Source organism: Tumidithrix elongata BACA0141, from assembly GCF_036349135.1.
GTDB classification, from domain to species: domain Bacteria; phylum Cyanobacteriota; class Cyanobacteriia; order Pseudanabaenales; family Pseudanabaenaceae; genus Tumidithrix; species Tumidithrix elongata.
Window position 1 is genome coordinate 1 of record NZ_JAZBJZ010000003.1, and the last position, 104833, is coordinate 104833.

Genomic DNA, 104833 nt, shown 5'->3' on the forward strand with positions numbered 1-104833 from the left:
GATCTTTGCTCCTACGGCGCTATTGCTTACTAATTTTGTCCGAAGTATTGATGAATAGTAAAAAATCCAAAACCTCTTTCACTAAAAGATCTGGTGTTTGGGCAATCTCGCGAATCAGTTGTTCTCTCTCTGACATGATTTTATCCTGATTAAATGATTCTAATTTCGTGGTTATCGAATGCCCTGATTTATTTACATAATTGCTTTGAATGTTCGGGCTTTTAAAATTGCTGCGGCTAAAAAAGCATAGGACAGACCACCCACGATCGCCAAGAGCCAAAAATTAAACAGCGCGATCGCATTCCATAGAGCATGGAGGAACGCAGCACTGAGATAGCCGAGCGCGATAATCTGCCAACGCTTTGAGGGTTTAAGCATGCTCAGCCCGATAAAATAGCCAAAATAGCCACTGTAGGCGATATGCCCTGCCACAGAGCCTAGTACCCTTGGGATTAATAGTTGTAAACCAGTCAGCTCCCCGATCTCAGAATTGCCAACCTGAGCGGATACGCTCTGCACGATACTGGGCACATATAACTCTAGGGTTTCGATCAGAGTAAACCCGACTGCACTGGCAGCCCCCAATAAAATGCCATCTAGAGGCTCGCGCACTCCCACCCGCGATCGCCAAGGGGAACGCAGTCGCGACCCTACCAACCACGCCATAAAAATGGGGATAGCTTTGAGCAGTTCTTCCATTAAGCCTGCCCCAAAGAACATAGCAACCAATACGCCCAAAAAGCTAACTTGCCCTGTGGGTATTTTCCCCGGCAGTAGATCGCGAAACACCCAGATAAATAGTTGCAGAATGGGGCTACGCAAAATCAGCACGGTTACGGTCATTGCTGCAAGCAAAACCCACCAAGGTTTAGACTTGCCACAAAGCTGATAGACAAAATAATAGGCAGCAATACTGAGATAAGCAGAAAGCGTCAAATTGAAATATAGCGGTTGCCCTAGCGAGGCAAACATCATCACCACAAAGATTACCGTCACCATGCCTGGGACGAGATAGGCCTTGTGCAATAAATCAGCCCCATTTGAAAAAATTGGAATTAACTGGCTCAGCGTTAGATTTGTGATTTGGGAAATAGGCTGCAAAGTTGAGCGATCGCCTGCAATGACGGTTTCTAAGCCAGCATCCTCAAATTCGCGTTCAAACACAACTTCGTAGTCAGGACCATCTTGAGTCAGGCGAATCCGATCGCCATGCTGCAACACCTGACATCCCAGCAAACGCCGCTTGTTAATATAGGTGCCATTGGCACTATCTAAATCGCAAATTTCCCAGCCACTCAGGATCGATGTGCCGTTAAACGATTTGAATAAAGGTCTAATTTCTGCATGTCGCCGAGAAACGGAAGCAAAAGAACTAGAGTCAACCACAATTTCACATTTAGGGTCTCTACCCACGATCGAGGAGCGATCGGTTAAGGCAAACACGGTCTGTGCCTGCGGATTTGTGCGTGATAGTTGTCGTAGTAATGCTTTCAATATCGCCATTTGCCCAATGACAAAAAACTCTTCTGCTTAATAGCAAGAAGAGTAATGATTTGTATAATATTCTAACCTTAGAAGGAAGGAAGCCTAGACGGCTTCAAGATCTTTCTCCCCAGTACGGATACGGACAATCTGTTCGACAGGAGCAATAAAGATCTTGCCATCGCCGATTTCACCAGTACGAGCAGCAGAGATAATTTTCTCGACTACCATATCTACCTGATCGTCTTCTACGACGATTTCAACCTTGAGTTTTTGTAAAAACTCAACAGTATATTCTGAGCCACGATAACGCTCTGTTTGTCCTTTCTGACGACCGAAACCGCGTACTTCAGATACAGTCATACCGACTACTCCAGCGTTGACTAGAGCAATTTTGACTTCATCTAGCTTGAAAGGACGAATGATTGCCTCAACCTTTTTCAAATTAACTCCTCCATTGCGTATAGCAATTCTTTACACCGAATTAGCTGTAGATATTTGTAACTCAAGATACTATTTACAGATCTTGAATTTTGTTCAGTATAAGCTAAAACATTTACGGGTATTAGTTATCGATGCTACTGCATTTACGATCGCTCTGTATAGATTAAATATTGGTAAATTTATTTCCTTACAGCGGCACTCGCCCCTATCTAAATTTAATCAATTTTCGGGAATGTCCTCTGACTCTGACTGGACAAAGCGCAAATCTCGTTTTAAATAGGTATGTTCGCCTGTCTCGGATTGAACGCTGGCTCTGATTAAGCTAACTTTGGTCAGACGTAACTTTTCCATATAGTAAGGACTGTCAGGATCGCGAATTTGCACGAGATCTCCTACCTGCAACTGGCGAATTGTGGGAGCAAGGTAGTTTGATTGCGATTCTAATACCTGTTCTTGGCTTTCTGGCGGGTCTTTTAGTGAAGTTTCAGACTCACCCTGCTCAGGTTCTAGTGCCGCTGCTAAGAGGGTATTTGTGGTTGTCTGAGGTATTGCTTGCGATCGCGGCTTAGAAGTTGGCTTGTAGTTGAAGGTTTGAAGTTGGGTTTGAAGTTGGGTTTGAATTGTAGCGATCGCGGCGGTATTACTGGCTAGATCGAACTTAATTTGCGAAAACCCTTCATGCTTGAGACGTTGTTCTACAAGGATATTGACATAATTTTCTAGCTGCTTTTCAAGCGTACTGAAGCGATTTTGGAGCGCATGCTCTAGCGCTACTCGTTCTGTACTCTGCTGGGCGAGAGATTCCTCTTGCAACGATCGTTCGAGAAATAGCTCCTCAAAAAGGGATGGCTCTAGCAGTAAGCGTAAGCCCTGTTCTATAAACTCTGTAGGTGTTTTGCCTAATACTTTTGCCTTGACTTGAAGGTCATCATACAAGTCAGAGGCAAGCTCAAGAGTGAGTGTTTGGGTCGGATATGCCTTTGACATGAGATTTGTCAGTTTTAATCGCTTTCTAATTTGATTATGATTGATTTGCCTGAGATTGCTAAGATGATTCTTAAATTAACGAGTTTCTTACCTGTTAGGGTTTGAAGTTAACATTGTAAAAATAGCACGAAAATTTCATGTCAGCCGAAATAGGACAAAAAGCTCCAGATTTTACTTTGCCAAGCGATCGCGGAGATATTACGCTCAGTCGCTATGAGGGCAAAACCAATGTGGTATTGGCATTCTACCCTGGGGATTTTACCCCTGTTTGTACGAGCGAGATGCAATGCTTTGCAGACGACTGGACAAAATTCCGCGAATCGGGTGCCGAAATTTTGGGGATCAGTACCGATCCCATCGAGAAACATATTGAGTTTTCTAAAAAACTAGGGCTGCAATTTCCTCTGCTGAGCGATCGCAATCGGGAAGTTAGCCAAAAATATGGGGTGGCGGGTCTCTTTGGCAGCAAACGCGCTTACTTTATCATCGATATTCATGGCATCGTGCGTTACAAGCATATTGAGTTTTTGCCAGTCTTTAAGCGCGAAGACAGCGAGCTTTTGGTGGCTCTGCGTAGCTTAAAGCCTTAGTGCGATCGTAACGCGGGAGTAGGGGCAGCGCCCCCGTGCCTGCCCGATCTAGGAGAAAGCGTCAAGCTTGTTTGAGATCTTGCAGCCGATGCATAAACCAATTTGCGGCGGCTGTATTTGTTTCTTTGTCCAATCGCTGTAGGGTTTGCTCTACCAGTGCGATCGATAGGTTGGTGAGCACCTGCGAAACCTCGATCGCTTCATACAGTCCTGTTGGGGTTAACCCAAATGCGAAAATCTGCATCCCTTTGACATCAATCACCCAATATTCCGCTATGCCTAAACTGGCATAAAGCTGCTTTTGCTCGTCAAGATCTAAACTGAGGGTTGTATCTGAAATTTCTCCGACCAGATCGGGTAGGCGATTCCCTTCGGGATGCGTACCGCCACGATCTAAGAGAATCCGACGTGGCTCGCCGACTTGCCAACGGGGAATATTTTCACCTTTGTATAAGACTAAATCTGGGGCGCAGGCTTGGGTTTCTGGTTTCTCAATCAAGCATCGCCCATAGGATTGAATGGTGGGTTCGGGGTTTAGAAATGCCCAAGCAAAGAAAATCGCTGTCAGCAAGTCGCTAAAAGAGGCATGATTTGGTCCTTCTTTCCCCATCTCAACCCATAACCATCCTTTGTGAAATGCTATTTTACGCCAATCGAGATCGGGGCGATCTCGGCATGCTACATAATCTTGCCAAGTGGCATCGCGTTTTAGAAGTTTTTGCGAAGTTGGGTTAGATTTTTCCAGTGAGAGGATCATGAAGAAAATACCTCACAGGGGCTTGATTTAGGCTTCATGATAACATTCTGACAAAATTCATGAGCTATTGCTGTCAGCCCCCTTATCAACTCGATTAGGATCTTGATTTCAGGATAAATTCAGCGATCGCTAAATCTTGGGGTGTCGTAACTTTAAGATTGGTTTCCTCGCCCATGACAATCTGCACGGGTAATCCCACCTTTTCAAATAAAGCCGCATCGTCCGTAACTTCCCAGCCTAGCTCCATGGCTTTGAGGTGGGCATTTTTAAGCAAATCTACTTGAAAGCCTTGGGGGGTTTGGGCTGCCCAGAGCCGATCGCGGTCTGGCGTATCGACAATCGTTTTGCCATTGACAATTTTAATTGTGTCCTTGACTGGCACGGCCGCAATAAACCCTGGCATCGTTTGTAGGGAGGCATCGCAGCGATCGAATAATTCGGGTGTTGCCAAACATCTAGCACCGTCATGGATTAAGACGCGCTCGCCTTCGGTGGGTAAAGCTTTAAGTCCGTTAAATACAGAAGCCTGACGGGTTGCTCCGCCCTGGATTAGGCGAATCGGTTTGGTGGTATGCAGCCGATTAAAAATTTTTTGAAATTCGGGATAGTCGTGGGGTTGCGCCATCACACCAATCCAAGCGATCGCTTCTGATGCGATCGCCGCTTCTAGCGTCCATTGCAGAATTGGCTTCTCTAAGAGCGGGATCAGTAACTTGTTGCGATCGCCCCCCATGCGTTTGCCACTACCCGCCGCTGGAATCAGTAAGTGACAAGCCATCACCACACCTTACGCCCAAAAATCATCTGCATGGTCTTATTGCCGCGAATTTGGTTGGAGAGGGGTAAATGACCTTTAGGGGCAGACAAGTTCCAAGTAAAGGCATCGGGATAACGGGTAAACGAGCCATCTTTTTTCCAGCCGATTTGCAGCCATAGCTTTTCCCAGTTTTTTCCCAAGCTGAGCCAAATTTTGCGCTGTACCGAAAAGCCAAACTTACCTTCTGAATAAACCTGCCACAAATTGTTAAGTATTTTTAAATCGGTATCAGAAATTAAATTCACATCGGTGAAATAGAGCCAACCCCGTTCGACAGCGGCACTGCCAGCCAACTCGCGCATTTTCTCACTGGTGATGCGATCGGCGGCTTGAAAGTCCTGTTTGGCAAGCATGGTTTGTAATGGCTCAAAGTCAACTCCAGACTCCGATTGAATCGGTAAGAGTCCTTTAGGAAAATAGGTTTGCAGCAGGGCGATCGCCTTGGAAGAGTCTGCTTGAACGAGCGTTTGGTAAGCTTTGCCATCAATATAGCTAACTTCAATATTGGCGGCTTGCCGGTGGCGCAAAAAGTCGATTAATTGCTCGATCCCTGCATCTCCGCAACGCATGAATTCAGGGATGGCTTGTAGCTGTAATGTTTCCTTGCCTGATGCCAGCTTTTCACTTAATTCCTTTAAATCAGGGGGGGCAAGATTCATATCAAATTTCGGGTCAAGGCTCATGGGTTAAGAGAATCAAACAATTTTAACTTCCTCGCCAATTTAGCGATCGGCATTAGAAATTTAAACTAAAATTCAAACCAAAATTCAGACGAATAAATTAGGCTGGGCGATCGTCTCCCAGCCTAACCTATCAGAATTAAAACTTAGGATCAAAGAATTTGAACGCTAAGTGTGAAATCTAGCAAGCATTCATTAATCAAATTAATCAATAAAGCCCATCAAAGTTGTGGAGTCATCGGTCGTGTTAGAGGCAACAGGACGATTGCCCATCACCACATAGGAATCACTGATTTCCAGTCCACTTGCCATTACAGGTCGTTCGCCAGAGGACATAAATTTGTCCACAATTACCAAACCGCTTGCGGTTACAGGACGAATGCCTGCCGACGAAAATGTCTCTAGTACTTGCAGACCACTAGAGGTGATCGGGCGATCGCTGCCGCCAATTGCATAGGTTTCCACAATTTGTAAAGTCCCTTCTCCAATGGGTCGCGTACCAGCCTGAGAATAATATTCGCTCACCTTAAACCCACTAGAGCCAATGGGGCGTGGGCCAAAATGTTGCACGGTTTTCTTAATTTGAAGTCCACCCTTAGAACTACCAACGGTTGCAGCTGGTTTAGATTCTCCTTGAATTGCTAGCGCTGAGACTTCAGAAGCACCTTCTTTGTCCTGAGCGTTATTGCTAGAAGCTGGTTTAGAACTTTTAGCAGTGGCAGGGCGGGTTGGTTTCTCAGAGGTATCTTCTTTTTCTATGTTGCTAGTACTCATAAACGCTTGACATCCTTAGAAACAAAATCTTAAAGAATCATTATATTCCTTTGTAAAAACATTTTAAGCAGATATTAAGGGGATATACATAAAAATCAGTAATTCTAAACCTAAGCGTTCGTTATCAGAGATAGGATCGCGCATAAGCTTAGAGTGGGGTGACATCACCCCAAATCGCAAGCAACGCAAATCGCGAAGGAAGTTTATATGATTGCAACAGCACCATTTCCCAATTCACCAGACCTAAAATCTGGACTGCCAAGTATTTCTGGCTGGGAAGAGGAAATTCGTTCGTTGGTTCAGCAAGATGAACCTGTATTTTTACCTACCACAAATCTTCGTTTAGAAGACATTACATCGGGGTTTGCTTGCGCCCTACACATGCATCAGCCCACCATCCCTGCTGGGGCACATGGAGAACTAATCTGCAATCTCCAGCATATGTTTGAGCATTTAGGTGATGGCGACAATCACAATGCTGGTGTATTTGCTTGGTGTTATAGCCGCATGGGCGAGTTTATTCCCGATCTTGTGGCTCAGGGTTGCAATCCTCGCATTATGCTCGATTACTCAGGCAATTTGTTGTGGGGACTACAGCAAATGGGCAGAGAAGATATTTTTACCCATCTCAAGCGCATCACCTGCGATCGCCAATATCAGCCCTATGTCGAGTGGCTCGGAACGATGTGGAGCCATGCTGTCGTGCCTTCTACTCCGATTCCCGACGTGAAACTGCACATTCAAGCATGGCAGCAATATTTTGCCTCTATCTTTGGGTTTGATGCGTTAAAACGGGTGAAGGGTTTCTCGCCGCCTGAGATGCATATGCCCAACCACCCCGATACGTTATTTGAATACATCAAAGCGCTCAAAGAATGCGGCTATCGCTGGTTGATGATCCAAGAGCATTCGATCGAGCGGATCGATGGTTCGGGTATTTGGCAGGAACACAAATATGTTCCCAATCGTTTAGTCGCACGTAACTCTAAGGGCGAAACCATAAGCATTACTGCCTTGATTAAAACCCAAGGTTCTGATACCAAGCTAGTAGCCCAAATGCAACCTTACTTTGAAGCCAAGAGTAGAGGGAAGCAAAAAATCGGGAATATTGAAGTTCCTTCCCTAGTTACCCAAATTGCTGATGGTGAGAATGGCGGTGTCATGATGAATGAATTCCCCCGCGATTACCCAAGAGTATGGCAAGAAATTAGTAAAACTGGCGTGGTTGGCTTTAATGGAACCGAATATTTGGAACTGATTGAAGCTGCAGGTGTTAGTCCTGATGATTATCCTGTCTGCCAAGCCGTACAGCAGTCTAAGATTTGGGAACGCGTCGATCCAAATAATTCTACGCCTGAGGCAGTGGAAAAAGCGATCGCGGAATTAAAGCAAACCGATCGCCGTTTCCACATGGATGGGGCTTCATGGACGAACGATCTCAGTTGGGTACGAGGTTACGAAAATGTTTTGGAACCGATGAATCAGCTCAGTGCCAAGTTCCATGGCAAGTACGATACCTTGGTGCAGCAAGATGCTTCTGTGACCAAGCGATCGGACTATCAAGAAGCCCTGCTTTATAACCTACTGGTGCAAACGAGTTGTTTCCGCTATTGGGGGCAGGGAACTTGGACTGACTACGCCCGCGAACTCTATCGTCGCGGCGAAGCGCTCTTGTAACGAATTGACTCCAGTAGGGGCAATTTATGAATTGCTCCTACTGGATGTGACGAGCGATGAATTCTAATTACGTTAGTGAGAACGATGGTACAGTCAATATCAAGATTACTTACGTTTGCGGAGTTCCTAGAGCAGTATCCTGAGGATGGCAGGCGTTATGAACTCATTGACGGAGAGATCGTAGAAGTGCGTCCAGTTGGCGACCATGAAGAGATTATCGGCTTGGTAACGCGCAGACTCGATCGCGAAATCGAGCGACTCAGCCTTCCTTGGTTTATTCCTAAATCTTGCTGCGTTAAACCTGAGAGCGAGTTGAATGGCTATGTACCCGACACCATTGTCTTAGACCGTTTGCAACTCACCTCAGAGCCTCTCTGGAAAAGTGCCTCCACAATTACGAATGGGCAATCGGCAAAACTGGTCATCGAAGTTGTCAGCACAAACTGGCAAGATGATTATGCCAAAAAGCTAGAAGACTATGAGGCATTGGGTATCCCTGAATATTGGATTTTGGACTATCGCGCTTTGGGCGGTAAAAGATACATTGGCTTCCCAAAACAGCCAACCGTTGGAGTTTATACCTTGGTCGATCGCGAGTATCAATTGGTGCAGTTTCGCGATCGAGAAGTCGTGCGATCGCATGTTTTCCCCGAACTAAATCTAACCGCAAATCAGCTCTTGAATATTGCTTAAAAATTCAAAATTCAACTAGCATAATTTTTACAGTCGATCTTACTGGAATAGTACTATCGCCATCTTTTATCGAAAGGATTAGGAGGGATAATGTAACGAAGCCTATCGTCCCTAAAATCAGTAAATTCCTGTATGCGAAAGTTCTCACAGAATGAAAAGCGAACCATGCAGATTAGAGATGCCGTTGAGGCAGATTTACCAGCTATTGTTGAGATTTATAATGCTGCAATTCCAAATCGCTTGGCAACAGCCGATCTAGAACCCGTTTCGCTTGAGAGTCGTTTAGCTTGGTTCCATTCCCATAGCGATCGCTATCCTGTGTGGGTAATTACATCCATGCAAACTTCCGAAGAGAAAATTATTGGTTGGTTGAGTTTTCAAATGTTTTATGGGCGTCCTGCCTATCAAAGAACCGTAGAAGTCAGTATTTATATCGCACCGAGCCACCAACGTTGCGGGGTGGGGAAACAATTACTTGCCCATGCGATCGCGCAAAGTCCAAAGCTTCAAATCTCTAACCTCGTGGGGATGATTTTTGGTCATAATGTTCCGAGTTTACGCCTTTTTTCTAGCTTTGGCTTTCAACAATGGGGACTCCTTCCACAAATTGCCGATCTCGATCGGATCGAGCGCGACCTAATCATCATGGGATTACGCATTTCTTCGCCTCAGATTCGCTAAAATAAAGTTAGGGCGTCTCTAGTTTGTAGTTTTAGATCGTGGATTCTTGAAGCGTGGTATTTTAAAATCAAAATCTTATGGACAGTGCATCTCTCGGTAAAAATCTACAGGGACGCGATCTCAGTGGAGAGCGCATGTTTGGGGCAGAACTTAACGGGGCTGACCTCAGGGGAGCCAAACTTGTCAAAACGCGCTTGAGTGGAGCCGAACTCAACAACGCTAATCTCAGTGATGCTAATCTCGAAGGCGCAAGCATGAATCGCGCCCAGCTCAAAAATGCTAACTTGACGAACGCCAACTTGACAGGGGTAAAATTACAGGAAGCGAATTTGTCGGGGGCAAATTTAACAGGAGCTACCCTAACAGGCACTAACTTTAACGAGGCCGATCTCAGTGGCGCAATTTTTGGGGCAGCAATTCTTGCAGGAAATGATCTAAGTAGTGCCAATTTAAGCAAGTCTGATTTGACTGCTGCCAATTTGTCGAGGGCGATTGTCAGTAATAGTAAATTAAATGGCGCAACGCTTAGTGGGGCAGACTTACGCCATGCCAATCTCAGTGGTGCTGACCTAAGTAATGCCGATCTCAGTGGGGTTCAGCTAGAAAATGCGGATATTACCAATGCTAATTTTAAGGGAGCAAACCTGAGTAATGCTGACTTGAGAGGGTTAAACCTTTACGGCTGTAATATTACGCAAGCCAATCTCAGTGGGGCAACCTTGCCTGATGGGACAAAATCAAGATAGGACGATTTCCTTGACAAAAATATAGAATTCCTGCCCTGTGGAAGCTAGGAAAGCCCATGGGGGAATTGACTTTATGGAAGGTTAGTTTGTCTCTAGGAGATCTGAGGTTTGATCAGCATTTTAAAGAAGGTAGATGGCTGAGCGTTAGATAACGTGACAGTAGGTTGTGCTGTTAACCAGTCACGCCCCAATCGCACGGTGACATCAGACTCAATCGAGCCAGTAGATTCGACTACGATCTCACCCATACCCAGGGCTTGTCGTACTTGCTCTGCCGTGGTGCGATCGCCTTGTTGTGCCACAATTTGGGTTTTTGTTAGGGGCTTTGCCCAAGGAGTATCTGCGGGGAATACCTGCCCATATCCTGCTTTGGATAGAACATTGGTAGCACTCTTAACGCCATCAGGCTTTTTAATACTGTCTTGAATGGCAACCCGTATATATTTGGGGGAATGACTGTCTTCGTCTAAATCTTGGGACTTGGCGGTCACATTAAAGTGATCGACCATCAATCGCGACAAATGTTTGTAATCAACAATCCAGTAGCTGAGGTTATACTCGCCTGGATTACTAAATCGACCAGGAACCATCAACATTCTGGCATCTTTGCGATTTGTCTTTGAGACAAAGGCCGCGAGAGCCAAGATTTCCTCAACGGAAAGGTTGGTATCGATATTTTCTTTGAGAACCGATAATACGTCAGGTAACTTGGCGATCGTCTCAACATTGAGCTTTTGTTCTACAAAAGAGCGAAAGAAAGTTTGTTGGCGTTGAACGCGTCCAATATCACCTAAGTCGTCATAACGGTAGCGCATATATTGCACAGCCTTCGCGCCGTCTAAATGCTGCTGTCCAGGTTTGAGGTTGATGTAAAGATGTTGGCTATCGTCTTGATATTTCATGCGCTTAGGCACATAGATATCCACCCCACCTAAAGCATCGATCAATTTGCCAAATCCATCCACATTGACGCGAATGTAGCGATCGATCGGTACATCTCCTAGCATTTGACTGACGGTCTGAGCTGAGAGGGAAGCGCCACCTAGATAGTTGGCAGCATTGATTTTCGTTTCTCCCACTCCCTGAATATGAACGCGGCTATCCCTAGGGATTGAAAGTACTGTAAGCTTTTTGGTGGTTGGGTCAAATCGCATCATCAACATGGCATCGCTCATGCCGTTGAGGTTGCCATCTACCTGCTCTAAATATTTTGTCTTAGGTCTTTGAGCAGCATCGGGTAGATCTGATGTTAATAAGATCGTTCCCAATACCAAAATATTAACGGGTCTTGTTAAGGTCGGTAACCCTGCTGTGGCAGCAGTCATACTATTGGCGTTTAGGGCTTCTTGTTCTGCAGACAACTTGCTTTGCTGAAGAGGTCTACTAGACATGACGAGAGCCAAGCCCGCACCAAGCCCACCTGAAATTAAGCTGACTACAATTAATAGGGTCAGCAACCAACGCTGTTTCCCAAGTTTTTGCGATTTAGGTTTAAAACGATTAGGGATAGTTTTTGGGGTTAAGTCGATTCGATTTGTTGCCACAGGCAGGAAATGCTCCTCATCACCGCTAAATTCTCTTAATCCTCAGGTGCAGATATACTTATGATCTCTGCTTTAGTATGTAGGTTTAGTTATCTACATCACAATTACTAACATTATTAGAATAGCTGAGGCATGACTTGCATTGCCTAGGCAGGTATCTTAGCAAAAATGCGGGATCGTACATATGATTTAAGATCTCACGCTTGGTTTTGTAACAACCTTACCACTGTAGAAATAATTATTGCTACAGTCTCGCTAATATTTAGGCAATTATGCCTGAATGGTGCATAGGATAGCAGACGATCGCTTAAAATTGGTACCCTAAACTGAAATAAAGTGATGATTCTTGCAGGTTAGAGCCGCGATCGCTGAGGTTAACAAACGGAATCGCATAATCTAAACGCAAATTGAGTCGGCTAATTGGCTCTACCAAAATGCCCAAACCACCACCTGCTAAAAAGTTTTGATTGGGTAGTAGGTTGAGATTTCTACCATTATTCCAAACTGTACCGAGATCGACAAAAGGAGCCAACTGCACGATGGTTCTGCCTTCTTCGTTTCTCGCAACTACAAATCGGCTCTCTAATGAAAAGCGGATACCATTATCTCCAGAACGTGCATTTTGCCGAAACCCACGTACAGATTGACCACCACCAATGACAAACTGCTGGGATGGCAACAGAGGGTCGGCAGAGAACTGAGCATCTAAAGCCCCAATCAGTATCGTGTCAGAACCAAGAACCTGTACGCGCTGAATCTGTCCTAACCAACTAAAGAAAGCCGCACTCGGATCGGTAACATATGTGGCGCCAAACAAACCCGTACCGAGACTAAACTGCGATCGCAACGACCAGACTCCTTCAGTATCGCGGTTAGTGTAGTCTTGACCGAACTTAAATACACTAGTGCGACTTGTGCCATCTGCCTCTGGTCCAAGTCCAAAGGGAACCGCTAGATCGTTAAAAAGGAAGGTCTGACCTTTTTGATATTCATAGCCGAGGGAGAGGGCAAACTCTTCACGGGGAGTACGGATCAAAGGTTGACGGAATGTAGCGGAGTAAACTTCGTTGTTACCACGAATATTGAAGGCATCAAATGGAGACTGTGTAATCCGATAGTTGCTGGGCGCATATCGAATTGATACCGTACCATTCATGGGGTTGACGGGAATGCTAAAGCCAAAATCGTATTGGTTAGAGCCGCCAGTCGTTGTTCTGTAGTAGCTAGTCGAGAACACATCGCCTAACCCAAATAGATTGCGGTAATTTAGTCCCACACCTAATCGTTCGGAACCCACCGCAGGCGCAGAAAAATTGTCGAAACCAGCAAAACCTGTAAGTTGATTTGCCTCAACAACTTTGATGGTAAGGATGCTAGAACCAGTTTGGCTGCCAGGTTTGAGGCTTGCTTCCACACTAGTAAAGACTGGGTCGGTTCGCAAGAGACGGAGTTGGTCTTCGAGTTTGCTGGTGTTGAGGGGAATCCCAATTCCTAGCTCGGCACGCGATCGTACATAGTCAGGATTCAGTGAAGTAACACCTACAACCTCAATACGTTCGACTTTGCCCTCGTAGACTTGAATTTTAGCAATGCCATTGGCAATATTTTGAGGGTAAAATATGGCTTGAGAAGTAACATAGCCATTACTAACATAGAGTTGAGTAATTGCAGTGGCGGCTTCTGTCAATTGTGACTCTGTGACTTCTTTCCCTTCAAGAGGCTTGACGATGGGGTCTAGTTTATCCGTACCAAAAACCGAACCACCAACAACTTCAATCTTTTTGATTGGAAATGTTTGGGCGATCTGAGTCTGTGAAATTTTAGAAGACGAATTAGCAGGTTTGGGTACTGATGTAGAAGGAACTGTTTCTGTCTGTGTTGGTGTGACTGAAGAGGGAGAAGTAGGAACGGAAGAAGTAGTAGCTTTCTCTGAGGAAATTGAACTGGAAACTGTTTGAGAAATTGTCGGCAAAGGAGAAGGGAGGGGTTTGCGATCGCGTTGCTGTTCTTGCTGCAAGATATCTTTAATCGTTTGAATATTGACCGAAGGGGTGGACTGCCCCGATGTAGAAACTATGGAATTTGCTTCTGAGCGGATTGGTTCAGCATGGGTCGGTAGTACAAAACCTGATGCTGCTGAAATAAGCGTAGAGATTCCTAATGCTACAGTGTGAATCCCTACTGGTTTAGTTTTTAATCCCTCAGTTTGTAAATTCATGCCACTTTCATCAATTTTATTAATTCCTCACTATCGAAAGGAATCGTAGCATACATAGCTCAAGAATCCATAGCAGTTTAAGTCACTATTTGTGTATGTAAATAATCTGCGTAAGTGCATTACCCAAGCCATCTTCCGATTGCTATATCGCTCTAAATGAAGTTTGCGATCGCTCTAGATTACCCCTAAACCTGTGGCGCTATTTAAAAGTGATGACATAAAAAATCATAAATCTTGACTATTCTAATGAACTGAGATCTTAAGCCAATTATTAAGCTTATAAAGTCTTGAGAAGCCTGCTGTTATTTTGCCCTAGCTGATTTGATGGTTGCTATAAATACAAACAGGCTCGACTTTAGCAATTAAACTAGGCTGGGTTTTGTGATATTATAGTGAAGTTAATATACAAAATTCATTAACTGAGATGTATAAAAATACTGTGGCAGCGATCGCGATCTCGCTTTTCACTACATTAATTGTTCCAAGTACAGTCTCAGCCCAAACCATCATTCCATCTCAAGACGGAACAGGTACAGTCGTCTTACCAAACGGACAGCGTTTTGATATCACAGGAGGAACCCAAGCAGGCGCGAACTTATTTCATAGCTTTCAGCAATTTGGGTTGAACCAAGGACAGATTGCCAACTTTCTCAGTCAGCCAAATATTCAAAACATTCTCAGTCGCGTGGTTGGTGGCGATCCTTCTGTAATTAATGGATTAATTCAACTCACAGGGGGGAATTCCAACCTCTACATTATGAATCCCGCCGGGATAATCTTTGGAGCGAATGCCAGTTTGAATGTACCTGCATCCTTTACCGCTACAACAGCATCAGGAATACAAATTGGGAATGGATGGTTTGGGATTAACACTAGACCTAGCGACCTTAAGAATCTTACAGGTATGCCCAACGCCTTCGCTTTCAACACAGTGACACCACTTCCAAACCAAACTCAAACAGGTGTAGTCCTCAATCAAGGAAATCTGTCAGTGCCACAAGGACAAAGCATCACCCTCGTCGGTGGTATTGCGATCAATACAGGCACGATCTCCACACCCAACGGCAAGATTAATATCGCTGCTATTCCCGATGGCAAATACGTTCGTATTACGCCCGAAGGTGGTCTATTGAGTCTTGACCTTCCTATTGCCATGCAGCAAGAATTAGGAGCGACTAAGCCAATAAATGCCGTGGATTTGCCTAAACTGCTTACAGGCTTGGGAATTACAGCCCCGACGACAGCTGGAGAAGCGATCGCTAGCGGACAGCTAACAGCGGCGAATATAGATATTCTTGCAAATCGCTACGACACCAGCAAAGCCTCGCTGAATGCAACGAATATTCAACAAGGCTGGAACCTTGTATTTGTAGACAGCACAATTAAAAATTATCAAACCCTGATTGATGGAACTAAAGGAGGAAGTAGTGTCACCGTAATCAACCCAGATCAGAATGGAATTCGTAAAATCACCACCACATTAGCGAATATTACTGGTGCAAATAGTCTCCACATTATTTCAGAGGGAGATGCTGGGAATTTTTGGTTGGGTAAAGACTTTGTGAGTAATGAGAATATTGGTAGGTATTCCTCAGACTTGCAATCATGGCGCACAGCACTATCACCAGCAGCAAGCATTTTGCTCTATGCCTGTAACTTAGCAAATGGAGAGAAAGGAACGGCATTAGTCCAAGCAGTGAAGACACTAACAGGACATGACGTTGCAGCCTCAACCAATCGTACGGGTAGTGCAGCATTAGGCGGTGATTGGAATCTGGAATATCAGACTGGGAAGAATTCCACTGCGGTGATTTTCAATAATGTGGCAACGCAGGCTTACCAAAATACGTTAGCCATCTTTACAGTAACGGATGCTAGCGATGCTAGTGCAAACTCCTTGAGAGCGCAGATTGCAGCAGCGAATGCGGCAGTTGGCGCAGATGAAATTCGTTTTGGTTTTAGTGGCACACCGATTGCACTTACAACTGGACAGATCGTCATTACTGATGCTCTCACGATTAGTGGGAATGGTAGTACAAACACAATTATTGATGGGAATGCCAATGGCAGAATTTTTAACATCACTGCGGCTGTGCCTGTCACGATTAGTGGCGTAACGATTAGAAATGGGAGGACTGCAGGAGGTGGAGGTGGGATTTTGAGCAGTGGCGCTGTAACCCTCATCAATAGTACTCTATCTGGAAATACAGTAATAACAAACGGTAGTGGTGGCGGTATTTCTAGCTCTGGGGCTGTGATTCTCATCAATAGTACCGTATCGGGAAATATTTCAGAGAACAGAGGTGGGGGCATTTACAGCTCTGGAACTGTGACTGTTATCAATAGTACTGTGTCGGGGAATTCGGCTAAGACTTTTGGTGGTGGGATTACTAGCGTTTTAGGTGGCACCATTACCAACAGCACTATTACGAACAATACTGCTGATTTCAACAATAATAACACTGGCAATGGTGGTGGGGTTTTTCGTGAAGGGGGTACATTTACGATTAGGAACTCAATTATTGCAGGTAACTTTGATACCCCTAATAGTGCTGGAATAGGAAAAACGATTCATCCCGATGTGAGTGGCGCATTTGTTGATGGTGGCAACAATTTGATTGGGAATAATTTTGGTAGTACAGGTTTTACAGTCAGTACATTAGTCGGCACAAATGCAAACCCAATCGATCCTAAACTTGCTCCACTTGCAAACAACGGTGGTGCGACTCAAACCCACGCACTTTTACCAGGTAGTCCTGCCTTAGATGCAGGAAATAACGATCTTGCTCCTACGGGGGGCGATCAACGCGGCTTCTCACGCATTTCAGGAGGCAGGGTTGATATTGGAGCCTTTGAGTTTCAAGTGATTACACCTGTAGTAATAACACCTGTGACATTTTCAATTACAAATGGCTTTGGTGGGCTTTATCCCAGCCGAGAGGATATCTATAGAAATCCATCTAAATTAGAAGAGGAAGATTTTCAGGATGTAAGCTTCACACAGGTTCTGTGTTTGGATCCTACCCTTGCAACCCCTCTGACAACTTCCATTCCTATCTGTAAAGAACCTTAAATGTCAGAGATCGCCCTAAATTAACACTAGAGGTGAGGCATTATCAAAAACTATGTTGTAAAAAATCACGAAACCCAACTAAAATCAGACTTGATTTGGTGGTATTTTAGCGGGCTTAATATATGAAATCAGCTACCAAGATGTATAAAAATACTGTGGCAGCGATCGCGATCTCGCTTTTCACTACATTAATTGTTCCAAGTACAGTCTCAGCCCAAACCATCATTCCATCTCAAGACGGAACAGGTACAGTCGTCTTACCAAACGGACAGCGTTTTGATATCACAGGAGGAACCCAAGCAGGCGCGAACTTATTTCATAGCTTTCAGCAATTTGGGTTGAACCAAGGACAGATTGCCAACTTTCTCAGTCAGCCAAATATTCAAAACATTCTCAGTCGCGTGGTTGGTGGCGATCCTTCTGTAATTAATGGATTAATTCAACTCACAGGGGGGAATTCCAACCTCTACATTATGAATCCCGCCGGGATAATCTTTGGAGCGAATGCCAGTTTGAATGTACCTGCATCCTTTACCGCTACAACAGCATCAGGAATACAAATTGGGAATGGATGGTTTGGGATTAACACTAGACCTAGCGACCTTAAGAATCTTACAGGTATGCCCAACGCCTTCGCTTTCAACACAGTGACACCACTTCCAAACCAAACTCAAACAGGTGTAGTCCTCAATCAAGGAAATCTGTCAGTGCCACAAGGACAAAGCATCACCCTCGTCGGTGGTATTGCGATCAATACAGGCACGATCTCCACACCCAACGGCAAGATTAATATCGCTGCTATTCCCGATGGCAAATACGTTCGTATTACGCCCGAAGGTGGTCTATTGAGTCTTGACCTTCCTATTGCCATGCAGCAAGAATTAGGAGCGACTAAGCCAATAAATGCCGTGGATTTGCCTAAACTGCTTACAGGCTTGGGAATTACAGCCCCGACGACAGCTGGAGAAGCGATCGCTAGCGGACAGCTAACAGCGGCGAATATAGATATTCTTGCAAATCGCTACGACACCAGCAAAGCCTCGCTGAATGCAACGAATATTCAACAAGGCTGGAACCTTGTATTTGTAGACAGCACAATTAAAAATTATCAAACCCTGATTGATGGAACTAAAGGAGGAAGTAGTGTCACCGTAATCAACCCAGATCAGAATGGAATTCGTAAAATCACCACCACATTAGCGAATATTACTGGTGCAAATAGTCTCCACATTATTTCAGAGGGAGATGCTGGGAATTTTTGGTTGGGTAAAGACTTTGTGAGTAATGAGAATATTGGTAGGTATTCCTCAGACTTGCAATCATGGCGCACAGCACTATCACCAGCAGCAAGCATTTTGCTCTATGCCTGTAACTTAGCAAATGGAGAGAAAGGAACGGCATTAGTCCAAGCAGTGAAGACACTAACAGGACATGACGTTGCAGCCTCAACCAATCGTACGGGTAGTGCAGCATTAGGCGGTGATTGGAATCTGGAATATCAGACTGGGAAGAATTCCACTGCGGTGATTTTCAATAATGTGGCAACGCAGGCTTACCAAAATACGTTAGCCATCTTTACAGTAACGGATGCTAGCGATGCTAGTGCGAACTCCTTGAGAGCGCAGATTGCAGCAGCGAATGCGGCAGTTGGAGCAGATACGATTCGTTTTGATACTACGGGTATATTTGCTACGCCTCAGATCATTACGTTGACAACGGGTGAACTCCTTATCAGCGAAGACCTTACGATTCAGGGCACGGGGGCTAGTAATCTTACTATTAGTGGGAATAATGCTTCGCGAGTGTTTAATATCACTGCTGGCAATGTCACATTTGATAGTTTAAAAATTGCCAATGGAAATTCAGGAGTCGGTAATAATGGTGGAGGTATACTAAACACGGGAGGTAACCTTACCCTCACAAATAGTATTGTGTCAGGGAATACAGCAGGCAATAGAGGCGGCGGAGTTTCTACCACTGGAGCCGTGACCCTTGCCAATAGTACTGTGTTAAGTAATACGGCGGGTAATGACGGTGGCGGAATTTGGAGCTTTAGTACTGTGACGCTAATTGATAGTGCGGTATCTGGTAATACGGCAACTGTCGGCGGCGGTGGAATTGTGGGCTTTGGAGTTGTGACCCTTACAAACAGTACAGTATCGAATAATACGGCAATTGGCGGAAGTGGTGGCGGAATTTTTGGGAATGTATCAGTTACTTTATCCAATAGCATCATATCTGGGAATATAGCTGGTGCTAATTGGGGTGGGGGGATTTATGGTACTGGAGATGTGACTCTCACCAATAGCACGGTATCAGGTAATTTGGCAAATATAGATGGTGGTGGGATTTATGGTGCTGGGACTATTGTAAGTCTCACCAACAGTACAATCTCGGGGAATACAGCTCGTAATAACGGGGGAGGGATTTATGGGTCTGGGGCTGCTGTAAACCTCACCAATAGCACGGTATCAGGTAATTTGGCAAATGTTGATGGTGGGGGTATTGCAAGTACTACAGGTGGGACGATCGCTAACAGCACCATTACTAACAATACTGCTGATTTCGATAACAATGGTACGGGAAATGGAGGAGGCCTGTTTCGTGAAGGTGGCACATTTACGATTAGCAATTCGATTGTGGCAGGTAATGTTGATCGAGGGCTGCAAGCTCCAGATATAGGAAGCAATGCCTTAGGTGTTGGTTTTACTAATGGTGGCAATAATTTAATTGGAGCGAATAATGGTTTTGCGGTAACTTTTCCTGTTAGTGCTCTGGTAGGCACGATCGCTAATCCAGTCGATCCTAAATTGGCTCCACTTGGAAACTATGGCGGTGCAACCCAAACCCATGCCCTCTTGCCAGGAAGTCCTGCCTTAGATGCTGGTAATAATGCTGGTGTGCCTGCAACTGACCAACGTGGTGCTATACGTATTTTGGGTGGTACAGTGGATATCGGAGCTTTTGAGTCACAGGGCTTTAGTCTGACGCCACTGGCAAGTACCACACCACAAAGTGCAAATATCAATACCAATTTTGCGACCCTATTAGGCGTGCAAGTGACAGAAAATTTTGTGAATAGTCCAGTTTTTGCTCCTGGTATTTTGGTTACCTTTACTCCCTCATCCAATGCTGCGAGTGGGACATTTGCTGGAAATGCTAGTGTACTTACTAATCAATTTGGCATTGCGATCGCTCCTGTTTTTACTGCAAATGGAGTTGCAGGGAGTTATACAGTTGCAGCGACAGCGAATGGATTTAAACCTGTGGCTTTTTCACTAACAAATCAAGACTTGATTGTTGGAAAATCTAATGCAGGAGGTTTTGGGGGGGTATATCCCAGTCGAGAGGATATCCATGGACGACCACCAGAATTAGATGAGCAAGCGCTTGAGGATCCAAGGAAAATTCTCTGTCTCGATCCTGCTCTAGTAACGCCTAAGACTACTTCCATTCCTACCTGTAAAAAGCCTTGAGACAACGTTTAGATCTTCTTTTGGTCGAGCTTAGCTTAGTACCATCGCGGGAGCAGGCTCAGCGAGCGATCAGAGCGGGATGGGTACAGGTCGATCGCATGGTGATTGATAAACCTGGAACCCTTGTCAAATCTGATGCCCAGATTTTGGTCAAAGCCCAGTCGCCGTTTGTGTCTCGTGGCGGTGAAAAATTGGCTGGAGCTTTAGACAAGTTTCAAGTAAAGGTGCGCGATCGCATCTGTTTTGATGGCGGCATTTCTACGGGGGGCTTTACCGATTGTCTGCTCAAACAAGGAGCCAGCCGCGTCTATGGTATTGATGTGGGCTACGGTCAGGTGGCTTGGGAAGTTCGCAGCGATCCGCGTGTTGTGTTAAAAGAACGTACCAATTTGCGCTATCTTCAACCCGAGCAACTCTATCAAGCTGACGATCCAATTCCCGACTTTGCGGTTTTGGATCTGTCGTTTATCTCACTCACAAAAATATTGCCTGCCCTCTGGAATTTGCTGCAATCCCCACGCGAGGTGCTGCTATTGGTCAAGCCTCAATTTGAAGCGGGTAAGTCCCAAGTTGGCAAAAGTGGTGTAATTCGGGATGCTAAGGTCAGGGCAGAGGCGATCGTGCAGGTTTTAGACGCAGCGATCGCTTTAGGTTGGCGGTTTCAAGGCATGACCCCTTCCCCAATTCAAGGTCGCACGGGCAATTTTGAATATTGGTTATGGCTCAATTCTGAGTCTGTGTTAGCTGCACCGAGTTTAGAGGAAATCCAAAAGCTGACGGTGGGGTAGGTTCGGCTCCGCTCACCTATCAAGATTCGCGAAAAGTCGGGGATCTTTGCTGGTAATTTGGTTGGGGATTTGTTGAGTTTCTGTAATGCGCTTCGGGGGTACGTCGATGCCATAATCGTTATTAATAGGATTATTAATTTTTTATGATGAAACGAATTACCCTGCTCGGCTCCACTGGCTCTATCGGTACGCAAACCCTCGATATTGTTTCCGAATATCCCGATCGCTTTAACGTTGTGGGCATGACGGCAGGGGGAAATGTTGAACTTTTTGCACAACAAATTCGTAAATTTCAGCCAGAGATTGTCGCGATCGCCGATGCGAACAAGTTAAATCAGTTGAAAGAAGCGATCGGCGATCTAAAAAATTCTAAAACGCAAGCACCACCGATCCTATTAGCAGGTGCTGAGGGCGTAGAAACCGTTGCTGGCTATGGCGATGCCGAAGCTGTGGTCACTGGTATCGTCGGCTGTGCTGGCTTGTTACCAACTGTCGCTGCCATTCGTGCGGGTAAAGATATTGCCCTCGCCAATAAAGAAACCCTGATCGCGGCGGGTTGCGTAGTCATGCCCCTGATCGAAAAGCATCAGGTCAAACTCTTACCAGCGGATTCCGAACATTCGGCAATTTTTCAATGCTTGCAAGGTGTGCCTGAAGGCGGTCTGCGCCGCGTGATCTTGACGGCCTCGGGGGGCTCGTTTCGCGATCTACCTGTTGAGAAGCTTAGCTCTGTCACGATCGAGGATGCGCTCAAACATCCAAATTGGACGATGGGGCGCAAGATCACGATTGATTCTGCAACCCTTATGAATAAAGGCTTAGAGGTGATCGAAGCCCATTACTTGTTTGGCGTAGACTACGACCATATTGAGATTTTGATTCATCCCCAGAGCATCATTCACTCTTTAATCGAACTTCAAGATACTTCGGTGCTGGCACAACTAGGCCTACCTGATATGCGGCTCCCCTTGCTCTATGCGCTTTCCTATCCCGATCGCATTCCTACGGATTGGCAGAGATTGGATCTGGTTAAGTGCAGCGAGTTAACCTTCCGCGAACCCGATCATCGCAAATATCCTTGTATGCAGTTGGCCTATGCCGCAGGTCGTGCGGGGGGAACTATGCCCGCTGTGTTGAACGCTGCCAACGAGAAAGCCGTAGAACTATTTCTCGATCGGAAAATTAAATTTACGCAAATTCCCGAACTGATTGAGATGACCTGCGATCGCCACGAACATCTAGCCCAACCTACCCTTGATGACATTATTGCCACCGATCGCTGGGCGAGACAGATGGTCTTAGAACAGATGGTAGTGAGAAGTTAACGGGTAACATTGAAATCATGCGATCGCAGTTATCATCTTTGCAAGCATGCATGAACAATGATGAATACTTTAAAGGCTTTCTACCATAAATTTACCGATCCCGAGATGAGACCCACGGCACTCAAGGTTGCCTTCATCGTAGGATCGGTATTATTTGCGTTAAATCACGGTGTCAGTTTGTTGCAGGGTGAAATGACGACCGAACGCTGGATTTCAGGGGCACTAACTTATTTAGTGCCTTACACGGTCAGTATGCATGGTCAGGCATCTGCGCGTTTGAGACTAACAGAAGACTTAACGCAAAATAAATGATAGCTCCAATCAGATTGACTAATTAGTTTAAGCTGTATATCGCGAAATATTGATAACTATAGCGATCCTTAATTGTTTGTGAACGTAGGACTACAAATTATTTACAACTCATTCAGGATGGCACTGGTTCCGTGTAGTGGGGGGATCGATGAAATCCCTTCAGAATAAGGGTTTTGGTGATTTGCCTCTACAGCGGCCATAATCGTTGCGCTGTAGGCATTGCGAGGAATTTATCCCATTCTACGGAACCAGTACATTCAGGATTGCTATAGATAAAAAGTTGAAATGGAGAAAAATTTATGAGGCTTCTGTTAGACACTAAAGACATTACTAGACTAGCCTTGAAAAAGGCGACCTGCGAATTAAAAACGAAGCAGCTAAGGCTAGTAGGGCTATCAAAACTACAAGTACCAAAGACGTTATATAGCTCAGTAATATATTCTCTATATGAAGCGGAAATACTGATGTTTTTTCAAGAAGGATAATGATTAAGGGGTTTAATACGAACAAAGACATACTGTGCTTTCCAAACAATGAAATTATCTTGCCTATTTGACCTTCTATTTGACTACTAGAAAATGAAACTAGCAAAGGTAACGTAAGATATGCAGCAATCAGAATAGAGAGCTTTAAATAAGGAGATGGTGTGTCATTATGAAATATACTCTCGATAGGAATTAATGCTATGGTCATCAGAAGCCATTTAGATGTATCGTGTTTGCTAACATTATGAGCCATCAAGATGCCAAGAAATGCGTATGCAATCCAATACAAAACTAACCTGTCATTGATGGTGACAAGAATCGAAGGAACGATATTAAGAAAATATGTTTGGATAATACATAGAATTGCTGTAACTGCTAGTGTCAAGGCAACTATTACTCGATTTTGTGCTAGCTTCCGAAGTAAAGGGAAGATAATAATTAACTGAAACAATACAATAAAGAAAAATTGACCACCCCATCCAGATCCTATCCAGTATGTCGTTATGATTTTAATAGGATTGGATAGTATGTTCGTGAAGTCAACCCGCAACAAGAAATATACTAAACTCCATACAAAGAATGGAATAAATAAAGATTTGAATCGCTTAAGGTAGTAATTTATCTGGTTATGTTTTTCTGATTTTATTAACGATCTTTCGGTAAAGTAACAAAACAGTATAATGAAATATGGAACTGCTATGCGTGATAGGTTGGACATAACACTATGTGGAATACCCTGAGCGCCTGACAACCAACTCCCGTGTATAAAGATTACACAGAGCATTCCGACTCCCTTGATCTGATCAATAATTAGGTTTCTCTCTGAGTTCATTCGGAATACCTTTTTGAGTAGCTGTCTATTTTGGCTTGGAAGTGGTATGAACCATTTTTAATCAAAGCTCATATTGTTTTTAAGAGATGACAGAAATTGATTTCCTGCTTTTCTTGTAGACTCTCAGAAACTAGCTAGTACTCCATCTCTAGTTAAAGGAAAGAGGGAGTAGGAACAGATGTGAGAGCATTTAGAGTTATGTTTGCTCAGTCCAGTAATCTAATTATCATCTGTCCTTAAATGCACTTTTATAGAGATACAATCTCCTGAATAATCTCCAACTCTTTCTACTTTGAGGTTATCATTTGCTCCATAATTGCACAAATGATAGCCTTACCTAATTTCTTCCATTCTTCCTTAAGAATATTGTTAAACTTAGTTTTGGTTTAAACTTGTGGTTTCTTTTCTTTGGAATTCATAAGGATCCTAAAGTTGTTAATTTGGGTAAAGTGTCATACCACCTCTCTATCATTACTCTGGGGTAATATTTGTGGATAAAACTCATCTTGAACTTGATTAGTTTTAGTTTTGGGTAAGACGTTTTTGGTCAATTGTTCTACGATGGAATGCATATTTCAAACAACAATAGGATATGGTTTTTAACTTATCCCAAACTAGTGCTAATTAACGTGAGTCTCCAACGGAGGCTCGCCTGGGGAAGACTCACGTTACTGAGGCTCAAGCTAGAAGAGTTTTAAGTAAGCAAGCTGACAAGTATTTGGTCACTGGTGCGAGCGTGGTGACTACAAGATATAGAGAATTAAGAACAGCACGATCCAAATAATGTCTACAAAGTGCCAATATATTGAGGCTGCTTCAATGCCAAAGTGCTTGGTGTCAGAATAGTGTCCTGCTTTAAGCGATCGCACCATGACTGTTGCAATTAGGGTTAATCCCACCAAGACGTGAAACCCGTGAAACCCAGTCAACACGTAAAAAGTGCTGGCGAATAGATTGCTGGTTAGCCCAAACTCCAGATGGTTATATTCATAGAGTTGACCCGCAATAAAAATTGCGCCCATGATGAAGGTGGCAAGAAACCAATTGCGGGCAGCCGCAACTTTATTATGCTTAATGGCATGGTCTGCCTGATGAATCACAAAGCTACTGGACACAAGAATGATGGTATTAATTCCAGGTAGCAAGAGTTCTAATTCGGGAGTCCCTTCAGGGGGCCAACTCGCTGCCACCGATCGAAAGGTAAGGTAGGCAACAAACAGACCGACGAATAGCATTCCTTCAGAAAACAGGAACACAAGTAGCCCAAACACCCTGAGATCGGGATGCTCAGCATGGTGAGCTTCAGCATGGGCAATCGGAGAATGATTTAGCTCAACTTGGGTTGAATCAATGGTCGATCCTTGCATGGGAATGGGGGGATAAAGTTACAGGTTGAAGTTCGGAAGGCAAGGCTGAAAGATAAGCCAGTCTTGCCTTTAGTCCTTTATGGAATCTATTTAACGACTTGGTTCGGGAATGAGGGGTAATTCGTCCTCTTCATCGTATTCATCTACGCCATAATCGTAAGGACCCGTGGTTAATACGGGTTCGCCAATCCAGTTATGGGGAATCGGTGGCGAAGAAGTCGTCCACTCTAATGTCAAGGCATCCCAAGGATTATCAGGCGCTTGAGGCCCGCGCAGCCAACTGTAGGCAGCATTGATTACAAAAGGAATCGTGGAGATTGCCAAGAGAAATGCCCCAACCGAGCAGATGATATTGATCGAGGCGAATTGCGGATCGTACTGCGCCACCCGACGAGGCATTCCCTGTAGACCTAGGATATGCATGGGGAAAAAGCAGAGATTAAACCCAACAAAGGTGAGGGCAAAGTGTACCTTGCCCCAAAACTCGTTGAGCATTCTGCCTGTCATTTTTGGGAACCAATGGTAGATGCCAGAATAAATACCAAATACACTGCCGCCAAACAGTACATAGTGAAAGTGTGCTACTACAAAATAGGTATCGTGAACGTGGATATCAATGGGGACAGAGCCGAGCATAACGCCACTCAAACCACCGACTACGAACAGCGAAATAAACCCGATCGCAAACAAAAGTGGACTGTTAAGGCGTAACTTGCCGCCCCAAAGCGTTGCCAACCAGCTAAATACCTTGATCCCCGTAGGAACTGCTACCAATAAGGTCGCCACCATAAAAAATACGCGCAGCCAATCAGGGGTGCCACTGGTAAACATGTGGTGCGCCCACACCAACAGACCTAAAACGCAAATCACCATCGATGAGTAGGCGATCGCTTTGTAACCAAAAATAGGTTTGCGCGAATGGGGAGGCAAAACCTCAGAGATAATGCCAAACACGGGCAAAACCATTACATATACAGCAGGGTGAGAATAAAACCAGAACAAATGCTGATAGACAACGGGGTTTCCACCACCTGTTGGGTTAAAGAATGCAGTGCCAACCAGCAAGTCAAACGCCAGTAAGATCATTGCCCCTGCAAGTACTGGTGTGGCAACAACGACTAAACACGAAGTTGCCAGCATCGCCCAGCAAAATAGCGGCATACTAAACAAATCCATACCAGGCATCCGCATCGCCCAAATCGTCACGACAAAATTGACCGCTGCCAAAATGGACGATGTGCCAAGGGTGATGATGCTAAAAATCCAGATTGCCTGACCGATATGTTGGTCGGTGAGAATGCTGAGGGGTGGGTAAGCTGTCCAACCCGAAGAGGAAGGTCCAAAAAAGAAGCTGCTCATTAACAATGCGCCTCCGGGGGGAATCATCCAAAAAGCGATCGCGTTTAGTTTCGGAAAAGCCATATCCCTCGCACCAATCATTAAGGGTACGAGATAGTTGCCAAATCCCCCTGTTACTGCGGGCACGATCCACAGGAAAATCATAATCGTGCCATGCATGGTAAACAGACCGTTGTACAACTCAGGGGGTAATAGGTCTGAGTCTGGGGTTGTCAGTTCTGCTCGAATTACCGATGCTAAAACACCTCCGAGCAGATAAAACGCAAAGGTAGTTACGAGGTACTGAATCCCAATGACCTTATGGTCAGTGCTAAAGCTAAAGTACTCCCAAAACGGGGTTTTTTCTGACGGTGAATGCGATTCACCAATATTGTCAGTTTTTTCAATTACTTGCGTCATAGTTGATTAGATATTGGAATCTGTGTGATGAATATGGCCTAACATTTCCGAATCAATTCCCATCTTTTTGGCAAGGACATCAGACTTTCCAGATAGATATTCGGTTTCAGTCATCTGTTGCGTATTTGTGGGTAGAGCGCGGGAAGCTACCGTGCGATCACTAGGGGCACTAGCCACTTCTTGCTGTTCTTTGAGCCAGCTATCGTACTCTTCGGGGGTATGAACCACCATCGTTGTACGCATGCCACCATGATAAGAGCCACATAACTCGGCACATACAACGGGATATTCACCGACTTGGTCGGCCGTAAATTCGATATGGGTAGGTAGACCTGGAACGGCATCTTGTTTGAGTCGTAACTGTGGAACCCAAAAAGCGTGAATCACATCGACTGCGGATAGGTTTAGCCTGATTTTGCGGTTCACAGGAATATGTAGCTCGCCGACCGCGATATCGTCAGAGTAGTTAAAAATCCAAGCAAATTGCATACCACTGACATCGATCGCCAAGGGCTCAACAGCAGAAGCGTTCAAAGCCGCAGTAGTTTCAGCCTTGGTTTCCGAAGTTTGGGCTAAGGTTGCCATCGAAGAAGGCAGTCTCTCTGCATTCATGCCTATATTGCTGGGATCGGCCATTGCCACCATCGTGCTTTGGTGTTGATGATTATGCGCCATGGGGTTATTCACCGCCGATGTTCCCTGCATGGTTGTATAGACATCGAAACTATAGATGGCAATCCACATCACCATTACGGTCGGGATCGCCGTCCAAATCAGCTCTAGGCGAAGGTTTTCATGAATAGCCGGACCGTCAGTGTTATCGCCTTTACGCTGACGAAATCTAAAGATCGAAAATATGAGTACGCCTTGAACGATTAGAAACAACCCAAATGCAATTCCAATCAGGGTTCCAAACAAACTATCGTATAGGGCAGCCTCAGGGCCTAGAGCCAAGGGTAAAAGTCCGTGATTCTGACCGTACCAAATGCTTGCTGCAACGATCAGGGCAGTCAGAATCAGTACAGAAATTATATTTTTTCTTTTCATAGCTTTCCCTATCTTGCAACGGACGAAATCTAATTGATTAAAGCAACATCTTATTTATCATGCACGCTAAGACTAAGAAGTTGGTTAAAATACCAATAAGCTTTAGGAATGTCTTTGGGATCGCATCTATAAATGTGGCATTCATGGACGCTGAGATATTAATTTCCCATGAATTTCTTAACTCACATCCAAGGCAATATAAATTTATTTCTTTATTTTTTTTTAACTTTTTCTATTGCTTGAATTTTGGAAATACTTATCGCTAAATTCTGCAAACTTCGCGTGGGGAGATCTCAAAAGTAATGCTTGCAGAGTATTCGCAATGGCGAAGGAAGAAACTGTCTTGAAAGCTGCTATGAGAGCTGTTCACAAAAGCGATACTTTATGGATTGCAAAACGAGCAGTATTGTGGGTCTGCTGTTTCTAATCCGTCGGGAAAAAGCAACTCTCGGCCGAAATTACACTTTTGACATTGATAAATTACGGCACGGGTGAGTTTGGTCGGAATGCCACAAATACGGCAGCGCAGACCCGGTTTATACTCTGCGATCGCATAGCCCGGAGCGTCACATTGCGGACAAAGGCTCTGCATCTTTTCGAGCAGATTCCAAGTGGCTTTCTCAATATTGAGCATTCTGGTGGGATTGTAATGGGCGCGCATATCCGTTTCCAGATGCAAGGGTTCGTTTGGAAAATCATGCAGACTTTGTTCTACAACTTCCCTGAGTACTTCTAGGGTGGTGATGCCTTTCACGATTTTGCGATCGCTGCCAATCGCGACCAATGCATGGGCGGGGAAGCCGACTTGTAGGGCAAATTTCTCTGCTTCTTGCCAGCTTCTTACACTTTGATGGCTGAAGTTCGTGTCTGTGGAAAAGGCTTCGCCGATAATTTCTAAGTCGTTGGCTCGATCGAGCAAGAGGAGAATTTCGCGATTGCAGGCGATCGCTGAGAAAGCAGGGTGGGGTGCGAAACTACCTTCACTGGCGATCGCTAGAGTCTCTCCTGTAAGTTCTAGCGCGGCTTCGGCTTTATGTCTGGCGGCGGCGATTTGGGTTCCCATTCTTTGAATCTCTCGGGTGAATGTCCCAAATGCATCCGTATTAAAGTTTTGCGGCAAGATCGACTGTATGCCAAATGCTTGCTCTAGAATTGGCGCAATTACCCTTTCTTTGCCATGCATCGTGGCGATCGTCGCAGTACGTCGAGCAAACACCCTTGACATGTCGAAAAACTAAGCCTTACCTATGGTCTGTGTTAGCGATCGCAACATGCGACTAGTTCCCAAATGGATTGCCTGTTGCACGAGTTGGGGAATTAGCTCGATGGCTTTAAGGGGAATTGTGATGCTCATAGTAAATTAGAGAAAGCGGCGATCGCACCAAATTAATCTTACGCGATCCTAAGCTAGTTTAGGATCGCGTTCTATCGAGCTTATCTCTAGTCAATTACTCAGTATCGTCGTGGGCAAAGCGACGATATAAATAGTCTAGAGCATAGTTACGCAATTCGTAATATTCAGGATCTTCCATAATGCGGGTGCGATTGCGCGGACGGGGAAAGTGGATATCCATGACTTCACCAATGTTTGCCGCAGGCCCATTGGTCATCATGACTAGCCGATCTGCAAGAAAGAGTGCCTCATCAATATCGTGGGTGATCATGAGTACGGTACAGCGGTAGTCGTTCCAGATTTTAAGTAGTTCTTCTTGTAATTCTTCTTTGGTGATCGCATCTAACGCGCCAAAAGGTTCGTCAAGGATCAGCACCTGCGGACGGATTGCTAAGGCACGGGCGATCGCCACCCTTTGTTTCATTCCGCCAGAGAGCTGCGTGGGCTTTTTGTCAGCAGCTTCGCTCAGACCCACCATTGCCAAGTGATCGCGCACGATTTTATCTTTTTCTGCCTTTGACTTATTGGGATAAACAGAATCTACACCCAAATAGATATTCTCAAAGGAGGTTAGCCAAGGTAGCAGGGCATAATTTTGGAATACCATCATGCGATCGGGACCTGGCTCGGAAATGCGCTTGGACTGCAATCGCACTTCTCCGTCGGTTGGCTTATTAAAGCCTGACACCATATTTAATAGGGTAGATTTGCCGCAGCCAGAGTGACCGATTAAGCAGATAAATTCACCTTCATAGACCGTGAGATTGACATCTTTGAGAACCGTATAACCCTCTGGTTGAGAAGTGGGATAGACTTTTGACACACCTTCAATGGTCAAAAAAGGTTCACGATTTTCCATAGGCTTTGTGGCTTTGTCTGTGGTTTGGATTGGCTGAACTGCTTGCATAATTCTTAAAAACTCATGTTAAATGGATAATCTTAGAGACCCCTCCCCTAGCCCCTCTCCTGCAAGGAGAGGGGGACAAGAAAAACGCTTTCTCATTATTGGGGAGAATCTGGGAGAGGTTCCTAGGCAACTTTGACTCTGGGTGTGTCAATAATGACATCGGCAATGTGAATGTCGCTCTTGATTTCTAGGCTATTGAGATACCCGATCGGATCGTCAGTATTGAAAATACTGCCATCAAATAGCTGAATGGGTGGGCGTTTGTAGCCAACTTCCAGCATTCCCAGTTCTCTCGCTGCAGTACTAAAAGCAGAAACACTACAGATTCTCTCTAGGATCTCGACCCAATTGCGTGGGAATGGAACCGTTGCCCATCGTGCCATCTGAGTCATGATCCAGAGTTGCTCGGTACGGCTGGGGCGATTGAGTCCGACTCCATAAAACTGATGGTGTGCGTACTGTCTGAGGGGTTGGTCTATAGAGCAAGTATAGAGGTCGGGACTGCCAATATTGATATATTCAGGATCGGTATCGACATATTCGGGACGGCAGAGAACCTGACGAATTTCTTCGGCATTGTTGTCATCCGCACAATATTCGCAGGCTTCCAGTAAGGCTTTAATCAGAGCTAAATGGGTATTGGGATAGGCCAATGCCCACTCTTCTCTCACGCCCAAAACCTTACCAGGATGTCCCAGCCAGATTTCTAAATCCGTAGCGATCGTGTAGCCAATACCTTCCGTGGCAGCGCGGATATTCCAAGGTTCGCCGACGCAGTAACCATCAATATTGCCTGCCTTGAGGTTGGCTACCATTTGAGCGGGTGGAATTGTGGTGAGGCTAACGTCGCGATCGGGGTGAATGCCACCAGCCGCCAACCAGTAGCGTAATAGCAAGTTATGCAAAGAGGATGGATGCACCATGCCTAGGGTGTGAACGCGATCGCTTGTCTCCAATAAAGACTGTTTGAAATCACTTAATGTAAACACCCCTCGATCGAAAAACTGCTTGCCGAGCGTAATGCCATTGCCATTGCGCGTCAGAGTCAGCGAAGTCGTCATCGGTATGGGCTTGCCATCCCTACCGCCAAGGGTTAACCATAACGGCATTCCAGCGGGAACCTGTGCTGCATCAAGATAGGAATTCGCTAGACCATCTGTAATACCGCGCCAACTAGGTTCGCGCACTAAGGTGACTTCATCTAAGCCATGTTTGGCAAAAAATCCCTTTTCCTTGGCGATCGCTAAGGGCGCACAGGCAGTCAGGGGCACAAAGCCAATTTCGAGGTTGACTTTCTCCAAGCCGTATCGGCTGGTAACGGTTTTGCTTCTAGCCTTAAATTTTTTGTCCTTCTTTTGTTGGTTGAGAAAGTAGATAATCTCGCTGCGCATACTGTAGTAGCTGGGATGATTCACGACTTCCAAGCGATGGCGCGGACGGGGAATATTGACTTCCATAATTTGTCCGATCTTGGATTCGGGCCCATTGGTCAACATGACGACGCGATCGCTGAGTAACAACGCTTCATCTACGTCGTGGGTTACCATAATTGCGGTGACATGGCTCTCTTCGCAGATTTCCATGAGTTTCTCTTGCAGGTTGCCTCTAGTCAGGGCATCCAATGCGCCAAAAGGCTCATCTAGCAGCAATAACTTGGGACGAATGGACAAGGCACGGGCGATCGCCACCCTTTGTTTCATCCCCCCTGAGAGCTGTCCGGGTGGTTTGTCGGCAGCATGGCTCAACCCCACCATATTGATGTTATGCTCGATGATGCTATCTTGCTCGGCTTTAGGGAGATGTCCCAAGACCTGTTCTACGGCGAGGGCAATATTTTGACGTACCGTGAGCCAAGGCAAAAGGGAATAGTTTTGAAATACCACCATGCGATCGGGACCTGGGCTGCTAATCCGTTCTTCTTCTAGCATGACAATCCCTTCGGTGGGCAAGTCCAAACCCGCGACCATATTGAGGAGTGTAGATTTGCCACAACCAGAGTGACCGATCAGGGAGATAAATTCGCCTTTCTTAATTTCGAGGCTGATATCCTTAAGGGCAACGTAAGTGCCTCCATTCGAGAGTGAAAAAACTTTATCGATGCGATCGACAGAAACAAATTCAGGCATAGGTTTATGGAATGTAGAGTGATTATTCTGGATGTCCCTCCCCTTGCCAAGGGGAGGTTGGGTGGGGTCAGCGAGCGAAGTCAAACCGAGCCTATTGCTCCTTCGCGATCAGCGTTTGCAATTTCGCCATCAGTTTGTCGAGAATCAAACCGACTGCACCAATGTAGAACAGCGCTAAAATCACTTCGCTTACGTTTCCATTCGTGTAGGCGTTCCAAATAAAGAAGCCGATACCGACAATTCCTGACATCACGATTTCCGCCGCAATAATCGCCAGCCAAGCCAAACCGATCGCAATTCTCAAGCCCGTAAAGATATAAGGGAGCGCTGATGGGATTAAAATCTTAAAGAAGAACTTGGCACGCGAGAGCTTTAAAACTCTAGAAACGTTGCGGTAGTCCTGCGGAATTTGCTGTACGCCTACGGCTGTATTGATTAAAATCGGCCAGATTGCCGTAATGAAAATTACGAATAGTGCTGCGGGTTCGTTTTTTTGGAGAGCGGCAAGGGCGATCGGAACCCATGCTAGCGGTGGTACTGTACGCAAAAACTGGAAAATCGGATCGAGGGCACGGGACATGACTTTACTAGTTCCCACGAGAATCCCCAAACTGATGCCGACGATCGCAGCTAGGGTATAACCCATTGCTACCCGTTGCAGACTGGCGAGTACCTGCCAAAACAGACCTTTGTCCGTACCGCCCTTGTCATAGAAAGGATAGAGAATCAAAATCCAGGTTTGTTGTACGACTTTGATCGGACCTGGTAATATCGCGCCGGGAAGCATGGTGAATAGCTGCCAAATCACCAAGAAAATTGCGATCGCCACCAGAGGAGGAACAATATTTGGTAACAACTTTTGAAGTTGCGCTGTCACTACATTGGCGAAAGAATTGCTTTTGGGGCGGCGCTGAATTGCAGTCATAGAATCCTCTAATGTTCGTATGTTTGTAAAAGCGGAAAATGTAGGGAGATGAAGCTAGGTAATGCCACGCTTATAATTCTTGTCCCCCTCTCCGTTTTGGAGAGGGGCTAGGGGAGAGGTCAAACGCTCACTTTTTTGATTTTCAAACTCTTGAGATAAGCTTTCGGGTCTTCGGGATTAAACTCAATGCCATCAAAGAACTTCTCTATGCCTCTAGAAGTACTAGTGGGAATGTCTGCGGCTGGAATTCCTGCCTCTTTTGCGGCTTCTTTCCAAATATCCTCACGATTCACTTTGTCGATTAGAGCCTTAGCGTTATCGAGGGTTTCGGGTGGTAAAAATCCCCAGCGTACGCTTTCAGTTAAGAACCAGAGATCGTGACTCTTATAGGGATAGGAAACACTGCCTCTCTCATCTTTCCAGTAGAGGGCTGCCATCGACTTATCATCGATCGTACGACCATCACCCATATCGTATTTGCCCATATATGGCGGGAATAAAACATCAAATGGTACGCCGAAGTATTCACGTCTTGCCAAAATCTCTGACATTTCCTTACGGTTATCGAAGTTGTCGCACCATTGCTGCGCTTCCATAATTCCCTTCAAAATTGCTTTTGTGGCTTTGGGATTTTTGTTTACCCAGTCACTGCGGATGGCTAAATATTCTTCAGGATGGTTTTTCCAAATCTCAGCGGTCAGGGCTGATAAGAAACCGATTTTATCTGCCACGATGCGATAGGGCCATGGATCGCCCGTACTGAAAGCATCCATCGTACCCGTTTTCATGTTTGCCACGGTCTGAGCTGATGGAACAGTCGCGAGTTCGACATCCGCATCGGGATTGATGCCACCCGCTGCTAACCAGTAGCGAATCCAAAAATCTTGATTGACCTCAGGGAAGGTGTAGGCAGCTTTAAATTTGGCATTATCTGCCTTAAGTTTGTCAAACAATGACTTGGTTCCATCTAATTTCAAACCAATATTTTTGCCCTTATGTTTGCCCGCGATCGCAATACCATTGCCTTGCGTATTCAACTGAAGGAGTACGTACATGGGAATCTCTTTATTCCCCTTCGTAATTTTTCCTGTGGAAATCAGGTAGGGCATGGGCATCTGCCACTGACCGCCATCGATACCACCACCCGCAGCACCAATTTCGACATTATCTCTAGCTGCGCCCCAACTTGCCTGTTTGGATACCTCTACGCCAGTCATGCCGTACTTGGCAAAAAAACCCTTCTCTTTAGCGATGATTAAAGGTGCAGATTCGATAATTGGGATATATCCCAATTTTACTGTGGTTGTCTCTAGTCCCTCGCTAGAGCCAGGATTTGCCGCAGTTGTCGATCCTGTCTGAGTTGGAGTAGTTCCTTGCTTAGGTGCACTCGCGTCTGGTGGATTGCCAAGGCATCCATTTAGGAGTACAGAACTTGTTGCTGCTGCTCCCGCAACGGTGAAGAACTTGCGCCGAGAAATCTGATAAAAATTTTTTGTCATAGTATCTCCTTTAACACCCATCATTCCCATAGTCGATAAGCCATGAGCGATGAGAGGTGAATTTTTATATGTAATTTAAGTTGCTCGAAAACCATGTATTAATCAAAAGGAGGTTATTCCTAATGACTAACTGTGAATCAGTTACCAAATTTTTCGCAAACAACGAAAGAGGTATTTCTATGCTTGCGATAGAGTAATCATATGATCAAAATGCATAGAAAGAAATCAATATTTTTTATGTTTTACATAGATTTTTGTCTATGATAAATTTTGCAACATCCACAAGAGTTCAAGCATTTCTTCCATGGATAACTTCGCATTATTGTCCTAGAATCCCTAGGCAAGATTGGAATTTGAGTTGTTTATGCGGCGAAGAGAAATTTAGAAATCCTTTCAGTGAAGAGCGAACCGAGCGCAACCCAAGTCAAGATGCATTGTTAAATCGGGCGGCGAACCAAGCTGTACAGCTTTTGGCACTGACACGCACAAGTTTTATTTTGACTCGAATTAAGTCACTCAGTTTCTGAAGTTCTAGATCTGGAATTTCAATTGGACAGCCGAGATAGTAATATCCCTGCCAAAGTAGAAGCGGAATCAAAGCCGGTAGATGCCGTATACCTTTAAATTCTTTGGTGAATCGGGTGCTAATTTCTGCATCAATTAAGTTGAGTGCGACATTTCCCTTAGGATCGACAAGCGTAGCGATCGCTTGTTCTAAGGTGATCTTATTTTGTAGCAGTTCTCGCCAAGGGTTTATAATTCCAGTTGTGTCAATTTCTATGGCAGGCTGCTTTGGTTTAGGGTTCTCTACCACATCTCCCAAAATTTCCTGCTGGATCTCTTTAAGATTTTGCTCTAGGGACGCTAAAAGCTCCCAATAACTAGCAGCAAGCTGAGGCTTAATCTGCGAGATGGTATCGAAACTTTGAGTAAACTTCTCTCTTAATAGCTTAGGATTTCCAATGGAACTACCCGTTGAGGATGCTAGCGTAGGAGAAGCTTCTGTCTGTAAAGAGGAATTTTGGGCAATTAGGGTCTTTCTAAGACTATCGATCGCTAAGTGGGTTCTGACTCTGGCTAGTACCTCTTCGCCATCAATCGGTTTGGTCAGATAGTCGATCGCACCAACCGAGAAGCCCTCTAATTTATTGGAAGTATCAGAGAGTGCTGTCATAAAAATGACGGGAATGTCTTGAGTCTCAGGATTTGCCTTAATGCGACGGCAGGTTTCAAAGCCATCGATGCCTGGAGGCATCATCACATCCAACAAAATCATATCGGGTTGGACGCGTTGAAGCTGTTTAATTGCTAATTCTCCACGATCGGCAACCAGCACTTTAAACCCATCTGCTTTGAGTAAATCGACAAGTACGCTTAGGTTGGTGGGATTATCATCCACTGCCAAAATTGTGCCACTAGATTGTTTTGGTTCTGTCATGATGCTTTTGCCTCCATCTGGGCGTTGAGATAGTCTAAAATTTTACGAAGTTGGAATCCTTTAGCAGATTTAATAATTTCCCCTGCAAACAGTTGCAGTCTCCGATCGGATTTTTCTAAATTTTCGGCACGCTCCTGTAGTAGTTCTAGATCGCCCATTTCTGCAAGTTCCAGTAGTTCCTGCATGACTCGATCTGGAGGTAACACTAAATTTGCGGGTACAGAACTTGCCATGGCGGGTTTAGCCGCGATCGCTGGAGTAGCTCTCTCATCTCGGTATTCCCACTCTATGCCCAGATGGGTTTGTAGCGCATCCATTAAGGTCTTCATCGTGACTGGTTTGGGAATAAAATCATTGCAACCAGCGGCTATACTCTTTTGGCGATCGCTTTCAAATACATCCCCTGAGATTGTAATTACGACCGTCTCTTTAAATCTAGGCGTCTGACGTAGTTTACGGGTAACCGCGCAGCCATCCCCATTGGGCATATTCAAATCTAGTAAGAGGGCATCAGGGAGACTCGCCGCTGTTTTTCGCAAGCTATCAATGCCATCGACGGCTTCGATCGTTTCAAATCCAAGTGGCGAAAGCATATCTACTAGAACTGAACGGTCTGATGGTTTGGCATCTGCCACCACAATTTTGCGTTTCTTCCCTTTGTAGCCAATGATGTCAAGCAGCCTTCTCTGCATCTGAGCTGTATTTTCCGAATTCGCGGCAGCAGGTAAATCGATTTCTAGCCAAAACGTACTCCCTTGCCCGAGGGTACTGGTTACCTGTAGCGCTCCTCCCATCATTTCGACAAGCCGCTTGCTAATCGGTAAACCTAGTCCTGTACCTGAATGCATTTTTGCCTTATCACCCACCTGTTCAAACGATTGGAACACCTTGGGTAAGTCCTCAGGTGCAATGCCCACGCCACTGTCTATGACATCAAAGCGTATTCTATTGTTGCCCGTACTTTGAACCACCAGCGTGACAGTACCTCTGTCCGTAAACTTGACGGCATTACCCAGCAGGTTAAACAAAATTTGCCGCAGCCGTTTATCATCTCCTTTCACAATTTCTGGAATTTGTCCAATCGGCTTATAGAGAATCTCTACGTCTTTGCTACTTGCTTGGATGGTAAAAATATCAATCAGACTCTTGAGGAACTCGGCTAAGTCAAACTCAGTCGGATGAAGTTCTAATTTATCGGCTTCAATTTTAGAGAGATCGAGAATGTCATTGATTAAAGTCAGGAGATGTTGTCCGCTACGCTGGATAATCTCTAAGCCATCTTGGTGCTTTTCTGGGTCTTTACTACGCTTCAGGATTTGGGCATAGCCGAGAATTCCATTCAAAGGAGTTCGCAGTTCGTGGCTCATATTGGCAAGAAACTGACTTTTGGCTTTATTCGCACTCTCTGCTGCGACCTTGGCAACTTCTAGCTCCGCTGTACGTTCTCGTACGAGTTTTTCTAAATTCTGATTAAATGATTTGAGTTGGGTATTGAGCTTTGCCAGCTCTTGACGGCTTTCAGCAAGATGAATCACCCCACTGTAAGCTCGTAGGCTAGAAATTAGGGCTGTGAATAGTTTCTGTTCGGTTAGCTCTGTTTTTGATTTGTAGTCATTAATGTCATAGTTCACAATTACCGAGGATTCTGGAAAGTCCCCTGGCTGACCTGTCCGCAGGATAATTCGTACTAAGTGATTTTTCAAGACTTCACGGATATGTTTGACGGCTCGCAACCCCGCATCATTGGTTTCCATCACCACATCTTGAAGGATGGCGGCGATGTCAGGTTGCTGCTCCATAACTTTAATACCCTCCGAACCAGAGAAGGCTGAAACGATCTCTAGTCCTTTGCCCGCAAACTTAAAGCCGTCTAATGCCAGTTTTGTGACTGCATGTACAGAGCGATCGTCATCGCAGATCAAAACTTTCCATTTCGATCCCCGCTGCAATGACGGAATTGCTGCACGATCTTCAGGCGATCGATCCTGAATATCAAGATTAGAAGATTTCTCATCTTCCTCATCTACAAAAGTTAACTCCTCATCTTCTTCTGTGAAAACTAGTTCATCATTATCTGTAGACACCATCGATCGCCCCGTTTTGCTGCTATATTCTAAGATTTATCTTAGCTTTATTTCTTAAGCTCATCTTACTCTTAAATCTTTAAATATGGGCAAATTTAAAGAGAAAAATACCATAAAAAAGCGATTAAATTTTAATCTAGCTTAATCCCTAGATTTTTTAACGAAAATCATGCATTTACATAACTTCTTTCTTATGTTGATTTTGGATGTATTTTATTTAATCGCCTACAAGAAAAGATACCATCTTCCATTCACCCTCAAATTTTTCGAAGGAAGCACGATAACCAAGTTCAGAATATGCATAACGGGAGCGAACGAATCCAGATCGTCCATTCGATAAAGTTATACCGATCCAACCATTTTTGCGTTCTTCCCTTAGATACGAATTTTTGTCCGTTAAGGGAGTCTTTTTTACGGCTTCGTTAGAAAGAGCTGCAATTACTGCACTCTGAGCATTTGGGTGCTCGTAAACGCTAATATTTTCACCGACGATCGCCACAGCATAATTGTCATGCAACACTAGGAATACATTTGGACAAATCCAGTAGTTTGTATTCTCTGCACAGCCAATTGCCATTGCTTTCTCTATATTTGCCCAAAATTCAGCATTTGGATCGTCAATCTGTAGATCGTCAAAGGTTAACCTAGTCGGACGATCGGCTTCTAATAATCGAATCTTAGGATCGGAGATAGCGCGAATAAATTTGGCATCACGATCGCGGATTGCCTGCCGCAAGCGATCGCGAAACAGAAAGAAATCGCTATCTGAAACTACGCGATCGCGAAGATCCAAAGGATATCGTTTTATAGGATTTGTATGTGGAGGGGAGGTTAAATCAGCAATCATGGAGGGCAATTCTGCAACAGCGCTGATTTGACTTATCGCTCTCGCATTCATGATGGCATTGGGGACAGAAAGTGCCAGCACAAAAGTAAGTAAGTAATCCTTGAGCCCGATCAACTGAAACATGGGTTTAATATAGCAATCCTAAAGGAGTTGTAATTAATTTAGTAGCGCAGACATCTTGCCTGCAGGGGCTAAAAGCCCATACTACGTTCATTAACGATTAAGGAGGGCTGTAGCAGTGCAGTCAAATTAGTGTAGTCAAAATATTATACAATAATAATGAATAATTTATGAATATGGGCTATGGGATCTATATCTTCCTTTCTTCTAACTCTAGCTTTAGGGGCAAGGCGATCGTAAATTTTGTGCCTACACCAATTTCGCTTTCACAGACAATGGTTCCCTTCAGATTCTGCGTTACAAGATTGTAGATAATATGTAAGCCAAGCCCACTGCCTCCTCTATCTCTGGCGGTGGTGAAAAACGGCTCAAAAATTTTGGCTAAACTTTCGGCTGGAATCCCTTTGCCATCATCAGAATAAGTAATCAGGACATTGTCCTCTTGTTGGGTCAGATCGAAACGCAACTGCCCTACCTTATCAATGCCGTGATAGGCATGCGTCAGAGAATTCATCACTAAATTGGTGACAATTTGCGAAAATGCCCCTGGGTAGCTCCGCATCACAATTTCAGCATCCCCATGTACGCTAACTTTATGCGGTGTATGTTTGAGTTGAGGTTCCAGACTAATTAGAACCCCTTCGATATATTGTTTGACGGCAAAGGTACGCTGTTCTAAACTCGCCTGATCGACAGCAACTTGCTTAAAGTTCTGAATCAGTTCCGCAGCACGTTGTAAGTTCGCTAATAGAATTTCACAACTACTTTTGGCTTTTTCTAAATAGGCCTGCAAGCTGGATTTCTTGAGTTCGCCGCGATCGAAAGATTCCTTAAACTTCCGAGTAGCATTGTCAAGAATGGAAGCTGCCATTAAACTACTGCCAACAGGAGTATTCACTTCATGGGCGATGCCTGCCACCATGCCTCCCAGCGCAGCATTCTTTTCTGACTCTACCAGTTGCTTTTGGGTATTCTTTAGTTCCTCTAAAGCACTCGCTAACTCGGCATTCTTTTTGTATAAAGCCGCTTCTGCTTGTTTGCGATCGCTGATATCGCGAACCATAAACAGTACTTCGTTTTGACCGCTAACCACGATGCGAACTTCCTCATCTTGCAACTTGCCATTGACAAGGACTTGCTGCTCGTAAATCTGAATTTTCCCCGTGATCAGGGCTTGATGCATGTGAAAGAGATGGCGATCGCAGATTTCCTCAGGCAGAAATTGCGAAATATGTTTCCCCACAGGATCGAAATCTGAAGGCAATAGATCGATGGTATTATCAGAATAAATATACCCTAGGTAAATGCCATCGCCAGTGACATTGAACATCAAATCGGGGATTGCTGAAAGAATTGCATGACTGCGGGCTTCGCTCTTAGTGAGAGATAGTTCTACGGCTCTGCGTTCGGTAATTTCTTTCTCTAATTCTACCGTGCGCTCTGCAACCTGTTGCTCAAGGGTATGGTTGTAGTCTTCGCGTAGTTTCTCAGCTTGTTTGCGTTCGGTGATGTCCTGAAAGACCACGATCGCATGGGTAATATTTCCCGCCTCGTCATAAATGGGCGTTCCCTGTACTTCCAATGGAATTACTTGATTTTGGCGACGCAGTTCGATGTTGTCTGTGGCAATGCTTTTCCCTTGTAAAGCCTGAGATAGGGGGGCAATCTCTTCGGGATAAGGTTCTGTAGTGCCAGCCAAATAGAACTGATAACTTGCTGAAGCTGGATTGCTGCGATCGATATCCTGTCCGAACAATAACTGTCCCGCTTGATTGATGTAATCGGGTTCGCCCTGTGGGTTGACAATTAAAATCCCTACGGGCATAGCATCAAGGAATTGCTTGAGCTGGGTTTCGCGATCGCGTAAAGAGACAAAAGACTGATGGATGCACTCTGCCATCCTATTGAACGATTGCGCGAGTTCTCCCACTTCGTCACGACGACGGATATCAACCCTTGTATGCTCATCGTTCTCTGCGAGAGATTTGGCAGCTACATTCAGATCGGCGATCGGCTTCACAATCCAACCAGCAGCGACAATCCCAATGAGAACTGCCACCGCGATCGCCAATGAGCTAAGTAGAATCGTGGTTTGAGTATTTGCATGAATGCGATCTAAAAAATCAGATTCGGGAATTACTAGGACAATCAGCCAGTCTAAATTGCGACCGTCTTTAAAGGGTAATACTTGGACAAATTGGCGTTGGTTGTTCCAAACAAAGTCGAGTTGTTGATTTTCGTTGATGCGCTGCAGATCGTTACCAAAGCGATCGCGAAGGTAGGTCGCCGTTGAGCGGATCGGGAGATTTTGACTTTCCGTTGCTGACAAGCGCTTAAAGTTTGGTTCGCTGCCAATGGTTGGTGATTCCCCCGTTGAAGTTGCTACCAGCAAACCAGAGCGTTCCATAATAAACGCATGACCAGTCTTTCCCAATTTTAGCGTGATTAAAAACTGACTGACTTCCTTCGGTAAAAAGAAATCCACGGCACAGACCCCAACCAAGGCACCATTTTGGGGATTGAAGGCTGGTGTTGCCCCTGTGATGGTTGGTAGTTGCGTATTGGTATCTAAATAGATGTCGCTCCAAGTTGTTTTCCCCTCAGCCTTCACCGCTTTATACCAAGGACGAACGCGAGGGTCGTAGGGCTTATCGCTGACTTTAGTCAATTGGGCACGGTTTCCCGTTGCATCTAAACTGTAGTAGGAACGCAGGAACTTTGTGCTTGGACTCCCCGTAACAAGTCGGAGCGAGCGATCGTCAGCAAGTTTCCCTACCCCTAGAAATTCCCCTTGTTCGCTCCCGCAATAGACATAGCTGATTGCGGGAAACAGTTGCATTTGCTGCCAAAAGAAATTCACTCCTTTGGCTTTCAAGAGGTCAATTTCTCCCTTGGCTAGGGCATTGGCATTCAAATCATTAATTCTATGGGGAATGGTGACATAGGTTTTGAGCTTATCGTCTATGCGGATCGATAGCTCTTCCCGCAGTTGATTGGCAACATCGTTTACAGCTTGCTCGCCATTCTTGAGCGAAAGATAGCTGACGAGTCCGACGACACCCACCGTTTGGATCGTAAATAAAAAGACGAGTACAGTACGGATGCCGATCTTTTTGAACATATTCGCGATCGCTCAGGAAAATTTCGATCTCTCTATACTTAATACAAGCAGTTTACATTAAATTTTCAGTTTATAGCGCCATCCTTTATGAATTTTCGTTTTCCCATAGCGCATGCATCTTGCAGGTAAGATGTTTTGAGGTCGAGTTAGAGGCGATCGGCATAAAGCATGGCTCCAATCAAACCGATTCCAGCATGGGTAACGATGTGAATGGGAATGTTATCCAATAGATAACTGACTCTGCCTTTACGTTTGATTGCTGCTAAGAATTGCGGCTGTTGCAGCAGGGGCAAAATTTTAGGAGCAATACCACCAGCAATATATAGCCCACCATAGGGAAGGAGTCTTAATGCCATATTCCCAGCTTCTGAAGCATACAATTTGGTAAATAGAAGCATGGTTTGCTCTGAGATCACATCCTCTTTTGCCAAGGCGGCGGCAGAGATCGCGGCGGCTGGATCTTGGTCTGATTTACCTAGATCGCAATTGTGAATCAAGTCGCAGATTTGCTCGGACTCCTGCGCAAATTCACTATCTCTAAGATATTGATAGATATCAACGATCCCCCTACCTGAAACCACCCGTTCCACGGACACGCGCGAATAACGTGACAACAGATATTTCAATAAACCAATTTCTATCTCTGTTTGCGGTGCAAAATCAGCATGACCGCCCTCTGATGCATAAACGTCATAGCTGTTCCCACGCCATGTCAAGAATGCTTGTCCTAAACCTGTGCCTGCCCCAAGAATGGCGATCGGGGCTTTGGCGATCGCTTTGCCTTCCTGTAGGGTATATAGATCGGACTTCTGCATTCCCAACACCCCATACCCGATCGCGGCGAAATCATTAATTAATTTCACACCCTCAATATTTAGTTCTTCGCTAAGATGCTGGGACTCTAATAACCAGCCCAGATTGGTTAGCTCGGAAGTTCCATCAATCACGGGGCCAGCAATGCCAAAACATGCTTTACTTGGCTGAGGCTCATAGCCCAGTTCTTCCTGTGCTTGATGTAAAAAGACCCGAACCATTAAGGATAGGTGCTCGTAGGAAGCACTAGGATAACGTGCTTCGAATAAAACTTTAGGGTTCCCTTCTGCTTGTGGCTCGGCTAAGCACAATAGGGTTTTTGTGCCACCTACATCTCCTGCCAGTATGATTCCCATAGAGCGATGAAGTTAAAACTTAGTTTTCTCTAGTCTATACGCACACCATAACTATTTTGGATGATTTTTGCCAAGATCGGCGATCGCAATATGATAGGTGTAACCTTGCTCGGTCAAAAAAAGTTGGCGATGACGGGCAAATTCTTCTTCACAGGTCTGAAGCGTAACGAGGCTATAGAAATGGGCGTGATGTCGATCGGCTTTTGGTCGCAAAATTCGCCCCAGCCTTTGGGCTTCTTCTTGGCGAGAACCGTATTTTCCTGACACTTGAATGAGTACATCGGCATCGGGCAAATCTACGGCGAAGTTGCCGACCCTCGATAAAATTAGCCCTGCAATTTGTTTATGACGAAAGGCTTCATAGAGGCGATCGCGTTCGCTTTGCTTGGTTTTGCCAGTAATTAAGGGCAACTGGGTGAGGTTGGCAATCTCTTCCAATTGATCGATATATTCTCCGATAACCAGAATGCGATGCCCTGCTTCTTTGGTCAGCAAAGTTTGAACGACTTCAAATTTAGAGGGGTTTTCGGCGGCAATCCGAAACTGCATCCTTCGCGGTGCTAGTGCATATTCCATTTGACGCGCTTCCGTCTGTGCGATTCGGATTTCCGTACATTCGGCGATCGCGATGAATCCCTGACTCTCTAGCTCCCGCCAAGGCACATCATAACGCTTAGGCCCAATCAGGGCGAACACATCCCCTTCCTTCCCGTCCTCGCGAATTAATGTGGCAGTCAGTCCTAACCTTCGCCTTGCTTGTAATTCCGCCGTGATCCGAAATACAGGTGCGGGCAACAGGTGAACTTCATCATAGATAATCAAGCCCCAAGCTTGGGCATTAAACAACTCAAAGTGAGGGAAGTCGCCTTCTTTTTGAGAACGATAGGTCAACATTTGATAGGTGGAAAGCGTCACGGGTGCGGTTTGCTTGGACTCGCTACTGTACTCCGCGATCGCGTCTTCAGGCAGATCGGTCTTATCGAGCAATTCTCTTCGCCACTGGTGCACAGATGTAAGGCTGCTTGTGAGAATTAGGGTGTTTTGCTGCACGAGACTGATGGCAATCATGCCGACAATGGTTTTCCCCGCACCACAGGGGAGCACAATCACGCCACTGCCCCCTCGAACGCGACCCGATTGATAAAAAGCTTCGGCTGCTTCTTTTTGATAGGTACGCAAGCTAAAAGACTGACCAGATTGGGTTTGCGGTCGCAGGGCGATCGCTAGAGCGTCCCCTGCAATGTAGCCAGCCATGTCTTCGGCGGGATAGCCTACGGCAACCAGTGCCTGCTTAATCAATCCGCGATCGACTGGGTCAATTTGGAATCGCAACGGATCGAGCCGAACTCCTAAAAATGCCTTAACGCGATCGTCTCTGACTAATAACTCAGCGAGAGGCAAACTGGCAACGCGCAATTGTAGGGAGGGAATTTGTGATAAAGATTCTGATTCTGTGAATTCTGTAGTCTCTAGTCGCTCGATCGCAGTCAGTCCGTAACGCTCACCTAAAATCTGGATTTCTTGCAGAACTGCTTCAGGGGCAGGATATTTGGCATAGGTTTGCAGTGCCGCGAGCATTTCCGCGATCGCCATGCCTGTCGCACGAGCATTCCAAATACTTAGGGGGGTAATCTGATAGGTATGAATGTGTTCGGGACTTTTGAGCAGTTCCGCAAAGGGGGCGATCGCGGCTCTAGCTTTCTCAGCAGTTGGTGCGTGAACTTCTAATAAAATGGAGCGATCGCTCTGCACGATCAAGGCATTCTCAGCAATATAGGTCATAAGCTCAAAACCAACTCATAAGGCAGCTAAAATATTATGTTACTACCCCCACAAGGTTAATCTATGCGCATAGAAGAACTGCATATCCAAAACTTTCGAGGCTTCAAAGATCTCACGCTTAAATTTCCCTCTAATCTAGCCGTCCTGATCGGCATAAATGGCTCTGGTAAGTCTAGTATTCTTGATTGTCTTTCTATTCTCCTACTTCAAGTTATACGTCCTCTCTATACTAATTCTACTGAAATCGACCCTGTATTTTTCAGTGAAAGCGATATTTCTAATAGTTGTAAAAATACTTTAAATACTATCTCAATATCATTTCTTGGAGAATATTCTAGAGAATTGAAAAAGCTTGTATATTGCTTTTCTTATCCTGTTGGTAGTAGTGAAGAAGCATCTCTTGACAAGGAACGTAGTGATTTTCAAGCAACACAAGATTTTAGTAGTTTCATCTTAACAAAGATAGAAAAAGATCGAGCCCACAACATTCCATTAGTTGTCTACTATACTACGGATCGTAAGGTTAGTTATTCACCTTTAAAGAGGGAGGTTGATAATCGCAATATACTTCATAGACTACCTCAGTTGCTTGCTTACAAAGATGCTATCAATAAGAAAATCAGTTTTGAAGATTTTTTTATATGGTTCAAGCAAAAAGAAGATTTAGAACTTGAACATAAGGCAGATAATTTTGGCTATCAAGATAAGGAGCTAGATGCTGTAAGAGAATCAATCATATCCATCTTGCCTGATTTTACGGATTTAAAGGTCAAACGATCCCGAATGGAGATAGTACTTAAAAAGCAAGGGCAAGAGCTAGTTCTTAATCAACTTTCTGATGGGGAGAAAAACTTATTGGCAATGATTGGAGACTTGGCTAGAAGATTAGCGATCGCAAATCCTAGCTTAGAGAATCCTTTACAGGGTAGTGGTATCGTCTTGATTGATGAAATAGAATTGCACTTACATCCTCAGTGGCAGAGGAGAATTATACCTGCGCTTACTCAAACATTCCCTAATTTACAATTCATCGTTACTACGCACTCGCCGCAAGTTCTTAGTAATGTAAGGAAAGAGAATGTGTTTATTCTGGAAGACTTTAAACTCGTAGAGAATACACCCTATACATACGGCAGAGATAGTAATTCGATTTTATATGAATTAATGGGCGTAGAAGAGCGAATTCCAGAAATAAAACAAGAGTTAGATGCTTGCTTCGATTTAATCGATCGCGACGAGATAGAAGAAGCAAAGGAAAAGCTGCAAGAGCTATCAAAAAAGCTTGGACAAAACGACCCAGAAATTATCAGAGCTAACACACTGATTGACTTTTTTCATAGAATCGGATGAAACGAATTATCAAGGGTTCAGAACCACCTGATTTGCTCAAATATCGACTAACTAAAGGAGCAACCTATGCAGATTATCGCCCCAAAGAACCTCTTAAAAAATCTCTGTTGATTGAGCAAGGATATATCTGTTGCTTCTGTATGCAGAGGATTTCAGAGTCTAATATGGAAATAGCTCACTGGGAACCGATAGATGTAAACCCTGCACGGCAATTAGACTACAAGAATCACCTAGCTTCTTGTGCTGGAAACCGAGGAAGCCGATTGGCATTACAGCACTGTAATGCTAGACAGGGAAACACTATGCTGACGATCAATCCTGCCGATCCCGTTCGAAATTGTGAAGACTATATCAAATACAGAAGTAATGGTGATATTTACTCAGATGATGAAAATGTGCAGAAAGATCTGACTGATACGCTCAATCTTAATATGGAATCTGATACGCTCAATCTCAACATGCAAACGTTGAAGGCAAATCGCCGAAATGCATTAAATACAGTGATAGAGGAGTTAAACAAACTATTCCCGAACAAAAATTGGTCAAAAACTGAAATTGCAAAAAAAATTAGCGACTGGAGCCGTAAGAATATAAACGGGCAGTACCCAGAATACTGTCAATTTGTGACTTATATTCTAAGCAAGCGCCTGTAAGTTCTTTCCTATCTAGATAGTGGGATGACGTAACCCATTTGGCGCAGAGCACTACGAAATTTAGTTTCGTTTTCAGAGAGAACGACCAAATGGCGATCGCCTGCTAACTGACAGAACTTCTTGGTGCGGGAATCATTGGCAATCAGTACTGCCAAATTCGCTTGATTGCATTCGATCAGTTTTGCTGTTCCCAGATCTCGCAGACTATTTGTGCGCTCTTTGGCATCTGAGAAAAATTGTGTTGCGGTCTGAGGTAGCGCTGTGCTGCTCTTTGCCGTCAAAAAATCTAGCAACTCGTCAATCGAATGTCCACTCTCTTGGGCTGTAAAGAGTTTTTGGCGATCGAGTCGCCAGACAACATCCGAGACTTTCTCTGTATAAAGGTCGAGAACGAGCGTATCTACGGATGTCAAGCCCTCACCACTTGCCACGATCTCTAAATTAGGCAGCACCTGCAAAACAGGACGAGAGGGAATCGCAGAAGGAACGTACTCCTTTTGCAGATCCAAGCAATAAGCACCCAAAGAGTTGAGGCGGAAGTACATTAAGCCATCATAGCGACTGAGAAAAGTGAAATCCTCTGCTCCAAAAAAAGAGCTAAAGCCTTGCTCTGCTTGACCGGGGTCGATATATGCCACATCAATAATGCCGAGCGTTGCGGCATACTCAAACAACAAGCAACGCATGTAGCGTTCTTGCAAGATTTTCCAATCGCCAGAATCGTATAAATTGCCATAACCCGATTCGCTAATGTAGAGATGTTCGGCCGATCGCGTAACCTCAAATCTGCGGTTGGTTGCCAGCATAAAGCGAGAAAACTCATCAAAAGCGATCCACATTCCCACTGGACATTCTGTCAGCACCGTATTAATCACAGCCCGTCTGCCTGCTACAGCGGTCATACTTCGTGCCCCTTTGCCTGTTTGACCTTTGATATGATCGATGCGACGAAATTCATCGAGCAATGTTGTTTTGAGCCAGCGTTTCCAAATCGTTTGGATGGTTTTGGCAGGAGGGTCTTGTAATGCCTTGAGTCCCGCTTTTGAGAGGACTAACTTCTTATTGGAGATCTCAACTAGGTTAGCTGCTTGTACGAGCATTGCCCAAGCAAAAGCTTTAATTGCACCGATTTCCTCAAAATAACTCTTGGCATCAGCACGCTGTTTGCGCTGTTCGTCGTCATAAAAGTCTTTGTTTTGGAGTATTGCCGCGATCGCTTTGATCGATGCCGCACCTGGCAGGGAAGTTTTATCGCTAACACTAATTTTCCCAGATTGAATCAATCGTAAGATGCCGCCCAAATCGTGAGGGGCTGAGCGTTCCATTTCGCATACCGTTAATGGAGCCTCTTTGATAATTATTTTTCGTCCTTCCCTCAGATTCGTGTAACGCGGTTCATGCCGAATCATGACCGTCTCAGGCAGACTATCGCCTGCTTGTTTTATGAGCGTCGGTTTGGGCTTGGGCGCAATCTTGAGCAGAGCCAGCTTAAGATCGGGTGGCATCTCATCCTGGTAAAAAAATAGACACAATAAGGAAGGTTCGCGATTCCATCCGTAAGTGCTGCTACTACCCCAATTAGGGGCTTCCCCATACTTGGCGACAAAAGCATCATGTTGATAGAAAGGACTGGAGGAATGGACGACCTCGGCGATCGCTGCCTGTTGGAGCTTGTCGAGTTGCGACCAAAGACTTTGCAGCTTTTTACCTTGCATAGACTCACAAACCAAAGCGATCAAATCGGCTTTGCGAGTTGGCTTGGTTCCCGTATTTAAAAGTGCCACAAGTTTTTTTATGTAATCGGCACTCTCTCGCTCTAATCCTTGGGCGAGACTGGTGAGGGGGGCTTCTTGGTAACGTGGCATGGCAAAGCTACAACAAAAATTACTTACTGTTTAGCCTACCATTTGTGTCTCAGACTTCTTTTAACACTAAACGTTCAGAACACTAATATCTTGGACAGTTAGGATGCGCGATGCCGCCAGACGTTTGAGCCATCCCTGTAAATATTTGCGATTGGCTGCCTGCTGTTCGGGTTCTTGGGTATCGATCGGGAAGGGAGCTAGGGCTTTAATTGCAGCAGTCGTTACGCAAAACATGGACTTCTGAAACGATACGCAAATTTTTACGCGCAGATCGACTTCGCCGCGAACGCCTAACTTATAGAAATCATGTAGGTATTGAGGCAAGAAATGACGCATATCCTGCATCAATAATGTGGGTGGAATTCCAGCTCCACCCACTGGTAAGGGATCGGCGTACAAAACACCATAGTTGAACTGTGAAATTTCATAGGGGATTTTTTGCACCAAAGCGTTATCCCTAAAATTGTCTTGCGCGTTATAAGAGATCGTGCCACGAAAAGGAAAAGAACGGAAAAAGACAGCTTCTACATAGGGAATCGCCGTATCGTTGAGAAAATTTAGCCCTGCGGAAGCGGGCACGATCTCATAATCTTGCCCTTTAATTTTGACGGTATAGGTAAAAGGCTTTGCTGCCGCCCCTACCAAGCCAGCAATTACGTGATTCACTACATCGGCAATAGTTTGAATTTCGCCACGATCGTAGCGATCGCTCAGATCTAAAAACATTGGCGACATAAATGACCAAAAAAAGCCAAGCGCATGATAATACGCCATTTGTCGCATCTGTTCGGGCAGAAAATTGGGAAATAGGCGGTGTAGCCCTTGCATCAAGAAATTTCCCTTGAGTTTGGCAGCGATCGCCACTTCCACCTTCTGACTAAAATCTTCGGAGTCTAAATATTTATCGAGCCCACCGCCGCCATGCCAGAGCATCGCTCTCATGCAATATTCTGAAAACTCAAGATTGATGCGATCGTGCCACAAATGTTGAAGTAATTTTTTTGCCGAAACATCACCGTTAAAGTACTTAAAGAAGGGGAAAAGTACTAAAAATTGACTTTCGGAAATATAGGTCAAGTTCCGCCAATAAGCATCCAAAACATGACCGTAGCTTTTGAGAATGCCAACCACCTCCATGAGATTTTCTTTAGACTCAGGTAGGAGTGCCCCACCTGTTTGGAGGCGATCTAAAATTTCGGTCAAGGTTGGGTTAAGGGGGGATCTGGTAGTGCTCATTAGCTCATTTTATCAAGCAAAGGTCAGAATCACGGATTAAAGGAGTTCTCTGATTTATGGAAAAGATAAACATCCGTGTAATTTCATAATCTATGAAATTCGTAATTCTGACAATTTCTTTAGCCCTCACCAGCTAGCCAAAGCCTCACTCCCCAAGCTAGCAGTAAGATTAGGGCGGTTAATACATCTCGAAATACGAGTTTAAGCGGATTCCAGCGAACTTGATGGGTATTAGGTGTCGTAAACCCGCGAATTTGCATAGCACTTGCGGTCTGATCGGCTCGGATAAACAAATTGTCAATCAGCCTTTCTGACAACAAGAGCCAAATTTGGGTTGAGCGCTTGAATCCCAAGCGTTTCCAGTTAATTGCCCTCGTGCGTATTGCTCTGACTAAATTCTGCACCTCTTCTAAAACTAAGGGGACAAACCGCAAAGCTAAGGTCAAGGTCAGCGTAATTTCGACGATGGGAATGCGAAAGCGGCGTAGCGGTAGCGTTAAGGCTGTGATGCCTGCGGTTATTTCCTCGGGGGAGGTGACTAATAAAAATAGGGTGGGCGAATAGAGAAAGGTGAAAATTAGCGTGCTGACCCGAATGCCAAGATCGAGCGATCGCCTCGTTACTTGCAGCCCCCCTGCTTTCCATAGGACGTATTTATAAGGGTTTGGTTGGGGCAATGTTGGGGCAGGAGCAGGTTGTACCTCAGGTGCAGGAGTTGGGGATGCTTGGGATGCGATCGGCTTGATTGGGGATGCGAGCGCAATGCTGTCAATAGAAGGGCGACGGGGCTGAGGGTTGACATTTAAGCCATCGGGCGAAAAGGTGGCAATCAGTAAGGTCATAGAAGCCAGTAATAGCAGCAAACCCATCTGCTGTTTCCAGACGCGCCAAGGTACTCGGGTTGATAACGTCAGCACAATTAAGATGCCCACCATCGAGATTCGCCATGCTTGATTGGCTTGGATCGGGGAGAGCAAAAAGGTTAACAGTGCAAATAGTTTAATTCGCGGATCGAGTCTGTGCAGCCAAGTAATTGGCTGTTCTAGATAAAGCCCTATAGGAAGCGATCGCAGGATGTCCACGTAATAAACCTTAGTACTAAATGCTTACTAGCCACAAAAGCCCCTCTTCTACAATGTCTAGAAGCTACTATGCCCAAACAAGATTACCCCACCCTAACCCTCTCCTAGTAAAAGGGAGGAAACCAGATTCCCGATTCCCCCTTGGACAAGGGGGAATTAAAGGGGGTAAGTCCGACTTGTGTTTACACTGTAGTCTAAATGCCTAGAAGAGGGGCAAGGAATAATCACTTAATTTTGACTTATTTTGTCCATTCCGTATGGAAAGAACCGGGCTTGTCGATCCGTTCGTAGGTGTGAGCGCCAAAGTAATCGCGTTGGGCTTGGGTGAGGTTTTGGGGCAAGCGATCGCGGCGATAGCTATCAAAATAGTCTAGAGAAGCGCTAAAGGCAGGGATGGCAATCCCCAACTGTGCTGCTGCCTGCACGACTTTGCGCCATGCTGCCTCTTTGGTTAAGATCGTTTGCTTAAAGTCTGGATCGACGAGCAAGTTTGGTAGCTCGTGATTGCGCACAAAGGCATTTTTGATCTTGTCTAAAAAGACGGCACGAATAATACAGCCACCTTTCCAAATCCGCGCAATCTCACCGAGGTTTAACTCATACTTAAATTCTTTAGAGGCAGCCGCCAACAGCGCCATTCCCTGAGCGTAAGAGCAAATTTTGGAGCAATATAGCGCATCCCGCACGGCATTGGTGAATTCGGCGCGATCGCCATCATATTTCGCTTGGCTCGATGTCGTCAGTATTTGTGAAGCAGCAACCCGCTCTTTTTTGTAAGAAGACATGACTCGTGCTGTCACAGCCGCAATCATTGTAGGAATGGGGACGCCCAGATCGAAAGCACTCTGGACAGTCCACTTGCCCGTGCCTTTTTGTCCAGCCGCATCCAGAATCTTGTCTACGAGCGGATCGCCTGTCTCGTCATCGATCTTGGCAAAAATATCGGCTGTGATGTCGATCAAAAACGAGTCTAGTTCGGTCGATCGCCAAGCATTAAAGGTTTCGTGGAGTTCGGCGGCTTCCATGCCCAAGCCAGTTTTGAGCAGGTCATAGGCTTCGGCAATCAACTGCATATCACCATACTCAATGCCGTTATGTACCATTTTGACGTAATGCCCCGCACTGCCAGGCCCAATGTAGGTAACACAGGGACCATCAACCTGCGCCGCAATTTTGGTGACAATGCTTTCAATTTCCGCATAGGCAGTTTTTTGTCCGCCGGGCATCAGACTAGGCCCATTCAAAGCACCTTCTTCGCCACCACTTACGCCCATGCCAATAAATTGGAGATTTGCGTGCTCTAGTTCGATCGTGCGGCGATCGGTGTCCGTAAACAGGGAGTTGCCCCCATCAATAATGATGTCGCCTGGTTCGAGCAATGGTTTAAGCTCATTAATCACACCATCGACAGGTGCGCCAGCCTTTACCATGATCATGACGCGGCGGGGACGCTCTAGGGAGGCAACGAGTTCTGGAATTGTATAGGTAGGTTTGACATTTTTGCCCGCAGCCCGCGTTTCCATAAACTTATCAGTTTTGTCACGACTGCGATTGTAAACAGCTATTGAGAACCCATTGCGCTCAATGTTTAATGCGAGGTTCTCACCCATGACAGCTAGACCAATTAGACCGAAGCTTTGTTTATCAGATGTCATAAAATAATCTCAGTGAATAGGTTTTCGCTTTGCCATCCTGATTTGCGCTTTTTCAATGCTTTTAGACTTAATTTATCGAAGTACAGGATGATTAAGTATTGGCGTTAAGAAAGCAATCCAGCTTCAGGACAAATTTATCCTAATCGCTCTAAGCTTGACCCCTTGCAATCCTTTGTTAATCCTTAATACCTTGGCTTGCGATTTGTCGTAAATCATACAGTTTTGACACTTTTTCTCAGGAGGTTCTATCTCACAGCTTGATAAGGGTGTATATTTATCTAAATGTGTAGCGCCGTTCCTGAAATCTAGGCAAATATGCCTAAGTTACAGAGCGTTTTAGGGGGAAAAGCTTCTGTAACGAACTTTTCTAGCGTTGCTCACTTAAAATTGTGTTTGTATCTGTTTGGTCTAGACCTCATTTAGACTTGGGGTGATTTGGAGGTTATCATGAGCAAAATTAATAAGCCTAATAAACCCGATAATTCAGCTAACCGCCCACTCAATCGATCGCAACCTCCTCAACCTCCAGCTAGAGAGTCGCAAAAGTTAGAAGTCATAAAAATTATTAGCCCTGCGCCCATCGAGCCTGTCGATCCGCTGAAGGCTAAAAATATCGAAGCCGATCAACCTAATGATGCCGGTATTAATAGTAGTTCTGAACAGGGAAATTCTGAAAATGCCCTAGAGCGTCAAACTAGGTTAATCGCTAAAGCAGTGATGTCAGCCTCTAAATCATCGAAAAACGATCGTGAAATAGAGTCAATCGCGACAGCAGATAGTCATACCGATCGCTCAGATGCAGAAGATAAAGAAAGGTTACAGCCCATTCCTCCTGCAACGGAGGCAATGCAGTATCGTGCGATCGGAGTAATTCGCGGTCGTTACGTTTCTCAAGAAGATAACTTTAGCAAAGGGCAATTGTTTGCATCAGACGGTACGGTGATTGATGCAGTTTTGTTAGGCAAGATTATCTCAATTGTCAAAAAACGTCTTGACATGGAGAAAGAATATCTTTGGGTTGTCTATCCACGCACCAACGATAAAACTGGGGATTTGCATATTCAGATTGCGGGGGTCTGGGCTCCTGTCGAAATGGGTAAATCCGATCAGCCCATCGATCCTGGGGTCGAAGATGGATATTTCTCTGTGCGGGGTGAAGTAATCAATCAATCGGTAGAACAAAATGCGATTTTGATTAAGGTCTGTCGAATCGAGCAAAAGCCTGATAAGAAAAAGAAAAGTACTGGTAAGTCATTTAATAAGTTTAAGCTCAGACTGGCTGGACTCTTACCTGCCAATGCTGTGGGGCAGTTTTGGGATATTAACGTGCAGCGTCAGAATAATGTCCTAAATATTCTTGATGGTCAGTTTATCGCTCAGGTTCCGATGAAAAAACCTTTCCGCAAACCTGGTGGGCGATCGCCAAACAAAGGCACTTTTTCCACGAAGCCCAGAAAAGTCATCGATCAATCGGGCAAAGTCACTATCGTGAATCCACAAGCAGCACCCTATAAGCCCCCTGTCCGCCAAGGTAGCTCTGAAGAGCGTCCGCGTCCGATTATCAAACGTGCCCAACCACCGATCGGCAGCGATCCAAGCTAAGTCGTTGGGACAAAAGAAGAGGCAATTCATGAATTGTCCCTTCTTTTGAGCTGTCTTACTATAGCTAGGCTGAAGGTGGAGCTAGGCTGAAGGTGGGGGAATAATCTCAATTCCGTAGTTAGGGGCAGTAGCAAGAATTTTTTCCAAGTCTGCCGCGCTTAAAGACGGAGACTTGCCCACTTGGCTATCTGCGGACTTTCCGACTTCAGCAATAAACTTCTCAAATCCTGCGGGAGTTACCCAAACGAGCAACTTTGCAGGTTCCGAGCTGATGTTGGTAAACCGATGAAGCTGACCGATGGGGGAATAGAGAAAGGTTCCAGCCGTGGCAACCAGCGTTTGGTCGTCGAGTTGAAATTCCAACTCCCCCGATTGAATGTAAAACGACTCATTTTCTCGACTGTGACGATGAGGGGGTGTACCGCCACCATGGGGCGCAACGATGACTTCGCAGAGAGCATAGGCTTGCCCTGTCTCTTCACCCACTGCTTTAAATGTATGTAATTGCTCAACTTAGTAAAATCAACAAAAAATGACTGTCAAAAAGTCGATTTTACCTCTATTTTATCTATATATCAGCAAATTATCGTTTGACAAATGAGAATGGTGTCATTTAGCTAGTTTTTGAGACAATTTATAGGCTGAAACCCTGATTCCTTCTAGGTTGAGCAATTACAAATGTATAAAGGTCGCGATCGAACCAATAGGAAGATCCTTGTCCTGGTTGCTGCAAAATGGCATGTCGATCGAGGGTCATGATAATGCATCCATTAACTATAGAATTTTAAAAATCTTGCCTGCTATGCAGGACATCCAATTTAGACTTTTGCCCAAAGACTAGAAACTAAAGACCAGAAACTAGGCTTTTACCAAACGAGAAATAATCTAACGGCTTCGCTTATTTGTCATGATAATTTCTCCAGTCAAAAACTTCAAGTCTCGATATCGAATCTTATTTCTTTAATCTTGGCGATCGCTTGAGCCGATCCGAGCGATTTGGTTTACGATAGACGCGATCGAATGGTGAGGGTAACAGTGAACCTATTACAGCACTTCCGATTTAGAAGTATTACCCATAGGCTGGTTTTTGCCTGTGTAATTGCTGCGATTCTCATTTACAGCCTTTCATTTTGGCGTATGCGCCAAGTTGCCGAAGAACTTGGAGAGAAATGGATAACCTATGTAGCCCAATCTCAAGTTGATACAGTTGCAGCCAAAGTTTCAGGGGTTTTGCGATCGATAGAACTAAACGCGCAGATGATAGTTCAAGTCGGACAGCAAACGAATTACTTTCCTAAAGAATCTGCGATCGCACCTCTGTTAACCTCGGTCGTACAGCAATCTATCGTCAGTGCTGTGGCAATTCGTTCGCCAAATAGTACTGATATCGAACAATTTGGACGAGGTTCCGATCGCAAGGGCATAGATTGGGTATTGGGCGATCGCGACATCACTAACCTTATCGCCCATTGTCAAAGCACTTCAACCGTAACACAGCCTTTTTGGACGCAACCCTATCCACAAAATTCGCTAACTGGTTCCTTAAATGACTCCTTAAATAAATCCTTAGGTGAATCTCAAAATGAATACTTGAGCATAGCCTATTGCGTTCCTCTTCTTCATCGACTAGATCGGGAACCGAGCGTACAAGGGATGTTGGCGATCGAGATTACCCTAGACTGGCTCAAGAAATATGCAAGTGGTAATTCCCCCATTTCGATCCCAATCATTGACCAAGTTGCTCGAATTAAGATGGGGAAACCATTTGCCATCTATCTACCAGCCAGCCAATGGCTGGTGAGTCCTTCAGCATCCATTCAAACAGCATCCATTCAAAACTTGTCTTGGGGTTCTCCCGCGCATACAAGCATACTCAGTCAATCTACTTGGGATATAGCCCCTGTTCCTAAGGTTTTTAAGGATTCCCAAGGAATCCTCGTGTTTATTACTTTACCCGCAACGGACTGGACATTCGGTATCGCCTTCTCAGACTCAGAACTTTGGCAGGTTCATCTTAAGGCGATTCTATTGATTGTGGCATCGATGACGAAGGATATGGGGTTTATGTGCGTGGCGATCGCACTGGTTTCCCGCAGAACTACCCACCCCCTGCGAGCCCTGATCGCGAGCACAGAGGACATTGCACGGGGCAACCTCGATACCAAATTGCCGATCATTTCTCAACATGACGAAGTTGGGCGATTGGGAAGCTCCTTCCGTCATATGCGTGATGCGCTGAAAACCTATATTCAGAAGTTACAGGAAACGACGGTTGCCAAGCAAAAAATGGAGAGCGAACTTTCCATTGCAGGGCAAATTCAATACTCTATGTTGCCCAAAACTGAAGTTGCCGATAGTCCTACCCGACGTTACCAACTCTCGACTTTATTAGAACAAGCCCGTTTAGTGGGTGGCGATCTCTATGACTTTTTCCCAATGGGAGACGATCGCCTGTGTATCATCATTGGAGATGTTGCTGACAAAGGCATCCCAGCAGCTCTTTTGATGGCAAGAACGGTTACCTTGATGCGAACGATGGTGAAGCAGACGAGCACGCCTGTCAAAGCTTTAAGTGCGGTCAATCGCGAACTCTGTATCAATAACGAGGAATGTTTGTTCGTGACGCTATTCTGTGGCGTGCTAGACCTGCATACTGGAACCTTACACTATGCCAGTGCTGGTCACGATCCACCCTTGCTGGTGCGCGATGGGGAAGTTCGATTTTTGGATGTAGAAACAGGCCCACCACTTGGAATTGAAGACGATGCGATCTTTCCCGAATGCGAGTATTTGCTTCAGCACAACGATCTGATCGTTCTCTATACCGATGGGATTACAGAAGCAATGAATCTGGATGGGGATCTATTTTCCGAAGCTCGACTGCTCGATGCGATCGCCTCCTATCCTCCCTCAAACCCTGCCCGCGCGATCCGCACCATTCAGCATTTCCATCGACAGTTTGTAGGAGATGCGCCGCAATCAGACGATTTAACCTTACTAGCCTTGCAGTATCAGCCCTCTAGTCCCTTTCCCCAGATAGTAGAAGTTGTGGAATTGATCATTACGATTAATAGTGAGTTAACTGAATTAGAGAAGGTCAAACAACGCCTAGGAGAAATCTTGCAGACCCATGGGTTAGCGGTGGAATCGATTGAAGACGCTCAACTGATCGTCGAGGAAGTGTTAGTCAATATCATTCAGTATGGTTATGACAACCAAAGTCACCAACGCATCGATCTGCAGGTTAAAATTAGCCCCACTAGTTTAAAGATGACCTTTGAGGATTGGGGTAAGCCCTTTAACCCACTCACGGAGATTGCCGATCCCGATTTATCCGTGATGGATGATGCCGATCGCGAGTCAGGCGGTTTGGGTTTTTATCTGGTGCGCGAATTAGCCGATCGCGTTGACTACGAGCATCGCGATCGCAAAAATATTCTGACGATTTTCCTAACGGTCGCTAAATAAACATAGTGGTGTTCTACAATCGCTTCAGGACTGAGGCTTAGCCATTAAAAACTTACAATACTAAACAATTTAACCAATATTCAACCAATAGCCAAGAAAAACGATGACTCTAAAAATCTCAACAAAACTCTCTGAAGCCACCACCTCATACCTTGTCCTCGATGGTAAACTCGATGCGATTACAGCACCAGAGCTAGAAGAATTTGTCGATCGTAATCTCGACCCAGCGATCGCCACTCTGATCCTCGATCTACAGGCACTTAGCTTTGTTTCTAGTGCGGGGTTAAGAATTTTCGCCAAGCTGCGAAAGATGATGAAATCGAGAGATGGTAAGGCTTTTTTTGTTAACCTCAGTCCCCAAGTTAAAAAGGTTTTTGATATTGTCAAGGCTGTGCCGATCGCCGAGGTTTTTCAGGACATTGAGGAACTCGATGCCTATTTGGCAAACATGCAACGCAAGGATACGGAAGAGCAAGATTAGAATGTTCCTAGCAGTGGCAATACTTTTTTCTTGAGTAACTCCACTAGCGCTGGTTCCATATACGCGTAGCGATCGGGAATATCTAGGCAGACCACTCGTTTATGTTTTAGCCAAGGCTTAAAATCTTTTGAGAGTTTGCCTCGATGCATTTTTTCCATGACAAAAATAATATCTGCCCACTGAATGACCTCTCCACTCAGAGGAGTTTCTGCATCTCGATCTAGTCCCGCCGACTCTACTTCTAATCCCTCATAGGTTGCAAATACTGCCTCGGCGGTGGGGCTACGCAATCGGTTGCGACTGCAAATAAACAATAACTTCATTCAGCTTGAGCTAACTGTTTCAATATTTTTTTAACCCTGCGCGGATTGCGAACTCTCATAAATCTAATCTCTTCACTCTTCGGATTGCCGTCGCTATCTTTCCATCGTGTCGATGCTCCATATGCAAACTCTTGGTCAATTTTATGGTCTTCGGTTTACTTCTGCGCGATCGCATACAAGACATGGACATCTAAAGCATGAACTGCATTCGTCCGTAGGAATTGCAGATTTGCCTGTCGAACGCTTTCTCTTACGGCTGGATCGAGGCGATCGATCGTACCCCTGAGGCCTCCGCCCAAAACCATTGTCCACCAATCTTCTGGATCGGTCAGTTCGTGTTTACCCATTTCGGCGAAAACTTCTACCTCTGTTGCACCACTCTCTTCCAGTAGGGCTTTCAGTGAAGTAGGCTCGCTAATCCGATCCCAAGGCGTAAATTTTTTATACAGATCTGGGCGTTCGGTCTCGATCTCACTCCAAAAGAATTGATTGGCTGGCTCAAATACCTTTTCGCCCCAAGAGGTAATCGCAAGTTTACCGCCAGGGCGGAGCATTCGCCAAAGTTCTCGAACGGCTGCCACCATATCTGGAACAAAGAAAATCCCGAAAACACAAACGATCGCATCGAAGCTTTCGCTAGGTAAACCTAAATTCTCAAAATCGCCATGGCGAAATTCAATATTCTCAAGCTTCTGTTGTCGTGACTTCTGACGCCCTAGTTCCAGTAGAGACTCGGCGATATCTATTGCTAAAACCTGACCAGTGGAACCTACGCATACTGCTGCTGGAATCGCTGAAGCACCTGTTCCACAACAAACATCCAAAACCCGATCGCCCGAACGAAGCGATAAGCGATCGATGGTTTTTTGCCCGAAACGATTCCAAAACGATAAAGCTGGAGCATCGAAGTAATCAGATGCAGCATTAAATACTGACTCAGTTTTCGCTATTGCTTCTTCCTTACTCATCATTGCTTGCAACTACTCCTTGGGCTAAATTTTTTATTCAAAGTTCAGGATTCGTTTGTCACAGAGCTTGTCTCTAAGAAATATCTGAATTTTCTCTTTATTCTAGCTTTTGAATTTTATCAATTCAATTCAATTGGTTACGATCTAGAGATGAGGTTTTAGATAATGGAGAATATAGACAAACGCTTTCTTAAAGGTTTCACCACTTAGGTAAAATAAAATATCTGAGTCTACCTTACAAAGAGCGGACGGCGAATGTTGTGAACTTAGGATGGATCTTATTACTTATCGGCATTATCCTTTTGGCAGTCGCTGTCAAGATGCTGTTTGACACTTATGCTTTTTTAGATAAAGCAATTTTAACCAGAGGTAGAGTGCTTGAACTAGATACGCGATCGTCAACCGATAGTGATGGAGATCTATCCTATAGCTATTATCCAGTTGTGGAATTCACTAATTCTAGAGGAAACTTAGTTCAATTTACATCTACACTCGGCCGCAATCCACCTGGTTTCTACCAAGGTCAAGAAGTAGAGGTATTGTACAATCCTCAGAATATAAGCTCAGCTAGGATTGCCACATTTGGCGAAATCTGGTTAGGGACGATTATTGTGGCAATTGCGGGAGCGGTATTTGGTGCTGTAGGTATTTTTTTACTCCTTAAACCCATGTAAATGTAAATGAACCTTTGCATTGATAGACCAAGTCGAGTGACTTTCCTAATTTCTTACCCTTGTGCCAGAGCTATTTGATGTCAATCAAGTGTTAATGGAGAATAGGAGACTCGAACCCCTGACCTCTGCGGTGCGATCGCAGCACTCTACCAACTGAGCTAATTCCCCATGAGAGCTACCTACAAATAGCAGTTAGCTTATCTAAGGTAGCATTTGTTGCAAAAACTTGCCACCTTAGACTGAAAGCCTGAATTTAAAACCTAAAAAGCCAAAATTTCTAAAGCTTAAACTTCTGTAGGTTGGCGATCGCGGCTTCTAGCGTGCTGTCCTTCTTGGCAAAACAGAAACGCAACCCATTCACCTGTTCGCGTTGGGGATTGCTAAAGCAATTTCCTGGCACGGCGGCAACGCCAGCTTCTTTGGCTAGACGATAGGCAGCTTGGTTGGCAGTTTCAGCCAGAGCCGAGCTATCTGTCCAAATGTAATATGCGCCTTTGGGTAGTACGGGATTTAAGCCAATTTCCTGCAAAGTGGGATAGAGCAGATCGCGTTTGCGTTTGTAGTCGGCGGCAAGTTGAGCGAAGTAATCTTTGCCAAACTGCATGGCAGTTAGGGCAGCATATTGAAAGGGCGTTGGCGCACAAATCGTAATAAAGTCATGAATGCGGCGCATTGCTGCCGTAAGTGTGGGGTTTGCCACGGTGTAGCCCAACCGCCAGCCCGTGATGCAAAAGGTTTTAGAAAAGCCATTCACGACAATCGTGCGATCGCGCATGCCTTCAATGCTCAACATACTAATATGTTCGCCTTCGTAGAGAATGTATTCGTAGATTTCGTCGGTGATGGCATAGACGTTATAGCGCTGGCAAAACTCGGCGATTAACTGCAACTCTGCCTTGGTCCAGACTTTGCCCGTTGGGTTGGCAGGGGTATTGATAATGACTGCTTTCAGCCCTTTTTGGAAGATTGGCTCCAGCATCTCGGCAGTGATTTCCCATTGGGGCGGGTGCAGGGTGAGAAATTCGGGAATGCCCCCGACCGTGGCGAGATTGGGAATGTAGTTTTCGTAAAAGGGCTCGAAGATCAAGACGCGATCGCCTGGGTCGATCAAGGTCATCAGGGCAATATTTAAACCTTCGGTGGCACCGCAGCAGATCGTGACTTCGGTTTCAGGATCTACTTGAACGCCATTGTCCTGCTGCATTTTGGCAGCAATGGCAACCCGCAGAGGTTCTAAGCCCCACGTGTCGGCATATTGGTTGCGATCGGCTGCGATCGCTGCTTGGGCGGCGGCTTTTAAATCTTGGGGAGCGGCAAAGTCTGGTAGACCTTGGGCGAGATTGATTGCGCCAAATTTGACACAATAGCGAGAGGCTTCGCGAATCTGTGATTCTTTGGTATTTAATGCTCTCTGGGATAGGGGGAAATGTAAAGATGGAAAGGAACCTGTAGCAGTCAAAATCTTATTCTCGTACTTGGTGGGATTGCGTATGGTTCTAGTTTAGCGGTTAGCGATTAGCTTTTTGGATGCCACTATCAACTGTCAACTGCTAACTGCTAACTGTCAACTTCTTACGAATAGGTAACTCGATCGGAGTGATAATCGGGTGGTTCGACATGAATGGTGATACGAGCTGGATCGAAACGTTTGTGCAGTTTTTCTTCTACCGCTTCGGTAATTTGGTGGGCAGACTCGACATCGGCGGGGGCAACGATCATGTGCATTTCGATAAATACCTGTTGTCCTACTATGCCTCTAGAGGCAATGTCATGGCAGTTAATTACGCCCGATACTTGGCGCGCGATCGCGTCGATTTCTTCGGGGGCGATCGCCATCTCATCCACCAGCATGGGCAAATTATTGCGCAATACCTTCCACCCACTCCAAAACACCAAAATTGCCACAGGACAGGCCATAATCACATCCAGCCATTGCAGCCAAACGATCCCTGTGACATTTCCAGTCCAGACGCCCACCAAACCTGTGATTACGGTGATCGTGACCCAGACGTCACTCATGGTGTGTTGCGCGTCAGCAATCAAAATGGGGCTACCAATTTTTTCACCGACATGGCGCTCGTAGAGGGTGGTAAAAATATTTAGCCCTAGCACAAACAGCATCAGCCATAGAGCAGGCGCAGAGATGGTGACAGGATGTCCCCCGTTCATGATTCGGTCAATCACGCCTTTGAAAATTTCAAAGCAGGCAATGCCCAAAAAAGCGGAGATGCCTAAAGCAGCTACTGACTCAAATTTTTGGTGTCCATAGGGATGATCGCGATCGGGATGCGGTGAAGCAAATTGGATTGCCACTAGACCGATCACATTACTGGCACTATCGGTAATGCTGTGTAAGGCATCCGCAATCAGGCTCAATGAGCCTGTAGCCCAGCCAACTAAAGCCTTGGTTGCCAAGACGACGAGGTTTAAGAGCAGTGTAATCACTAAAACTCTGCGTACCTGCGGACGGGTATCTTCCATTCTTAGACCTCCATCGCTACATAAATTGGAAAACGGTAGAGGGAGTTGCGTTATATCCTTCTATTCTTTCCATATACCATAGGTTACAGTCGATCTAGCTGAGATTGTTACGCTCCATACCAAGGATATTTTTAACCTGAGTTCGGGTTAAAGATTTCTGAACAAAGCAAGCCAACTTACTGGAATCGAGGAGTTTGGATCCCCCTGCCCGATAGGGCATCCCCCTTGAAAGAGGGAAGTGAGTTCTCCCCCCTTTTTTCAAGGGGGGCTGGGGGGGATCCTTGGGATGTATAGCGTTTCAGGTTTTTTTATCCCGAATTGACGTTATTTTTAACAGACAAAATCCCAAATTGCAGGGGCTGTACGCCTGCGGGCAACCATAGAGAGTCTATCCGTACAGTAAGCACTTTAGTTCTTTGGTAGATCTTGCCTAAGCATTCTCCATACCAGGGATGGAACGATAGAGCTGAACGTACTTCTCGGCTGAGGTTTGCCAACTATAGTCACCAGCCATGCCGCGTTTTTGCAGGTTCAACCAGTGATCGCCATAGCGATAGCTTTCCCAAGCTCTGACCATACAGGTATAGAGATCGAGGGGTTCGTAGCGATCGAAGCAAAACCCATTGCCTTTTGCCTTGGCGGGTTCGTAAAAACTGACCGTATCGACCAAGCCACCCGTGCGGCGGACGATTGGCACGCAACCATAGCGGAGGGCAATCATTTGGGTGATGCCACAGGGCTCAAAGCGGCTGGGCATCAAGAATGCGTCAGCACCAGCATAGACGCGTTGGGATAGGGCAACATCAAATAGAATTTGGGCTGACATCCGTCCGGGGAAGCGCGAGGCAAGCTGTAATAGTTGGGTTTCGTAGTAACGTTCCCCTGTGCCTAAAACAAGGAACTGGGCATCGGTGTAGGATAAAAATCGCTCTAGTACTTGCAGCAGTAGATCGATTCCCTTTTGCTCGACCAAACGACCGACCAGCCCCACTAAAAAGGTTGACTCTTTTACAGCCAACCCAGTTTCTTGTTGCAACGCGGCTTTATTAATCAGGCGATTTTCAAGGGTTTCAGCCGAATAGTTTTTGGGCAGGGCTTTATCGATCTGCGGATCGAGTTTCTCGACCTCAATGCCGTTGAGAATGCCCCAAGGTCTGAGAAACGTTAGCAAGTCTTCTAGTCCCTCACCGTAGGTAGGCGTGCAAATTTGTTGGGCGTAGGTGGGTGAGACCGTGTTGACGCGATCGGCGTATTTAATGCCTGCCGCCATGCAATTATGAGCGCTCATATACCAAGGCAACCAGGTCATCTGTTCTAATTTCCAGCGCCAAGGTCCTTGATAGGCAAGATTATGAATCGTGAAGACCGTGCCAATATCGGAAGTTTGATGCATCCATAGCGGTACTAGACCTGTGTGCCAGTCATGGCAGTGAATCAAATTGGGTTTCCAGTAGTTCCAAGCAAACTCAGCGATCGCATTGGAAAACATCGTAAACCGCCAGTCCTCATCCTCACCAGAATAAATCCGAGGTGGGATAAACGAACCATGCCCCACTAAATAAAGCGGTACATCGGTACCTGGTAACACCGTCTCGAAAATATCAAAATCTTGAAACATGGCGTAGCCCTTCCAGATCCAAGTGGGGGGCTCGGGTAGTTTCTCTGGAATGACGCCGTAATAGGGCAGAATGATGCGCACATCATGACCCATTTTGCGGAGAATTGGCGGTAATGCACCGACGACATCTGCCATGCCGCCTACTTTAGCGATCGGTGCTGCCTCTGCTGCCGCAAATAAAATTTTCATGCCCTAGCCTATAGATTGCAAGTACTCCTTAGCTATTGTGATACATAATGTCACACACAGGCGTATTTGATTCTACCTATGGGATGTTTAGGGTTAGAAGGTTTTCTAGAGAACCCGTCTAAGTTAATCTTTAAGCGGATTCTGACTCTTCGTAAGATGTACTGGGTAGCTCTAAACAGTAACCCGCACCATACACGGTCTTGATATATTTGGGATGACGGGGATCTGGCTCTAGCTTGGTACGCAGGTGACGAATATGCACACGAATGGTTTCGATGTCATCATCGGGCTCATAGCCCCATACCTCTTTAAGAATTTCACTAGGCGATACTGTTTGCCCATGTCGTTGCAGCAAACAATGCAGCAGTTCAAATTCTAAATGGGTGAGCTTGACTGTGTTGTTAAACCAAATTGCCTCAAATCGTTCGGGTACGAGGGTTAAAGCCCCATAGTTTAAAATTTCGCCATGTTTGGCAGCATCGATAATGCGATTGGTGCGGCGTAAAAGAGCGCGTACCCTTGCTAGCATTTCTTCTAGCTCAAAGGGTTTGGTCAAATAGTCATCTGCCCCTGCATTAAAGCCCTCAACTTTATCTTGAGTCTGCCCCATCGCAGTGAGCATGAGTACGGGAATCTCTTTAGTCCGCTCATCTCGACGCAGGCGTTGGCATACGGTAAAGCCATCGACGCGAGGTAGCATCAAATCGAGAATAACCAAGTCTGGCTGTAGTTGAATTGCCAAAGCTTGACCCTTAATACCATCATTAGCTTGGCTAACTTGATATCCAGCCGTCTCAAGGTTAAGCGTAACCATCTCGGATATTATGGGGTCATCGTCGATCAGCAGAAGCCTAGGCATCATCACTCAGGGTTCCATCTAGATTATTGGGGCGTGATTTGAAGCAAAAATCAGAAATCAAGGGTTTCCTATTAAATCTTAATTAATTTTTTTAAGTCTTGATGTAAATGTATATCACATAACTTCAAAAACTCATATATCGAAACAACTACGGTGCTTATCTTTGCCTAGATTAGTACTGAGCTAGCAAACATTGTATAAGCTAAATGTCTTGGGTCGATTTAAGATCGAAAATATGGATCGATTTGGCAATAAATCAGCCTAGAGGTAGTCAGAGTTTGCCGTCAACTCTCACGACATGCTCTTACAATGTATGAAGATATGTAAAAATCTATAAAAAACTTGGTTTATCGCGCATGAGTCTCCCCGCTACCTCTGTTACCGAACTTTTTGCACCTGTCAAAGATGACCTACGTACCCTTACGGCAAATTTAAAGGAGTTAGTAGGAGCGAGACATCCGATTTTATATGCCGCTGCCGAGCATTTGTTTGAGGGCAAGGGTAAAAGTTTACGCCCTGCTTTAGTACTCTTGGTTTCTCGCGCCACGATGACCGATCAAGATATCACGTCCCGCCATCGTCGTCTGGCTGAAATCACCGAGATGATTCACACGGCGAGTCTCGTCCATGATGATGTGATCGACATGGCAGAACTGAGGCGGGGTATTCCCACAGTCAATAGTGATTTTGGCAATCGCATTGCGGTGTTAGCAGGGGATTTTTTATTCGCGCAGGCTTCTTGGTACTTGGCAAACTTGGATAATTTAGAAGTTGTCAAGCTTTTGTCTAAGGTGATTACAGACTTTGCCGAGGGGGAAATTCGTCAGAGTTTAACGGCATTTGATACTAGCCTCACGCTGGAGGACTATTTAGAGAAGAGCTTTTACAAGACTGCCTCGTTAATGGCAGGCAGCTCAAAAGCTGCAGGTGTGCTAAGTGGGGTGACACTTGCCCAAGCCGAGCAGTTATTTAACTTTGGCAAGCATTTTGGCATTGCCTTTCAGATCGTGGATGACATTCTGGACTTTACCAGTTCCACGGAGACCCTAGGGAAACCTGCTGGTTCTGACTTGCGCCAAGGTAATCTGACTGCCCCAGCCTTGTTTGCCCTCGAAGAAATGCCCCAGTTGAGTGGATTAATTGAGCGGGAATTTTCGGAGCCGGGGGACTTAGCCCAAGCAGTCGCATTGATCCAAAGTAGTGATGGCATTCATCGCGCTAAGGATCTGGCAAAATCTCATATTAAATTGGCTGTGAGTGCGATCGATTGGCTGCCAGCATCAGCACCGAAACAATCCTTGATTAACCTCGCTGCTTACGTTTTAGAGCGCCTATACTAAGCCCATATTATTTTCGCAAAACCTAGGTTTTGAAGGTCTGTGCGCAGCGTGGAATTCAAGCTAAGGATTCGTGCGAATTCGATTGAAGTTGGTATTGATTTCTTGGGATGAGGATTTGTATGGGGAATTTGATGGGGCTAGCTGTTGTTGGAGTTTTAGGTTTGGGCATATTAGTATTCCCTGAAGTCTCCACACAGCCTCCATCCTTGGCATTGACACAGCCTTTAAGTTCTCCGCCGATCGCTTTACCCAACTCCGCAAATCAGGTTAAGACTCATGAGATTACGAATGAAGCGAAGTTCGATCGGGTGATGCAGTATGCGATCGCTCAAAAATTGCACCAGCGACCCATGAGCGAAATTATGCAGGCGATCGCGACGCAATTTTTAGATACTCCCTACCAAGCGGGAATCCTCGATCGCTTGCCACAGGAAGAATTGGTGGTGCGTCTGGATGGATTTGACTGCGTTCTATTTATCGAGACAGTGTTGGCAATGGCACGAGGCATAGCGCAACAGGATTATTCCCATACTACGTTTGTGCATCAAATTGAGAGCCTACGCTATCGGAATGGTCAATTGGATGGATATTGCAGCCGATTGCATTATTTTTCGGAATGGATTTCTGACAATCAAACGCGCAGTCTGGTGAAGGATTTAACGCCGATGTTGAGCGATGTGACCTTGCCGCAAACCTTGGATTTCATGAGTCAGCATCGCGATCGCTATCCTCAATTGGCAAAGGATGAGCGAACTTTTGAATGCATCAAAGCGCAGGAAGCTCGTTTGACAAGCTTGCGAATGTACTACATTCCATCCAAACAAGTTAAGGATGCCTATGACAAAATGCAGCCAGGCGATATCGTAGCGATCGCCACCAAAATTAAAGGTCTAGATGTCACCCATACAGGTTTGGTCTATCGGTCGCCCGAGGGCAAAATTGGGCTGATCCATGCTTCTCCGAGCGGAAAGGTCAAAATCTCTCCAGACTTGCAAACCTACGTACTGGGCGTAAAAGAGCAAGCAGGCATCATGTTAATTCGCCCCAACGATCCGCGATCGCATCCTTAACTTCGCTCAGCCTGAGGAGGTCAGCGAGCGAAGTCGAACTAAACCGAAACCTATCCTAACAAATACGTGGGAATGCCATCAATACTCTCTTGATTGTTCTTTTCCCAATATTCCCGAACGCCCTCCTCGCCTTTCTTTTCTGCCCACTCTTTGAGAACTTTTCGTTCCCCTTGAAATTCAAAAAATGGTACGGCAAAACCGCAAGAGGTTTGCACGGATTCCACAGTGATGTGCATGATTTGACGCGTGCCAGCGATCGCGGGGAAAAGTGGAGAAAGTTCCTGCCATTCTGTATCTCTGGGTCGGATCGGCTTACCCTGTCCGTAGGCACGCAAAATCAATGGCTTTTCGGTGAAACTGCAAACCATGATCGTGATTCGCCCGTTTTCTAGAACATGGGCGGCGGTTTCATTGCCACTGCCAGTCAGGTCGAGATAAGCTAATGCAGAATCGCTCAAACAACGTAGGCTATCCATTCCCTTGGGTGAAAGGTTTACACGCCCTTGATTGGGTGCAGAAGCCACAAAATAGATATGCTGCTGCTCGATAAACTCGCGTAGCTCCTTCGTTAAACTGGGATAAAATTTCGCCATGTTTGTTGAAAATACTTCAAGTCGTTGAATACTTCGATGGGTGTTGGTAAAATCTTACAGGCAAGTAGGCTCGATAAAATCTTCTCGAATCTACACTCTTGTGCAACTGGGTGTAGATTCCACCATATACCAACCTGACTCCAAAAAGTTGACATCAAATTTGACCTATTCCTATAACTTTTGTTTTCTTAAAAAAGTTCGTGCAATTCTTATACAAGATAAGCCATGAAATCTGACAGATACTCCAACTTGGTTCATAGTGAAGTAGTTACCGAAGGTGCTGTTAAGTTGGGATGGGTTCGGAGCGTTAAGTGTCACAGTATCCACTCCTCTTTAATTCTTGCCCCTGTAAACCGCTCTTGGCTACCTGATGTAGTTATTAGCACCTATGAACTTTCAACTGATGAAATTGTATCCATCGGATCTTCTCGTGTAATTGTTTGTGAAGGTGCAGAAGGTCGTCTAAAACAGTTACATGTTGGGATTTTAGATCGCTTTGGGTTCACTTACCTTCTCCAACAAGACATCAGAAATGATGGGTATATTCTCCGAAGGAATAGATTTTTAGACGATGACGATCGCTTTGGTGGAGTAGCACCTAGTACAAGACCAAGAAGACCGAATCCAAATCCCAAAACTGGCGATTCAACCGTCGATCCCTAATGTGGTTTTTTGAACGATCGGGCTCTGACCTGTATGGGCTTGCCCACTGTATCGAAATTGATAGAAACGTACCTTTACGATCGCATTCTTACGCAAGCGGTGAGCGAAGTCGAATCCCATACTCCGCTCACTAGAGATTTAGTGTAGTCAGGATTGAGTGGCTAGAACTTTCTCTACAAACTTATGCAGGCGATCGCAGCCGCGTTCGATTGTTGTTAGATCCGTGGCATAGGAGAGCCGCACGTTGGTATCGAGACCAAAGGCAATCCCCGGAATTAAAGCTACTTGAAATTCTTCCAATAGCGCATCGCAGAACTGCATGGAGGTCAATCCCGTTTGGCTGATATTGGGGAAGAGATAGAAAGCGCCATCGGGCTTAGGACAAGTCACGCCAGGAATAGCATTGAGGCGTTGATACATCACCTCGCGTCGTTCGGCAAAGGCAAGACGCATGGTTTCTACGCAATCTTGAGATTCGGTCAAAGCGGCGATCGCACCGTATTGAGCAAACGTACAAACATTCGAGGTGCTATGACCTTGTAATGTTGTGGCGGCCTTAATAATTTCAGGCGCACCAGCCAAATAGCCCACGCGCCAACCCGTCATGGAATAAGCTTTGGCAAAACCACTACTGATAATCGTGCGCTCTAACATGGCGCGGCTGGTCGCGCCAATACTGAGATGGGTAGCACCATCGTAGAGAATTTTGTGATAAATCTCATCGGAAACAACATACACCTGCTCGTGGCGCAGTAACACTTCCGCCAGTGCCTTAATTTCCTCAGGGGTATAGACCATTCCCGTGGGGTTAGAAGGGGAATTTAGGACAAACAGCTTTGTCTTAGGTGTAATTGCGGCTTCTAGCTGCTCGGGTGTGATTTTATAGCCATTGGCTTCCTCGGTCATCACCATCACGGGAGTCGCATCAGCCACCTTTGCGATTTCGGTGTAGCTCACCCAAAAGGGTACGGGAATAATGACTTCATCGCCCTCATTGAGCAGCACCATCATCAGGTTATAGAGAGAATGCTTGCCACCATTGGTGACGACGATCTGCTCTGGCTTGTACTCTAGCTGGTTGTCTTTGTAAAGTCGGTCAGCGATCGCGCTTCTCAGTTCGGGGACGCCTGCCGCAGGTCCGTATCTGGTCTTACCTTGATCTAGGGCATTTTTTGCAGCAGTTCTAATGTGTTCGGGTGTATCAAAGTCGGGTTCGCCCGCACTAAAGCTACACACATCTACCCCACTTGCCTTCATTGCCTTTGCTTTTGAGTCGATCGCTAGGGTAATCGAAGGGGTCACTTTACGAATTCGGTTTGCCAATTGCATGATTTTAAGCAGTTTTGCTAGTCGCCTTGCAGTCTTTGCATTGTATCAAAGCACAGATCGACTATTCAGAATGGTAAACAAATTATCAACATGCGATCGCAATTTAGGATTTTATAATCGTAGGGTAATAGCTTTCAGGAATCATTCATGATTTGGATTAGGGATTTGGCTTAGGGATGCGATCGGCTCACTGAATCTATGGTGGGGCGTAGTCTTGCCTTCTCTGGGGGGGCTCCTACACTGGCTTAGTATCGAGCTGCCCAACCCTAAGCCAGATCTGCGAATATGTTAATCTAAGCCTATTCTCAAGTCTCCCTCTTAAGATCCGAAACAGAACCAGCAGTGCAAACCCCATCCATCACAAACTCAGATCTAAAGCCTTGGCATTTTCAAGTCTCGATGCCGCAGCCAGCCACGCACCTACTACATATTCGCTTTACCGTAGATAATTGGCAGGCAGAATTTTTAGATGTGCATTTGCCAGTCTGGTCGCCTGGGTCTTATCTGGTTCGAGAATATGCCAAACATTTACAAGAATTTACAGCGCAAGACGATCGCGGCAAACCGTTAGCATGGCAAAAAATTAGTAAAAATCACTGGCAAATTCAACGTCACCTTGAATCTGAATCGATTCAAATTAGTTACAAAATCTTTGCCAACGAACTAACCGTGCGCACCAACCATGTCGATAGCACGCACAGCTACTTTAATGGGGGGGCGACCTTTATGTTTGTGCCACAGCACGAGCAGCATCCTCTAACCGTGGAGATTGAGTTACCCAAACCAGAATGGGCGATCGCCACAGCCCTACCTGCCGTAGAAGGGAAACCAAATACCTTCTATTCATCGAATTTTGATACGCTTGTGGATAGTCCCTTTGAGATCGGCATCCACACCCGCCATGAATTTACCGTACTAGGCAAGCCCCACGCCTTTGTAATTTGGGGAGAAGGGAATCACGATTCCAAACGGATTGTGCAGGATACGAAAACACTCATAGAAACCGAAGCTGAAATCTTTGGCGGCTTACCCTACGATCGCTATCTGTTCCTTTTACATCTCTCTTCTGGCGGCTTTGGCGGATTGGAACACAAAAACTGCTGCACCCTAAATTTCAATCGTTTTGGCTTTCGCAAACTAGATAATTACTTGCGATTTGTCAACCTCGTTGCCCACGAGTTTTTTCACACATGGAATGTCAAACGCTTGCGTCCAAAGGCATTGGAAACCTTTGACTACGATCGAGAAAACTACACCCCTTCTCTCTGGTTTAGCGAAGGAACTACGAGTTATTACGATCAGCTCGTTCCTTTACGGGCAAAGATTTACGATAGTAAGCATTTCTTGAAATTGTTGGGAGACAGCATCACCCGCTTACAAACCACCTATGGGCGCCACGTCCAATCCTTACATGAGTCGAGTTTGGATACTTGGATTAAACTCTATCGCCCCGAAGCCAATAGTCCCAATACCCAGATTTCCTACTATCTCAAAGGCGAACTGGTTTCGATGTTGCTAGACCTCCTGATTCGTGACAAAACCAACAATCAGCGATCGCTAGATACGGTCATGCAAATCATGTGGCAGCGATTTGGTAAATCAGAAATTGGCTTTTTGGAATCAGAACTACATGAAGCGATCGAAACTGTTGCTGGTACGAATCTAGACGGCTTTTGGCAGTCCTATTTGTATGGCACAAAAGAACTAGACTATAACTTCTATTTTGAACCCTTTGGATTGGAAGTTCAGGCTTTTGCTACGACTGAGCAATTGCCCTACTTGGGCTTAACCCTCAAGGGCACGAATGGAGTCCAGTCGATTAAAACTGTAGAGGCAAACTCCCCTGCTTACTTTGCGGGAATTTCCCCAGGGGATGAGTTGTTAGCTATGAATGGAATACGGGTAACGGCTGAGAACCTGTCCGATCGCTTAATGGACTTTACCGCAGGCGATCGGATTGAATTGACGCTATTTCAGCAAGATCGATTGGTACATACCCAACTCACCTTACAGCCTACGGTAGGCGATCGCTGCGTGCTCACACCCCTCTCTCATCCTTCCTCTAGTCAAATGGAAAACCTAAAAGCTTGGCTGGGTGGATAGTTTGTCTATAGGGTTAAATTCTGTTGGAATGGTGTCGAGGGCAAGCATTTCTGTAATCAATTCCACTGGCATCGGCGGACTAAAAAAGAAACCTTGAACTTGATCGCATTCCAGCGATCGCAGACAGTTTAATTGGTCGATGGTCTCCACACCTTCAACCACCACATTGAGATTGAGTCCCTTGGCAAGGGATACGATCGCACCCACGATCGCTTTGTCGTGGGGATTGGACGCAATCTCTTGAATAAAGGATCGATCGATTTTGAGCGTATGAATAGGAAATTTTTTGAGCGCACTCAAAGAAGAATGCCCTGTACCAAAGTCATCAATGGCGATCTGAACCCCCATTTCATATAGCTTTTCTAACACTGAACTGGTGTAGTCCAAATCGTTCATGGCTAAGCTTTCAGTGATTTCTAGCTCTAACCATTGGGGGGCTAAACCTGTCTCAGCCAAAATATTTGCGATCGTCATGACCAGATTAGGTTGCAGGAATTGTCGAGCCGATAGATTTACCCCAACAGTGACTGGCTTAAGACCTGCGTCTTGCCAGGCTTGGCTCTGCTTGCAGACATTACGTAAAAGCCATTCGCCAATGGTTACAATCAGTCCATTATCTTCAGCTAGGGGGATAAATTGACTAGGTGAAATCAGCCCTAACTCAGGGTGTTGCCAACGGATCAGGGCCTCTACGCCTGTAATTTCTGATGTTTCAGCATTGACTTTGGGTTGAAAATGAATCACAAATTCGTGATTCTCTATGGCAGTGTGCATACTGCTTCTCAGCGCCAATAGCGTAAATGAATCGCTATTCATCTTGTGAGAATAGGTTTGGAAGTTATTTCTTCCTTGGGCTTTGGCGTAATAGAGGGCGGCATCGGCATTTTTGATCAGGGTGTCCCCATTCTTGCCATCAAACGGATAGAGGGAAATTCCAATACTGCCACTGGTGCGCATGGAATAACCATCGATTGTAAAACTGGGCTTAAGTGTATCTAAAACGATCTTGGCTCGGTTGACGGCATCCTCAATTGTACGGACATCTAAGAGTAAAATCGTAAACTCATCTCCGCCCCAACGTGCCACCAGATTACCTTCGCCTACAGCGTCGCGCAGTCTTTGAGATACTGCTTGGAGTAGGCGATCGCCTACCATGTGCCCCAAAGAATCATTGACAATTTGGAATCGATCTAGATCTAAAAATAATATGGCGATACTACCAAACTGCTCCTCTGCCTTGAGCAAAGATGCTTGCAGTTCTTGGTTAAATTGTTTGCGATTTAACAAGCCTGTCAATGAATCAAAGCAAGCTTCGTAACGATATTTGGCTTCTGCTTGAGCTAATGCTGATTCAGCGTGTTTACGAGCCGTAATATCAATTCCAAGTACTAAGGCGGACTGATTCTGATTGTATTTTTGCGCCACAATCAAGAAATGCATGGGTACACCATGGATTTCAGTCATGACCTCTTTGTTTGCTTCCATCTCATCAATGCTGAAGAAATAGCGAATAAACTCGCTAAATTCCGAATCAGGATGTAAAAAACCAATCTCTTTGCCGATAAGTAATTCTTGGGGCAAGTTTAAGAGGTCAGCAAGGTGACGATTTACGCCCAAGTAATGTAGATCTGAGCTAATCCAAGATGCAATGCCCGGAACAGTTTCGAGTGAAACCTGAATGCGATCGTTCGCGATATGGAGTGCTTCTTGGGTTAACTTATATTCTGAGCGCAAATGTTTTATCCATTGGACAATGGCAACATTGACAAATACTAACAAAACGCACGAGCTGAATAGAACAATACGATCGCTTGGGTAAGGCAATCGACTTGTTGCCCCCAAAATGATAAGAAGCTGAACAAAAAATGATGCAATTAAATAATTTGAAATGGAAGTGCCAGTCGTAGTTTTTGGGACATTGAGGGCACTGCGATCCTTGCCAATTAGCTTACCTATCAAGGTCATAGCTCGGAAAGATCGAGTTATTGCTGTTAGAACTACCGAAATGCATAAACTTCCCCATCTCTAAATCCTACCTTCAGATTGTCATATTTTCCTAGTGGTCTATGTTGCTCAGAAGACATATTGCGTGAATTTAACAGGATTCAAGAGGATCCGATCGATTCTTCTAGTAATACTGTCGGAAAAGCTAAAAAACAGGTAAATTAATGCTGATTTTGCTGTAAATATGAAATCTTAATGAATGGGGGAGATCCGCTCTAATACTTGCTCTGCGGACACCAAACGGGTGATGCGGACTTTTCCGATCGCAAGGTTAGATGAGCGATCGGTATTAGTAGGACGCTCTAGAAATTCATCAGGCATCACCTCAACCATTTGAACGGCATCTTCAACCTTATAAAGTGCCATGTTTTCTGTTTTATCGACAATATATACACCCATCTTGGCAACGAGAGGCTTGCGCCGCCAAACTCGCTCATTCCATAAGCCTGATGTTTCCCACACGCGGGTAACTTGCCAACCTTGAGATAGGAAGAAATATTTCATTCTTTGTTCTTTGAACCTGAGTTCGGGTTAAGGGAATATTATGAACATGCCTAACAAAAGAATAAAGCCTCTCTGTACGTCATGAAGATGTTTTGGATGAGTTCGCCGATCTTGGTCAGACATGTATGAGAATTGAAAATGTGTAATTCCTGCGTGAATTGCCTGACTTCAAGCTAGACTTAATAGTAATTCTGAATTTATGTATTAATCTATTTAATCTACTGAGCTTGTCAATATAGGGAGATATTAAGAACTTATGGAATTCAACTTTTTGGGTTTGATGGCAACAGCACTTGCACTCATTGTGCCTACGGTATTTCTGTTGGCTCTCTATCTTCAAACCGCTAGTCGTGATGAAAGCACGAGTAGATAAGGTCATACTGGTTGAAAAAATCGACGATAAAAGGGGCACAGGTAATGTGCCCCTTTTATAATTGCAAGTTCCTTAATGTTAAGGTGCTAAAGCATTGCCTCTAAGAAGGCTACCAATGGTTTTGGCAGTAATCTTGAGCTGAATGAATGGGTTTGCCGGCACGACGGTTTTGTAAAGATAGCTGTCAAAGGTAAGTTTTTGCACATCTTTATCGGCGCACATTTCTACAAATGCCTCGCGGGTGGCATCGCTGGCGTAAAATACACGTTGCAAAATATCTAGCACCGTGTAGGTAATGCCATACTTCTTATCCCAACGCTTGAGATAAACTTTGAGGTCGGCTTCCGTAGGAACGCGCGTATTGCCTTGGGAAAACTCTACGATCGCTTCGGCACACATCCGACCAGATTTAGCCGCAAAGTAAATGCCTTCACCACTCGATTTGGTTACATAGCCTGCAGCATCACCCACCAAGGCTACACGACCGACGACACGCCGAGGTCTGGGATGTTCGGGAATGGGATGGGCTTCAATTTTAATAATCTCGCCACCTTCAATGCGGTTGTGAGCGCGGGCGCGAATTCCTGCTTGGAGCTTTTTAATATCTCGTTGGTGTACTTTCATCGTGCCTGTACCTACGGCAACGTGATCGTATTTGGGAAATACCCAAGCATAGAAATCCGTAGAAACATCATTGCCTACATACATTTCGGCAAGATCTTCATAGTATTTCATCTTTTCGTCGGGAATACGGATGCGCTCTTGGAACGCGATCGCATAGTTGTAATCACCCGCATCAATGGCTTTTGCGACGACGGAGTTAAACCCATCAGCACCCACGATCAAATCGACTTCTAGTGATTTCATCACACCTTCAGGGCCACCCGAAGACATGTCTGAATACTCAATCTTGTAGGGTTGCTTGCCGTTCTCGGTGATTTTGATCTCAAGTACGCGACCATTGATCAACTGTGCGCCCAGACTGGCAGCGCGATCGCGTAAAAAGGCATCTAGAATTTCGCGACGACACATACCAATGTATTCATCGGGATTCTCAATGGCGATATCTACCTCTACGTTGCTAGGCGATATCATTTTCATCTTCCGCACGCGGCGATCGATGATATGGGGTGGTAATTCAAACTCAGACACCATGCACAGAGGAATAGCCCCCCCACAGGGCTTGGCATTGTCTAGCTTGCGTTCAAATAAATAGGTTTCAATTCCTGCTTTGGCTAAAGTTTCAGCAGCACAAGAACCTGCAGGACCTCCTCCTACAACAGCAACTCGTAACGTCAAAGATTTGCTCCTAAAGCTATATCGCGACAGTGATTATGTAAGGCATGGTAACACTGCGAATCTTGACGGCTCATCGGAAAGTGACGAATATTAACATTCGTTAGCAATTCATAATGCCTAGAACGATAGGTAATTATACTGAATTTATGGGGATCAGACCTTGAGACGATTTTTAGGAATCCATCGACCAATTCCTGGTAAAGAGTCTTTCCAGTTGACATAGTCATAAAGATCGGGGGGTAAAAATTCCGATAAGTAATGGAGCTGATTGCGAGACAAAGGCGATCGCCCGCAGAAGTAAGGATTTTTTGGACGGCGGCTAAAGTAGCCAAAAAACAGTGCGGCGCGATCCATGGCGATCGGAGGTTTACCCCGATGGTAGTACATGGCTGTATCAACAAAAACAACCGTACCCGCAGAACCAGTACAACTTGTAAACCAATTGGATTTTGGATCTGGTAAGTGTTGTTGCAGTTCTTGATGCTTCATCACTCTATATTTGGGTTGAACGGTTTGGTGAAGAAACTTGTTGATCTCGGGGTAGACGCACTCAAAGGGGCCGCCGTATTCATCGACATCGTTGAGGTAAATCCCAATTTTGACCATTTTCCAATCTTCTTTATCGCGATGCCACTTACGCGGTCCTAGATCTTTGCCATCGGCAATACTGTAGTAATAAGAGAGACTGTCATAAGCAACAGGCAGTTTAAGATAGTTTTCAACGATGTTGAGTAGTCTCTTTTCTGCGCCCCAAAAAAAGATTTCAGGATAGCGCATCAGTTGTTCTGCATTGGCTGTGAGCGTGTGCTTTCCTTTATGTAAAGGGGTTAAAGACATCTGCTCTAGCTCCTTTGATAGCTTTTTGGCTGCTTCAAAAAACTTTTCTGTGTTGGGAATCCCTAAACTCTCAAGGGAGGTAACGTAGACGCCGTTTTTCTCTAGAGCTTCCGCGACGATCGCATCTTGGGCACTTAGTTCGGGTTGCTTATGTTCGTGAGCAGCTAAAAAATCCTGATAGCGCGGATAGAGAATATTTTCTTCAATTGGATCGAGGTTTGAAAAAAAAAAGCAGTGTCTGATGGAATACTAGCGACCCTTTGTTGCATTGCATCAATGTATTGATAATACTGAGATAAGGGATGATTCATGGTGTTGAGTACCCTAGTAAATACATCAAAAATAAAGTGAACTTTATTTTTCTGATTTGAGATCGAGAAATCAAATCAATTTCAATAAAGATTTCACTCTAATGACTCAAAAAAATCATATTGCCCCCAAATTTTAGCTTATGTAAACCTAAACGAATGTACGCCAAAAGTATTAACTTACAGCAGTTTTTGAGCAAATCCACTACAAGGTTTTGGTTGTAGGACGTACTCCCACATTAGGTTTTAGGTTTCTGTCTGTGGTTCTTTTGAAGCTAATTTGCTGTAATTGGCTTACTCATTGCGTGGATGAGTTGTAGGTAGTTACAGGTTTAGTCTTTAGGTTTAGTCTTCAGGCTCAGATGCTCGATCGGAGGGAGGGGCTTGAGGCTTGGTTTTACGCTCTTGAAATAAGTGAATTAGAGAGGGCGCGATCGAAATTACGATAATCCCTAAAACAATAGGTAATAGATATTTATCGACATCGGGGATCAACTTCCCAAGCCAAAATCCTGCAAAGGTCAAACCGATTGTCCACCCGAATCCACCAATGAGGTTGTAACGAAAGAAGGTGGCATAGTGCATTTTTCCTATGCCTGCCACAATGGGTGCAAAGGTACGGACAACAGGTAAAAACCTTGCCAAGATAATCGTTTTCTTCCCATGTTTCACGTAAAAGTTTTGGGCTTTGACCAGATTCTCTTTATGAAAAAATCTTGATTCTTCTTTTTGAAAGAGTTTACGCCCAAATCGGCTGCCCGTAGCATAGCCAACGTTGTCTCCTAAGACTGCACAGATAAAACAACCCACTGCTAACAACCAAATATTTAAGTAGTTCTGTGATGCCAAAAAGCCGGCTGTAAACAAAAGGCTGTCACCGGGCAGGAAAAACCCAATGAATAACCCCGATTCTGCAAAGATTATTCCCCAAACGATGAAGTGTCCACCAAAAAATCCTAGGGATTTGATCAGTGCTGGTAAGTCAAAATTCATGCAACACCCCGTTTAATTTGCATCGCGATCGTCTGTTTCGTCATAAATTTCTCCAACTAACTCCTCTAACACATCTTCTAGGGTAACTAGTCCGACTGTGCCACCATATTCATCGGTCACAATCACTAAGTGGAGCTGTTTGCTCAACATGTCTTTGAGCAAGTCAGCTACCCGTTTGGTTTCGGGCACAAATACAGGCATTGCCATTACATCGCTTACAGAGACATTCCCATTGGTTTTGTGATGTTGTAATGCTTGTTTCAGGGTAATGATCCCCACAATTTTATCTTTAGACTCTTCTTGGACGGGCAATCGCGAGTAGCCAGTTTCTAGGCAAAGGGCGATCGCTTCCTCGAGAGAGGCATCATAGTCGATGGTTTGCATATCCACCCGTGATTTCACTACCTTTCTGACTTTGAGATTATCCAGTGATAGGGCTTTATTGAGAATTTGCCCTTTGACTAGATCTAACTGTCCCCTGTGGCTGAGGACATCGATCAATAGCTGAAGGTCTTGCATGGACTCGCCCCTTGGAGTATTGCCAACTCGAAATAGTCGCATAGTCCACTGGGCGATGCTTTCAAATAGAAACAATACAGGCAACATGAGAATAGACATCCAGTAAATTGGCTTCACTACTACCTGAAAAAGCGGAAGCACATGGTTCACTGCGATCGACTTTGGGGTGATTTCACCAAAGGTTAAGACTAAAATGGTTGAAGCAACGGTGGCAATGCTCAAGCCAGCTTCACCAAATATACCGAGTGAGATATTGGTAGTTAATACGGTGACCCCAATGATCACGATTGTATTGAGGATTAGGAGGGTCGTAATAAAGCGCGTGCGTTTTTCTAGCACAAGACGAAAAATGCCGCCGCGATCGCCTGTGTTTTGAATGAGCGATCGCAGCTTGAGATTGTCAAGGGCAGTGATCGCAGTTTCTGAAGCGGAGAAAAGACCAGACAGGGTCAAAAGGATACATAAAAGCACTGCATCTGTAACTGAAACCCCTGTGGTAGGGACTTGCAAGATCAGAATATCGTTTGGGGCAATCACAGAATGTGGGTGAAAAAACTAACGCAAGACTTCTTCTAACTTGTGTTGATTCCACAGTTTACCGTACAAACTGGATTCTTTCAGTAGCTCTTGATGCGTCCCAATCTGGACGACCTTACCCCGATCCATCAAGATGATGCGATCGGCGTTGGCTGCCGCAGAGAGTTGGTGTGAGATAAAAATGACGGTTTTATGTTTGGGCAAATTAGCCAAGATGCCTGTAGCTGTCTGATTATCGACGCTCGATAGGGCATCATCGAGCAGTAAAACGGGCGAATCTACCAGTAAAGCTCTGGCAAGGGCAGTCCGTTGACGTTGTCCGCCTGAGAGGGTGATTCCCCTCTCGCCAACTAGGGTGTCATATTGGCGAGGAAAGTTGAGAATCTCGCTTTGAATGCGGGCTTGCTCGGCAAAATACTCTACTTCTGAGTCGGCTGCTTGGGGTTGCCCATAGCGAATATTGTTTCGCATCGTGGTGCTAAACAAAAAGCTGTCTTGGGGCACATAGGTAATGATGCTTCTGAGGTCATGTACCTTGAGCGCTGTAATATCAACCCCATCAATAAATAACTGATTTGGGGCAATATCGATCAGACGCAATAGGGCATTAGCAAGGGTGGACTTGCCTGAACCCACTGCACCAATGATCGCGACGGTTTCACCAGATGCGATCGCAAAGTTCACCCTATCTAACGTAGGTTCTGTAGCCCCTGCATAGGTAAAGGAGAGATTTCTTGCCTCAATTCGTCCCTTAACCTGTTCTATATCTATCTCAATGGCATCCAGCGGATCCACAATGGCAGGCGGGATATCTAAAATGCCTTGGACGCGATCGATGCTTACCTGTCCCCTTTGATAGACGGTAAACGTAAACCCAAGTAAAGCTGTGGGAAAGATCAATCTTTCTACATAAATAATCAGAGACAACAGATCGCCAACCTTAAATTTGCTGGTGGGATCGGCCAACATTTCGCCACCAAACCAGAGCAACGTCAAGAAGCTAATACTGGCAATGCCTCCAAGCAGAGGAAATAGGAAGTTTCGCGTTTTTGCAAGGATGAGGTTTGCGTCTAGGAGTCGTTGATTGAGCAGGTTAAAAGCTACTCGCTCGTTTTCCTCTTGGGCGTAGGTTTTGATCAGTGCCATGCCATTGAGGTCTTCTTGCAGTAACGAGCTGATCTCTGACAACTCTTCTTGTACCTTGAACTGCTGATCGCGCAATTGACCGCTAAAGAATTTAACGATCGCAAACATGAGTGGATAAACGGAGAGCGATAAAATGCTCAGCTTGACATCGATCGCCAGCATGGCGGGCAGGGTCATGGCGTAGGCAAATACTGTATTAATTAGACTCAGCGTGGCAAAGCCCAACATGCGGCGAATATTCTCGATATCGCTGGTGACAATGCTAATAATTTCGCCCGTAGGATGTTTGGAAAAGTAACTGGATGGGAGTTTGAGTAAATGCTCGAATACCTGTTGCTTGAGAAGATACTCTACCTGTCTGCCCACCCCAAAAAGCCACATCCGTGAAGCCATACGGATTACCCACATTATGGATGCCAGTCCCAAGATTAACCAGACAAAGTGCATTACCTGATCCATGGTAAAGACTTTAGACAGCTTATCTACGGCATCTTTGATCAGCCAAGGAATATAGGTGCCAAGGGCATTGACAAGGAATAAAGCTATTGTGCCTAATGCCAAATCCCCATAGAAGGGACGCATGTAGGTTTGGAGTTGTTTAAATTGCGATCGCGCCATAGCAATTATTTTAACGCGCTTCTGTTAAGTGAGTTGGTTATCGGTTGTTAGTTATCAGTTGTCAGTTATTGGTTGTTGCTTGGCAGAAAGCAAGCTAACAGCTAATTGCTAAATGCTCATCCCCTTAGAAGCAAACGTTATTTTCAGGCAAAATTACGGACAAATTGCCGATTAATTCTGGTTTTGGTTTGGGAGCGTCCATGAGTAAATGATTAGCGTTAGAACATCCAAAAACCGGATTTACGCAGCCCAAACTAGCCCTTGGGCTTCTTTTTTTTTGAGTGGTGCATTAAGCTGAACTTAAATTAAGCTGAATTCAAAGCTCATCGAAAGATAAATGCCCCAACAAAAGCTTGTATCTCTGCTGTTAACGATTTTGTTGTCGATCGCTGCGATCGCTTTACTTGCGCCACTTCTATTTGTATTAATCACCTCGTTTGCACCGCCTGACTTTAAACCTTCGGAGGGACTACTGCCTAAAAGTTGGACGCTCGACAACTACAGACGGGCATGGCAGCAGGGGCAGTTTCTCTTAGCATTTGCAAATTCGACGTTTGTGGCGATCTCGGTGACAGCGCTGCAAATTTTCACCTCCGCCTTAGCGGGCTATGCGCTCGCAAGGCTCAACTTTCGCGGGCGTAATGGCATTTTGTTGTTTGTAATTGCTACCCTAATTATTCCGTTTCAACTATTGGTCATTCCCATCTTTTTGGTTTTAAAGTGGGGGCATTTGATCAATACTTACGGTGCCTTAATTCTCCCTACCGCAGCCAATGGCTTTGGCATTTTTCTGTTGCGCCAGTACATTCAAATCATTCCGATCGAGCTAGAGGAAGCTGCTGCGATCGATGGGGCAAATCGCTTGCAGGTCTTGTGGCGCGTGGTGTTACCCCTAACCCGTCCTGCGCTGGCCACGCTATTTTTATTCACGTTTATTGGTGAATGGAACGACCTATTTAAACCGCTCATCTTTACAACCCGTCCCGAATTAATTACGGTGCAGCTCTCTCTATCGAGCTTTCAAGAATTATTTACAGCGGACTGGTCGCTGTTGATGGCGGCTGTAGCGATCGCCACAATTCCGATCGTAGTTTTATTTTTGATCGGTCAGCGTCAACTCATTCGTGGTGTTGCTGCAGCAGGGATTAAAAACTAGAATCCAGAAAAAGAGTAACTGTGAAAGCGCTAATCTGTTAGACTAGATAAGCTAAAAATGTAGCTTGGGCAAATCATGGGATTATTGCCAAAAGTTTACATAAAATATTCAGAATCATTCACCCACAAAGACATGGTTAAGTTGAGACTAAAGCGTTTTGGTAAAAAGCGCGAACCTAGTTACCGTATTGTTGCTGTTCACAGCACCTCCCGCCGTGATGGTCGTCCTCTGGAAGAATTGGGTCTATACAACCCTCGCACCCACGAAACCAGACTCGAAGTTCCCGCGATTGTCGAACGCCTCAAACAAGGTGCACAACCTACGGATACTGTTCGTCGCATTCTAGATAAAGCCAAAGTTTTTGAATTGGTAAATGCTTAAGAATTGTGCCTGATTACATTGCCCTAACTAAGTTTCTGGTTCAGCCTCTGTTAGATAACCCAGACGCATTGCGGATTGATTGCGAGACAAATGCTAAAGGCGATCGCATCTGGGTTCGTCTTGCTTTTGCTCCAGAAGATAAGGGAAGAGCATTTGGGCGAGGGGGACGCACGATTCAAGCCATCCGCGCCCTAGTTTTGGCAGCAGCGCAGACAACCGGACAAGAACTGCGCTTTGATGTCTACGATCCTAACCCCAGCGATAAATCTTTTGATAAACCCAGCGATCGAGAACGTAGCTCAAATCGAGAAAGCTCAAGTCGAAATCGTGAAGATCGAAATGGTGAAGAGGTGAAACGAGATCGCCCCCGTATCCCTGGTCCAGTTAAGCGCAACCAAGTAACGGATAATCCTGGTAGCGAGTCGTCGTCTTAGCGATCGATCGAAGAAATCACTAGACTTAATCTTAATGTAGATCTATAATCTTGCCCCCTAGCCCCAAACCGAGAGGGGAACTGGAACTCAAACAGTGCAAAGATTGAATGCAGAAGTTATATGTATTGGTACTGAGTTGCTGCTAGGTGAGATCCTCAACAGTAATGCTCAATATCTAGCGCAGCAGCTAGCTAGCTTAGGGATTCCTCACTTTTATCAAACTGTTGTTGGCGATAACCCCGAACGCATCCAAAAAGCACTTGCGATCGCTACGGGTCGTGCAAATCTAATTATTACTACAGGTGGGTTGGGCCCAACTCCCGACGATCTGACTACTGAAACGATCGCTGATTTTTTTGATGCTCCTTTGGTGGAGCGATCGGAAATCTGGGAAAGGATTTGTGAGATGTACGCCCAAGTGGGAAGGCAAATTACAGCCAATAATCGCAAACAAGCCCTACTGCCTCAAGGAGCGGAAGTTTTACCCAATCCCATTGGTTCTGCCCCAGGCATGATTTGGCAACCCCATCGAGATTTAACGATTCTGACATTTCCGGGTGTGCCCTCTGAGCTATATCCAATGTGGCAACAAACCGCCATTCCCTTTTTGCAATCACAGGGCTGGGTCAAAGAAACCTTTCATTCTAAAGTTTTGCTTTATTGGGGCATTCCTGAATCTGCCTTGGCTGAGCGCGTACACCACTTGTTTGAAAGCAAAAATCCCACGGTCGCTCCCTATGCCAATTATGGGCAAGCAAGACTGAGAATCACGGCACGGGCGACTACGCAAGCGGAGGCAGAAGCGTTAATTGCTCCTGTAGAAGCCGAGATCCGTCAGCTCACGGGTGCGGATTGCTATGGTGTCGATGAGGATACCCTTGCTAGTGTTGTCGGAAAGTACTTACAGAAACACAACCAGACCTTGGCAGTGGCAGAATCTTGTACGGGTGGTGGCTTAGGGCAAATGCTCACCGATGTCTCAGGCAGTTCGGCTTACTTTCTCGGCGGTGTAATCAGCTACAGCAATGACGTTAAAGCGAATTTGTTGAATGTCTCTCGTGCCGATTTAGCCAAATATGGAGCTGTGAGTGCGATCGTTGCCGAGCAAATGGCTTTGGGCGTCCAAAGCCAAATCCAGTCGGACTGGGGTATTAGTATCACGGGAATTGCCGGTCCCAATGGTGGGTCAGATGAAAAACCTGTAGGTTTGGTCTATATCGGTATTGCTGCTCCCGATCGCTCCGTTGTCGCGATCGAGCATCGATTTTCTCCCTCTAGAGGAAGAAATTGGCTCAGAAACGTGAGTGCCTGCTCAGCTTTAGATCATTTAAGACGAAGATTTGTTATGATTGGTAAAGTAACGGCTTAGCCATTGTAAGGGAGCTAGTTGTAGTGAAATTAATTAAAAAAGCGTTAAAAAAGCTCGGTGAAATCTTCGATCGCATCCTCGAAGCCTTGGTAGGTCAAAGACAGCCAGAGCCTCAGCTGATTCCTATCCCAGTAAGAGATGGTGCTCGCCGTCATAGATTTAGAAATTAAATCCTGCAAATCTCAAGCTTAGAAAGGACAAAAATTACTATTAAGAAATCATTAAACGGATTCTCTAAGTCATGAATCTGTTTATACCTAACTGAGTGCTTACTCATCTATTGTGAGCGTTCGTATCTATTGCTCTGTAATAACTCACAAGATCGTTCAACTTTCGTAGTAACTACTCTGGGAAGTGCTAACCTAAGTTAGTTAGGCATTGAGTCTGTCACCTGATCGCAACAGATAGGCTTGAAGCAAGCAAATCGTTCGGGCTAATGGACAGGGAGCCTAACAAATTTGCTGAATAATATTGAAATCTGACATAGCTATGGCTAGATACACCCAACATTTTTTGATTGAAATTTTGCCAGCCACCCTACAAGCAGCGGTTCTTGCTGCTCTTGAAGAGTGTAATCTTTCGATCACTTACAGCACTGGAGACTATGTGATGGCTCAAGAGAATTCTGGACAGGTAGCCTACTCCAAGTTAGTCACTGTTGAGGTGTTGATTCATCAGTCTGAGATTAAGGGCGAACAGGTGAAGTTAACTTGCGTCACAAAAAATGAAGAGCTACCTTTACAGGTAGATAATCACTGCCACAGAATGGCTGAGTCGGTTTCTCAAGCTTTTGCCCGCGCGCAGAGTTGGAAATTTTTAGAAGCGATTCCAGGCTAAATGAATAGTTATAACCGTGTATTTGCAGATAATCGTCAGGCAAGGTTTAATTACGAAATTCTCGAAACCTGTGAAACGGGTATTGAACTGTTGGGTACGGAAGTAATGTCTATCAAAACAGGTCAAGCGAATCTACGTGATGCCTATGCTTTGATTCGTAAGGGGCAGGTCATGCTTGTAAATATGTATGTGGCTCCCCATCACACCACAAGTACTGTATTTAATCACGAGCCAACGCGAACGCGTCGGTTGCTGCTGCATAAGCGAGAGATTCGTAAGCTGATTGGCAAGATAGAGCAAAGAGGGTTGACCTTGGTTCCACTTAAGCTCTATTTAAAAAATGGATGGATTAAGGTCGATTTGGCAGTAGTTCGTAATAAAAAGCTGCATGATAAGCGAGAAACCATTAAAAAGCGCGAGGATACCCGCGATATCGCTCGTGCAATGAAGGTCAATTAACTTTTGATCTTTTTTAGGATTCCTAAAAAAGACAAGGGGCGAAGCATTCGTGGCAAGACCTTATGTTTTAATCCAAATTTTCCCTCACGAATGCTTCGCCCTTTCTTTGCAAATGTGCCCTGTAGATATTCCCTTCCTGCTTAATTACCCATTCTTCTCTCTCGGTAATCAGATGGCTAGGATAGATACCCTCCTCCGCAAATTGACCTTCGCCCGCAAGATTAACGAAATTTCCATTTGCCTCAAACACCTTTAACATCTCCCTTGCTACTGCATAGATGTCTGACTGCAAAAGTACCTGCCCATTTGGAATTAGCAACTTAGCCAAGGTCTCAACCAGATCTGGCTGTACTGCTCGTCGCTTATGTTGGCGTCGTTTAAACCATGGGTCGGGAAATTGAATTGTTACTTGATGGATTTTTCCTTGAGGTAGTAAGTTGGAAAGCGATACATTCACATTGCAGAACAGATAGTGAAGGTTAGTTAAGTGGAGTTCTTGCTTGGCAGCGATCGCTTCCTTAACCAACGGCTCTCTAATTTCTAAACCTAAAAAATTCCAATCAGGCGATCTCTCTGCCATCTGCAACAGATATCGACCGCGACCGCAGCCAATGTCTAAACTAAGTGGCTTTGACCAATCATCGTAAACTTCTTCCCAGTTGGGCGGTGGGGTGGGTGTTTGATACTTCTTCCCCAGTGGGTTAACGTGTTCGCGCACCCGCACATTTTTAATGAGCAGTCCCGAATTAAATTTTGTTTCTGGTATATCGTCAATCACTTTTCTATCTATTGCTCTTTGGGCTTTTTAAATTTTTGGAATGGCTGGATAGCCTTTGCTTATTGCATGCAGATTCTATGAATGCTTAGCGATCTCTGTCAAAAGGGTTTGAGCGCAGGTTTCCCAATTATAAGCTTGGGCTTGCTTCAAACCTCGTTGGCGGAGATTTTCCTGTAAGGTGTTGTCTTGCATTAATCGTTTGATTTTATTGGCAATGTCATAGGAATTGTGGGGGTCGCAATACAGAACCGCATCTCCACAGACTTCAGGTAAAGAAGCCGCATTGGATGTAATTACGGGGCATCCACAGGTCATTGCTTCTAAGGGTGGCAGCCCAAATCCTTCATAAAGAGAGGGATAAATCAAACAACTGGCAGTTTGGTAAAGGGCTTTTAAGACGCGATCGCTTACAGCACCAAGATATCTGACACGGCTAGTTGCCTCGTTTGTCGGGGCAGAGGCTTGTTGCTGTGCCGAAGCATTAAAAATTTTTGGGTTTGCCTGCCCCACCACAATGACTTCAAATTTTGGAGCTTCATGGATTTGGTTGGGATGGTCTAGCAAAGCGATCGCTTCTAAAACGGCACGAAAGTTTTTGTGTTTGCTAGGACTGCTTACAGCTAAACAGAATGGTTGATTGCCGATACCTTGCTGTTTGAGAAAATCTAAATCTGCGACTTGGGCTGAAATATGTTCTTTGCCTAGGTAAGCAACTTGAATTTTCGTTGCATCTATTTGGCAGTATTTAATCAATTCTGCCTTGGAGAAATGTGAAATCGTAATAATTTGTTTCGCAACTTTGCCTAACTGTTTATAGAGCAGTTGATACCATGCACTAAAAAGCGGAATGTAAGCTTGAGGAATGGCAAATACTGATGCATCATGAATTACAACGATTTGCTTCTGTTTGAAAAATGGAGCTGTATTTCCTAAATTAAGCAGTAATGCAGCATTCCGACTGTAAAACGGAAGTTCTATTTGCTCCCACAGATGTCCTTTTAGATAGCCAACTTTATGAATGGGAATGTGTTTGAGATGTAGTTCTGTATAAATATTAGAAGGTGCAAAAATTGAGATTTTGGGGAGCTTGTCCTCAGAACTCTTGAATCCAACCGAATGCAAATTGCTTGAATCTAATCCCAGTAACCGATCGAGCGCTTTCACTAGCTCAATGCTATATCGTTGTACCCCTGTGATCGGTTGCGCTAAAAATCTTCCATTAATAATTAAAGAGTGAGAGGTCATTTAACGTTTGATCCACTGATGTAGGAAATCCAAATAACCTTGCCAACGACCTAATGCAGCAGCGCGATCGGAAAGAAGCCTAAATAAAATTTTGACGAGCATGTAAATCAGATTGAGCCAAAGTGCAGTTGGTTTGGCATGTTGACTCAAAAAATATAACTTGCTGAAGGTATTGTGACGATATTTAACCACTCTATTGCGATCGGTAATTTGGGATACTCCATGGGTAACCAATACGGCTTCAGTGACGGCTACATGATATCCCTGTTGGTAATAGCGTTCGCATAGATCGGCGTCTTCATAGTAAAGAAAATAATGGGAATTAAACTCTGGGCAGCAATCGAACTTCCCTAAATTTAGGATCAAACTGCAACCAGAAACCCATCGGCTTGAAATTGTCCTTACTGTACCTAGTTCACGTTTTTCCTCATAGACAAGTTGGGCTAAATTTTCGTTAATTGCACCAATCCAGGGATTAAAATCGCCTTTATGAAACCAAATTTTTTTCGACCGATCGCGAATGCCTGTGCCAAGAATAGCGATCGCTTTGTCCTGTTCAAAACATTGGCTTACATACGCGATCGCATCTGGATCTAAGGTCGCATCTGGATTGATCAGCCAAACCAAGGCGTTTTTGTCAATCTCGTAAATTTGCTGCAGCCCCAAATTACATCCACCGCCAAATCCCAAGTTTTGAGTCGCCGTGAAAATATTAATTTTGGGGAACAAGTGTTTCAATGCATGAATCTCGGTATCGTCTGGAGAATTATTGACAATATAAACTTCAAAGCACTGAGGTTGCTCCAGTTTTTTGTTAGCCTCAATTGACTCAATCAATTGTTGAATCAGATCTTGAGAATAATAGTTAACAATTAAGAAATAGACCAAATTAAACGTAGTTGTACTGGGCTCAATATATGTAGCTAAATGTTCGCCTCAACTAAAAACTCGTTTTAGCTTAAGCCAACCTTTTTGCAGTTTCCAAAGTATATTACTGTCTAAGGTTGCTTTCAAGTCAACGATTTCCGCAAAAACAGCGCTGATATTGTCAGTGTAAAGCTGAGGATGGTTTCTAAATAGTTGCGTGTATGAATAAATGTAATTTTCTCTCCCCATGCGCTCAACCATAGAGCCAGAGCGTCTTCGATAGAAAAAGAATACTTCAGGTATACGATATACTTCCCTTCCTAGCTCAATAATAGACAGCCATAAATCATAGTCTTCCCAGCCATAAATCATGTTAGGGTTATACCCCCCAACAAGTTGCCAATCAGATTTTCGGAATACCCCCGAACAAAATATTACGTTACTTAGTAAGATGTCGGGAAATTTATATTCGGGCAGTGCCCATTTTCCAAATTTATTGCCAAAAAAATCTGCTTGGCAATAAACGATGCCGACGTTAGCATTACTTTCTAATATTTTTACAGCTTCTAAAAGATACCCACTTCCAATTTTGTCATCTCCATCTAAGGGGAGTATATACTTGCCGCATGAAACTTGTATGCCGTCATTACGAGCAGTGGCTAAACCTTTATCCTCTGTATGAATGACTTTTGTTTTGGGCTTTTGATAATTTTGAAGAATATCAATGGTTTTTCGATCTGTAGACCCACCATTGATCACGATGATTTCAAAATCTTGATAAGTTTGAGCTAATACAGAATCTACCGCATCATCTAGATATTGACCTTGGTTATAACAAGGGACGATCACTGAGACAGTAGGACTATTGGAACTCATAAATTGTTAGGAGACTTAAATTTTGTGATAACTCTACATAGAAAGGAATCCCAACTGTTTTCTGGTTGGGTGATTATCAACTATGAAAATTTGTGCCTTTTAAAGCAATGGTTCTTATCTATCGGCAGGCTTCATTGCTTCAATCATCAAAGAGCCACCAAAATGTTTTAACCATGTTTTAGAAAGCAATTTCTCCACTTTAATCAGGGTATCTATAAATTTAGGTGGTGTGGAGGGATGTAAAAATTCATAAGGGACTACCTTGATTTGCGAGAACCCTGCCTTTTTTAGCGATCGCTCAATCTGCCAAACTGTAAAAGCATACTCATCAGGGCTATCGCCTACATACCTCTTTACAAAAGGAACATTCTTTTGGACAAAAATTTGAGGATTTAGTAAGTTTGGTTCAGAGAAGCGGATCACACCACCAGGTTTTAGTTTCTCAAAAAATCCCTGTAACGCTAAATCCCAGTCCAAGTGATGTAAAACTGAACATCCGATAATGGCTTCAAATTGATCGTTGGGAAACGTTAAATTATGAGCATCCATGCATAACAAGTTTACAGAGGGTTGCTTAGAACGTGCAATCTCTAGCAAGTCGGCACATATATCTATGGCTGTCAGGCTTGAAAAGATTTCAGCCAAGGCAACAGTAAAAGTGCCAGAACCTGCTCCGATCTCAAGTACAGTTCCATGTTTATCCTCAAGAGCTTGAGAAAGGTAATTGAGTCTTCTTTGCCATCTAATTTTACCAGCAGGCTTATTCCACCCCCAATTATCCTCCTCTGTATCAATGATTACCTTGCCGTGTAAGCGCTCTCGTTCTATTCGTTGCTGTAATGTCATAGAATCTCCTCAGATTTCAACCAACCCTATTAAATGCTGCAAACAATTTTATGGAAAATCATTGCAACTAGTCTGAACCTTACCTCTAATGAATCTGTCTGGACATAAGTGACTGTCTTTAAACACCATAAAGTTGGGGCATCTCTATTAAAAGAAGCACTTTACATTAGCCTAACATTACTGGGATGAACTACCAATCTTCTTGAATAAATTAATTTTTGAATTATTTACCGATGATTCAAGACGAAAAACTCTGCTATTTTGGACTTTTTCAAGTGCTAGTAATGCAACACGATTAAATGGATCGGAAGCATCAGGGTAGAAGGTACGATTTGGGGCTATGAAGTAATTTGTGTTAAGAGAGAGAAGTCTTTCCCAAGCTTTGTCAAGATTATTTTCGGTATAGCCCAGAGAAGTATAGTAACAACGTATCTGTAGTGGTTCTAACTGTTTTGCTGCAAAGTAAGACATCGAATTAGAATTTAACCAAGGTAGCTCTATGGCTACAATGTTGTAGCGATTTTTACTAGTTTCCGAGCAAGTTCTTTTTGCTATTTCATTTAAATCGTTAGCATTGTCAGGATTTTGATCTAAAGGATGTAACCAGTATGAAATAGTGGCGTTAGGATAACTGATATTTAGCGCTTGACTGTGCACGAAAAGTAGTTGAAGGATGAGAGCTGCAATGAGTAAACTAGTCACAAACTTGCGATTGATTTGAACTAAACTCCAAGAAATAATGACTGCAAAATAAATAATTAGAGGGAGTAAATATCTGTGTTCTTCAACTATATTTGACCAAAAAGTTCTTAGAACAAAGAAGATTTGTAAAAAGGAAACAAGCGCGCATAAATTGAAATGATTTTGTGGCTTACTGCCTTTCTTGATATATCTAAATATGGCAATAGATATCGCAAGTATGAATGTCATAATGACTAAAATACTTGTCCCTTGATAGAAGAAACTACTGCGAGTTGCATCTAACCAATAAAGAATTTTATTTATTAAAGAATCCTTCTTGCCATAGAGGCTTTGAAAAGATTCATCAGAGCTAACTGAGATAACATAACTGCTTATACTGTTCCAGTTTTTGACGTACCAAGCTAAAGCGGCAGTGGTTAGTAGTATGGCAAGTATAAAAGAACCAGCGATCGCCTGACGTTCCCATTTCTCATAATTCTGAATGGGCGATCGCTCTTTCTTTCTAAATAAATAAGCTAGCCCAACTAGGCCTGGTCCTAAACAGTACATAGGAGAACTAACCTTGGCTAACATGGCAAAAGATGTAGCTGCAATTAATTGGTTCAAGATCAGTTTCTTTGACCATTTAGGGGCAAAACTCATAATTAAAACAAACCAAGCCACAGCAAGAGTTTGCATGGGCTCGACAAAGTATTGATGAGACATTGCCACGAAAAGAGGTGCGGAGGCGATCGCCAGACAGCCTGTCATCGCAATCAGTTTTCTGCCGCCCGAAAGTTCTATAAAAGTCTCGAACATTAGAACTAATGTCATCAATTGTGTGACTAGGATGGAGAGTAACAATCCAGCATCAATTGAACCAATTGCAGATCCCAAAGGCACGAAAAGCTGACCAAACCAGGCTACTCCGGGAGCTTTAGACCCTAAAGCATTGATCGTTGCCCACAACCAACCTAGTGGCGAGTTAATCAGCTTATAGAATAGTTCTACTGAAACTTGACCGTACCAAGCTTGGTCATACGGCCAGACGTGGCGATCTAAAGAAATCCAGACTACGCTGGGTGAGATTAATAGTATCAGCCCTAAATAAGGATATAGAGAAGAGAGACTTTTGTTCGTCAAAACTTTCATAACTATTTTTTTGCAGATAAATCTTGAGATAGGTAGCGTCTCAAATAAGTTACTGCAATATAAAGTTTTAGCTTATAAGCAAATATTGAACCAATATCAGGGGCAAAGTTAGTTGCTATCTGTCTAGCCTCTTGCCACAATTGTAAAGACACTAGTTCGTCTACCGTACCTTTAGCAACAGTGCGTAAAAAATCTAATTTGTTGATTTGGTGGTGCTTTTCTCTAGCTTGTTCTTGTATCTCTTCTAAAGTTGCTGATTCATGCTGGTGAGCGACTTGAGCTAGGCAAACGTAAAAAAGCTGCTCCCACTTACGACTTAATGTCATTCCTCCTACTGAGAAACGATAGCGCAATAAAGGCTGGGGGATATTGACCAGTGGATAATTTTTACTGACTCTTAGCCAAAGGTCATAATCTTCAGCATTTTTGAACTGAGCGCGATATCCGCCAAGATCCAAAATTTTTTGACGGCGCATAATTACAGATGGATGATAAATGCAATTTTCTCTAGGAAGAGTGGCTCGAATTTGCTCGTAGGTAATGGGCAACTGTACTAAGCGATCGCTTGATTGACTAGCCGCCATATGATAAACAAAGCTACCTGCTACGAATACCTCAGGGTGAGACTGCATATAATCGAGCTGAACCGCAAGCCGAGAGGGTAAGGCTTCGTCATCTTGATCCATACGCGCTACTAGGTCATAACGAGCTAAGGATAACCCTTCATTTAAAGTGGCAGCTAATCCCATATTGCGATCGTGGGAAATGAAAGTAATGCGAAGATCGGCTTTCGCATATTCCTGAATAATATCCCCAGAGCGATCGGTGGAAGCATCGTTGACGATCAAAAGCTCAAAGTCCTGATAGGACTGCTGAAGAATTGATGCGATCGCCTGATGTAAATACGGCCCTGCATTATATACAGGCATTAATACAGTTACGCTCATTTTAAATTAAGTTCCTCTCGACATAACTTTGCTAACCCTTGCTCAAGAGTTATGTGGGGCTGCCAGTCTAGTACCTCTTTTGCTTTAGTAATATCTAAGACGGTCCACGAAACAAGTTCTTGAGGGTTTCCTGGCGGTTGCCAATACTCTTTGACTAAAGGCTTGCCAATTAATTGTTCGAGCAAATCTAGAACTTGATTGACTGAGTAGCCTACACCACTGCCTATATTAACCACTTCAAAGGATGTCTCAGCTTGGATTGCTACTTCTATAGCTCTACACATGTCTTCGAGATGAATATAGTCCCGCACGTTGTCGGGATTACCGTAGATTCTGATTGGTTTTTGATTGCGTAATTGATGCAGACATACACCAATCAATCCTTGTAAGCGTTCGGGAGGCAACAGTACTCCATAGGGATTGCTAATACGAAGCGAAACAGCAGTGAGCCATTGTTTATCTGCAGCTAACCTTAGATAGGCTTCAGCACAAAGTTTTTGGACGCCATAGGAAGAATTAGGAATACAAAGGTCGGATTCTTGATAGGGACGTTGATGAGGGTTGTATTGATATATCGCGCCGCCACTGCTGGCATAGATGAAGCGAGGAACCTTCCCAGATTCGCGAATTGTCTGCAACAGATTTAATGTGGGAATTATATTTAGTGAGGCATCACTAACTAGATCGCGATTGGAAGACAAAGGCGTATGGGTATGAGCTAGATGAATAATACAGTCCAATCCGTCGATGAAATCTTGACAGGTCATAGGAGATGACAGATCGCCATAGAGCCATTGTACATTTGAGAGAGAGTCTAGCTCCTGTGGTAAAGCTGTTCTAGCTAAGGCTCGCAACTCATACTTTGATAGCTTCGACAAATATTGCAAAGTGTAAGAACCTAAAAAGCCAGATGCCCCAGTTATTCCTATTTTCATGTCTTAAATTACTCTTATCGACAATAAGCTCCCTAAAGTAGCTGAAATCCAGCTAATAAATTATTGCATCTCATGCTTGAATTGATATTTAGGGTTACTTACCATGCTAGGGACTGCAGCTTAGTTATATCTGCATAAATATTCCTTATGTTTAATTTGTTGGGTTGGCTAATGCCTTTAATTTCAACCACATCAAGATTTAAATTAAATTCTTGAAGAATTTGTTCCAAAAGTATATCTAGCCTTATGGGAAAACCACTGCCTACATTGTAGACTTCACCACTAATGCCATGATTCATAATAATTTGATATGACTTTATGGCTTGCTCAATACTGATGTAATCTCTATAGCTACTTAAATCTCCCAATATGATTTTCTTAATCAATCCTTGCTTATACTCTTCAATTTGCTGATATACACGACCGATAAAAAGTTTTTTGGAAATCCCTTTTCCCATTAAATTAAAAGTGCGCGCCATAACAATATCCATTCCATGAACATGATAATAAAAATTCATCATGTGACTTTGATAAGCCTTGGTAAGCCCATAAATACTTACTGGATTTAAAGAATGTGTTTCTTTAACATGATTTTCATCGTCTTTAACAAGTCCATATTCAGCGGCACTTCCAATCAATAATACTCGGCAGCTTATATTTGCTTTTAGAATAGATTCAAGTATATTTCTTGTAGATGTAACATTATTTAAATAATCAGTATGATATTCATTAGAAAAGCTTCCAGCCAAGTGATAAATTTGGTTTGGTTTGATTTCTTCGATTAATTTATAAATAGAATATTCATCTGCTAAGTTACAACTAAAGCCGTTGGGATTTTCTGTGATTAAGTTCCGATGAATACAATAGAGCTGAATATCACGATCTTTGTTTAAGTATTGAACCAGGTGCTGTCCTGTAAAACCTAATGCTCCTGTAACTAATACTTTGTTCATGTAATTCCCAATTTTTGCTTTAGATCTTCAAAGTTTTCATTGGCATTTTCATAATCTTCTGGTCGCCCAATATCTAGCCAGTACCCACCAAAAGGCTTAGCGACAATTTTCATCTTACTGGCAATGCCATCGATCATGAGATTGTCAAAGCCATACTGTTCTCCCTTGATTAGTCCTTCAATAACTCTACGGTTGATGCAGTAAACTCCCATACTTACATCAAAGTGATAGGTTGGCTTTTCAGAGAAACTAACTATCCTCTTTTGCTCATCGCAGGTCAATACACCGAAATCAATTTTCGATTCTCGCTTGTAAGTTGATACGGTAACATCGTTATCAGCGGCGACATGGTAATTATAGAAATCACGGTAGTCTAGATCGCAGAGAATATCGCCATTCATGACTAAGAAATTTTCTGGTAGGTCAGAAATTAATGTTAGTGGACCGATTGTACTAAGTGACTTTTCTTCGAGAGAATAGTCAATTTTTACATTCCATCTAGAACCATTTCCAAAAAAAGCCATGATTAAGTTAGCTAGATGGTTAACGGCTAAAGTAATGTGGTCAACTCCCGATCTCGTGAGTTGAAGAATGATAATTTCAAGAATTGGCATCTCTCCGCCAACAGGAACAAGGGGCTTAGGCAACGTAACTGTATAAGGTCTTAAACGGGTACCTTTGCCACCTGCTAATATTATGGCTCTCATATTTTATCTCGACTAAAGATTGTAAATTCCCGCTTTGTACTTTGCCAAATTGCTGGGAATTCTGAACCACTCAATTGTTTCAGCTATCCCTTGAGATAAATTATACTGGGGCTTCCAATTTGTTAAAGATAAAATCTTTTTGTTGCACCCAAGCAATCTATTTACTTCTGACTTGTCAGGCCGCAAACGGGAATCTTCACAAATGATTTGTGCTTGAGGGTTTAACTGAGCAATCAATTCATTCGCTAGCTCACCAATTGATATTTCGATGCCAGTAGCAATATTAATTTCTTCTCCAACTGTTTTGTCAGATTTAGCTAGCTCTATAAAGGCATTAGTTGTGTCTTTAACATAGTTGAAATCACGAGTTGGAGATAGGCTTCCGAGGTTAATTTCAGTTGAACCTGTTAGCAGTTGAGTGATTATGGTAGGAATCACTGCACGTGCTGATTGTCTTGGCCCATAGGTATTGAAAGGGCGTACGATCGTAACAGGTAAATTAAATGACCGATAAAACGACTCTGCGAGTCTATCTGCTCCAATTTTTGTGGCACTATAAGGAGATTGACCTTGAAAAGGATGGTTTTCATCGATAGGTACGTACTTAGCGGTACCGTATACTTCAGACGTAGAGGTGATTAGTATCTTGTCAATTTGCAATTTTTTTGCAGATTGTAGAATGTTTAAAGTTCCTTTTATATTTGTATCTACGTAAGAATCAGGGGAATGATATGAGAAAGGAATAGCAATTAACGCTGCAAGATGAAAAACAACTTCACATCCTTTCATTGCAGTTTCTACACCATTTGGATCTCGGATATCTCCAGCAAATATTTCGATACTCTGTAATTGTTTCTCGGTCAGAGAATCAAGCCAACCCCACGAATTAAAAGAGTTATAGTAAACAAAAGCCCTAATTTTGCATTCCTCTTGTAAAAGTCTTTCTACAAGATGACTACCAATAAACCCATCTGAACCAGTGACTAAAACCTGTCTGTGTTTGAGTTCCATTAACAATACTTAACTTACAGTGAACATTAAGTTGATTTACTTTGACTTAAGAGATTGGTAAAAGCATGGCTATACTCATTTTTCATCCGATTAAGATCCAGCTTTTTTATAGCATAGCTCCTAGCATTCTCTTTTAGCTGGGACTGTAATTTTTTATCTGTGTATATTTGTTTGATTCTTTCGACAAATTCATCTACATTTGTGGGATTACAGGTAAACCCGTTATATCCATCAGCAATTACAGAAGGTATGCCGCCTACTCTAGAGGCAACGATGGGTATCCCTAAGGATAATCCCTCCATTAATGTTATAGGTATACCTTCGATCTTGGAAGGTATCACTAAAGCATCGGAGATTTTCAGGTATGGTTTGTTATCGTCAACAAATCCGGGGGCAAAGATTTTCCCTTCTAAATTTAGAGTGGAAATTTCTTGTTGTATCGATTTATATTGAGGACCATTCCCAATCATTACAAAGTACATGTCATCATAGTTTTTTAACTTTCTAATGATTTGCAAAAATGTTTGCGGACATTTTTCTTCTGAAAATCTTCCCATGTAAGAAACAATAAATTTCCCTTGAGGGATTATATTATTTCTTAATATTAGTTTTTCATTTACCTTAGCTGAATTAAATGCAATTTCTGTATCGACTCCATGTACAATTACAAGGGTTTTACTTTCGGATTCTCCAAATTTTTTGAGCAGGATTTCTTTGATAGTCTCATTGGCTAATATATTTAAGTCAATGTAACTTGCATACTTGCGATTGTTCTCAATATGACCAAATTCATTGTAGAGTTGGTCAATGATTTGAACTTCAGGAAATCTCTGTTTTATATCAGGTAAAATACTGTAAAAATAAGTGGATCCTGCTATAAAAATAATATTTATTTTCCGAGACTCAATTAAATAAAAAACAAACTCTTTCCAGGTGACTTGCTCCAGTAAGTTGTTAAGGTGATAAATGCTTTGGGTTAACTCTTCATATTTTTCTGTACTATCTCCCATATCTTGAGATGTTTTCATCGTAGTACAAATCGTAGAATTAAAACTTCTGTCTTTTAGAGCCTGAATCACTTGGAGAATTACTGTATCTGCGCCTCCAATTGTTATCCAAGGTAGTGCAAATAATATATTTCCTGCTTCTACAGACACATTAGAGCTATTTGCACGAGGTTGGCGATTAAAACTATGAGTCAAGTTGACATAGCCATTCTCAACAAAAAAGTATTGCCGTCGCTGACTAATTTGTTTGACTAATCGCCGATCGCTGTATAGTTCCTGATGGTTGGCTTGAATTTGCTTGAATAACAAGTCATGCTTCTCGATGGCTGAGTCGATCATCGAAGACCCATGCTTGCGGTACAGAAATAAAGGCTCATTGATTTGGGCTCCGATCGCACCCATTTTGGCGATCGCGATCCAGAAATTCCAATCCTCATAGCCATCAACCATCTTTGGGTCGTAGCCACCAACTTTTTCCCACATCTCCCGTTTGAAAACAGATGAAACCGCAGCGCAGTTTTGTTTGACCAATGTCTTGATATCGAATTGCCCTGGTTTGCCAATCTCACAACTATCCCCAAACTCTTGAATCCAGCTATAGCAAATATCTAGATTTTCAGTCTCCAGCCTGATCAAGCATTTTTCAAGGTAAGTGGGTTTGATGACATCATCTGCATCAAGACAGCAGATATACTTGCCCTGAGCTGCTTCAATACCCTTGTTGCGGGCAGAAGGTAATTTTTGATTAGACTGTCTAATTACTTGAGTTTTAGGTTTGCTTAACTCATCTAAAACTTTAATAGTTAAAGGATCGTCAGAGCCGTCATCTACAATGATGATTTCAAAATCTTGGAATGTTTGGGAAAGGACGGAATCAACCGCCTCTTCAAGATATTGGCCGTAATTAAAACAGGGAATAATTACACTAACTAACGGTTTATCTTCATGCCAGTTGTCTTGGCGAATAATTTTAGTTTTCAGCCGAGCTTTTTTTATTTGCCCTAGTAAAGATTTCACTATAAATTTCACTATGGCTTTTGGGGTTACAGACTGGGCCTCATCAACTACGCCAATACTAGTTCTGAAATCGAACCACTTATTGCGTAGTTTCCAAAACTTGCTACTCTCCATAGCTGTAATAACGGACTTAGCTTGGATGAGATTGCCTTGGGTGAGACCGAGTTGATGTTTTGTTTCTTCTAGTAGGACTTGCGTTTGATGTAGCTCTCCGCTAAGTTTTTGTACGAGCTGCATCGATTGCTCTAAGCCCGCTTGGGTTTGTTGTAAGTTAGATTTTAATTGGCACTGCGATCGCTCTAATTCTCCTTGAGTTTTTTGCCATGGATAGAAAACTGACTGAAGCCAATGCTCTAGATTTTCTAATGGAATTGTTTCAACCCATCTCAAATAATCTGACAGCATGGTTGAGCTAATTACTTGCTCGGGATTTAGAAAAAGCTTGTGCTCCCCTTTGGCAATGACTGTAGCGCGATCGCGGACAGATGAAGCTTCATTGTCGAGATTTACCAACTGAATGCGACCGTTTGGATAGGCAGTAATTAAAGCTTCAGCAACTAATTTAGTGTCGTCAATACTGCCGCGATCGATAATTAAGACTTCAAACTCTTGATAAGTTTGTGCCCACAAACTTTCAATTATTTGGGGTAAAGCATAACCCTGATTTAAACAAGAAATAATTATAGAAATCTTTGGTTCTGAGTTGTTTGCTAAAAGGGTTCCTAGTTGTAAATAAATCTCCTGATGAACTGCTGTAGGCTGCGTGTCTAATATATTTTTTAATAAGATAACTTTCCCATTTAGAAATTCTCGATTAAACTCTGCTGGAGTCATCAAATTTCCATGCCGATTAAAATGAGTTGATTGAACTCTATTTGCAGGGATATTTGCGATCTTGCTATGAGCATAGCAAATCATTTTAGACAGGTTAATTGGAGAAGTTGCTAATTGCTCTTCTAAAAAATTTGGGTTGTAAAATTCTGCGAGTTCGATGAGTGGTTTAATCTCTTCTGTTCTAAATACATGACCATCCAATGACATTGGATAGCTCCAGTCGTTGCCCAGCGAAAGTTCTCGCCAATTCCAAATTAAATGAGGCTCAAACTTGGGTAGGGGAGCGGGGCTATTTGTTGAGTAACAGTAGGTGATTTCAGGAGATAAGCGGAGGGATAGAGACAAAATGCTCTTATCATTTTGAAATATTTGAAATGCTTCACTTTGGATGTCAAAAGTTAGACGAAAAATATTGTCATCTACGAAAAAAAGAGTATATGGAGAGGTGTCACTAATTAAATTTAAAACGTTTTGCTTAAAGGGGATTTGATCCTCTTTTTCGCAAATATAGTTAAATTCAGGATGAATTCCTTTAAGTTTTTCATAACCCTCACAATATGTTGGTTCGCTGTAGGTATAGAGAACCGAAAACTGAAGGTTTTGCCAGTTTCTAAAGAAAATTTTGACGCTTCTAAGAAAAAGCTCAAGCTGACAAGGACGATCTTTACTGAAGACAATAATATTAAACATTCAAACTAACTCAAGTTACAGATTGACGGTTTTTCCAGGCTTCTTTATCTACAAAAATTGAGTTGATATAGGTGTCAGCATAAACAAAATAGCCTTTTGAATTCATTAGCTCAATAATCTCATATAATTTTCGCTCGGTCTTATCTTCAGCATAGGTTTTAGTTTCTACGCAAAATACTTCTGGTCTAAACCTAGAGAAATCGAATGTCTTTAGTACTTCAAAATCTAAACCTTCAATATCTATGGAAATAAAGTTTGGGCAATTTGGGAAGTGTTGATGAATTAATTCATTTATATTGATTAAGGGGACTTGAATAACCTCTTCAATTTTAAAACTGCCAAAACTGGCATATCTTTCAGCTTCAACCTTAGAGAAAGTATTTAACGTTCTAGCTGTCATAATGTAGAAGTCGGCTTGAGTATTTCGATCGACTCCTATTCCAACATTTAAACAAATATCTTCTTCTCTAAGTTTCTTAATCTCGTTAAAAAGAGTTGGATCGGGTTCAACACATACTCCTCGGCAACCTTTTTGATAGAATAAATAAGTATTACTTAATTGAGTTGGATGATAAGAACCAATATCAAGATAAGTGAAATTTGATTTCTTGAGTTCACATGAAAATAAAAAATCTACGATTAAATCCTCTCCACATTGAGCATAGCTAACTTTCTGACCTAAAATATTCTGCTCTAATAAGGTAGAAGTTTTAGATGTTTTTGAAAGACTATCTAGATGCTTAGGCTTTAATATTTGCTTTGATTTACTGATTGCACGGTCGAGAATGCTTCTTGCTTTGATGGCGATCGGTGTAATAAGAACTGGTTTGATTTGCCTCCAGCAAATTTGACCAAATCTTTTCAATACCATGAATTTTAATTTTGCTTTCTCTTTAATGGTTAGTAAATTAGTCAGGTCAATAATATGAGCATAACCGTAGAAATATCCGTACCAATCTTTAATGCTAAGACTAACTTGCTGCAAATCTGCGAGTTTACTTTTTCCCCACTGATGAGATTGCTCAGATGGATCGGAGCTTCCACCATGACGCTTATGAAAAAGTAAGTCTTTGCTAACAACAAAGTTTCCTAATGAGAGGAGTCGAAATACTATTAACATATCTGCTCCTAAATGACCTTTGCCCCAAAGCTTAATTCCTTCTATTGAATGGATTGCATTGACTCGCATAAGTCCATGAATAAAGTTAGCTTTCCCTAAAAATTCTTCTTGGTTAATATAATTGCTCAAGCGTTGATAGGGGGCTTCTGACGGGATTTCAAGAATATCAGGGTATGCCTTGACAAAATCCCCATTTTCATAGGTAATGCTATCAAGAGTAGAGAATGCTAACACTGCCTTTGGAGTGGTGTGCAGAAGATCCACCATAGTAGAAACATACGATGGTTCCCATAGGTCGTCACATGATGCCCACATGAAATACTCACCTGTTGATAACTCTAATACATGATTGAAGTTATATGTTGCTCCAAGATTATTAAGGTTGCGAAAGTATTTGATTTGTGGATACTTTGCAGCATATTCCAAACAAATTTCTTGAGTCAGGTCTGTTGAAGCATTGTCTGAAATAATTAACTCGAAACATGGGTAGCTTTGTGTCACCAGTGAGTCGAGAGATTGCCGTACAAATTTCTCTCCATTGTATACAGGTAGACCAATGCTGACGAGAGGTAATTGGTCACACATAGTCGTTTTCTCTGCTAAGTTCTTGAGCCATCTTAAACATTTAATGGCGCACTTGTTTCATTGGAATATCTTCTACAAGAAGAGGGTTGTTTATCATCTGTCGTGATGCAATAAAAACAGCTCTTGTTAGTGTCTTTTCATCTGGCATAGTAGCCCAATCTATTGGGAATTCAGGATGATTCGGCTGTGTAGTGGGCAAATAAACAAAATCAAAATATTTTTTCAATTGTTGATATACCCACTTTCGGCTAGGATGGCAACCGATGCCGTATATACCCTGGGTGGGATTTTCGATTTCTTCTTCTGTAATGATTATTGACTCGTCATTTTCTTGAGAGACACAAGTCTCAAGAAGTAATATTTGCGAACAATTGCGAGCCATAAACTCTATTGCCTTGGCTGGTTTTTTGAGGTGATACAGGAGTCCATAACTGTAAACAACGTCCAGTGGCTTATCTGTTAATGGATGTGGGTTATCTAAATCTAGTTGCTCTACTCTTATATATGGATAACGCGTTCTCAAAATTTCAAGATTATCTTCTCTTGCTTCTGTACACAGAACGGAACAGCCACGATCTAGAAAGTAAGTTGTATGATCGCCAATTCCTGCTCCAACTTCCAATACGGAAAGCCCTGAAATATTTATTCCCAAACTGGCTAGATGTTCTTGTCGCCTTTGATTATGACGAATATAGAAATCTCCATGAAAGTTAGCGATCGGAGAATTTTTCTGCTCAATATCTGGAACGACAGTTAAAGATTTAACTTGCTTAGATAGTGACTCAATTTTTGCCAAGATGACTTGATCGTTTCCAAGTAAGGTATTAACGGAAGTTCCTATCCTATCCAAAGATTGAATAATTAAATCTTTTATTGTTTTTACTCGTTCAATCAATGGAAATATCATGAATGCGTCTCCGAACCTACTAAGGATTTATTGAATAACTGCAGTAATTGAGATTAAAGTTGTAGAATTTATGACTACATGAGAGACATTCAACGAAAGGTTAAACTCAATACTCTCCTACCTCTATACTCGAAGCAACTTGATGGCAATACACTTTACAACAACCCTAGGTGACTGTAAAGCTACTCTAACTCTTCTCAGCATTATACATGACCGTAAATCTGTAGCGAAAAATTCATGGCACAAGCTTTGGCAATTTCATCGACTTTCCCTGATGCGCGTAAGAGAGTGTTTGAGAAGTTAAGCAAGACGTTTTAGGAGGATTTGAATCATCC

General features: G+C 44.1%; 87 protein-coding genes and 1 tRNA gene. 28 read left to right on the forward strand and 60 right to left on the reverse strand.

The features are described 5' to 3' along the window. Positions 1–192: 192 nt before the first annotated feature. The 3 genes from V2H45_RS01260 to V2H45_RS01270 form a co-directional block, all read right to left on the reverse strand. Positions 193–1503 (reverse strand): PrsW family glutamic-type intramembrane protease, encoded by a 1311-nt coding sequence (locus V2H45_RS01260; protein ID WP_330481789.1) that lies wholly within the window; start codon positions 1501–1503, stop codon positions 193–195. Between the two features lie 84 nt (positions 1504–1587). Further along, positions 1588–1926 carry a P-II family nitrogen regulator gene (locus V2H45_RS01265; protein ID WP_330481790.1) on the reverse strand — a complete coding sequence of 113 codons (339 nt, stop codon included), beginning with the start codon at positions 1924–1926 and terminating at the stop codon, positions 1588–1590. Between the two features lie 219 nt (positions 1927–2145). Further along, the gene (locus tag V2H45_RS01270; protein WP_330481791.1) at positions 2146–2913 is read right to left on the reverse strand and encodes a hypothetical protein; all 768 of its coding nucleotides are present in this window, start codon (positions 2911–2913) and stop codon (positions 2146–2148) included. A gap of 137 nt (positions 2914–3050) precedes the next feature. Between V2H45_RS01270 and V2H45_RS01275 the strand changes: the two genes are divergently transcribed. Beyond that, positions 3051–3503: a peroxiredoxin gene (locus V2H45_RS01275; RefSeq protein ID WP_330481792.1), complete on the forward strand. Its 453-nt coding sequence runs from the start codon at positions 3051–3053 to the stop codon at positions 3501–3503. A 61-nt stretch (positions 3504–3564) separates the two neighbouring features. Here V2H45_RS01275 and V2H45_RS01280 read toward each other — a convergent pair whose 3' ends face one another. The 4 genes from V2H45_RS01280 to V2H45_RS01295 all read right to left on the reverse strand — a co-directional run bounded on the left by V2H45_RS01280 (position 3565) and on the right by V2H45_RS01295 (position 6531). Continuing rightward, entirely contained in the window at positions 3565–4260 is a 696-nt protein-coding gene (locus V2H45_RS01280; protein ID WP_330481793.1) for a Uma2 family endonuclease, read from the reverse strand. Positions 4261–4354: 94 nt separating this feature from the next. Next, positions 4355–5038, reverse strand: coding sequence for a 2-C-methyl-D-erythritol 4-phosphate cytidylyltransferase (ispD, locus tag V2H45_RS01285; RefSeq protein ID WP_330481794.1), 684 nt, complete (start codon positions 5036–5038; stop codon positions 4355–4357). Further along, positions 5038–5760 (reverse strand): GUN4 N-terminal ARM-like repeat domain-containing protein, encoded by a 723-nt coding sequence (locus V2H45_RS01290; RefSeq protein ID WP_330481795.1) that lies wholly within the window; start codon positions 5758–5760, stop codon positions 5038–5040. The genes ispD and V2H45_RS01290 overlap by 1 nt, the downstream gene beginning before the upstream one ends. A gap of 201 nt (positions 5761–5961) precedes the next feature. Continuing rightward, a complete protein-coding gene (locus tag V2H45_RS01295; RefSeq protein ID WP_330481796.1) occupies positions 5962–6531 on the reverse strand; it encodes a hypothetical protein in 570 nt (189 codons plus the stop codon). Positions 6532–6738: 207 nt separating this feature from the next. Here V2H45_RS01295 and V2H45_RS01300 point away from each other — a divergent pair, with 207 nt between their 5' ends. The 4 genes from V2H45_RS01300 to V2H45_RS01315 all read left to right on the forward strand — a co-directional run bounded on the left by V2H45_RS01300 (position 6739) and on the right by V2H45_RS01315 (position 10328). Further along, positions 6739–8208, forward strand: a complete 1470-nt coding sequence (locus V2H45_RS01300; protein ID WP_330481797.1) for a glycosyl hydrolase family 57 — start codon at positions 6739–6741, stop codon at positions 8206–8208. Between the two features lie 84 nt (positions 8209–8292). Continuing rightward, on the forward strand, positions 8293–8901 hold the full coding sequence (locus V2H45_RS01305) for a Uma2 family endonuclease (protein ID WP_330481798.1): 609 nt from the start codon (positions 8293–8295) through the stop codon (positions 8899–8901). 165 nt (positions 8902–9066) lie between these two features. Further along, positions 9067–9582, forward strand: a complete 516-nt coding sequence (locus tag V2H45_RS01310) for a GNAT family N-acetyltransferase (RefSeq protein WP_408648689.1) — start codon at positions 9067–9069, stop codon at positions 9580–9582. A gap of 77 nt (positions 9583–9659) precedes the next feature. Further along, entirely contained in the window at positions 9660–10328 is a 669-nt protein-coding gene (locus tag V2H45_RS01315) for a pentapeptide repeat-containing protein (RefSeq protein ID WP_330481800.1), read from the forward strand. Positions 10329–10420: 92 nt separating this feature from the next. On the opposite strand, the gene V2H45_RS01320 is transcribed toward V2H45_RS01315, so the two are convergent. Next, a complete protein-coding gene (locus V2H45_RS01320) occupies positions 10421–11872 on the reverse strand; it encodes an LCP family protein (RefSeq protein WP_330481801.1) in 1452 nt (483 codons plus the stop codon). Positions 11873–12179: 307 nt separating this feature from the next. Beyond that, positions 12180–14090, reverse strand: a complete 1911-nt coding sequence (locus V2H45_RS01325; RefSeq protein WP_330481802.1) for a ShlB/FhaC/HecB family hemolysin secretion/activation protein — start codon at positions 14088–14090, stop codon at positions 12180–12182. Between the two features lie 424 nt (positions 14091–14514). Between V2H45_RS01325 and V2H45_RS01330 the strand changes: the two genes are divergently transcribed. The 5 genes from V2H45_RS01330 to nrtS all read left to right on the forward strand — a co-directional run bounded on the left by V2H45_RS01330 (position 14515) and on the right by nrtS (position 23064). Next, on the forward strand, positions 14515–17163 hold the full coding sequence (locus V2H45_RS01330; RefSeq protein WP_330481803.1) for a DUF4347 domain-containing protein: 2649 nt from the start codon (positions 14515–14517) through the stop codon (positions 17161–17163). A gap of 122 nt (positions 17164–17285) precedes the next feature. Continuing rightward, positions 17286–20639, forward strand: a complete 3354-nt coding sequence (locus V2H45_RS01335; RefSeq protein WP_330481804.1) for a DUF4347 domain-containing protein — start codon at positions 17286–17288, stop codon at positions 20637–20639. Then, positions 20636–21427, forward strand: coding sequence for a TlyA family RNA methyltransferase (locus tag V2H45_RS01340; RefSeq protein WP_330481805.1), 792 nt, complete (start codon positions 20636–20638; stop codon positions 21425–21427). Before V2H45_RS01335 ends, V2H45_RS01340 begins: the two co-directional genes overlap by 4 nt. A gap of 146 nt (positions 21428–21573) precedes the next feature. Next, positions 21574–22752 (forward strand): 1-deoxy-D-xylulose-5-phosphate reductoisomerase, encoded by a 1179-nt coding sequence (locus V2H45_RS01345; protein ID WP_408648690.1) that lies wholly within the window; start codon positions 21574–21576, stop codon positions 22750–22752. Between the two features lie 105 nt (positions 22753–22857). Continuing rightward, positions 22858–23064 carry a nitrate/nitrite transporter NrtS gene (gene nrtS / locus V2H45_RS01350; RefSeq protein WP_330481807.1) on the forward strand — a complete coding sequence of 69 codons (207 nt, stop codon included), beginning with the start codon at positions 22858–22860 and terminating at the stop codon, positions 23062–23064. A 330-nt stretch (positions 23065–23394) separates the two neighbouring features. Here nrtS and V2H45_RS25500 read toward each other — a convergent pair whose 3' ends face one another. The 15 genes from V2H45_RS25500 to V2H45_RS01420 all read right to left on the reverse strand — a co-directional run bounded on the left by V2H45_RS25500 (position 23395) and on the right by V2H45_RS01420 (position 45964). Next, entirely contained in the window at positions 23395–24381 is a 987-nt protein-coding gene (locus tag V2H45_RS25500) for an acyltransferase family protein (protein ID WP_408648688.1), read from the reverse strand. 743 nt (positions 24382–25124) lie between these two features. Continuing rightward, positions 25125–25748 carry a cytochrome c oxidase subunit 3 gene (locus V2H45_RS01355; protein ID WP_330481808.1) on the reverse strand — a complete coding sequence of 208 codons (624 nt, stop codon included), beginning with the start codon at positions 25746–25748 and terminating at the stop codon, positions 25125–25127. A 90-nt stretch (positions 25749–25838) separates the two neighbouring features. Further along, on the reverse strand, positions 25839–27506 hold the full coding sequence (gene ctaD / locus V2H45_RS01360) for a cytochrome c oxidase subunit I (RefSeq protein ID WP_330481809.1): 1668 nt from the start codon (positions 27504–27506) through the stop codon (positions 25839–25841). A 6-nt stretch (positions 27507–27512) separates the two neighbouring features. Continuing rightward, positions 27513–28553, reverse strand: coding sequence for a cytochrome c oxidase subunit II (locus V2H45_RS01365; protein ID WP_330481810.1), 1041 nt, complete (start codon positions 28551–28553; stop codon positions 27513–27515). 382 nt (positions 28554–28935) lie between these two features. Continuing rightward, positions 28936–29778 (reverse strand): DUF6671 family protein, encoded by an 843-nt coding sequence (locus V2H45_RS01370; RefSeq protein ID WP_330481811.1) that lies wholly within the window; start codon positions 29776–29778, stop codon positions 28936–28938. A gap of 223 nt (positions 29779–30001) precedes the next feature. Beyond that, entirely contained in the window at positions 30002–30805 is an 804-nt protein-coding gene (locus tag V2H45_RS01375) for a nitrate ABC transporter ATP-binding protein (RefSeq protein ID WP_408648691.1), read from the reverse strand. Between the two features lie 170 nt (positions 30806–30975). Beyond that, positions 30976–32979, reverse strand: coding sequence for an ABC transporter ATP-binding/substrate-binding protein (locus tag V2H45_RS01380; protein ID WP_330481813.1), 2004 nt, complete (start codon positions 32977–32979; stop codon positions 30976–30978). Positions 32980–33070: 91 nt separating this feature from the next. Continuing rightward, positions 33071–33904, reverse strand: a complete 834-nt coding sequence (gene ntrB / locus V2H45_RS01385; protein WP_330481814.1) for a nitrate ABC transporter permease — start codon at positions 33902–33904, stop codon at positions 33071–33073. A gap of 119 nt (positions 33905–34023) precedes the next feature. Further along, a complete protein-coding gene (locus V2H45_RS01390) occupies positions 34024–35403 on the reverse strand; it encodes a CmpA/NrtA family ABC transporter substrate-binding protein (protein ID WP_330481815.1) in 1380 nt (459 codons plus the stop codon). 424 nt (positions 35404–35827) lie between these two features. Further along, positions 35828–36841, reverse strand: a complete 1014-nt coding sequence (locus V2H45_RS01395) for a response regulator (protein WP_330481816.1) — start codon at positions 36839–36841, stop codon at positions 35828–35830. Further along, on the reverse strand, positions 36838–38928 hold the full coding sequence (locus V2H45_RS01400; protein WP_330481817.1) for an ATP-binding protein: 2091 nt from the start codon (positions 38926–38928) through the stop codon (positions 36838–36840). The genes V2H45_RS01395 and V2H45_RS01400 overlap by 4 nt, the downstream gene beginning before the upstream one ends. Positions 38929–39142: 214 nt before the next feature. Then, positions 39143–39895, reverse strand: a complete 753-nt coding sequence (locus tag V2H45_RS01405; protein WP_330481818.1) for an SH3 domain-containing protein — start codon at positions 39893–39895, stop codon at positions 39143–39145. A 187-nt stretch (positions 39896–40082) separates the two neighbouring features. Then, positions 40083–43013, reverse strand: a complete 2931-nt coding sequence (locus V2H45_RS01410; RefSeq protein ID WP_330481819.1) for an ATP-binding protein — start codon at positions 43011–43013, stop codon at positions 40083–40085. A gap of 146 nt (positions 43014–43159) precedes the next feature. Then, positions 43160–44182 (reverse strand): glucokinase, encoded by a 1023-nt coding sequence (locus tag V2H45_RS01415; protein WP_330481820.1) that lies wholly within the window; start codon positions 44180–44182, stop codon positions 43160–43162. A 51-nt stretch (positions 44183–44233) separates the two neighbouring features. After that, complete coding sequence (locus V2H45_RS01420; protein ID WP_330481821.1) at positions 44234–45964, reverse strand: DNA repair helicase XPB; 1731 nt, start codon at positions 45962–45964, stop codon at positions 44234–44236. Between the two features lie 63 nt (positions 45965–46027). On the opposite strand from V2H45_RS01420, the gene V2H45_RS01425 reads away from it, so the two are divergent. Beyond that, positions 46028–47314, forward strand: coding sequence for an AAA family ATPase (locus V2H45_RS01425; RefSeq protein WP_330481822.1), 1287 nt, complete (start codon positions 46028–46030; stop codon positions 47312–47314). Continuing rightward, positions 47311–47967, forward strand: coding sequence for a retron system putative HNH endonuclease (locus tag V2H45_RS01430; RefSeq protein WP_330481823.1), 657 nt, complete (start codon positions 47311–47313; stop codon positions 47965–47967). Before V2H45_RS01425 ends, V2H45_RS01430 begins: the two co-directional genes overlap by 4 nt. An 8-nt stretch (positions 47968–47975) precedes the next feature. On the opposite strand, the gene V2H45_RS01435 is transcribed toward V2H45_RS01430, so the two are convergent. The 4 genes from V2H45_RS01435 to gndA all read right to left on the reverse strand — a co-directional run bounded on the left by V2H45_RS01435 (position 47976) and on the right by gndA (position 53805). Continuing rightward, positions 47976–49832, reverse strand: coding sequence for a hypothetical protein (locus V2H45_RS01435; protein ID WP_330481824.1), 1857 nt, complete (start codon positions 49830–49832; stop codon positions 47976–47978). Between the two features lie 66 nt (positions 49833–49898). After that, positions 49899–51068 carry a CO2 hydration protein gene (locus V2H45_RS01440; protein ID WP_330481825.1) on the reverse strand — a complete coding sequence of 390 codons (1170 nt, stop codon included), beginning with the start codon at positions 51066–51068 and terminating at the stop codon, positions 49899–49901. Positions 51069–51187: 119 nt separating this feature from the next. Next, entirely contained in the window at positions 51188–52150 is a 963-nt protein-coding gene (locus tag V2H45_RS01445) for an energy-coupling factor transporter transmembrane component T family protein (RefSeq protein WP_330481826.1), read from the reverse strand. Positions 52151–52389: 239 nt separating this feature from the next. Continuing rightward, positions 52390–53805, reverse strand: coding sequence for an NADP-dependent phosphogluconate dehydrogenase (gene gndA, locus V2H45_RS01450; protein ID WP_330481827.1), 1416 nt, complete (start codon positions 53803–53805; stop codon positions 52390–52392). A gap of 447 nt (positions 53806–54252) precedes the next feature. Here gndA and V2H45_RS01455 point away from each other — a divergent pair, with 447 nt between their 5' ends. Beyond that, positions 54253–55407 (forward strand): hypothetical protein, encoded by a 1155-nt coding sequence (locus tag V2H45_RS01455; RefSeq protein ID WP_330481828.1) that lies wholly within the window; start codon positions 54253–54255, stop codon positions 55405–55407. Positions 55408–55488: 81 nt separating this feature from the next. Here V2H45_RS01455 and V2H45_RS01460 read toward each other — a convergent pair whose 3' ends face one another. Beyond that, positions 55489–55893 carry a cupin domain-containing protein gene (locus tag V2H45_RS01460; RefSeq protein ID WP_330481829.1) on the reverse strand — a complete coding sequence of 135 codons (405 nt, stop codon included), beginning with the start codon at positions 55891–55893 and terminating at the stop codon, positions 55489–55491. 549 nt (positions 55894–56442) lie between these two features. On the opposite strand from V2H45_RS01460, the gene V2H45_RS01465 reads away from it, so the two are divergent. Then, positions 56443–58875 (forward strand): ATP-binding SpoIIE family protein phosphatase, encoded by a 2433-nt coding sequence (locus V2H45_RS01465; protein WP_330481830.1) that lies wholly within the window; start codon positions 56443–56445, stop codon positions 58873–58875. Between the two features lie 103 nt (positions 58876–58978). Continuing rightward, positions 58979–59356, forward strand: a complete 378-nt coding sequence (locus tag V2H45_RS01470; protein WP_330481831.1) for an STAS domain-containing protein — start codon at positions 58979–58981, stop codon at positions 59354–59356. On the opposite strand, the gene V2H45_RS01475 is transcribed toward V2H45_RS01470, so the two are convergent. Together V2H45_RS01475 and V2H45_RS01480 are read right to left on the reverse strand one after the other, a co-directional pair. Beyond that, on the reverse strand, positions 59353–59679 hold the full coding sequence (locus tag V2H45_RS01475; protein WP_330481832.1) for a low molecular weight protein tyrosine phosphatase family protein: 327 nt from the start codon (positions 59677–59679) through the stop codon (positions 59353–59355). The genes V2H45_RS01470 and V2H45_RS01475 overlap by 4 nt on opposite strands. A 155-nt stretch (positions 59680–59834) precedes the next feature. Next, positions 59835–60650, reverse strand: a complete 816-nt coding sequence (locus tag V2H45_RS01480) for a class I SAM-dependent methyltransferase (protein WP_330481833.1) — start codon at positions 60648–60650, stop codon at positions 59835–59837. A 257-nt stretch (positions 60651–60907) separates the two neighbouring features. Between V2H45_RS01480 and V2H45_RS01485 the strand changes: the two genes are divergently transcribed. Next, on the forward strand, positions 60908–61321 hold the full coding sequence (locus V2H45_RS01485) for a DUF3592 domain-containing protein (RefSeq protein WP_330481834.1): 414 nt from the start codon (positions 60908–60910) through the stop codon (positions 61319–61321). A 95-nt stretch (positions 61322–61416) separates the two neighbouring features. On the opposite strand, the gene V2H45_RS01490 is transcribed toward V2H45_RS01485, so the two are convergent. From V2H45_RS01490 to V2H45_RS01510, 5 genes are all read right to left on the reverse strand, one after another. After that, positions 61417–61489, reverse strand: a tRNA-Ala gene (locus tag V2H45_RS01490). 109 nt (positions 61490–61598) lie between these two features. Next, positions 61599–62780 carry a pyridoxal phosphate-dependent aminotransferase gene (locus V2H45_RS01495; RefSeq protein WP_330481835.1) on the reverse strand — a complete coding sequence of 394 codons (1182 nt, stop codon included), beginning with the start codon at positions 62778–62780 and terminating at the stop codon, positions 61599–61601. A 113-nt stretch (positions 62781–62893) separates the two neighbouring features. After that, the gene (locus V2H45_RS01500; RefSeq protein WP_330481836.1) at positions 62894–63802 is read right to left on the reverse strand and encodes a cation diffusion facilitator family transporter; all 909 of its coding nucleotides are present in this window, start codon (positions 63800–63802) and stop codon (positions 62894–62896) included. A gap of 430 nt (positions 63803–64232) precedes the next feature. Further along, entirely contained in the window at positions 64233–65609 is a 1377-nt protein-coding gene (gene glgA, locus V2H45_RS01505; protein WP_330481837.1) for a glycogen synthase GlgA, read from the reverse strand. 130 nt (positions 65610–65739) lie between these two features. After that, positions 65740–66468, reverse strand: coding sequence for a response regulator transcription factor (locus V2H45_RS01510; RefSeq protein WP_330481874.1), 729 nt, complete (start codon positions 66466–66468; stop codon positions 65740–65742). A 356-nt stretch (positions 66469–66824) separates the two neighbouring features. Here V2H45_RS01510 and sds point away from each other — a divergent pair, with 356 nt between their 5' ends. Both sds and V2H45_RS01520 read left to right on the forward strand, forming a co-directional pair. Next, positions 66825–67808: a solanesyl diphosphate synthase gene (gene sds, locus V2H45_RS01515; protein ID WP_330481838.1), complete on the forward strand. Its 984-nt coding sequence runs from the start codon at positions 66825–66827 to the stop codon at positions 67806–67808. A 119-nt stretch (positions 67809–67927) separates the two neighbouring features. Continuing rightward, positions 67928–68878 (forward strand): N-acetylmuramoyl-L-alanine amidase-like domain-containing protein, encoded by a 951-nt coding sequence (locus tag V2H45_RS01520; protein ID WP_330481839.1) that lies wholly within the window; start codon positions 67928–67930, stop codon positions 68876–68878. Between the two features lie 50 nt (positions 68879–68928). Here the strand turns inward: V2H45_RS01520 and V2H45_RS01525 are convergent, their stop codons facing one another. Next, positions 68929–69471 (reverse strand): pyridoxamine 5'-phosphate oxidase family protein, encoded by a 543-nt coding sequence (locus V2H45_RS01525; protein ID WP_330481840.1) that lies wholly within the window; start codon positions 69469–69471, stop codon positions 68929–68931. A gap of 225 nt (positions 69472–69696) precedes the next feature. On the opposite strand from V2H45_RS01525, the gene V2H45_RS01530 reads away from it, so the two are divergent. Further along, positions 69697–70134: a hypothetical protein gene (locus V2H45_RS01530; RefSeq protein WP_330481841.1), complete on the forward strand. Its 438-nt coding sequence runs from the start codon at positions 69697–69699 to the stop codon at positions 70132–70134. On the opposite strand, the gene V2H45_RS01535 is transcribed toward V2H45_RS01530, so the two are convergent. Both V2H45_RS01535 and V2H45_RS01540 read right to left on the reverse strand, forming a co-directional pair. After that, a complete protein-coding gene (locus V2H45_RS01535) occupies positions 70117–70254 on the reverse strand; it encodes a hypothetical protein (RefSeq protein WP_330481842.1) in 138 nt (45 codons plus the stop codon). The genes V2H45_RS01530 and V2H45_RS01535 overlap by 18 nt on opposite strands. A 27-nt stretch (positions 70255–70281) precedes the next feature. Then, positions 70282–71463, reverse strand: a complete 1182-nt coding sequence (locus tag V2H45_RS01540) for a pyridoxal phosphate-dependent aminotransferase (RefSeq protein ID WP_330481843.1) — start codon at positions 71461–71463, stop codon at positions 70282–70284. A 342-nt stretch (positions 71464–71805) separates the two neighbouring features. Here V2H45_RS01540 and V2H45_RS01545 point away from each other — a divergent pair, with 342 nt between their 5' ends. Further along, positions 71806–73566 (forward strand): M61 family metallopeptidase, encoded by a 1761-nt coding sequence (locus V2H45_RS01545; RefSeq protein WP_330481844.1) that lies wholly within the window; start codon positions 71806–71808, stop codon positions 73564–73566. Here the strand turns inward: V2H45_RS01545 and V2H45_RS01550 are convergent. Beyond that, entirely contained in the window at positions 73543–75300 is a 1758-nt protein-coding gene (locus tag V2H45_RS01550; RefSeq protein WP_330481845.1) for a putative bifunctional diguanylate cyclase/phosphodiesterase, read from the reverse strand. The genes V2H45_RS01545 and V2H45_RS01550 overlap by 24 nt on opposite strands. A 462-nt stretch (positions 75301–75762) precedes the next feature. Beyond that, positions 75763–76074 (reverse strand): hypothetical protein, encoded by a 312-nt coding sequence (locus V2H45_RS01555; protein WP_330481846.1) that lies wholly within the window; start codon positions 76072–76074, stop codon positions 75763–75765. 256 nt (positions 76075–76330) lie between these two features. On the opposite strand from V2H45_RS01555, the gene psbM reads away from it, so the two are divergent. Further along, a complete protein-coding gene (psbM, locus tag V2H45_RS01560) occupies positions 76331–76447 on the forward strand; it encodes a photosystem II reaction center protein PsbM (RefSeq protein WP_330481847.1) in 117 nt (38 codons plus the stop codon). Between the two features lie 78 nt (positions 76448–76525). On the opposite strand, the gene chlP is transcribed toward psbM, so the two are convergent. The 5 genes from chlP to V2H45_RS01585 all read right to left on the reverse strand — a co-directional run bounded on the left by chlP (position 76526) and on the right by V2H45_RS01585 (position 82704). Then, entirely contained in the window at positions 76526–77746 is a 1221-nt protein-coding gene (gene chlP / locus V2H45_RS01565) for a geranylgeranyl reductase (RefSeq protein WP_330481848.1), read from the reverse strand. A gap of 153 nt (positions 77747–77899) precedes the next feature. Beyond that, the gene (locus V2H45_RS01570) at positions 77900–78583 is read right to left on the reverse strand and encodes a phytanoyl-CoA dioxygenase family protein (protein WP_330481849.1); all 684 of its coding nucleotides are present in this window, start codon (positions 78581–78583) and stop codon (positions 77900–77902) included. 653 nt (positions 78584–79236) lie between these two features. Then, positions 79237–79884 carry a DedA family protein gene (locus tag V2H45_RS01575; protein WP_330481850.1) on the reverse strand — a complete coding sequence of 216 codons (648 nt, stop codon included), beginning with the start codon at positions 79882–79884 and terminating at the stop codon, positions 79237–79239. Positions 79885–79896: 12 nt separating this feature from the next. Next, positions 79897–80940, reverse strand: a complete 1044-nt coding sequence (locus V2H45_RS01580) for a hemolysin family protein (protein ID WP_330481851.1) — start codon at positions 80938–80940, stop codon at positions 79897–79899. 18 nt (positions 80941–80958) lie between these two features. After that, positions 80959–82704, reverse strand: a complete 1746-nt coding sequence (locus tag V2H45_RS01585) for an ABC transporter ATP-binding protein (protein WP_330481852.1) — start codon at positions 82702–82704, stop codon at positions 80959–80961. A 337-nt stretch (positions 82705–83041) separates the two neighbouring features. On the opposite strand from V2H45_RS01585, the gene V2H45_RS01590 reads away from it, so the two are divergent. The 7 genes from V2H45_RS01590 (at position 83042) to smpB (ending at position 87340) form a co-directional block, all read left to right on the forward strand. Continuing rightward, complete coding sequence (locus V2H45_RS01590) at positions 83042–83860, forward strand: carbohydrate ABC transporter permease (protein WP_330481853.1); 819 nt, start codon at positions 83042–83044, stop codon at positions 83858–83860. A gap of 132 nt (positions 83861–83992) precedes the next feature. Next, positions 83993–84241 carry a 30S ribosomal protein S16 gene (gene rpsP, locus V2H45_RS01595; RefSeq protein ID WP_330481854.1) on the forward strand — a complete coding sequence of 83 codons (249 nt, stop codon included), beginning with the start codon at positions 83993–83995 and terminating at the stop codon, positions 84239–84241. A gap of 5 nt (positions 84242–84246) precedes the next feature. Then, positions 84247–84675, forward strand: a complete 429-nt coding sequence (locus V2H45_RS01600) for a KH domain-containing protein (protein WP_330481855.1) — start codon at positions 84247–84249, stop codon at positions 84673–84675. A gap of 103 nt (positions 84676–84778) precedes the next feature. Further along, on the forward strand, positions 84779–86044 hold the full coding sequence (locus V2H45_RS01605) for a competence/damage-inducible protein A (protein WP_408648692.1): 1266 nt from the start codon (positions 84779–84781) through the stop codon (positions 86042–86044). Positions 86045–86067: 23 nt separating this feature from the next. Continuing rightward, on the forward strand, positions 86068–86214 hold the full coding sequence (locus V2H45_RS01610) for a hypothetical protein (protein ID WP_330481857.1): 147 nt from the start codon (positions 86068–86070) through the stop codon (positions 86212–86214). A 319-nt stretch (positions 86215–86533) separates the two neighbouring features. Next, the gene (locus V2H45_RS01615; RefSeq protein WP_330481858.1) at positions 86534–86881 is read left to right on the forward strand and encodes a hypothetical protein; all 348 of its coding nucleotides are present in this window, start codon (positions 86534–86536) and stop codon (positions 86879–86881) included. Continuing rightward, entirely contained in the window at positions 86882–87340 is a 459-nt protein-coding gene (smpB, locus tag V2H45_RS01620) for an SsrA-binding protein SmpB (protein ID WP_330481859.1), read from the forward strand. It begins immediately after the preceding gene. Between the two features lie 67 nt (positions 87341–87407). Here smpB and trmB read toward each other — a convergent pair whose 3' ends face one another. The 14 genes from trmB to V2H45_RS01690 form a co-directional block, all read right to left on the reverse strand. Then, positions 87408–88118 carry a tRNA (guanosine(46)-N7)-methyltransferase TrmB gene (gene trmB / locus V2H45_RS01625; protein ID WP_330481860.1) on the reverse strand — a complete coding sequence of 237 codons (711 nt, stop codon included), beginning with the start codon at positions 88116–88118 and terminating at the stop codon, positions 87408–87410. Between the two features lie 75 nt (positions 88119–88193). Beyond that, a complete protein-coding gene (locus V2H45_RS01630; RefSeq protein WP_330481861.1) occupies positions 88194–89363 on the reverse strand; it encodes a glycosyltransferase family 4 protein in 1170 nt (389 codons plus the stop codon). Continuing rightward, positions 89364–90251, reverse strand: a complete 888-nt coding sequence (locus V2H45_RS01635; protein ID WP_330481862.1) for a glycosyltransferase — start codon at positions 90249–90251, stop codon at positions 89364–89366. A gap of 48 nt (positions 90252–90299) precedes the next feature. Then, the gene (locus tag V2H45_RS01640) at positions 90300–91106 is read right to left on the reverse strand and encodes a glycosyltransferase family 2 protein (protein WP_330481863.1); all 807 of its coding nucleotides are present in this window, start codon (positions 91104–91106) and stop codon (positions 90300–90302) included. A 114-nt stretch (positions 91107–91220) separates the two neighbouring features. Beyond that, on the reverse strand, positions 91221–91952 hold the full coding sequence (locus V2H45_RS01645) for a class I SAM-dependent methyltransferase (protein WP_330481864.1): 732 nt from the start codon (positions 91950–91952) through the stop codon (positions 91221–91223). 177 nt (positions 91953–92129) lie between these two features. Next, positions 92130–93785, reverse strand: a complete 1656-nt coding sequence (locus V2H45_RS01650) for a hypothetical protein (protein WP_330481865.1) — start codon at positions 93783–93785, stop codon at positions 92130–92132. 2 nt (positions 93786–93787) lie between these two features. After that, positions 93788–94732, reverse strand: a complete 945-nt coding sequence (locus V2H45_RS01655; protein WP_330481866.1) for a glycosyltransferase family 2 protein — start codon at positions 94730–94732, stop codon at positions 93788–93790. Beyond that, positions 94729–95667, reverse strand: coding sequence for an NAD-dependent epimerase/dehydratase family protein (locus V2H45_RS01660; protein ID WP_330481867.1), 939 nt, complete (start codon positions 95665–95667; stop codon positions 94729–94731). Before V2H45_RS01660 ends, V2H45_RS01655 begins: the two co-directional genes overlap by 4 nt. A 98-nt stretch (positions 95668–95765) precedes the next feature. Then, positions 95766–96620, reverse strand: coding sequence for an NAD-dependent epimerase/dehydratase family protein (locus tag V2H45_RS01665; RefSeq protein WP_330481868.1), 855 nt, complete (start codon positions 96618–96620; stop codon positions 95766–95768). Further along, positions 96617–97327: a sugar phosphate nucleotidyltransferase gene (locus tag V2H45_RS01670; RefSeq protein WP_330481869.1), complete on the reverse strand. Its 711-nt coding sequence runs from the start codon at positions 97325–97327 to the stop codon at positions 96617–96619. Before V2H45_RS01670 ends, V2H45_RS01665 begins: the two co-directional genes overlap by 4 nt. Before the next feature lie 12 nt (positions 97328–97339). Next, the gene (locus V2H45_RS01675; RefSeq protein WP_330481870.1) at positions 97340–98338 is read right to left on the reverse strand and encodes an NAD-dependent 4,6-dehydratase LegB; all 999 of its coding nucleotides are present in this window, start codon (positions 98336–98338) and stop codon (positions 97340–97342) included. Between the two features lie 26 nt (positions 98339–98364). Then, the gene (locus V2H45_RS01680) at positions 98365–101886 is read right to left on the reverse strand and encodes a glycosyltransferase (RefSeq protein WP_330481871.1); all 3522 of its coding nucleotides are present in this window, start codon (positions 101884–101886) and stop codon (positions 98365–98367) included. Positions 101887–101896: 10 nt separating this feature from the next. Beyond that, the gene (locus V2H45_RS01685) at positions 101897–103591 is read right to left on the reverse strand and encodes an FkbM family methyltransferase (protein ID WP_330481872.1); all 1695 of its coding nucleotides are present in this window, start codon (positions 103589–103591) and stop codon (positions 101897–101899) included. A gap of 40 nt (positions 103592–103631) precedes the next feature. Continuing rightward, positions 103632–104498 (reverse strand): class I SAM-dependent methyltransferase, encoded by an 867-nt coding sequence (locus V2H45_RS01690; protein WP_330481873.1) that lies wholly within the window; start codon positions 104496–104498, stop codon positions 103632–103634. Between the last annotated feature and the right edge of the window lie 335 nt (positions 104499–104833).

What these genes read in the sequence shown, in the direction of transcription:
- V2H45_RS01290 (WP_330481795.1), bottom strand. Translation starts at nt 5,760, where the DNA reads ATGAGCCTTGACCCGAAATTTGATATGAATCTTGCCCCCCCTGATTTA.
- V2H45_RS01535 (WP_330481842.1), bottom strand. Translation starts at nt 70,254, where the DNA reads ATGGGATTCGACTTCGCTCACCGCTTGCGTAAGAATGCGATCGTAAAG.
- V2H45_RS01510 (WP_330481874.1), bottom strand. Translation starts at nt 66,468, where the DNA reads ATGCCTAGGCTTCTGCTGATCGACGATGACCCCATAATATCCGAGATG.
- V2H45_RS01330 (WP_330481803.1), top strand. Translation starts at nt 14,515, where the DNA reads ATGTATAAAAATACTGTGGCAGCGATCGCGATCTCGCTTTTCACTACA.
- V2H45_RS01680 (WP_330481871.1), bottom strand. Translation starts at nt 101,886, where the DNA reads ATGTTTAATATTATTGTCTTCAGTAAAGATCGTCCTTGTCAGCTTGAG.
- V2H45_RS01275 (WP_330481792.1), top strand. Translation starts at nt 3,051, where the DNA reads ATGTCAGCCGAAATAGGACAAAAAGCTCCAGATTTTACTTTGCCAAGC.
- V2H45_RS01405 (WP_330481818.1), bottom strand. Translation starts at nt 39,895, where the DNA reads ATGTTTCAGTTGATCGGGCTCAAGGATTACTTACTTACTTTTGTGCTG.
- V2H45_RS01295 (WP_330481796.1), bottom strand. Translation starts at nt 6,531, where the DNA reads ATGAGTACTAGCAACATAGAAAAAGAAGATACCTCTGAGAAACCAACC.
- V2H45_RS01475 (WP_330481832.1), bottom strand. Translation starts at nt 59,679, where the DNA reads ATGAAGTTATTGTTTATTTGCAGTCGCAACCGATTGCGTAGCCCCACC.
- V2H45_RS01270 (WP_330481791.1), bottom strand. Translation starts at nt 2,913, where the DNA reads ATGTCAAAGGCATATCCGACCCAAACACTCACTCTTGAGCTTGCCTCT.
- V2H45_RS01410 (WP_330481819.1), bottom strand. Translation starts at nt 43,013, where the DNA reads ATGTTCAAAAAGATCGGCATCCGTACTGTACTCGTCTTTTTATTTACG.
- V2H45_RS01395 (WP_330481816.1), bottom strand. Translation starts at nt 36,841, where the DNA reads ATGACAGAACCAAAACAATCTAGTGGCACAATTTTGGCAGTGGATGAT.
- V2H45_RS01365 (WP_330481810.1), bottom strand. Translation starts at nt 28,553, where the DNA reads ATGAAAAGAAAAAATATAATTTCTGTACTGATTCTGACTGCCCTGATC.
- ispD (WP_330481794.1), bottom strand. Translation starts at nt 5,038, where the DNA reads ATGGCTTGTCACTTACTGATTCCAGCGGCGGGTAGTGGCAAACGCATG.
- V2H45_RS01630 (WP_330481861.1), bottom strand. Translation starts at nt 89,363, where the DNA reads ATGACCTCTCACTCTTTAATTATTAATGGAAGATTTTTAGCGCAACCG.
- V2H45_RS25500 (WP_408648688.1), bottom strand. Translation starts at nt 24,381, where the DNA reads ATGAACTCAGAGAGAAACCTAATTATTGATCAGATCAAGGGAGTCGGA.
- V2H45_RS01430 (WP_330481823.1), top strand. Translation starts at nt 47,311, where the DNA reads ATGAAACGAATTATCAAGGGTTCAGAACCACCTGATTTGCTCAAATAT.
- V2H45_RS01640 (WP_330481863.1), bottom strand. Translation starts at nt 91,106, where the DNA reads ATGAGTTCCAATAGTCCTACTGTCTCAGTGATCGTCCCTTGTTATAAC.
- V2H45_RS01480 (WP_330481833.1), bottom strand. Translation starts at nt 60,650, where the DNA reads ATGATGAGTAAGGAAGAAGCAATAGCGAAAACTGAGTCAGTATTTAAT.
- V2H45_RS01375 (WP_408648691.1), bottom strand. Translation starts at nt 30,805, where the DNA reads ATGGAAAATCGTGAACCTTTTTTGACCATTGAAGGTGTGTCAAAAGTC.
- V2H45_RS01690 (WP_330481873.1), bottom strand. Translation starts at nt 104,498, where the DNA reads ATGATATTTCCATTGATTGAACGAGTAAAAACAATAAAAGATTTAATT.
- V2H45_RS01440 (WP_330481825.1), bottom strand. Translation starts at nt 51,068, where the DNA reads ATGAGCACTACCAGATCCCCCCTTAACCCAACCTTGACCGAAATTTTA.
- rpsP (WP_330481854.1), top strand. Translation starts at nt 83,993, where the DNA reads ATGGTTAAGTTGAGACTAAAGCGTTTTGGTAAAAAGCGCGAACCTAGT.
- V2H45_RS01525 (WP_330481840.1), bottom strand. Translation starts at nt 69,471, where the DNA reads ATGGCGAAATTTTATCCCAGTTTAACGAAGGAGCTACGCGAGTTTATC.
- V2H45_RS01645 (WP_330481864.1), bottom strand. Translation starts at nt 91,952, where the DNA reads ATGACATTACAGCAACGAATAGAACGAGAGCGCTTACACGGCAAGGTA.
- V2H45_RS01325 (WP_330481802.1), bottom strand. Translation starts at nt 14,090, where the DNA reads ATGAATTTACAAACTGAGGGATTAAAAACTAAACCAGTAGGGATTCAC.
- V2H45_RS01540 (WP_330481843.1), bottom strand. Translation starts at nt 71,463, where the DNA reads ATGCAATTGGCAAACCGAATTCGTAAAGTGACCCCTTCGATTACCCTA.
- V2H45_RS01355 (WP_330481808.1), bottom strand. Translation starts at nt 25,748, where the DNA reads ATGCAAGGATCGACCATTGATTCAACCCAAGTTGAGCTAAATCATTCT.
- V2H45_RS01650 (WP_330481865.1), bottom strand. Translation starts at nt 93,785, where the DNA reads ATGAAAGTTTTGACGAACAAAAGTCTCTCTTCTCTATATCCTTATTTA.
- smpB (WP_330481859.1), top strand. Translation starts at nt 86,882, where the DNA reads ATGAATAGTTATAACCGTGTATTTGCAGATAATCGTCAGGCAAGGTTT.
- V2H45_RS01400 (WP_330481817.1), bottom strand. Translation starts at nt 38,928, where the DNA reads ATGGTGTCTACAGATAATGATGAACTAGTTTTCACAGAAGAAGATGAG.
- V2H45_RS01305 (WP_330481798.1), top strand. Translation starts at nt 8,293, where the DNA reads ATGGTACAGTCAATATCAAGATTACTTACGTTTGCGGAGTTCCTAGAG.
- V2H45_RS01585 (WP_330481852.1), bottom strand. Translation starts at nt 82,704, where the DNA reads ATGGCGCGATCGCAATTTAAACAACTCCAAACCTACATGCGTCCCTTC.
- V2H45_RS01530 (WP_330481841.1), top strand. Translation starts at nt 69,697, where the DNA reads ATGAAATCTGACAGATACTCCAACTTGGTTCATAGTGAAGTAGTTACC.
- V2H45_RS01425 (WP_330481822.1), top strand. Translation starts at nt 46,028, where the DNA reads ATGCGCATAGAAGAACTGCATATCCAAAACTTTCGAGGCTTCAAAGAT.
- V2H45_RS01415 (WP_330481820.1), bottom strand. Translation starts at nt 44,182, where the DNA reads ATGGGAATCATACTGGCAGGAGATGTAGGTGGCACAAAAACCCTATTG.
- ctaD (WP_330481809.1), bottom strand. Translation starts at nt 27,506, where the DNA reads ATGACGCAAGTAATTGAAAAAACTGACAATATTGGTGAATCGCATTCA.
- V2H45_RS01280 (WP_330481793.1), bottom strand. Translation starts at nt 4,260, where the DNA reads ATGATCCTCTCACTGGAAAAATCTAACCCAACTTCGCAAAAACTTCTA.
- V2H45_RS01520 (WP_330481839.1), top strand. Translation starts at nt 67,928, where the DNA reads ATGGGGAATTTGATGGGGCTAGCTGTTGTTGGAGTTTTAGGTTTGGGC.
- V2H45_RS01660 (WP_330481867.1), bottom strand. Translation starts at nt 95,667, where the DNA reads ATGAAAATAGGAATAACTGGGGCATCTGGCTTTTTAGGTTCTTACACT.
- V2H45_RS01575 (WP_330481850.1), bottom strand. Translation starts at nt 79,884, where the DNA reads ATGAATTTTGACTTACCAGCACTGATCAAATCCCTAGGATTTTTTGGT.
- V2H45_RS01665 (WP_330481868.1), bottom strand. Translation starts at nt 96,620, where the DNA reads ATGAACAAAGTATTAGTTACAGGAGCATTAGGTTTTACAGGACAGCAC.
- psbM (WP_330481847.1), top strand. Translation starts at nt 76,331, where the DNA reads ATGGAATTCAACTTTTTGGGTTTGATGGCAACAGCACTTGCACTCATT.
- V2H45_RS01500 (WP_330481836.1), bottom strand. Translation starts at nt 63,802, where the DNA reads ATGGAAGATACCCGTCCGCAGGTACGCAGAGTTTTAGTGATTACACTG.
- V2H45_RS01420 (WP_330481821.1), bottom strand. Translation starts at nt 45,964, where the DNA reads ATGACCTATATTGCTGAGAATGCCTTGATCGTGCAGAGCGATCGCTCC.
- V2H45_RS01675 (WP_330481870.1), bottom strand. Translation starts at nt 98,338, where the DNA reads ATGGAACTCAAACACAGACAGGTTTTAGTCACTGGTTCAGATGGGTTT.
- V2H45_RS01455 (WP_330481828.1), top strand. Translation starts at nt 54,253, where the DNA reads ATGAGCAAAATTAATAAGCCTAATAAACCCGATAATTCAGCTAACCGC.
- nrtS (WP_330481807.1), top strand. Translation starts at nt 22,858, where the DNA reads ATGAGACCCACGGCACTCAAGGTTGCCTTCATCGTAGGATCGGTATTA.
- V2H45_RS01670 (WP_330481869.1), bottom strand. Translation starts at nt 97,327, where the DNA reads ATGAGAGCCATAATATTAGCAGGTGGCAAAGGTACCCGTTTAAGACCT.
- V2H45_RS01435 (WP_330481824.1), bottom strand. Translation starts at nt 49,832, where the DNA reads ATGCCACGTTACCAAGAAGCCCCCCTCACCAGTCTCGCCCAAGGATTA.
- V2H45_RS01300 (WP_330481797.1), top strand. Translation starts at nt 6,739, where the DNA reads ATGATTGCAACAGCACCATTTCCCAATTCACCAGACCTAAAATCTGGA.
- V2H45_RS01555 (WP_330481846.1), bottom strand. Translation starts at nt 76,074, where the DNA reads ATGAAATATTTCTTCCTATCTCAAGGTTGGCAAGTTACCCGCGTGTGG.
- gndA (WP_330481827.1), bottom strand. Translation starts at nt 53,805, where the DNA reads ATGACATCTGATAAACAAAGCTTCGGTCTAATTGGTCTAGCTGTCATG.
- V2H45_RS01260 (WP_330481789.1), bottom strand. Translation starts at nt 1,503, where the DNA reads ATGGCGATATTGAAAGCATTACTACGACAACTATCACGCACAAATCCG.
- V2H45_RS01470 (WP_330481831.1), top strand. Translation starts at nt 58,979, where the DNA reads ATGACTCTAAAAATCTCAACAAAACTCTCTGAAGCCACCACCTCATAC.
- V2H45_RS01685 (WP_330481872.1), bottom strand. Translation starts at nt 103,591, where the DNA reads ATGTGTGACCAATTACCTCTCGTCAGCATTGGTCTACCTGTATACAAT.
- V2H45_RS01615 (WP_330481858.1), top strand. Translation starts at nt 86,534, where the DNA reads ATGGCTAGATACACCCAACATTTTTTGATTGAAATTTTGCCAGCCACC.
- V2H45_RS01390 (WP_330481815.1), bottom strand. Translation starts at nt 35,403, where the DNA reads ATGACAAAAAATTTTTATCAGATTTCTCGGCGCAAGTTCTTCACCGTT.
- ntrB (WP_330481814.1), bottom strand. Translation starts at nt 33,904, where the DNA reads ATGACTGCAATTCAGCGCCGCCCCAAAAGCAATTCTTTCGCCAATGTA.
- V2H45_RS01345 (WP_408648690.1), top strand. Translation starts at nt 21,574, where the DNA reads ATGAAACGAATTACCCTGCTCGGCTCCACTGGCTCTATCGGTACGCAA.
- glgA (WP_330481837.1), bottom strand. Translation starts at nt 65,609, where the DNA reads ATGAAAATTTTATTTGCGGCAGCAGAGGCAGCACCGATCGCTAAAGTA.
- V2H45_RS01315 (WP_330481800.1), top strand. Translation starts at nt 9,660, where the DNA reads ATGGACAGTGCATCTCTCGGTAAAAATCTACAGGGACGCGATCTCAGT.
- sds (WP_330481838.1), top strand. Translation starts at nt 66,825, where the DNA reads ATGAGTCTCCCCGCTACCTCTGTTACCGAACTTTTTGCACCTGTCAAA.
- V2H45_RS01655 (WP_330481866.1), bottom strand. Translation starts at nt 94,732, where the DNA reads ATGAGCGTAACTGTATTAATGCCTGTATATAATGCAGGGCCGTATTTA.
- V2H45_RS01590 (WP_330481853.1), top strand. Translation starts at nt 83,042, where the DNA reads ATGCCCCAACAAAAGCTTGTATCTCTGCTGTTAACGATTTTGTTGTCG.
- V2H45_RS01335 (WP_330481804.1), top strand. Translation starts at nt 17,286, where the DNA reads ATGAAATCAGCTACCAAGATGTATAAAAATACTGTGGCAGCGATCGCG.
- V2H45_RS01380 (WP_330481813.1), bottom strand. Translation starts at nt 32,979, where the DNA reads ATGCCTGAATTTGTTTCTGTCGATCGCATCGATAAAGTTTTTTCACTC.
- V2H45_RS01310 (WP_408648689.1), top strand. Translation starts at nt 9,067, where the DNA reads ATGCAGATTAGAGATGCCGTTGAGGCAGATTTACCAGCTATTGTTGAG.
- V2H45_RS01370 (WP_330481811.1), bottom strand. Translation starts at nt 29,778, where the DNA reads ATGTCAAGGGTGTTTGCTCGACGTACTGCGACGATCGCCACGATGCAT.
- V2H45_RS01570 (WP_330481849.1), bottom strand. Translation starts at nt 78,583, where the DNA reads ATGTCTTTAACCCCTTTACATAAAGGAAAGCACACGCTCACAGCCAAT.